This is a genomic window from Micromonospora sp. NPDC000442, assembly GCF_042898635.1.
In the GTDB taxonomy this organism is placed as follows: Bacteria; Actinomycetota; Actinomycetes; order Mycobacteriales; family Micromonosporaceae; genus Micromonospora.
In genome coordinates this window covers 1-113,040 of record NZ_JBIAYZ010000016.1, presented here as the reverse complement: position 1 = coordinate 113,040, position 113,040 = coordinate 1, and the positions used below count along the sequence as shown (strand labels likewise).

The window sequence follows — 113,040 nt, the reverse complement described above, 5'->3', positions numbered from 1 at the left end:
CATGTCGTCGAGTTCGGTGCCGAACTCGTACTGCACCTGGATGGTGGTCAGGCCCTCCCGGGAGGTCGAAATAACCGAGTCGAGTCCGGAGATGCCGCGCAGACTGTTCTCGATCGGCTCGGCGACCTCGGACTCGACCACCTCCGGCGCGGCACCAGGGTACTGGGCCACGATGAAGGCGGCGGGAAACTCCAGTGACGGTAGGAGTTGCTGCTTCAGTGACGGCACGGCGTACGCACCGAACGCCGTGATCACCACCGCGATGAGGGCTACCAGCCCTCGGTTGGCGAGGCTGAATCTGGCGAGCAGCGACATCGCGTGGCTCACTCCTGAGGGAGACGGTCGAGGGGTACGAGCAGTGTGCCCGACCCCGTCGGTCTGCCGGCCTCCGGGGCAGCCGGGGTGCCGAGCCGCAGCGAGGCCGACCGGCCTCAGGCGAGATCGAGGGAGCGGGCGGCGACGAGCGGGTCGTTGGCGATGGTGACGGGTGCCGGAGCGGTGGAGATGGCCCACTCGGGGTCCTTCAGACCGTGCCCGGTGACCGTACAGACCACCGTGGCCCCGGCCGGCACCCGGCCGGCGGCGGCCTGCTGGAGCAGGCCGGCGACGCTTGCCGCGCTGCCCAGTTCCACGAAGACACCGACCTCCCGGGCCAGCAGTCGGTAGGCCGCCAGGATCTCCCGGTCGGTGACCGCCGCGATCAGACCGTCGGAGGCGTCCCGCGCGTCCAAAGCCTTCGTCCAACTCGCGGGGTTGCCGATCCGGATGGCCGTGGCGATGGTGGACGGCTCGGCCACCACCTGCCCGGTCACGATCGGCGCCGCACCGGCCGCCTGGAAGCCGTACATCTTCGGTCGCCGACTGGCGTTGCCGGCGTCATTGTCCTCCGTGTAACCCATCCAGTACGCGGAGATGTTGCCGGCGTTACCCACCGGCAGGCAGTGGATGTCGGGCGCGTCGCCGAGCGCCTCGACGATCTCGAAGGCGGCCGTCTTCTGACCGTGCAGCCGGTCGATGTTGACCGAGTTGACCAGGGCCACCGGATAGTCCTGGGCGAGTTTGGCGGCCAGTGCCAGACAGTCGTCGAAGTTGCCGTTGACCTGGAGCAGCTTGGCGCCGTGCACGAGCGCCTGAGCCAGCTTGCCCAGCGCGATCTTGCCCTGCGGCACCAGGACGGCGCAGGTCATCCCGGCCCGGGCCGCGTACGCGGCGGCGGAGGCGCTGGTGTTGCCGGTGGAGGCGCAGATGATGGCCTTGTTGCCGGCCTCGACCGCCTTGGAGACGGCCATGGTCATGCCGCGATCCTTGAAGGAGCCGGTCGGGTTGGCGCCCTCCACCTTGAGGTACACGTCGCAGCCGAGCCGGGCGGAGAGCACCGGTGCCGGCAACAGCGGTGTGTTCCCCTCGTGCAGGGTGACCACCGGCGTGGCGTCGGTGACCGGCAACCGGTCCCGGTAGGCGTCGATCAGGCCACGCCACATCTCGCTCTCCTCGCCTCTGCGATTGATCCGGCCGCTCACAGCCCGCCCTCGACCCGCAGCACGCTCGCCACCGACCGGACGATGTCCAGTCCCCGCAGTTCCTGAACGGTTGCCGCGAGCGCGGCGTCCGGGGCGACGTGGGTCACGATGACCAGCACGGCGTCACCGGCGGCGCCGGCGGCACCGGCGGCCGGCCCCTGACGGACGGTGGCGATCGAGACGTCGTGCCGGGCGAACACCCCGGCCACCGACTCCAGCACCCCGGGCCGGTCGGCCACATCGAGGCTGATGTGGTAGCGGGTGAGCGCCTCCCCCATCGGCCGTACCGGCAGATCGGCGTAGGCGGACTCGCTGGCCGCGCGGACCCCGGCGAGCCGGTTGCGTGCCACCGCCACCACATCCCCGAGCACCGCGCTGGCGGTCGGTGCCCCACCGGCACCCCGCCCGTAGAACATCAGTTGCCCGGCCGCCTCGGCTTCCACGAAGACCGCGTTGAACGCGTCGCCCACGCTGGCCAGGGGATGGGTCACCGGGATCATCGCCGGGTGCACCCGGACAGTGACCGCCTCCCGGCCCTGCCCGTCGGCACCGCGTGCGGCGATACAGAGCAGCTTGATCGTGCAGCCCATCGCCTTGGCGCTGGCCACATCCGCGGCGGTGACCTCGGTGATGCCCTCGCGGTGCACGTCGGCGGCGGCGACCCGGCTGTGGAAGGCGAGGGAGGCGAGGATGGCCGCCTTGGCGGCGGCGTCGAAGCCCTCCACGTCGGCCGTCGGGTCGGCCTCGGCATACCCCAGTTCGGTCGCCTCTTCCAGCGCCTCGGCGAACCCGGCACCGGTGGCGTGCATCGCGGAGAGGATGAAGTTGGTGGTGCCGTTGACGATACCGGTGACCCGGGTGATCCGGTCGCCGTGCAGCGACTCACGCAACGGGCGCAGCAGCGGGATGGCCCCGGCCACGGACGCCTCGTAGTAGAGGTCGCCACCCCCCTCCGCCGCCGCGTCGTGCAGGGCGCCGCCGTCCTCGGCGAGCAGCGCCTTGTTGGCGGTGACCACGCTCTTGCCGGCCCGCAACGCCTCCACCAGCCAACCGCGCGCCGGCTCGATGCCGCCGACCACCTCGACCACCACGTCGACGTCGTCCCGCTTGATCAGCCCGAGCGCGTCGGTGGTGAACAGGGCCGGGTCGACCGGCAGGTCGCCACGGTCCCGTCCGATCCGGCGTACGGCGATGCCGGCAATCTCCAACGGAGCACCGACGCGGGCGGCGAGGTCCGCCGACTGCTCGTGCAGCAGCCGGATCACCTCGGCACCGACGGTGCCGCAGCCGAGCAGGGCGAGGCGTACAGGTGACGTCATCCCACATCCAAAGCGAGCAGGTCCTCTTCGGTCTCCGGTCGAACGATCAGCCGGGCCCGGCCGTTGCGAACCGCCACCACGCCGGGGCGGGGTACGTGGTTGTAGTTGCTGGCCATGCTGCGGCAGTACGCGCCCGTGCCGGGCACCGCGACAAGATCTCCGGGCTGCACGTCGGCGGGCAGGAATTCATCCTTCACCACGATGTCCCCGGACTCACAGTGCTTTCCCACCACGCGGGCGAGCATCGGCCCGACGACGCTCGCCCGGGAGGCCAGGGTCGCCGAGTACGACGCGTCGTACAGGGCGGTCCGGATGTTGTCGCTCATTCCGCCGTCGACGCTGACGTACGTCCGGATGCCATCGACGTCCTTGACCGTACCAACCTCGTAGAGGGTGAACACGGCCGGGCCGACGATCGCCCGACCCGGCTCGATGGACAGGTGCGGTGTGGCCAGCCGCTCCGCCGCGCACTCCGAATCCACGATCTTGCGTAGCCGCTTCGCCAGGTCGTGCGGGGCCGCCGGGTCGTCCTGCGAGGTGTACGCGATACCGAACCCACCACCGAGGTCCAGCTCGGGCAGTTCGACGCCGCGGGCGTCGCGGATCTGGGCCTGAAGGGCCAGCACCCGACGGGCGGAGACCTCGAAGCCGCTGGTGTCGAAGATCTGCGAGCCGATGTGCGAGTGCAGGCCGCGCAGATCCAGCACCCCCTCGTCGAGCACGCGCAGCGCCGCCGTCAGGGCCGCCCCACCCGCGAGGGAGAAGCCGAACTTCTGGTCCTCGTGGGCGGTGGCGATGAACTCGTGGGTGTGCGCCTCCACACCGACGGTGACCCGGATCAGCACCCGGGGTCGTACGCCGCGTTCGCGGGCCAGCGCGGTGAGCCGCTCGATCTCGTGGAACGAGTCGACGATGATCCGGCCGACCCCGACGTCGAGGGCCCGGGTCAGCTCGGCCACCGACTTGTTGTTGCCGTGGAAGCCGATCCGTTCCGGCGGCATCCCACCAGCCAGCGCCACGGCCAGCTCCCCGCCGCTGCACACGTCGAGGAACATGCCCTCCTCGGCGATCATCCGGACCACCGCCCGGCAGAGGAAGGCCTTGCCGGCGTAGTAGATGTCCTCGTCCGGGAAGGCCGCCTGGAAGTCCCGGCAGCGCGAGCGGAGGTCGTCCTCGTCGAGCACGTACACCGGGGTGCCGAACTCGGCGGCGATGTCGCGTACGCCCAGGCCCGCGACGGTGAGCGCGCCGTCGGCCCCGCGCGCCACGCTGCGCGGCCACAGCTGCGGCACCAGGGCGTTGACGTCGTCCGGAGTACGCAGCCAGGCCGGCCCCCGGTTGCCGATGTCGCCGTGCAGCGCGCCCGCCTCGTGAGCCCGCATCACAGTCCTCCGCTTCGCGACCGCAGGGCTCGCAAGCTCACTCCTCGCGCTCGCATCATCACATCCGCTCCGGCGCCGAGACGCCGAGCAGGCGCAGCCCGTTGGCGATGACCACCCGGGTCGCGTCGTTGAGCCAGAGTCGCGCCCGGTGCAGGTCGGTCACGGCCTCGTCGCCCCGGGGCAGGATCCGGCAGTTGTCGTAGAACCGGTGGTACGCACCGGCCAGGTCCTCCAGGAAACGGGCCACCCGGTGCGGCTCACGCAGCTCGGCGGCGGCGGCCACCACGGCGGGGAACTCGGCCAGCGCCTTGAGTAGGTCGTTCTCCTTGTCGTGGTCGAGCAGCTCGGGCCGGAACGACTCCGCGTCGCCCCGGGTCAGGCCGACCTCGGCGGCGTTGCGGCCGACGCTGGCCGTGCGGGCCGCCACGTACTGCACGTAATAGACGGGGTTGTCCCGGGTGGCCCGGGTCCACAGCTCGATGTCGATGTCGATCGGCGAGTCGCTGGAGTACCGGGCCAGCGCGTAACGGGAGGCGTCCACCCCGATCGCGTCGACCAGATCCTCCAGGGTCACCACGGTGCCGGCCCGCTTGCTCATCCGTACCGGCGCGCCGTCGCGGACCAGGTTCACCAGCTGACCGATGAGGATCTCCAGCGTCTGCTCGGGGTCGTCCCCGAAGCAGGCCGCCATCGCCTTCATCCGGCCGACGTAGCCGTGATGGTCCGCCCCGAGCATGATCACGACACGGTCGAAGCCACGCTCGCGCTTGTCGAGGTAGTAGGCGCAGTCGGCGGCGAAGTACGTCCACTCACCGTTCGACTTGCGCAGCACCCGGTCCTTGTCGTCGCCGAAGTCGGTGGTGCGCAGCCAGGTGGCGCCCTCGGAGTCGACGAGGTGGCCCTGCTCGCGCAGCCGGTTCAGGGCGTGCTCCAGCTCGCCGCGATCGTGCAGGTCCTTCTCGTTGAAGTAGGTGTCGAACTCGACCCCGAAGTCCCGCAGCGAGGACTTGATCTCCGTGAACATCAACGCGACGCCCTCGACCCGGAAGACCTCCTGGGCGGCGGCGTCGTCCAGGGTCAGCACGTCGGGCCGCCGGGCGGTGACCTGCTCGGCGATCTCCGCGATGTACGCCCCGCCGTAGCCGTCCTCCGGCGCCGGCTCGTTCCGGGCGGCGGCGAGCAGCGAGCGGGCGAAGCGGTCGATCTGCGAGCCGGCGTCGTTGAAGTAGTACTCGGTGCCCACGTCGGCGCCGGTCGCCCGCAGCAGCCGGCTCAACGCGTCGCCGACCGCCGCCCAGCGGACGCCACCGATGTGCACCGGACCGGTCGGGTTGGCCGAGACGAACTCCAGGTTGATCTTCAAGCCGGCGAGTCGGTCGCTTCGGCCGTACTCCTCGTCCGCCTCGACGATCGAGCGGGCGAGCTGTCCCGCGGCGGCGGCGTCGAGCCGGATGTTGAGAAATCCCGGGCCGGCGATCTCGACCGATTTGATCCCCGACGTACTGGCCAACTCGGCGGCCAGCGCGGCAGCCAGCTCCCGGGGCGGCAGCCCGACCTTCTTACTCAGCTGAAGCGCCAGGGTGGCAGCGTAGTCGCCGTGCTCGGGATTGCGCGGTCGCTCGACCGTGGTGTGCTCCGGCAGTGCGGAGCGGTCCAGCTCTCGGTCGGCGAAGACGACGTGAGCGGCGGCGAGGACGGCTTCGGCGAGTTCTGCAGGAGTCACCGAACCATGTTATCGGGGGTAGACTCGGTCCCCGCGGCGGCGACCCAGCATCCGAACCCAGCCCGCCAGAGCCCCTGACCGACCGACCTGACGAGGCACGATGAGTATCAGCACCCCGGGCGGCCCGGAACGCCGCCCGACCGTGGTCAGCACCGGCAAGAAGCCGGCGGCGGGACGGCCGGCCGCCGGCGCCAAGGCGACCGGAGCCAAGGCTGGCCCCAACAAGTCCGGATCGGCCCAGCGCGCGGGGGGCGGCAAGGGGCCGCGTAAGCCGATCACCCCGGTGAAGGTGAGCCAGGGCCGGTCGTGGGGGCCGATCGCGCTCTTCGTCGCCGTCGGCGTGCTCGCCACGTCGATCATCGGGTTCGGGGCCTGGGCGACCTTCAAGGGCAGCCAGTCCTGGGAAGACAAGGCCGCCGACATCGCGGGCATCGTCAACTACCGCGAGACCGACCCGGAGAGCCTCACCTACGAGTCGCACCAGTCCGGCAAGATCGAATACAAGTACAGTCCGCCAGTCGGTGGCGCGCACAACAACGCCTGGCAGCGCTGCCTCGGTGACGTCTACGACGCGCCGATCGCCGCCGAGCACGCGGTGCACAGCATGGAGCACGGCTCAGTCTGGCTCACCTACCGCCCGGACCTGCCCGCGGCCGACGTCGAGAAGCTGGCCAGCGTGATCCGGGGCAACGACTTCATGCTGATGAGCCCGTACGAGGGGCTGGACGCTGCCGTGTCGCTTCAGGCGTGGGGCTATCAGCTCAAGGTCGACAGCGCCGACGATCCGCGGATCAAGGAGTTCGCCACCACGCTGGCGCAGAACGCCTCGATCGAGCCGGGCGTGCCCTGCTCCTCCGGCAACTACACCACCGGCACCGGCACCGAGCCGCGCGAGTTGGCTCCGCCGACGGGTGGCTGACATGCCCAGCGCGATCCAGGAGGCGCCTCCGACGGAACGCAACGGCACCGAACTCCGCCGGCCGTCCCGGACGCTGCGCTACCTGACCCTGGTCATGGCGGCGGTGCTGCTGCTCGGCATCGGGTGGACGGCCGCGACCCTGGTGTCGGATCGGGCCCCGGGTGAGGACTCGGCCGAGGCCGGCTTCGCCCGGGACATGTCCCGTCACCACGCCCAGGCGGTGGAGATGGCGATGATCGCGTACGCGAAGGCGCAGAACCCGGCGATCCGGCAGATGGGCTACGACATGGCCCTGACCCAGCAGGCTCAGATCGGTCACATGCAGCGCTGGTTGCAGGAGTGGGAGTTGCTGCCCACCGGCTCCCGGCCCGCGATGGAGTGGATGCCCGACGCCGTGCCGCTGGGCCAGGACGGGCTGATGCCGGGCATGGCGACCCGCGAGGAGATCACCCAACTGCACGAGGCGCAGGGAGCCGAGGTCGATCAGCTCTTCATCAAGCTGATGATCAACCATCACCTCGGTGGGGTCCACATGGCCGACGGCCTGTTGCAGGTCTCCGACCGCGCCGAGGTGGTCCGGATGGCCGAGGCCATGAAGCAGACGCAGCAGAAGGAGATCAACGAGCTGCGCCGGATGGCGCCTGCCGGCGGTTGATCCGTTCGTACCCGAACCAACCCTCGCCGCCCCGCTCGACCGTTCGAGCGGGGCGGCGACGCGTAGGCAGCCCGGTGCCATCGGATCGTCGCCTCCGCCCCACCTTGAGGTCATACGACCGATTTTCCCTCTAGGGGTTACTTGGAGCGAAGTGCACTCGTTGTCCGGACGTGGGGGTTGCACTCAGAGACGCGCGGCGTTCGGTCACCAGCTGGTGCCGACGCCACACCATCGGCGGTGACGGAGCGGTGGCAGCCGTCCGTCGCGGACAGCGGCAGGGTGAGCCGGGAACACTCAGCCGCGAACAGGAGCTGGAACTGATCGACACCCTTCGGGGCGTCCACCCCGACGCGTTCGGCCTGGACGAGGAGCTGTGGACCCGCCAGAGTCTGCACGCCCTCATCCAGCAGCACTTCGGCCTGACGCTGGACGTGGGAGTGGTCGGGGCGTACCTGCGGGCCTGGGGGTTGGGCCCGCGCGAGCCTCGCGAGCGGGCCTGCGGGCTCTGCGTCGGAGCGGTCGAGCGGTGGGTACGCAGCGAGTACCCGGCGATCACCCGGGCGGCCCAGGAACACCTCGCCGAGGTCTACTGGGTGGGCCGGGTCCGGCTGCGGGGCACCATGCCGGCGGCCGACGTCATCTCGGCGGTCTCCTCACGGGGGCGGGTCCGGTTCATGGTCACCACCCCGTCGGTCGACCCGCCACTACCCCGGGAGTTCGTGCACCGGCTCAGCGGCGCCGAGCGGCGTACCGTGCACCTGATCGTGGACGGCTCGTGGGCCCGCAACGAGTGGCCGCGCCGGCTCCCCCGGCGTATCGTGCCGCACCCGCTGCCCAGCTGCGGACGCGCGCTCGCCGCCTGACGCGCCGATACCGATTCGGCGATCGGGTGGCGCGTTTGCTAGTCTTCTCCAGTCGCTGAGCCCCCGTAGCTCAGGGGATAGAGCACCGCCCTCCGGAGGCGGGGGCGCAGGTTCGAATCCTGCCGGGGGCACCTCACAGAACTGCAAACGCGCAGTGCGACCGGCCGATCATTGATCGTAGAGGCCAGTTTCGCGTTCGAGTAGACGGTTAAGGATGCCCCGGCCGAGCGGCTGAGGGCATCCTCGCGTTGGCTCGATGTACAGGTGCGGAACGCGCCGGCTGTGTCTGACCTGGAGCGCCTACCCTGGATCGACCCGACCCATCCGCTCTGACGAACGGCCCGGTGTCAGCGGCGTCACCGATCAGAATTCTTCCGCCGCGTCGTCGGTTCTGGTAGCCCCCTCGCACCGGTGGAAGGATTGGTGACCATGACCGACGCTAGACCGCTGGGCGCTGACGAAGCCTCGTTCATGGCGGCGGTTCGCTCAGGCGATACGGCGCGGTTCGCGCTCATCACGGAGCGCCACCGGCGTGAGCTTCAGGTGCACTGCTACCGGATGCTCGCGAACTACGCGGACGCCCAGGACATGACGCAGGAGACGTTCCTGCGAGCGTGGAACAAGCGGGAGTCGTTCAAGGGCCACGCCGCGCTGCGGACCTGGCTGTACCGGATCGCGACGAATGTCTGCCTTGACTTCCTGGCGAAGCGCAATGACCGCACACCCGTACCGTCCGGGCTGTCGGACTCCGGCTTCGAGGTGCTGTACCTCCAGCCGTACCCCGACCGGATGCTCCCCGAGGACCCGCAGGAATCGGTGGTGGCGCGGGAGACGATCGAGCTGGCGTTCATCGTCGCCGTCCAGCACCTGCCGCCGCGGCAGCGGGCGGTGTTCATCCTGCGCGACGTCGTCGGCTGGCCGGCGTCGAAGGCCGCCGACGCCCTCGATCTGACCATCGCATCGGTGACCAGCGCGCTGCAACGGGCGCGCGTGACGATGCGCGAGCAGCTGCCCGACCGCCGCCTCGACTGGCGGAGCCCCGCCGCCCACAAGCTGTCGAACGACGAGCGCGGCGTGGTGAAGTCGTACATCGACGCCCATGAGCGCAACGACCTCGACGGGCTGATGTCCCTGCTCCGCGACGACCTGCGCTTCGTGATGCTGCCCGAGGCGGGCACCTCGGTCATCACGGCCAAGGACGCGGTGGAGGGCTGGGTCTCCGGTGGGCTCTTCCAGCCCGGCCACGACGACTGGCGCTGTATCGCCACGACGGTCAATCGCATGCCCGCCGCCGCGCTGTACCTCCGCACCCCCGACGACCCGGAGTACCGGCTATTCGCCATCGCGGTCCTGCACATAGTCGACGGGAAGATCGCCGAGCTCACCGGATTCGACGCCACCGACAAACCATGGCTGGACCTGCCCCCGACACTGTAATCAGACAGGTCCCCGTCGTCGGCGAGTCCAGCGCCACGGGCCCGACGTCACCGAAGTCACCGCGGAATGAGCACCCCGACCAGCTGAACCCAACGCGACAACGCGAACACCACCGCCCAGCCGGCGTTGCCGGCGGGACATCTTGATGCCCGCCCGAAGAACGTCAGCAAGGATTTCGACCCGGCCTCACGAACCGAGCAACTGGCCCGTGCTCATCGCCTCGTCTGGTATCGGGTCAGCACCACGCCGCCGGGAAACGTCCGCGTCTCCACCAGGTTCAGGTCCACCCAGCTGTTGAGGGCCGTGAAGAACGGCGTGCCGCCGCCCACCAGGACCGGGTATGTGACCAGCACGTACTCGTCGATCAGCCCGGCCCGCATGGCCGCTGCGGCAAGTGTGGCGCCGACGATGTCCATCGGGCCGCCGTCCTCGGTCTTGAGCCGGGTGATCTCGGCGACCGCGTCGCCGCTGACCAGGCGGGTGTTCCAGTCGACCGTGCTGGTCGTCGAGGAGAACACCACCTTCGGCATGTCCCGCCAGCGGCGGGCGAACTCGATCTCCGCCGGGGTAGCGCCGGGCTTCTGGTCGGCGGTCGGCCAGTGGGAGCTCATCACCTCCCACAGCTTGCGCCCGTACAGCGCCAGGCCGGTCGCCCCCACCCGGTCGGACCACCACTGGAACAGCTCGTCGCTCGACGACGAGTCCGGTCCCTCACCCCCACTCCAGCCGAGGTCGTCGCCGGGCGCGGCGATGTAGCCGTCCAGGGTCGCATTCATACCAAAGGTCAGTTTCCGCATCATGCCCGCCTCTCGTAAGTCGATCTCACAGGTACAGACGGGCGCTGCGCGAAAACCTCATCGGTGCGCGCTGCTGGCAGACGTGGCCAGCCAACCGCATCGCGAAGACAGTCCAGGCCGGCGCACCCCCGGGCTAACCCCAGACCCCACGTCGGCCGTTGCCGGCCCGCCGTACCGCGCCGGCACTTCGCTGGGCCGAGCCGCAGGGTCGATGGGCGCGCGGCAGGGGGCGTTGATTGGCTTGGATTGCCGTGCAACTTCTCGGGTCGCGGGCACCGTTCTACCTCCGTCAGAGGGAGGCAGCCGATTGAAAGCCGCAGACGAGCAAGCGTTCCGAGAGTTCGTCAACGCCCAGATGGGATCACTGCGCAAGCTGGCCTACGTGACCTGCGGAGACTGGCACATGGCGGAGGATGCCGTCGCCAACGCGCTGGTGAAGCTCTATCCGCGGTGGCGGAAGCTGGATCGGCCGGACCTGTACGTCAAGACCATGGTCTACCGGGCCGCCATCGACGAGCAGCGGAGGCCCTGGCGCCGGGAACGGTCGTCAAGTGATGCCATGCCGGACGTGGCGATGCGGGACCTGAGCGGCGTCACCGACGAGCGGTTGCGGATAAAGGCGGCGCTGGACGCGGTGCCGGCCCGCCAGCGGGCTGCCGTGATCCTGCGTCACTACCTGGGACTGTCCCTGGAGGACACCGCCGCTGTCCTGGGCTGCAACATCGGTACCGCGAAGAGCCAGACCTCGCGCGGGCTCGCCAAGCTACGGGAGCTGCTGGCGACAGATCGGATCAGACTCACCGGGGATCGGATGGAGGAGTGGGAAAGTGCAGTTGCGTGAGGTCGTGGACGTGGTGACGGCGGACGAGCCGCCACTGTCGCACAGCACCGAAGAGATCATCAGGGCCGGCCGGAAGGCCGAGCGTCGACGTCGGGCCGGGTTCGCTTCGGCCGGCGCGGCCGGGCTGGTCGCTGTCGTGGTGGCCGGCGTGTCCGCGCTGCCGCTGGTCACCGGGGGCCAGGCGGGGGACGTGGCCGCCGGGACCGGCGAGGGCATCGCCGCTCCGGCCGCCGGGAGCGGGGCAGCCGAGTGGCCGGACGCCCCGCCGTTCACCTTCACCTTCAAGGCGTTCGACGCCGGCAAGCTTCGCGTACAGGATCCGATCGTGACGTCCACGGCCTACCAGATCGCACCGGTGTACGTCGATGGCATGGTCACCAGCGACCGGGCGGTCAACGGTGATGAGGCAGAGCAGCACCCGGAGAAGCGGAAGACCGGTGAGGTGCCGTCCGACAAGCATGTTGCCGCCCACCTGACGCTCTACCGGCCGGGCGCGTTCGACCCGTCCGGCACCGAGGGTGGCACCAGCAGCACCGTGGCCGGGCGTGACGCGGTCCAGTGGACCTTCACCAACCCGCCGGCCCGGCAGCTTGCCTGGGAGTACGCCGACGACGCGTGGGCGGTCGTCACCGCGTACACCCAGGAGGTCACCCCCACCTTCCAGGAACTGTCGACGCTTGTCACCGCCATGAAGCCGAGCACGCCCGAGACGGCCACGCTGCCGTTCACGGTGGGCCACGTGCCCGCCGGCTACGCCCCGGTGGAACTCGGCACCCGCGCCACCTCCGGCCTGAACGGCGTCGCCGGGGCACGCGACGGCGACTACGGCGGTGCGGTCTACACGAAGCCGGCCCTCGCCACGACGGGGCTGGCCGCCCCTTGGGGTGCCGACGGGGAGAACATCCCGGGTAGCTTCACCATCTTCGTCACCCCGAGCAGGAACTCCAACCAGCAGGCCGAGGCCGGTCGAACGCGGTGCCACCAGAACGAATCGACGTTCTGCAACGTCTGGAGTGCCGACGGCAAGGTGCAGGTGCAGGTCAACTCCGAGCACCTCTCGGTGGCGGAGACGACCAGGATCGCGGAGTCGGTGACGCTGGCCAACGTGCAGGACCACGACACCTGGATCCCGGCGGCGGAGGCGCTGCTGCCTTAGGGCTCCACTGGGCGCCGTGTTCCCGACCGGGAGCACGGCGCCCAGTCCGTCAGCCCGACGGGCCTGCCCACGTCGGGACCTTGGTCCTGCCAGCTTCGGGTGTTCCGGCCCGCGCGCGCCGACCCGCACCGGAGCGAGAGTGGTCACGTAAGAAGCTGACCACGGAGGCAACGATGACCATCCACCACGGCACCCACCGTTCGATCGAGCGCCCGCTCGAGCACGCCGAACTGCCCGGCGCCATGCTGACCACCACCGCCGCCCGGGCCCTTGCCGTGCTGCGGATCTCCACCGGCCTCGTCTTCATCTGGGCCTTCCTCGACAAGACCTTCGGCCTTGGCTACGCCACCCCGGCCGAACGAGCCTGGCTCAACGGCGGTTCGCCGACCAAGGGTTTCCTCGCCAACGTCGAGGTCGGGCCGTTGCAGTCGGTGGCCCACTCGATCGCCGGAACATGGTGGGCGAACGCCCTCTTCATGGTCGGCCTGGCCGCCATCGGCCTCGCCCTGATCGCCGGCGTCGGCCTGCGGGTGGCGGCCGCCTCGGGCACCGCGATGATGGCACTTATGTGGCTGGCCGAGTTCCCGCTGGCCCGGTTCACCGCCGGTGGCGACCCGACCGGTTCCACCAACCCGGTGGTCGACTACCACCTGATCTACGCCGTGGTCCTGGTCGCGCTGGCCGCCGCGTACGCCGGGCACACCTGGGGTCTGGGTCGGCTCTGGGCCCGCCTGCCCTTCGTGCAGCGCCACCGCTGGATGATCTGAAGCCCAACCCAGTGCGGTGCCGGACCGTCACCACGGTCCGGCACCGCACTGTCGGTTGTCGCGGTACTCAGTCGGTCGCGGCGCGTCGGGCGCGGGCCCGGCGGCGGCCCTCGTGCATCGCCTGCACCCGGGGCACCGGAATAGCGCGGCCCTCCTCGACCAGGTCGCCCGGGAGCCGCTGGGGTGCCGGCATCAGGTCGCCCCACTGGTCCCGCTGCGCCACCAGTGCCGGGGCCGTACGGATGGTGAAGTCCATCGGGGTGACGGACTCCAGGTCCGGCCAGGGCACCGGAAAGGAGACCGGTACGCCGGGACGCAGCCGGGGGCTGTACACCGACACGACGGTCGCGCCACCGGTGCGGGTGGGATCGACGAAGACCTTGCCACCCCGATCCTCGCGGATGAACGCGGTGGTCGCCAGTGCCGGATCCAGTCGTTCCGCCCGAGCCGCGAGGGCCCGGGTGGCAGCGGCCAGTTCCTCGGCGTCCGGGCCGGGCTCGACCGGGACGAAGACGTGCACCCCCTTGGCACCGCTGGTCTTCACCGCGCCCGCCAGCCCGGCGTCGGCGAGAGCCTGCCGGACCAGCAGCGCGGCCGTCACTGCGGCTCCGAACCCACCGGTCTCCGGCGGATCGAGGTCCAGCACCAGGTGGGTGGGACGGCTCAGGTCGTCGACCACGGCCAGGGCGGGGTGGTACTCGACCGCCCGCTGGTTGGCGAACCAGAGCAGGGTACGGCGGTCGTCGCAGAGCGCGTACGCGATCTCCCGGCGGGACGCCTCGGCCCAGATCGACACCCGACGTACCCAGTCCGGGGTGTAACGCGGCAGGTTCTTCTGCATGAACGGCGGCTGTCCCGGACGCACCCGGACCACCGACAGCGGACGGCCGCGCAACTGGGGGACCATCCGGTCGGCCACCGCGTCGAGATAGTCGACCAGGTCGCGCTTGCTCGCCCCCGACCCGTCGAACAACGGCTGGTCGAGATTGGTCAGCGCAACCCCGTCCCCGGTCTCGTCAGCCCCGCTCATCCGATCACCATCCCGGCCGGACGCCCGGCGGTCAACCGAAACGGTGCGTCTGATCCGTCCGCGCCGTCAGTTCGACAGTGTCAGCGGAGCCGACCTGCGGGCCACCGCCTGACGGGGCAGCCACCGCTCAGGCGAGAAGTTCCCCGGCGGCGACCGTGGCGAGCAGGCGGGCGGTGTGGGCGCGGGTCGCCGCGTACAGGCCGGAGCCGTAGCTGACCCGGGCCACCCCGAGGGCGGCGGGCACGGCGGATCGCCTCGGCGAGCCGATCGGCCGGCTCCCGGTCGGGGTGGAGGAAGACGTCCACTCGGGCGTTCAGCACCACCGCCACCCCGGCGCCGTCGGCCGCCGCCCGCACTCCGGCCAGCAGGTCGGCCTGCTCCTCGGCGTCCACCAGGTCGCCGGTACGCGGGTCGGAATCCTCCAGGTTGAGCCCGACCGCACCGGCGTCGAGCAGGCGCGTGACCAGTTCGTCCGGCTTCCGGCCGTACCCCCGCTCCAGGTCGGCGGTGACCGGCACGGGGACCGCCCGGGTGATCCGCGCCACGGCGGCGAACATCTCGTCGGGCGGGGTGTGCTCCCCGTCGGCGTGGCCGAGTGACTCGGCGACGGCGGCGCTGCTGGTGGCCACAGCCGGGAAACCGGCTTCGGCCACCGCCCGCGCCGAGCCGGCGTCCCAGGCGTTGGGCAGGACCAACGGGCCACCCGACCGGTGCAGGGCACGCAGCGCCGCCGCACGTGTGCTCAGAGAAGCGGACATGGGGTCGATTCTCGGGCGTCCGAGCCTCGGTCCTCGAGTGCCAGTCGGGGGCCGGTGGCTGTGGGCAACGCCACTGATCTGACCGATCGGTCAGCTGCTGACCGATCGGTCAGGCATGCTGGGCCCCATGGCCCGCACCACCCCGCAGACCCACGGCGAGATCCTGGCCGCCGCCGCGCGCCGCTTCGGCGTCACCGGCTACCGGGGCACCTCCCTGCAGGACATCGCTGGCGAGGTGGGCTGCTCGAAGGCGGCGGTGCTCTACCACTTCGCAAACAAGGAGGCCATCCTCACCGAGTTGATGGCCCCGGCGATCGAGGTGCTGCGGTCACTCGACGAGCGGATCGCGGCGCAGTCGGAGCCGGCGTCGGCCCAACGGGTCGCCATCGAGGGATTCGTCGATCTCGCGGTCCGCTTCCGCGGCGAGATCGCGCTGCTCCGCGGCGAGTTCCCGGAGCTGCTGCAGCAGCCCGACTTCGCGCACATCCAACTGATCTCCGAGCGGCTGCTCGACGCGCTCGCCGCGCGAAGCGCACGGGCCTCGGCCCGGATCGCCGCGTTCGCACTGCTCGCCGGCATCGCCGAGACCTGCGGCGAGTTTGCCGACGTGCCCGACGAGGAACTGCGCGAAGCGCTGCTGACCCTGCTGCGGCGGGCGCTGGAGCCCGTCAACTGACCCGTTCCACCATTCACTACCGAGGGAAAGGACCTCATGGCGACCCTGCTCTACCGGCTTGGCCGGGGTTCGATGCGCCGACGGCGACTGGTCGCTGCGATCTGGCTCGTCGTGCTCGTCGGGCTCGGCCTGGCTGCGGCGACCCTGCGCGGCCCGACGGCCAGCAACTTCACCATGCCCGGAACCGAGTCGCAGCGCGCGCTCGACCTGCTCGACGAGCAGTTCCCGGCGGCGGCCGGCGCCACCGGGACCATCGCCGTCAAGGCACCGGCCCCGGGACAGCTCGGCACACCCGAGGGCCAGGCGGCGATCCAGTCGATCACCCAGGAGGCCACGACGGTCCCGGGTGTGCTCGCCGCGATCGACCCGTTCCAGGTCGGCTCGGTCTCACCCGACGGCCAGTACGCGCTGATCCAGGTGCAGTTCAACGACGGCGCCGACCAGATCACCGAGGAACAGCGGGAGGCGTACGAGCAGCTCGGCACGCAGGCCGAGGCCCAGGGTTGGCAGGTGGCGCCCGGCGGTGAGGTGCTCAACACCGAGCCTGAGGTCGGCTCCACCGAGGCGATCGGCGTCGCGGTGGCCCTCGTCGTCCTGGTGGTCACCTTCGGCTCGCTGGTGGCTGCGGGCATGACCATGCTCAACGCGCTGATCGGCGTCGGCGTCGGCATGGCCGGCCTCTTCGCACTCAGCGGCGCGGTCGAGCTGACCAGCACCGCACCCATCCTCGCGCTGATGCTCGGCCTGGCCGTCGGCATCGACTACTCGCTCTTCATCACCTCCCGGTATCGACAGAACCTGCTCGACGGGACGCCGGCGGACGAAGCGATCGGCCGGGCGGTCGGCACCGCCGGCTCGGCAGTGACCTTCGCCGGAGCCACGGTCGTCATCGCCCTGGCCGGTCTCGCCGTGGTGAACATCCCGTTCCTGACCGTGATGGGTCTGGCCGCCGCCGGCACCGTCACCGTCGCGGTGCTGGTGGCGATCACCCTGCAACCGGCCCTGCTCGGCTTCGCCGGACGCCGGGTACTGCCCCGCCGGTTGCGCTCGTCGGTGCCGGTGGCCCTGACCGCCGATGACATTCCGGACGACGCTGCCCGCCGCAGCGACGTGAGCACCCACCGCGCGGCACCGGAGGCCACCACCAACGGCAGCGAGGACACCTCCGCGTTCGGCTTCCGTTGGGCCCGGCTGATCACCCGGCTCCGGATCCCGGTGATCCTCGTCGGCCTGCTCGGCCTGGGGCTGCTCGCGCTGCCGGCACCGGACATGCGGCTGGCTCTGCCCGACGCCGGTACCGCTCCGGTCGGCTCCGCCGCCCGAGTCTCCAACGATCTGATCACGGAGGGCTTCGGCCCGGGCTTCACCGGCCGTCTCGCGGTGGTTGTCGCCGGCGACGACGCCGGCGCGACCGCCGCAGCGGTTCCGCAGGTCACCGCCCTGGTCCAGCGCACCGACAACGTGCTCGCCGTGGCCCCGCCGCAGCTCAGCCCGGACGGCCGAACCGCGCTGCTCGGGGTGATCCCACAGACCGGCCCGACCGACCCGGCCACCGAGACGATGGTGCACGACATCCGCACCGCGGTCGGCGGCATCCAGGGCGCCGATGTGCTGCTCACCGGCGTGACCGCGATCGGCATCGACATCTCGGAGAAACTCTCCGACGCGTTGCCGATCTACCTGGCGTTGGTGGTCGGCCTGTCGATCCTGCTGCTGATGCTGGTGTTCCGCTCGGTGCTGGTGCCGGTCAAGGCCGCGCTGGGTTTCCTGCTCACCGTCGCCGCCACCTTCGGCATCACGGTCGCCGTCTTCCAGCAGGGGCACCTCGCCGACCTGGTCGGCCTGGACACCCCCGGCCCATTGATCAGCTTCCTGCCGATCCTGCTGATCGGCATTCTGTTCGGCCTGGCCATGGACTACGAGGTGTTCCTGGTCTCCCGGATGCGGGAGGACTTCGTCCACGGTGACACCGCCCAGCAGGCCACGATCAACGGAATGGGGCACGGTGCACGCGTGGTCACCGCCGCCGCCCTGATCATGACCTCGGTCTTCGGCGGCTTCATCTTCCTCGACGACCCGGTGATCAAGTCGATGGGCTTCGCGCTCGCCATCGGCGTGGCCATCGACGCCTTCGTGGTCCGGATGACCATCGTCCCGGCGGTGATGTCGCTGCTCGGCAAGGTGGCCTGGTGGCTGCCCCGCTGGCTGGACCGGGCGCTGCCGAACGTCGACATCGAGGGCGAGAAGCTGCGCGCCAAGCTCGACGACAAGGTCGGCGCCGACGCCTGACGGGTGGTACGGAGGGCCCCTGGTCGACGCCTCGTGCGCGGCCGGGGGCCCTTCGTGACATCCGAGCCCCGGTCCGGGGCGGCGCAACTCAGACCCCGGCCGGGTAGGTCTCCATCTCGCCCGGAGCGGCCAGGGCGGGCAACGGGTGCAGCGCGGTGGTCTCGTCGCACCAGATGAAGGCGTCGTAGCGTTCCCCCAGCCGGGTCGGCACGTAGTTGCCCCACGACTCGAACGACGGGTCGTACACCACCCCGATCGCCCGGTGGTCGAGCGTGTCGGTGACCCAGCCCGGCTGGTCCGCCCCGCCGAAGACAAGCACCGCCCGCTCCGGCATCAGCTCGTGCAGCCGGTGCTCCACCGAACCCGGCCGGGCCGGCGGCACCACCATCGCCTCCGCAGGCGAACCCCAGCGCGGCGCGGCGATCACCGTGCCCCGCCAACTGCCGAAACCGATCAACACGACCTGGTCCGCGCCGTGGCGTTCCCGGGCCAACTGGCCGATGTTCACCATCCCGTCAGCGGCCATGTCGGTCGCCCGTGCGTCACCGACGTGCGTGTTGTGCGCCCACACGACGCCCCGGGCCCCCGGCCCGTAGCGGTCGAGCAGCCGGTCCAGGGTGTCGGTCATGTGGATGTCCCGGACGTTCCACGAGCCGGGCCCACCGGCGACCATCTCCCGGTAGTAGCGCTCGGCGCCGGCCACCACCTCCGCGTTCTGCCAGGCCGAGAAGGCACCCGGCCCGTCGGTGGCGGCATGTTCGCGGGTACGCGCCAGCAGCCGGATCACCTCCTGCTCGCACCGGGCGGAGACGAACCGGCTCGCCGCGCCGTACTCCTCGACCCGCTTGCCGTACGGCTCGAAGCACCGGTACGCGTCCTGGGCGACCTCCAGCGACGCCGGTTCCTCCTCGCCGAGGTAGTCGAAGATCGCCTGCATCGACTCCCAGAGGCTGTAGACGTCGAGACCGTGGAAGCCAACCCGAGCCGCCTCGGCCCGCTCCATGTTCCAGGCCCGCAGCCAACGGCAGAAGCGGGCCACCTCGGCGTTGGCCCACATCCACGTCGGCCATCGTTCGAAGCCCTCCAGTGCGGTCTGCGGTTCGGCCACCGCGCCCGGGGCACCGGTCACCGAACGGTGCACCCGGTCGCAGTCCGGCCAGTCGCCCTCCACCGCCACGAAGGAGAAACCGCACTCGGCGACCAGCCGCCGGGTCAGCTGCTCCCGGATGCGGTAGTAGTCGTAGCTGCCGTGCGTCGCCTCCCCGATCATCACCACCCGCGCGTCCCGGGCACGCTCCAGCAACGGATCGAGGTCGCTCGGCGCGCCGAGCCGCTGTACCAGCATGCCTGCGGCTACCCGGCACCCCGACGGGCAAACGCGGCGGCCCGCCGGGGGTGTGCCGGGGCACCTGCGCGGGTAGGTCGGACAGCATGACCGACAGCGGTGCCGCCCTGCAGGAGTACCTCGCCGGGCTCGACTATCCCGTCTCCCGGGAGGATCTGATCCGCTGGTGCCAGGAGAACGGCGCGAGCACCGAGCAGTTGCAGGCCGTACGGGCGCTGCCGGTGGAGCAGTTCAGCTCCCCCACCGAGCTGACCGAGGCGCTGCGCATGCTTCCCTGAACAACTCAGCGGGCGTGCAGCAGGCGGTACAGCACCAGCCACTGCTCCGGCCAAACCTGTCCGACCGGAATGTCCGGGTCGAGCCGGCTGGCACGCAACGCCGCCGCCAGCCGGGCCCGCGGATACTCGCGGGCCAGCGAGGCCGCGAGCGAGCCGCCGACCCCGCCGAACCCCAGCTCGACCATCCGCCGGTACGCCGGCATTCCCCGAGGCGGCAGTAGCGGCGCTGCCCGCCGCTCGATGCGCAGGATGCCCGCGTCGACCCGGGGCACCGGGCGGAACGCGGTACGCGGGACCCGCCCGGCCAGCCGCCAGTCGAACTCCGGCCAGCTCAGCATCGTCAGCCGGGTCCACCGGCCGTAGTCACCGGCCCGCCGCCGGGCGTATTCCAGCTGGGTGAGCAGGGTGGCCGTGCGCAGCCTCGGGGCGGCCAGGCTCCACCGCACCACGGCCGCGGTCAGCGACCACGGGATGTTGCCGACCACGGCGAATTCCTCCGCGGGTGCCGCGGTGGCGAGGAAGTCTGCCTGGCGATGTGTGGCGTTCGGCAGGGTCGCGCAGACCCGGGCCAGTTCCGTTCCGGCGACGGGATCCACCTCGTACGCCGTCAGTCGGCCGCAGCGGGCGGCCAGCAGGCGGGTCAGCTGCCCCCGCCCGGCGCCCACCTCCAGCACCAGACCGTGCGGGTCGGGGCGGGCGGCGTCGACGAACCGCGCGACGGCGGCCGGGTCGGCGAGAAAATTCTGGGAGAGCACGCGACGGGACCGGTCGCGTTCGGTCGTGCGGGTACGGCGGCGGGGCGCCATGGCGTCGTCCTTGTCTGTCGCCGGGTGGCGACGAGAGCGGACAGGCGACCGTCGACGGGGCCTGTCCGAGCGATCGGGACTCGGACGGCCCTGGTGAGATGGCGCGAGAGAGCGGCACCGCGATACGGGACGGTGCCGGAGACGTACGCGGGAGAGGCGTCAGTCGCGGGTCGCGCCGGCCAGGGCCGGACGCCGGACGCGCGGGCGGGCCACCAGCAGGGGCCCGAACGCGGCCGGCGTGGCGACCGCGTTGATCAGGGCATGCACGCACATGCCGGCGACCCTACCGACCCTCCCGGCCGGCGGCCATCGGTTTAGGCCCGGTGCCAGGTGACCGCGCTCAGACCGGTACGTCGATCACGGTGCCCTGCGCGCGGGCCGTCTCGGCGGCGGCGAGGACCGTCACCACCTCGCGGCCGAAGCGCACATCGCAGCGGTGATCGCGGGTGCCGGCGTCGACCTCGGCCAGCAACTGGTCGATCGCCACCCCGAAAGCCGTGGCCGAGCTGGCACCACCGTTCGGGAGTCGCTCGATGCCGCTCTCGCCGTAGAAGACGAACTCCGCGGCGACCGAGCGGGGCGGTGCGTCCAGGGTCAGCGACACGGTGCTGGTGGCACCGTCGGCATGGCTGAGCAGCAGGTGCACCAGGCCACCCGGACCGTCGGTGGCGGCCACCCGGGCTACCCGGCCGAGCACCGGCAGCAGGACGGCCAGCGCGTGCGGGCCGACGTCCCACAGCGCGCCGTGCTCCCGGCGCCACGGCGACTGCCCGTACGGGCTGCCGGGCTGGAAGATCGAGGCGAACCGGATCACGTTGGCGGTGTGCCAGCCTCCGGCCGCGGCGGTCGCGGCGATGAAGCCGGCGACGTCGGGTTGGTATCGGCCGGTGAAGAAGACCACCGACGCCACCTGCGAACCCGTGGCCGCCTCGACCACCCGGTCGGCGTCGGCGACGGTCAACGCGAGCGGCTTGTCCAGCAACAGGTGCCGCCCGGCGGTGGCGGCCCGGACGGCGATGTCCGCCTGGATGTCGGGTGGAAGTGCGACGGCAACCGCGTCGCACGCCGAAATCAGCGAGTCGACCTCTTCGTACGCCGGTGCCCCATAACGGGTGGCCAGCGCGGCGGCCTTGTCGGGGTTGCGCCCCCACACGCCGACCAGTTCCGCCCTCGGGTGCGCCTCGAGTGCCGCCGCATGCGTCTCCGCCGCCCAGTGCCCGGTGCCGAACAACCCGAACCGCATCCCGTACCTCCGCCGTTCCCGCCTGGCCACGGCCGACCCGCGACAGTGATCACGCTAGTCTCCCGCGACCGCCCGTGCCCGGCGTCCCGCCGCGCCACGACCGAGCCGACGCGGCGCCGCGGCCCTGCCCGGGGCCGGGACGACGGGTGCGCAGTCGCCTCGCCAGGGCGGCGTGTGCGGTGGCCTGCCCGCTCGGCGGTCGCTCTTACTACGGGGGTTAGTAGAGTGGGCCGGTGATCGGAACGAGCACCGGGCGGACCAGGTGAACATCGCCGCGACCACCATCGGATCTCCGGCCGACGGGGCGCTGGCCGTCGCCGCCATCGTGCTGTCGCTGCTGGTCGCCGTCTGGGCGCTGGTGGCGGCGCTGCGCCACCGGCCGCCGGACCGGATGCAGTTGATCGGGCTGGCCGTGCTGGAGTTGCTGCTGCTCGGCCTGGTGCTGGTGACCGCCGTGGCACTGGCCGGCGGCGACCGTCCGGGTGAACCGGGATCGTTCTTCGGTTACCTGGTCACGTTGGTCTGCCTGCCGCCGCTGGCGGCGGTGCTGGCCCGGATGGAACCGACCCGTTGGGGGTCGGCGATCGTGTGCGCGGTGTGCCTGGTGACGCCGGTGGTGGTGGTCCGGCTCCAGCAGACCTGGCAGGTGCTCGGTGGCTGAGCCGAGCGCCGCCCGACCCCGGACCAACGCCGGCCCGGGACGGTTGCTGATCGCGGTCTACCTGCTCTTCGCCATCGCCGCCAGCAGCCGCGCCGCCCTCCAGATCGCCACCAGGTTCGACGAGGCGCCGTTGGCGTACCTGCTCTCCGCGCTCGCCGCGGTGGTCTACATCGTGGCCGCGGCCGGTCTGGCGCGGGCCGGTCACGCGGGCCGCCAGGTCGCCCTGGCCTGCTGCGCGCTGGAACTGGTCGGCGTCGTCGGTGTCGGCGTCTTCAGCCTGGCCCGCCCGGACCTCTTCCCCGACGAGACGGTCTGGTCCGGCTTCGGCAGCGGCTACGGCTACATCCCCCTGGTGCTGCCGATCCTCGGCCTCGCCTGGCTCCGGCACACCCGCCGCCGGGCGGTTCGGGCCCCCTCCTGACAGCGAGCACAATGGGAGGGGGCCCGCCGAACGATTGTCAGTCCCGGGGCCCGCCGGCGACGTAGACGACCTGGCCGGACACGAAGGACGCCCCTTCGCTGACCAGGAACGAGATGGTGTGCGCCACATCGTCGGGCCGGCCCACCCGGCGGACCGGGATCTCCGACTCGGCGTGCTTCTGCATCGCCTCGAAGTCCACCTTCATCCGGGCGGCGGTGGCCGCGGTCATGTCGGTGACGATGAATCCGGGCGCGACCGCGTTGACGGTCACCCCGAACGGGCCCAGCTCGATGGCCAGGGTCTTGGTGAAGCCCTGCATACCGGCCTTGGCGGCCGAGTAGTTGGCCTGGCCCCGGTTGCCCAGCGCGGAAGTGCTGGAGAGGTTGACGATGCGTCCCCACCGGGCCTCGACCATGTGCTTCTGCGTGGCCTGGCTGAACAGGAACGCCCCGCGCAGGTGTACGCCCAGGACGGTGTCCCAGTCGGCGTCGGTCATCTTGAACAGCAGGTTGTCGCGGAGCACGCCGGCGTTGTTGACCAGCACGGTCGGCGTGCCCAACTCGGCGGCCACCCGTTCCACGGCCGCCTCCACCTGGGCCCGGTCCGCCACGTCCGCACCGACGCCGAGCGCCCGGCCCCCGGCCGCCGCGATCGCGTCCACGGTTTCCTTCGTCGCCGACTCCTCGATGTCGACCACCGCGACGGCCAGCCCGTCGGCGGCCAACCGCCTGGCGGTGGCCGCGCCGATTCCCCGTGCCGCCCCGGTCACGATGGCGACCCGCTGCCCCTCCGACATACCTACCTCCCGGTAACTTGGCTCGACGGCAGGAGCCTAACGCACGCCGGATCGGCATGACCCCCGTCGATCCCGACCTCCGGACCGGGCACGCCGGCCCGGAGGTCACCGATCCACGGACCGGCCAGCCCAGTCGGAGGTCACCTGGCCACGGACCGGCCAGCCCGGCTCCGGGTCAGTGCGACCAGGATCGACAGAGCCGGATCCAGCGGTAGCCGTGACCCGACAGTTGCAGTTTGTCCAGCTTGCCGACGTCGTCGTAGTTGCGGTCGGCGAGCACGTCGATGGGCAGGTCCGCCTCGGGCTGAAGCTGGCTGAGGTCCACCTCGGCGTCGGTGGTGCCGAGGTTGTGCAGGAAGACCATCGTCCCCGTCGGCCCGTCGGCCCGGTGCGCCAACACCCCCGGCGGCATCGGCACGTCGATGTGCGTGGTGGAGCCGCAGCCGACCTCCGGCGCCTCCCGCAGCGTACGGATCATCCGCTCGAACCAGGCCAGCAGCGAGGTACGGTCCCGACGCTGGAGGGTCACGTTGACCTTCTCGTACCCGAACTCGCCCTTGTCGATGACCGGGCGGACGAGCTTCTCCGACTCCGCGGTGGAGAAGCCGGCGTTGACCTGGTTCGACCACTGCATCGGGGTACGGATCGCCTCCCGCCCGTCCAGCGACAGGTCCTCCCCCATGCCGATCTCCTCGCCGTAGCGCAGCACCGGCGTGCCGCGCAGGGAGAACTGTAGGGAGTACGCCAACTCGATGCGCCGACGGTCGTTGCCCAGCATCGGCGCCAACCGGCGACGGATGCCCCGGTCGTAGATGCGCATGTGCTCCTCGGGACCGAACTGCTCGTACACCTCGTTGCGCTGTTCGGCGGTGAGCCGGGACAGGTCGATCTCGTCGTGGTTACGCAGGAACGTCGCCCACTGCCCGCCCTCGGGCAGCGCCGGGGTGTCCCGCAGCGCCTCGATCACCGGTTCCGGGTCCCGCCGGGCCAGAGCCAGCATCAGCCGGCCGTTGAGCATGAAGTCGAAGAGCATGTGCAGCCGGTTGGCCGAGCCGCCGCTGTCGCCGAAGAAAGCGGGAAGGTTGTCGGGTTCGACGTTCGCCTCGGCCAGCAGGACCCCGTCCCCGCGCCGCCATTGCACGTGCTGGCGCAGCTCGGTGAGGAATTCGAAGTCCAGTTCCGGGCTCGGGTCCCCGGGCTCGGTGCGCTCGATGATGAACGGCACCGCGTCCATCCGGAAGCCGGCGACGCCGAGTTGGATCCAGAACGACATGATCTTCTTGATCTCGGCGCGTACCGCCGGGTTCTTGGTGTTGAGGTCCGGCTGGAACCTGTAGAAACGGTGGTAGTACCAGGCCTTCGCGGTCCGGTCGTAGGTCCAGGTCTCATGCTGTTCGCCGGGGAAGACCATGCCCTGATGCCGGTCGGCCGGCTCCTGGTCGGACCAGACGTACCAGTCGCGGTACGGCGAGTCCGGCGACGACCGGGCGGAGACGAACCACGGGTGCTGGTCGGAGGTGTGGTTCACCACCAGGTCGATGATCACTCGGATGCCCCGGTTGTTGGCCTGGTGCAGCAACTCGGCGAAGTCTCCCAGGGTGCCGAAACGTGGGTCGACGTTGTAGAAGTCGGTCACGTCGTAGCCGTCGTCGTCATTCGGCGACGGATGGATGGGGTGCAGCCAGAGGCAGGTCACGCCGAGCCGGGCGAGGTAGTCCAGCCGGCCGATCAGGCCCCGGATGTCACCGACCCCGTCACCGTCGGAGTCCGCGTACGTGTCGATGTCGAGGCAGTAGACGACCGCCTCCGAATACCACCTGTCAGACATGCCCCCGTACCTTCTCCCGGTCGGGACGTCGGCAAACCCGACCCGGTACGGTGCCGGGATGCGGAGCATCGATTGGTCCGGCGGCGACTGGCACGGCCGGCCGGTCCGGGTGACCGAGGAACCGGACGGCACGCTGAGCGTCGAGCCGGGCCAGGGCAGCGACCTGTGGCGGCACACCAGTTACGGCTTCGTGCACGACGATGCCCCGGCCCTGCTCGCGCCGTTCCCGGCCGGCACCGCCGTGGAGGTCGATTTCCGGCTGGGCTGGACCGGGCAGTTCGACCAGGCCGGCGTCCTGGTCCGGGTGGACGACCGGAACTGGGTGAAGGCCGGCGTGGAGGTCAGCGACGGCCAGCCCCAGGTGGGCGCGGTGGTGACCCGCGACGTCTCCGACTGGTCCGTGGCGCCGGTTCCGGACTGGGCCGGCCGGGAGGTGAGCGTACGCGTCAGCCGCGCCGGTGATGCGCTGACCGTACGCGCCCGGGTCGCCGGTGAGCCGTGGCGGCTGGTCCGGCTCGCCCCGTTGGCTCCCGACGCGGTGGCGACGGCCGGGCCGTACTGCTGCTCGCCCAGCCGGGGCGGGCTGATCGTACGTTTCACCGGATGGCGCCAGGGCCCGGCCGACGAGGCGCTGCACCCGCAGGAGTGAGCCATCCGGCCCGGTGTGCGGGGCGGTTCGGCGGGTAAGAGCCTCTTTACGCCCGACCGCGAAAGGCATCATCATGGCGCTCGCCCAGGACGTCGACCCCGCTCAGGTCGGCGGGCTGACCGGCTGGGTCGCCGGGGTGATCGAGGCGGGCGGGGCCGCGGGGGTGGCCCTGCTGGTGGCCCTGGAGAGCATCATCCCGCCCATTCCGAGCGAGATCGTCCTGGCGATGGCCGGATACCTGGCCGGCGAGGGCCGGTTCAACGTGGTCGTGGTGACCGTCGCGGCCACCATCGGCTCGGTGCTCGGCGCGCTGGTCCTCTACTGGCTCGGTGCGGTCGTCGGCGAGGACCGCCTGAAACGGTGGCTCGACCGGTTGCCCCTGGTGGACCTGGAGGACCTGGAGAAGGCCGACCGGTGGTTCGAGCGGTACGGCCGCTGGGCGGTGTTCTTCGGCCGGATGGCACCGGTGGTCCGCAGCCTGGTATCGGTGCCGGCCGGGGCGAACCGGATGCCGCTTGTCGAGTTCGTCACGCTCACCACGCTGGGCAGCGGCATCTGGAACGGGATCTTCATCGGTCTCGGCTACGCCCTCGGCTCCCGCTGGCAGCAGATCGACCGCTACAGCTCCTGGCTCGACTACGGAATCCTCGCCCTGATCATCCTCATGCTCGCCACCTGGGCCCTCAAAAAAATCCGCCGCCGCAACACCCGCACCCCACCCACTAACCCCGCCCCACCCCCACCCGGGCCCACCCCACCCGGGCCCGTCCCACCCGGGCCCGTCCCACCCGGGCCGGTTGATCATGAAGTTGTTGTCGCGCCACGCCGGGCGGAGCAACAACAACTTCATGATCAACGCGGCGGGACCGGGGTCAGGGGAGGGTGCGGAGGTGGGGGGAGACGGTGCGGGCGAAGGTGTTGTTGTTGGTGACGTCCCAGTTGATGGACCAGGTCATCGCGCCGCGTAGGCCGGGGTAGGTGCGCGGGGGGCGGAAGCTGCCGCAGTTGGTGCCCCGGGTCAGGCAGTCGAGTGCCGCGTTGACCACGCTGGGCGGGACGATGCCGCCACCGGCCGCGCCGGAACCGGCCGGCAGGCCGAGCCCGACCTGGTCGGGCCGCAGCCCCGCCTCCAACTGGATGCAGGCCAGCGCGACGATGAAGTTGACCGTCCCCTGGGCGTACGCGGCGTTGTTGTCGCAGCCGAGCATCGCTCCGGAGTTGTAGAACTGGGTGTTCACCACGGTCAGGATGTCCTTGATGTCCAACGCCAGCTTGAAATAGCTGCCCGCCGGGTTCTGCATGTCGATGGTCTGCGGCGCCATTGCGATGATCAGCCCGCTGCCCACCTTCGCCCGCAGTGACCGCAGGGCCTGCGCCATGTACGTCGGGTTCAACCCGTTCTCCAGGTCGATGTCCACGCCGTCGAAGCCGTAGCGCTGGATCAGGGCGTACACGCTGTCGGCGAAGGCCACCGCGGACGCCGCACTGTCGACCACGACCCGGCCGGTCTCGCCACCCACCGAGATGATCACCTTCTTGCCGCGACTCTGGAGGGTCCGCACGTCGGCGGAGAAGTCGGCGTCGGTGTACCCGCCGAGCGAGGCGGACAGGCCGGGGTCGATTGCGAAGCCGACCGCGCCGGGCGTACCGGTCGCGTCGGCGAAAGCGACCGCCACCAGGTCGTACTCGGTGGGTACGTCACGCAGCCGCAGCTCGACGGCCGGATTGTCGAAGTTGTGCCAGTAGCCGGTCAGGATGTGCTTCGGCAGCCCGGTGACCGGCGGCGGACTGGTCGGCGGCGGGGTCGTCGGAGGAGGCGTGGTGGGCGGCGGTGTGGTCGGCGTGGTACCGCCGGTGCAGGCCGCGCCGTTGAGCCGGCAGTTCGCCGGTACGCCGGAACCGCTGCCGAGGAAGCCGAAGGAGACCGATCCGCCGGGTGCGATGATGCCGTTCCAGGAACGGTTGGTGAAGGTGTACCGCTGGCCGCTGGAGGTCAGCAGCGCGTCCCAGTAGGTGCCGACTGTGGTGCCGGCGGGCAGGTCGAAGGCGAGACTCCAGCCGTTGACCGTGGTGCCGCCCCCGTTGGTGATCGTGTACTTCCCCTCCCAGCCCGAGCCCCAGTCGGATGTCTTGACGAAGTTCGCGGTGACTCCCGCGGCGTACGCGGCCGGCGCCAGCCCGACCGCCCCGATCGCGGCGGCCAGCGCGCCGATCACCGCCAGCACCAGCGTTCTGGACCGTTTCATGTGCCCCTCCAGCCCGGACGTAGATTCATCAACGTCAACCTGGCGCCCATTATTAAGACTGTTAACTGTTTCTGTCCAGGGCTGGCCTGCGGCGAATCGGCACGGCCCCCTGTCCGCCGGCGGCGACGTCAGGGGGCCGTGCCGCAGCCTCAGCGGCGGAAGTGGAACCAGTTGACGTTTACGAAGTCGTTGGGCTGGCCGCTGGTGAAGGTGAGGTAGACGGTGCGCCGTCCGGTGACGCCGGAGACGTTGCCCGGCACGGAGCGCCAGCTCTGCCAGCCACCGGTGTTGGCGATGGCGAAGCTACCGATTGGTGTGCTGGTCGGGCTGTCCACCCGTACCTCCACCAGGCCGCTGACGCCGGCCGCCGCGCCGGAGGCGACCCGGGCCACGAAGTCACGTGGCCCGCCGGAGCCGAACTCCACGTTGTCGAAGCGGACCCAGTCGCCGTTGCGCAGTGCCCCGATGTTCTGCCCGCCCTCGGAACACGCCTCGACGATCACGCCGTTCTGGGCGTTGAAGGACTCAGCCTGGATGGTCGCGTACGCGTCCCGCGTCCCGCCCGGCGGCGGCGTGGTCGGCGGTGGCGTGGTGGGCGGCGGGTTACTGCCGCCACCGCGGCTGTAGACGGCCACGTAGTCGACGAGCATCGGCCGGCCGGGCACGGTGGCCGAGGTCGGCGTGGCGATGCCGGCGACCCCGTTCGGGAAGGCCCCGCCCATCGCCACGTTCAGCAGCAGGAAGTAGCCGGCGTGGCTGGTCATCTGCGACCAGTACGGCTCACCGACCCGGGTCTGGCTGACCGTGTGGTAGAGCTGCCCGTCGACGTACCAGCGCAGTTGCTGCGGGCTGACCGAGGCGTCCCACTCGAAGCGGTAGGTGTGGAACGCCGACTGGCAGGTGCTGCCGGGGCAGGCCCGGGAGGCGCCGATGCCGTTGAATTCGTCGCAGGGTCCGCCGGGGGCGACGCCGCAGTGCAGCACGCCCCAGACCGAGTTGAGCCCGTTGACGTTCTCCATCACGTCGAACTCGCCGATGCCCGGCCAGTTCTGGTAGTTGCCCCGGTAGGGCGAACCGAGCGCCCAGAACGCCGGCCAGTATCCCGACGCGGCGGCGCCGGTGACGTTTGGCATCTGGAGGCGGCCCTCGATGGCCAGCACCCCGCCGGCCGGGGCCTTGAAGTTGCTGCGGACGGTCTCGATGCGCGCCGAGGTCCAGCGGCCGGTGCTGTCGCGCAGCGGGGTGATCCGCAGGTTGCCGGCGCCGTCGTGGCTGACGTTGGCGGAGCTGTTCGTGTACGTCTGGATCTCGCCAGTGCCCCAGTTGGGTGGGCCACCCGGGTAGCTGGTGCCGGTGTCGATGATCCAGTTGCCGGCGGATGGCAGGGTGCCGGCGGCGCCGGTGAAGTCGTCGCTCCACACCAGGCTCCAGCCGGACGGGGGCGGCGGCACGGCGGCGTCCGCGGTCGTGCCGAGCCCGGCCAGGACGGTGGTGACGGCGGTGAGCAGGGTCAACGCCAGCGGCAGCCGGCGTCGCGCAGGCGGGGCGGCGGGTGCCGCCGGGGCAGTTGTCATGACGTGCCTCTCTGCGGGGACGGGTGAGAGAGCGCTCTCTCAGGAGTTGTACGTCTCCCTCGCGCAGTTGTCAATGTCGATCGATGCGGTCTGCCCGGCGGTCGGTGACGCGCCGCCACGCCGGTCGGCGTTTCCCGGTGCCACCACAGGGGGTAATTGCCGGCCGACCCGGTGCGGACGGACCGCCCGGCGGGATTGGACGGTGGTAGCGATGGTCAGGCAGGCGGCAACCGCCCCGAGTCCCCCGGTCGAGGCAACCCACCTGCTCACCGTGGGTGTCGAGGAGGAGTTCCTGCTCGTCGACCCGGACACCGGGGTCGCGGTGCCCGCGGTCGAGGCGGTGATGGAGCAGGTCCCCGCCGAGTTGCGGGGACAGGTCGAGCGCGAGTTCCAGACCAGTCAGATCGAGATCGGCAGCCCGCCCGGGTTGGAACTCTCCTCCATCCGGCACTCCCTCGGCCTGCTCCGCGCCTCGCTGGCCGACGCCGCCGAGCGGGCCGGCGCCCGGTTGCTCGCGATCGGCACCGGGCCGATCGACGGGCCGGTGCCCGCGGTGGTCGACAAGCCCCGCTTCGACCGGATGCTCGCCCGGTTCCATGTGCTGGTGCCCGGGCCCGGCAACAACGGCATGCACGTCCACGTCGGGGTGTCGGACCCCGACGCGGGCGTGCAGGTGCTCAACCACGTGCGACCGTGGCTGCCGATCCTGCACGCGGTCACCGCCAACTCGCCGTTCTCCCGTGGGGCGGACACCGGCTACGCCAGCTGGCGGTCGGTCGAGTGGGAACGCTGGCCCTCGGTCGCGCCGACGCCCTACCTGGTCAACCACGAGCACTACCAACGACTGATCCGTCAGCTGATTGCCAGCGGCGTCATGCTCGACGAGGGGATGCTCTACTGGTACGCCCGGCTGTCGGCCAAGTACCCGACGGTGGAGCTGCGCATCGGTGACGTCTGCCCGACCGTCGACGACGCGGTCCTGATCGCCGCGTTGGTCCGTGGGCTGGTGGCGACCGCGCTCGACGACATCGCGGCCGGGCGGCCACCGCTGCCGACCGACCATCACCTGCTGGTCGGCGCGCACTGGCGGGCCGCCCACGACGGGCTGGAGGGAGAGGCGGTCGACCTGTCCAGCGGTGAGCTGCGGCCGGCGTGGGATCTGCTGCACCAACTCGTCGGACGCCTCGGTCCGGCCCTCGAACGACACGGCGACCTCGCCGAGGTTACCGGCCTGCTGGAGGGGCTGCGCCGGCACGGCAGCGGTGCCGCACGGCAGCGTTCGGTGTACGCCCGGACCGGACGGTTGGAAGATGTGGTGAAGGACGTGGCACGCCAGACCCGGGGCGAGGACCCGGCCTGACGGAGGGGATGATGGCGTGACGGAACGGTTGATCGTCGTCGGCGGAGACGCCGCCGGCATGTCGGCCGCCGCTCAGGCGCGCCGCCGCCGGGGCCCGGACGACCTGGAGATCGTCGTGTTCGAACGGGGGCACTTCACCTCGTACTCGGCCTGCGGGATCCCGTACTGGATCAGCGGCCTGGTGACCGACCGGGAACAACTGGTGGCCCGGTCACCGAAGACGCACCGCGAGGACTACGCCATCGACGTGCGGATCCGGCACGAGGTGGTCGGGATCGACCTGGTCCGCCGCGAGGTGGTCGCCCGTGACCTGGACGGCGGCGGCGAGGTCCGGGAACCGTTCGACACCCTGATGTACGCCGCCGGAGCGGTGCCGAAGAAGCCGGCCTGGGCGGGTACCGATGCCGCCGGGGTGTTCGGGGTGCAGACCCTCGACGACGGTTCGGCGCTACGCGGTTGGCTGGAGGCCGAACCGCGGCCCCGGCGGGCGGTGGTGGTCGGCGGCGGCTACATCGGTGTCGAGATGGCCGAGGCACTCGTCCGCCGCGGCCTGTCGGTCACCCTGGTCGAGCGCGACGAGCAGCCGATGTCGACCGTCGACCCCGACATGGCCCGGCTGGTCACCGACGCGATGCACGGGCTGGGCGTGGACATCCGCACCGGCGTACGCGTGACCGGCCTGTCGGAGCGCGACGGCCGGGTCAGCGAGGTGCTCACCGACAACGGACCGGTCCCGGCCGACGTGGTGGTCCTCGGTCTCGGCGTACGTCCCAACACCGAGCTGGCCGCGGCCGCGGGCCTGCCGCTGGGGCCGACCGGCGGGATCCGGGTGGACCGCCAGATGCGGGTGTCCGGGGTGCCCGGGGTGTGGTCCGCCGGAGACTGCGTGGAGACCCTGCACAAGGTCAGCGGAATGCCGGTGCACGTACCACTCGGCACCCACGCCAACAAGCAGGGCCGGGTCGCTGGCATCAACATCGGCGGCGGGTACGCCACCTTCGCCGGGGTGATCGGCACCGCGGTGACCAAAGTGTGCGACCTGGAGGTGGGTCGCACCGGCCTGCGGGAACGCGAGGCCCGGATGGCCGGCTTCGAATTCGTCTCGGTGATCGCCGAGTCGACGAACCGCGCTGGCTACTACCCCGGCGCCCGGCAGATGACGGTGAAGCTGATCGCCGAGCGGCCGAGCGGGCGACTGCTCGGCGCCCAGATCGTCGGCTGGTCCGAGGCGGCGAAGCGGATCGACCCCCTCGCCGTGGCACTGTGGAACAAGATGACGGTGGACGACATGACCGCACTCGACCTCGGCTATGCCCCGCCGTACTCCCCGGTCTGGGATCCGGTGCTGGTCGCCGCCCGCAAGGCCGTGGACGCGCTCGCCCGCTGACGGCTCCGGGGCGGGTTTCTGTCGGTGCCGGGGGTTAGCGTAGGCGCGCCGCCCGGTCAGGGCCGACGCGAACCCCTCGGAGGAACCCCCATGTCGCAGGAGACGACCTACCTCGAACTGTCCGAAGTGGACGGTGCCGCGCACAAGTTCTACGAGGTGGCGGTCGACGACACCACGATGACCGTGCGCTACGGGCGGATCGGCGACCAGGGTCAGGTGAAGACCACCGGCTACCCCGACAACGCACGGGCCCGCGCCGCCGCGGCAAAGAAGATCGGCGAGAAGATCCGCAAGGGGTACGCTCCGGCGGTACCCGGGGTACGCCAGAAGCGGGCCGTCTCCCGGCGGCAGATCGTCAGCACCCGCTCGACCGCCCGCACCGCCCCGGTGCTCTGGCGGTACGACTCCGGTGCCCCGGCCTTCGGCATCTTCGTCGACGGGCGCACCTGCATGGTGGGCAACGAGCGGGGTGTGATCACCACTCTCGATCACGACGCCCGGGTGCTGGACCAGGTGCGGCTTCCCGACGGCGTCAAGTGCATCGTCGCCGACGACGCCTGGATCTACGCCGGCTGCGACGACGGCAATGTCTACGACCTCTCCGGCAAGATCCCTCGGGTGGCGTACGCGATCGTGCCCGACATCGACATCTACTGGCTCGACATCCACGACGGCGTGCTGGGCGTCTCCGACGCCGACGGCGGGGTCGCCGCCATCGACCACGAGGACGAGTTCCTCTGGCGGCGGGCCGGACGCGGCCGGTCCGCCTGGATGGTGCGCTGCGACGCCGACGCCGTCTACCACGGCGACTCGACGGGGGTGAGCGGCTACGACTGGCGTACCGGCCGGGAGCTGTGGCACACGCGCACCGGCTCGGTGCTCTTCGGCTGGCAGGAACGCGACGCCGTGTTCGCCGGCACCGGCACCCGCGAGGTGGTACGCCTCGGCAAGAACGGCGGGTCGGCAATGCGCACCTACCGCGCCGATGCCCCGGTCTTCTCCTGCGCCACCGCCGCCGACGGCCGTTACGTCTTCGCCGGGGACAGCCAGTCCTCGATCTACTGCTTCGCCGCCGACGGCACCCGGCTGTGGAAGCTCGGCACCGGCTGCGGGTCGGCCTACTCCATGCAGTACCACGACGAGCGCCTCTACGTGGTGACCACCAGCGGCCACCTGGCCTGCATCGACGCCAGCGAGCCCGCGATCCGGGCGGCGGAGGCCGGCAGCGTGCCCGACGTCGTCGACGTGAAGGCCCCGGCCCGGCTGCCCGAGCCGGCCGCGGTCACCGAGGTCGAGGTCGTCGGCGACACCGGTGACGGGGTGATCGTCGAGTGCGTCGAACAGGGCGGTCGGCTGCGGGTGCACGTGCTGTCCGCCGGCTACCACCGGAACTGGTCGGTGCAGTTCCCCAAGGGCATCCGCCAGCCGGGCGTCCGGTACCTGGTCACCGAGGTCCGCGAGTCTGGCCGGGGCGGCTTCTACCGGGCGTACGGCGACATCCGCCGGCTCCGCTGACCTCTGCCGTCCGCCCGGCCAGGTGCCGGACGGCCAGGTGCCGGGCGGGCGGCCCGTCTGGTGGTGGGAGCCGGGTTGTGGTGGTTGGTGGGGCTCGGCCACCATGAGCCGGTGAGCGACGTGCTGCGCATCCCCGACGGGTTGACCTGGCTGCACGGCATGCCGGGTGGTCCGGAATGGTTGGCCGAGCTGCCGGGCCGGCTGGCCACCTGCGCCCGGCGCTGGTCGCTGCGGCTCGGGCCACCCTTCGGGTACGCCTGCGCGTCCCTGGCGGTGCCGGCCGACCTGCCGGACGGCACCCGCACGGTGCTCAAGGTGCAGTTCCCCGACGCGGAGAGCGAACACGAGGCGACGGCGCTGCGCCGCTGGGAGGGCGACGGGGCCATCCGGCTACTCGCCCACGACCCCGACCTGCGGGCACTGCTGGTGGAGCGTTGCGACCCCGGCACACCGCTGCACGCGTTACCGCTCGACGCGGCGCTCGACGTCGTGGTGGCGCTACTCCCCCGTCTCTGGGTACCGGCTGGTCAGCCGTTCACGTCGTTGGCGGAGGCCGCCGCCGGATGGGCGTCCCGGCTCCCGGCCAAGTGGGAACGGGCCGGGCGGCCGTTCGAGCGGCGGCTGGTCGACGCCGCGCTCGACCTGCTCGGCGGGCTTGCCGGCAGCCAGGGTGAGCAGGTCCTGGTCAACCAGGACCTGCATGCCGCCAACGTGCTGCGCGCCGAACGCGAGCCCTGGCTGGTGATCGACCCCAAGCCGCTGGTCGGCGAGCGGGAGTTCTCGGCCGTACCGATGGTGCGCGGCACCGAGTTGGGCCACTCCCGGGCGGCCGTCCGCCACCGGCTGGACCGGCTCAGCGCTGAGCTGGGGCTGGACCGCGACCGGGTCCTGGGCTGGACGATCGGTCAGACGATGGCCTGGAGCATCGACGGCGACCGGGTCTTCACCGACCACGCCGAGGTGGTCCGCTGGCTTCTCGACTGAGGCGCGGCAAGGGTCGCCGCCCGAGATGCCCGGCGGTTGTGTCGATGATCGGAGCCAGTCGAGCCGGGAAGCGGCGCCGGCCTCAGGACTGGCAGGTGGGGCACCAGTAGAGGTTGCGGGCGGTGATGGTGCCTCGGCTGATCGGGGTGCGGCAGACGTGGCAGGGTTGGCCGGGACGGCGGTAGACGTAGACCTCTCCCCCGTGCCGGTCGACGCGGGCCGGACGACCCATCGCCTCGGGTAGGTGCGCGGCACGCACGGTGTCGATCCGGCCGGTGGCGACCGCGAGCGTCATCAGCTCGACCAGGTCGGCCCAGAGCACCTGCCAACCGGCCGGGGTCAGCTCCCGGCCGGGCAGCCTCGGCGACAGACCGGCGCGAAACAGCGCCTCGGTCAGGAAGATCAGACCCGTACCGGCCACCACCGTCTGGTCCAGCAACAGCGCCGCCAGCGGCGTCACGCTCCGCGAGATCCGAGCGTACGCCCGCTCCGGATCGGCGTCGGCGCGCAGCGGATCCGGACCGAGTCGGGCCCGCAGTGCGGCCACCTCGGGCGGTCTGAGCAGTTCACAGGCGGTCGGCCCACGCAGGTCGAGCCAGTGCCGGTCGCTGGTCAGCCGTAGACGGATCTGCCCCACCGGCTCCGGCGGCTCACCGTCCCCGTCGGTGACCTTCCCGTAGAGGCCGAGGTGCACGTGCAGCGTCAGCTCATCGGCGTAGTGGTGCAGCAGGTGCTTGCCGTACGCCTCGGTGGCGTCCAGCACCGTCCCGGAGATCCGGGCGGCACCGTCGGCGAAGCGACCCTGAGGGCTGGCGGCGAGCACCTTGTCCCCGACGAACAGCTCGGCGTGCCGGGCCGCCAGGCGATGAATGGTGTGTCCCTCTGGCACGACGCCAAGCGTAGCCAGCGGGCCGGTGAGCAGCGGTCGGACCCGGCTGCCGCGCCGCGACTACCGGCCGGGACGTGCCACGCGCCCCCGACCCGTCCCCCGTCACCGCGCAGCGCTGCTACTCGACGGTAAGGGATCGCCCTCGGCGTCTGGTTCAATTGCCGGTCGGGCCGCCGGCACGGCGGGCACCACGTCGACTCGATGGGGGCGGTGGGTCATGACGGATCGGATACGCCGTGCGGTGGTGGTCGGCAACAGCGACGGGATCGGGCTGGCGTTCACCCGCAGACTGCTCGCCGACGGCTGGCGGGTCACCGGGCTGTCCCGGCGGGACAACGTCATCATCGTGCCCACGTACGCCCACCACACCGTCGATGTCACCGCGCCGGACTATCCGGACGTGCTGGGCAAGGCGATCGACGAACTCGGCGGGGTGGACCTGTGTGTCTACGCCGCCGGCATCGGCGAACCCGTCGACCGGGCCGACCTGGACGGGCAGACGCGCACCTTCGAGGTCAACCTGATGGGCGCGGTACGGACCGCTGCCGTGGTGGTGCCGAGAATGCTCGCCACCGGCGACGGGCACCTGATCGGGATCTCCAGTCTCGCCGACCGGCTGGTCTCCGGCGAGGCGCCCGGCTACGCCGGTTCGAAGGCGGGGCTGTCGTCGTACCTGATGGGTCTGTCGGCGGCGCTGCGCCGGCACGGCGTGCACGTGACCACCGTGCGGTTCGGGTTCGTGGACACCAAGATGGCCAAGGGCTCGTTCCGACCGTTGATGATCTCGGTCGACCGGGCTGTGGAGATCCTCGTGCGCTGTGTCCGCAACCGCCCCGTCCGGGTCTCCCGCCCCCGCCGCCTGGCCCTCCTCACCTCCGCCCTGGCCCCCCTCACCCGCCCCCACTAACACCCACCCCCACCGTCACCGTCACCGTCGATCTTGCAGATACGGTCGCCGACATGCCCCATTGGGATGCTTTTGTCGCGACCACAACTGCAAGATCGACGGGGAGGGGGCGGAAGGGCGGGCGGGGCGGGGTGTCGGTTGGGTGAGGGGTGGGTACCTGCGGGGTGTTGTGGCGTGGTTGGCGATACGGGGCTGATGCCGTCATCCACGCATCGATCAGGAGGTGAACCTCATGAAGTTTCCTTCGCTGTTGCGCCGGGAGGAACCGGCGCCGACGGCAGCCGACGACGGCCGGACCGGGACGGTCGCCACTGACACCCGTCCCACCGAGCAGACCTCCACCCGCGGAACCGCCGCGGACCGGGTCGCCGGCAAGACCGTCACCGACCGAGCCGCCACCAGCCAGACCGCTGGCACCGACACCGACCGGGCGGATCGCCAGCCCGACGCGCAACGGAGCGCCGAGGCCCGAGCCGCCACCGCACGATCCACTGTTCACGGTTCCCGCCGCGCTCGTACCGCCACCACCGAGACCGTCAACGGCCACCGCGCCACCGGCGTCGACCGCGCCCTCGACGGCGACCGCACCACCGACCGCGACCGCACCACCGACCGCGACCGGACCGTCGACCATGACCGCATCACCGGCCATGACCGGACCGTCGACAGCCACGGGACTATGGACAGCCACCGGACCAGGGACGGCGACCGGGCCGTCGACGGCCACCGGACCGTGGACGGCGACCGGGCCGGCGACGCGGACCGGGGCGCCGACCGAGAGCGGATCCCCGGCACCCGCGAGCGGGACGACTCGGTCGACGACGACCGGACGCCCGACGGCGAGGCCGGCCGGGACGTGCCGCCGGCACCGGTCGGGCCGCGACCCCGGGCCAGCCTGCTGGCCACGATCGGCCTGATCGTCGGCGTCGGCGGCCTCCTGTTCGTGCTCACCGGCGCCCTCGCCGGGTACGGCATCGCGCTGGGCGCGGTCGGGGCGGTGCTCGCCGTGCTCGGCCTGATGGCCACCCGTCGACGGCACATCGCTGGCAAGTCCGACGCGCTGCTGGGCATCGCCTTCGGCCTCGGCGCGGTGGTCCTGGGGGTGCTGGCGATGACCGGCCAGTACGACTGGCCGACCACCGACGGAGACCAGGTGGTCCGGCTCCGCGAGTGGCTTGATTCACAGTTTGTCGACCGCCTGTAGCGGGCACTTTTCGGCCCGCCGGTGGTTCACCGGTGCCGGTCGGTGCGCAACCGACCGTAGCCCGATCAGATCTGGTGGTTCACCAGCCGGGCACGCACGGCTCGTCAGGGGCGGCGGTTCGCCGCCCCTGACGTATGTCCGGCGACAGTCGGCCTCGGTCATGTACCCGGCGACACTCGCTCCGGCGAGCCGGGTCACGAGCCTTACGCAACGAATCTGCGCCGCTCGGGTGCCAAACGCAATGATCTGCTGTCGAATGCAAGGGTTCGCGGTGGATCCTGCCGGTCGAGCCCGCATACCGTTGAGCCACGGCGCCAGCCCGTGGGCCGACGGTGGCCGGGCGCGCCCGAGGCTTGGAGCAGGACACATGACGATGGACGCCACCCGCCAGCGCTTTCTGATGTGCCGGCCGACGTACTTCGCCGTCGACTACGCGATCAACCCGTGGATGGATCCGACCGCACCGGTCGATGCGGACCTCGCCGTACGGCAGTGGGAGCGGCTGCGCCAGGTCTACCTGGACCTGGGCCACACCGTCGAGGAGATCGCGCCGGTTCCGGGCCTGCCCGACATGGTCTTCGCCGCCAACGGCGGCACCGTGATCGACGGCAAGGCGATGGCGGTGCAGTTCCGCGACCCGCAACGCGCCGACGAGGCGCCCGCGTACCGCGCCTGGTTCGAGGCCGCCAGCTTCGAGATGTACGACCCGAAGCACGTCAACGAGGGTGAGGGCGACGTCCTGCTGGCCGGGGACCACCTGCTCGCCGGCACCGGCTTCCGCACCGCGCACGCCTCGCACGCCCAGCTCCAGGAGGTCTTCGGTTACCCGGTGATCACCATGCAGCTGGTCGACCCGCGCTTCTACCACCTGGACACCGCACTGACCGTGCTCGACGAGCGGACCGTGGCGTACCTGCCGGAGGCGTTCTCGCCCGGCAGTCAGGCCGTGCTGCGCCGGCTCTTCCCGGACGCGGTGCACGCCACCATGGCCGACGCGGAGGTGCTCGGTCTCAACGCGGTAAGCGACGGCCGGCACGTGGTGCTGCCCGAGCAGGCCACCGGCCTGGCCGCCAAGCTGCGCGCCCGGGGCTACGAGACGATCGGCGTCGACCTGTCCGAGCTGCGTCGGGCCGGTGGCGGCCCGAAGTGCTGCACGTTGCGACTCCGTCAGGGAAAGGCGAACCGATGATCGAGGACATGCTGCGGACCCCGGCCGCGGTGCGGGACGCGGAGCGCCACACCGCGCACAACTACCACCCGCTGCCGGTGGTGATCTCCTCCGCCGAGGGCGCCTGGGTGACCGACGTGGACGGCAAGCGCTACCTCGACTGCCTGGCCGGCTACTCGGCGTTGAACTTCGGCCACCGACACCCGACGCTGATCGCCGCCGCCCACGCCCAGCTCGACAAGCTGACGCTGACCAGCCGGGCGTTCATCCACGACCAGTTCGCCGACTTCTGTCGGGAGCTGGCGGCGCTGTGCGGCAAGGACCTGGTGCTGCCGATGAACACCGGGGCCGAGGCTGTCGAGACCGGCATCAAGGTGGCCCGCAAGTGGGGCTACCAGGTCAAGGGGGTACCGGCCGACCAGGCGAACATCGTGGTCGCGGAGGGCAACTTCCACGGGCGTACGACGACCATCGTCAGCTTCTCCACCGACTCCGACGCCCGAGCGGACTTCGGGCCGTACACCCCGGGCTTCCGGATCGTCCCCTACGGCGACCTGGCCGCGCTGACCGAGGCGATCGACGAGCACACCGTCGCCGTGCTGTTGGAGCCGATCCAGGGCGAGCAGGGCGTGGTGGTGCCGCCCGAGGGCTACCTGCACGGCGTACGGCTGCTGTGCACCGAGCGCAACGTGCTGTTCATCGCCGACGAGATCCAGTCCGGCCTGGGCCGCACCGGCACCACCTTCGCGTGTGAGCAGGAAGGCGTCGTGCCGGACATGTACCTGCTGGGCAAGGCGCTCGGCGGGGGCATCGTGCCGGTCTCCGCGGTGGCCGCCGACGCCGACGTGCTCGGCGTACTCAAGCCCGGCCAGCACGGTTCCACCTTCGGCGGCAACCCCCTCGCCTGCGCCGTGGCGACCGAGGTGGTCCGGCTGCTGGCGACCGGCGAGTTCCAGCGCCGCTCCGCCGCCCTGGGCGAGCGGCTGCAAGCCGGCCTGCGCGGCCTGATCGGCAAGGGTCTGGTCGCGGTACGTGGCCGGGGTCTCTGGGCTGGCCTGGACATCGACCCGGCCCTGATGAGCGGCCGGGAGGCCTGCGAGCGGCTGATGGAGCGGGGGGTGCTGGCCAAGGACACGCACGGCTCGACCATCCGACTGGCCCCGCCGCTGGTGATCACCGAGGAGGAGATCGACCACGCGGTGGCGCAGGTGGCCGCCGTCCTGGCCGGCTGAGCGCTCGTACCATCCGCTGGGCGTCGGGACCTGGTCCCGACGCCCAGCGGCGTTCAGCGTGGCAGGCGCATCGCCATGGTCGGGGCCTCGGACATCACCGAGTCCGGGTTGTACGGCGCTCCCGCCGGGAACTCGTTCGGGCGGCCGACCTGCACCCCCGGGTACAGCTCCACCATGTCACCGGTGCCGAGCACCCGGGACTGCTGCGGGGCCAGCGGGATCCGGTCCGCCTCCGTGAGGGAGCCGCCGGGCCGTACGCCGGAGCCGTTGGTGCTGACGTCGGTGGCGACGACGTCACCGCCGCGCAGCTCCAGCCGCAGGTGGTTGCGGCTGATCCAGCGCCGCGCCTCGTCGTTGAGCCACTGGCCGAGCATGATGCCGCCGGAGCCCTCCGGTGCCCGGCCGATCACCACCGGCTGTTCCTCGGTGAGCACGAAACGACGGCGGATCAGGCCACCGACGCGTACCGCGAGGACCTCGCTGCGTGGCCGGGGCCCGGCGTCGCGCAGCCGCGCACCGTGTCGGGGGCAGGTGGGTACGCCGTTGCGCAGCGACGGTGGCGGCTGCCCGGTCGGTGCCCGGTCGATCCGGGCCAGGTCGGCGAAGGCTCCCCCGCCACCGGCACCGCCGAACAGGGTGCAGCCGGACTCCGGGCAGCGCCACTCGCGGGACAGCAGCTTGGCAGCGGCCGGTGAGGGCGGGCCGGCGACCGGTGTGTGACCGCCGCCGACGTGGGCGATGAAGACCGGACCGCCGGCGCCCGGCACCGGGGCGAGGACCCGGCCCGGCTGCTCCACCAGCCAGGGGAACCGCCCACGCAGGCCGTCGAAGCGGACCCGGCTGAGCACCGGCAGGCCGAGCAGGTCGGCCACCTCGAGCATCCGGTCACCGGGGTTGTCGAGCACCTCCACCAGGCCGTCATCGGCCCACCTGCGCACCACCATGCGCTCGTTGGAGGTGAGGTCGGCGTCGGAGAGCATTCCCCGGTGCACCACCGCGTAGACCGGGACGCTGTCCTCCTCAAGGCTGCGTGCCAGCGCGTCGATGACCATGCCGAGGCGCAGTGAACTGGCCGGCCGCCCACCGTCGAGATCCTGGTAGCGGATGATTTCGGCCAGGTCGAGCACCGCGCGGGCCAGCTGCGGGTCGGTGCAGACCCGCCCCTCGATGGCGTCCAGCACCTTGCTGATCTCGAACCTCATCGGGCACCTTCCACGATCTCGTCGATCCGGCGAGCCAGCCGGATGTCACGCATGGTGACCCCGCCGACCGAGTGGGTCACGCAGTGGAAGGTCACCGTGCGCCACCGGATGTCGATGTCGGGGTGGTGATCCAGTTCCTCTGCCGCCACGGCGACCCGGTCGACCACTGCGATGGCGTCCGGGAAACTGGCCAGCTCCACGGTTCGGGTGATCCCGGCGGGGTCTCCCGACCAGCCCGCCAGCCCACCCAGCTCGTCTCGCACCGCCTCGGCGGTGAGCACCTCTGCCATGGCCAGACCCTACCGGTGCCGGCCCGCACCACCGCCACCAGCGGCGACCGGTCTCCGGGTCCGGCAGGGGTCAGGAGCGGTGGATGGTGATGTCGCCGTAGGAGGTGCGCCCGCGCACCTCGACCGTCTCGTCGCCTTCCTCGGGCCGGCTGGCGTCCTCCAGCAGGTTGCGTACCTGCCCGAAACCGGTGTTCACCTGGAGCCAGGCGGCGGTGCCTGCGGCGATGCCGATGTCCAGGTCGCCCGCGGCGGTGCCGAGGACGACCGAACCGCGAACCACTTCGCCGAGGCGAACGCTTCCGTTGGAGGTCTTCACGTCGACGCCGGCACCGGCCCGCTCGATGCCGATGGCACCGTTGGCGTTGCGTACCCGCACGTCGCCGGCGACCGCATCGATCGAGGTGTCGCCGTTGGAGTTCTTGACCTCCGCGGCGCCCTCGATCTGACCGATCTGGATCTTGCCGGAGCCGGTGGAGACCTCGGCGTCGCCGATGATGCCGTCGGCGGTGACGTGCCCGAATCCGGTGTGCAGGCGCAGCGGGCCGGTTCGTTCGAGCCACACGTTGCCGGTGGTCTTGAGCCGGCACTCACCGAGCCGGCCGACGCAGCGGATGTCGCCCATCAGCAGATGAGCGTCCAGCTGGGAACCGCTGGGCAGTTCGATGGTCAGGTCGACCGACCTGGTTTTCCGGGAGAGGTCGAAAGCCCGCTTGGGCCCGGTGACCCGGAGGGTGCCGTCGGCGTGTTCGATACGGATCTGGGCGGCGGCGTGCACGTCCGACTCGTCGACGACGTCGCTCGGCCGGACCTCGACGGCCGTGTCGGTCCGGTCGCTGGCGACGACGCGTACGTTGCCGACGCCGAGTTCGACCGTGACGGAAATCGGTTCGGGCGTCTGGTAGACAGGCATGGTTGTCCCCCGCTTCCTGGGTAGATGGGTCGTCCCCGCAGGTCGGGGACGTGGCGTGGAAAGCCGAGCGGTGCGGTCAGCGCACCCAGCCGGTGAAGCCCTGCTTGGCCCGTTTCCCGCTGCCATGGGGCACGGGGCGCTGGTCGCGGCCGGGCCGCTGCAGAGCGGCAGCCGCCGACCGGACCAGCCAGGCGTTGACCGAGCGTCCCTCCTTGGCGGCGGCCTCCTCGATCGCCGCCTTGAGCTGCTCGGGCATGCGTACGTTGATCCGTGCCGCGGGGCCGTCCTCACCGACCAGCAGATCGTTGTCCGACGCGCCGCTGACGGTCGCCGGGGCGTCCTCCGCGTCCCCGTTCGGCTCGGCGGGTGGCACGGTCACGACGAAGCTCGGATCGCGGCCACGCAGGCGTAGTTCCACCGAACCGGGTGCCAGGTCCCGGGTGATCTCGTCGGCGGCGGCCGACAGCGCGTCCAGCAGGGTCATCCGGATCGCCGACTCGAGCGAGCCGGTCAGCCGCTCGACCAGCGCGCGCGACTCCTCTCCGCCAGCTTCGGCGAGCGTGGCGAACTCGCGTCCGAGGTTGCTCACATACGACGTCAGGTCCATGGCATCATGGTGGCACACCCATGACACACAGACAAGCCGTCATGGCTCAGCCCGACGCCATGGGTGGCACCACATGGCATCAGGTGGGGTCAGAGCCGCTCGAAACCTCAGCTCATCCGGCCGACGGCGGATCGCAGCCGGAGCAGGTCCCGCCGGCGGCGCTCGTAGGTGGTCGCCAAGCCGATCAGCGCCAACCCGGCCGTGGCCAGAAAGGCCCACCGGGGCAGCAGGTCCCAACTACGCACCAGCTCGTACAGGGCCAGCAGGGTCAGCGTGCCCCCGCCGAGCAGCACCGGCGCCTGCCAGCGGCGGACCGCACCGAGCAGCGTCGCGCCGAGCGCGGCGGCACCGAGCAGCAGTCGCCGCCAAGGGTCAGGGTCGGTGCCGAACAGCACGACGGTCAGGCTGGGCAGCAGCACGGCGGCCAGTCCCGGGCCGAGCGCAAGCCAACTGTTCAGCCCTGGCCGGGTACGCAGCCCCACCGCACCAGCGGCCAGCGCCACCGCCGCCAGCGGCACCGTGTACGCCTCCAGCACGCCCACTCCGCCGGCCGCCAACAGCAGCCAGACGGCCAGCAGTTCGCTGCCCCCGCCGATGCCGGCGAAGACCCAACGCCGCTGGATCGACTCGTCCCGACGCAACAGCCGGACGCCCATCGCGACGCCCCACAGCACGCAGATCGTCGCGGCATGCCGGAGGGCACCCAGGGTGAGCAGCAGCGCGAGCAGCGCCACCGCCTGTGCGGCGGCATCCAGCACCCGTCCCACCAGCGCTTGCGGCAGACTCCACCGGCTCGACGGCAGCGTCGCGGCGAGCGCGAGGCTGACCATGGCGATGCCGAGCACTGCGAACGCCGCCACGCGTGGCGGCTGCCCGCCTGCCAACGGGGCGGTCAATGCGAACCCGGCCGCCGCCACCACCGCGACCAGCCAGCCGAGAACGCGTACCGTGAGGTGACGCCCGCCCACTCCGACAACCGTCGCCGCCGCCACCAACAGGCCCAACCCGCCCAGAGTGCCGGCCCGACTTGCCTGGAGATTGAGCAACCCGGCCACCGCCAGCACCAGACCGACCGGCACGGCCACCCCGACGAACGGTCCGCCCGGGTGCCGCAGCGCAACGGCCAGCAACAGAACGACACCACCCAGCAGGGCCACGGCCGGCACCACCGGCCAGGGCACGGCGGCGGCGACCAGCAGCACCGGACCGGCGGCGGCCACGAAGGGCAGCACCACCCCGGCGACCCGCCAGCCACCGGCGCTGCCGGCGCGGGCCGGATCGGCACCGGTAGTACCACCAACGGGGCCGGTACCAGCGCCACCTCCGGCAGCCGAGGGTCCCGCAGGGGCGGAATGGGTGGCCGGCCAGGCGAACAGGGCCGCCGCCGCCGACAGCAGCACCAGCGCCAGGCCGACCGGTAGCGCGTCCGGCGACGGACGGGTCGCCGGAGCACCGGACCACGCGGCAGGTGGCGGCCCGTACGGGGTCAGCAGGGCGGTCACGACCACCGGCACGGCTGCCAGCACCGCCACCGCCGCCAGGCCCAGCCCAGCCACCGGCAGCAACCCCACCGGGCGGGCCCGGAACCCGGCGAGCGCGACCAGTGACGCCGCCACCGCCGCGTACACCGCCACCCGCTCCGCGCCCGGTACGACCAGGGGCGACAGTCCGGTCAGCACCCCCACCACGGCGAGGCCGGTCGAGGCGTACCCGGTCAGGTCGGGCCAGGATCGACGCAGCGCGAGCAGCGCCACCGCCGGCAGCGCGACGGCGGCAAGCGCGGCCCGGGCCTGCCACCACGGCGGGGCACCGGCGCCGATCAGCGCGACCGCCGCCCCCGCCGGCATCACGAGCACCGCGGCAGCCAGGCCACAACCCGCCACCGTCCGCCGCACCGGGTCGCCGCGTCGACCAGCGACCGCCACGCCGAGGCCGACGGCCAGGATCACCCCGCAGCCGGCACCGGCACCGATCGGGTCGGCCAACCCGACCAACAGCCCGTGCGCGAGCAACGCCGCACCGGCCGACGCCGAGGTCAGCACCGTCACCGTGGACAGTGCCGGGCGGACCATCGCCACGCCCAGCAACACCGCCCCCACCGCGAGGTCGATCGCGACCACCGCCGGCCACGGCGCGGCCCAGGCCACCGGCACGGCGAACGCGGTCGCGGCGAGACCGGCCGCCAGCATCGCCGGCCGCACCGACCGGGGCAGCAGCAACGCCACCGCCACCGAGGTCAGCGCCACCGTCACCGGCAGTTGCCAACCCCAGGCGAACACCGGGCCCGCCGTGGCCCCCCGCCACGGCGGCAACGACCGGCCCACGGCGGCACCGGCCAGCAGCAGCCCCGCCAGCGCCGTCAGCAGCCCCCCGCCACCGGCGACCAGCAAGGCCCCCGCGCGCGGACCGGCCCGCCAGCCGGGCGGGAGCAGCCGTACCGCACCGGCCAGTCCGGCCGCGACCAGCCCCGCCACCAGCAGCCACACCGAGGCGCGCAGTTCCACCACCGGGCGAATGATCGCACCGGCCAGCACCGGCACCAGCGCACCGGCTGCCAGCGCCCGTACCGGCCCGCCACCGGTAAGCAACGCCGCACCGAACGCGGTAAGCGCCACCAGCAGCATCGGCCCGCCGGCCAGCAGCGGTACGCCGGCAGCCCGACCGACCAGCAGGGGCACCAGTGCGCAGCCCACGGCGAGCACCAGCCAACCGGCGAACCACGCCCAGGTCAGGATCGCTCCGGCCAGCCGTACTGCCGGTGTCGTCGCGGCCCCCTCGTCCACGACGACACCGACGCGCTGCCGCAGCGCGACCACCACCGCCAGGTCGACAAGCGCCACCCCGACGAAGACCACCGCCCAGCCAGCCGGTTCCGGACGGGCCCCGGCGGCGAGCAACGGCAGCACCGGCTGGACGACCAGCAGCGCGGCGAACCACGGCACGGCCAGTCGGCTGAGTCGCGCGTAACCGACAGCCACCGCCGTGCTGATCGCCGCGACCAGGGCGGCGTACCGGCTGCCCGGCCAGGCGGTCACCCCGAACAGGTCGACCGACCAGGCGGCGTACCCGTCGAGCAGCACCAGCAGCAGCCCGACGGCGGCGAAGGTCTCGGCGGTGCCGCGCAGCCCCCGCCAGCGCGCGACCAGCGGCACGGCCAGCAGCAGCGCGGTGAACGCCAGCAGGATCGCCGCCCGACCGGCCACCCCGACCGACGCCCAGGCCACCGCGGTGAAGACCGTCGCCGCCGTGCCGAGCAGCAGTCCACCAAGGACGAAGAGCAGACCCTGCACGGTCCGCGTCGACGCTTCCGCACCACCCGGGCGAACCGGGACGGAAGCGGGCCGGCCGCCGAAGGCCGGCACGGGACCTGCCGGCACCGGACCTGCCGGCACCGGAGCGGGTCCCGGGTGCCCGCCGACGGCCGATGCAGCGCTGCGGCCCGGCGCTGCGGCGGGCACCGGGAACTCGGTCCGGACCGCGGCGGCCAGTTCGCCCCTCCGTCGCCGCACCGCGTCCAGCCGCCCGACCAGTCCCTCGTACGCCTGACGAGCCCGCTGCACCTCACCGCCCAGCACGGCGATCTCCCGGTCGAGCCGGATCACCTCAGCGGCGGCCGGATGCGGCGGTCGGCCGCAGCCGGTGCAGCCGGAGTTCAGATTCGCCGAGCTTCCGCAGGCCGGGCAGGGGTAGGCGTTGTCCACGCCGTCATCCTCGACGGCCGAGCACCGTCGGCGCCAGAGTGCGCGTACTCAGGTGCGGGTGTGCTCGAAGACCCAGGCGGCATACTCGGGATGGCCGCAGTCCACCCGCGTCACCAGGATTTCCGGCACCTCGTAGGGATGGTTGGCCCGCAGTTGCTCGACCAACGCGTCGACCCGGTCGGGCGCGGTCTTGAACTGCACCGACCACTCGGTGCTGGTCTCCACCCCCGACCGCCACCAGTACGTGCTGTCCACCTGGCCGCCCACCTGCGCGCAGGCCGCCAACCGCCCGGCCACCGCCGCGGCGGCCAGCAGATCGGCGACCGACCGCGCGTCGACCACCGTCGTCACCACGCTGATCTGCTCCACCTGCGCACCCTACGTCGCATCGTCGTGGTTGGTCGCGATCCACTCGTCTATCCGACTCCACCATTCGTAGAGCCAGTCGATGCGCTCCTGCCGACCGGTCGGCACCTCCTCCGGCGGCACCGACCAGAACCGCATCACCAGCCGCTTGTCCATCGGCAGTTCCCGCCACACGTCGGTGACGGTGAGCATCCGGTCCAGACCGGTGTGGGCCACGAAGATCACTCCGGCGTCGGGTGCCGCCTCCAGTGCCGCCAGCAGCCCACCCGGTTGTGGGGCGAGCACGTGTCGCATCGCCTCCGCCTTCAGCGCCATCCGCTCGTGGCCCCGGTCCCGCAGCCGCGCGATGGCCCGCTGCCGGCGTTTCGGGGTGAAGTTGCTGCCCTCGGGGAAGATCACGAAAGCGTCGTCCTCGTCCAACCCGGTGGCCAGATGCCCGACCTGCTCGGTCAGCGAGCCCCGGCCGTCGTGCCCCGGCGCGATGAACCGACTCGGCAGCCGGTTGAGCAGCACGTCGATCGCGGGATCCCACTGGAGGGTGTCCTTGAGGACGATCCGTGGCTCGCGCCGGAACCAGTTCACCAACGCGTGGATCAGGATGAACGAGTCCCCCGGACCGGCGTGCCGGCACAGCACCAGTTCCGGCCGGCCCGGCAGCGCGGTGTCCGGGTCGGTACCGACCACGTCGATGCGCAGCCGTAGCATCCACCGGGCCTGCCAGAAGAACACCCGCAGGAACCAGCCGGCCAGCACGTAGTGCGCCCGCTGGAAGGCCGGTGCGCGCACCCGCCAGCCGAACCCGGAGCCGATCCAGAGCCCGAAGAGGCTGAGCAGCGCCGCCGCGTCCCAGACCAGGTAGAAGCAGCCGAGCCAGAGCAGCCGCAGCGGACGCAGGTGCCCGGGGACGAACGGGGACACGGCGAGCGCGAGCAGGGCCCACAGCGGCACCGTGGTCACCAGCAGGATCGCCAGCAACACCACGCCGGGTGCCAGCAGCAGTCGGCGCAGCCAACGCGGCGGTAACGGCATCAGCGTTCCAGGTTGGCCAGGTAGTGCCGGGAGGCCGAGTAGGCCCGGCTGATCCGCCGGCCCACCGCCGCCATGTCCCGGTACGCCCACGGAGTGTCGTCACGCGGCTCCAGCCCGCCGGTCGGCAGCACGTGCACCTCCACCCCGTCGGGCAGGGCGGCCATCTCCCGGGCGAACCGGTGTCGGCGGGCGATCTCGAACGCGACCTGAGCGATCTCCCAGGGCCGCCGGGGCGGTGCCAGTGCCCGCTCGATCCGCCCCACCTGGAGTACGAAGATCCGGCCGGCGCCGGCGGCGACCGCCTCGCCGATCGGGATGGAGTTGACGATCCCACCGTCCACGTAGTGCTGGTCACCGATGCGGGCCGGCGGCAGCAGTCCCGGCACCGAGGCGGAGGCGAGGACGGCCGGCACCACCGGCCCGCTGACGAACCAGTGCTCGGCGGCCCGCTCGATGTTCGCCGCGCAGCAGCGGAACGGAATCTTCAGATCCGCGAAGGTGGTCTGGGCACCGAGTTCGTTCTCCAACAGCTTGCGCAACGGCCGGGGCGAGTGCAGATGGGTACGGGCGGCGAAGCGCCGCAACTGCCGGGCGACCGAGTCGCCGTACACCTCGCTGGCCTCCGGGGAAGCCCAGAGCCGTACCAGCCGGTCGGTCACCGCCTCGGACGGGTCGGCAGCCACCAGGGCGCCGTTGACCGCTCCGATGGAGGTGCCGAGCACCAGGTCGGGCCGGATCCCGGCCCGGAACAGGGCGCGCAACATGCCCACCTCGACCGCGCCCAGGACGCCCCCGCCACCGAGCACGAAAGCCACCGGTCCCCGCGCCATGCCGTTCATCCTGGCACGGCCGGCTCCGACGGTCCCGTCCCGGACGCCCCTGCGGCGTGGAACACCGCCGCGCCACGACCCCACCGGTCAGGTCGGCCCGGCCCGGGTCACATCGAGGCCCGTTGACAGGGGGGCAACATTCGCGCAACCTGATACCGCTCCCACCTATGAGGGCAGGTGCGATCCGTGAAGCCAGCGCTGCAGCCCGGCCGGTTGCTGGCCACCAGATACCGGCTGATCGACCAGATCGGCTCCGGCGGCATGTCGGTGATCTGGCGGGCCCACGACGAGGTACTCGACCGGGTGGTCGCACTGAAGGTGCTCGCCCCGTCACTGGCCGCCGACGCCAGGTTCCGCGACATGGTCCGCGAGGAGGCCCGAGCCGCAGCACAGCTGGTCCATCCGAACGTCACGTCGGTGCACGACTACGGCGAGACGGTGTCGCCGGACGGCGCCATCACCTCGTTCGTGGTAATGGAACTGCTCGCCGGTGAGGAGCTGGAGTTCCGGCTCACCGAGGGGCCACTGCCGTGGCCGCAGGCGGTGGAGATCGGCGCCCAGGTCGCCGACGCGCTGGCCGCCGCCCACCGGCTCGGCATCGTGCACCGGGACATCACCACGGCCAACGTGATGATGACGCAGGTCGGCGCGAAGGTGCTCGACTTCGGTATCGCCACCCGGATCGGCGCCCCCGACGACGATGAGGACGGTGCCACCTTCGGCACCCCCGCGTACGTGGCGCCGGAACGGCTCGACGGTGCTCCGGCCCAACCGGCGACCGACGTCTACTCGCTCGGGGTGCTGCTGCACGAGACCCTGACCGGCCGGGTCCCTTATCCGGCGGACACCTGGGACGAGCTCAGCGTCGCGCTCGCCGAGCGCCCACCCCCGTCGCTGGCCGGGGTGCCGGGGCTGCCAGCGACGGTGGCCGAGATCTGCCTGCGTTGCCTGTCGCGGGATCCCGCCGACCGCCCCACCGCCCGGCAGGTGGCCACCGTGCTGCGTGACCAGATGCTGCCCGCCGATCCGCAGGCCAACACGATGCTCGCGCCCACCGTCACGCTGCCCGCGATGGGACGGACCGACGCCGCCCCGGTCCCCGCCTGGGTTCCACCGACCGTCGGTCCCACCGCATTCCAGCCCGCCCTCACCGGCGTTGTCTCCGGCACGGTGGCGGGCACCTCGGTCGGCACCGACGGTGCCGCCGACCACGCCGCCGGACATCTGGATGGGCGCGACGCGCAGACCGGTACCGGGGTGGTCGACGATGACGGCTCCGCACCAGTCTCCGGGGCCGACCCGGGGCGGGGACGGCGGCTGCCGCGCCCGGCACCCGTCGCCGGTGAGGACGCCGGGCAGGGACGGCGGCTGCGACGCCCGCTGCTCGTCACGGCGGCCGTGGTCACGCTGATCGCTGCGGCGCTGGCGGTGCCGGCACTACTACCGGACGACGACACCGGACCGCCCGCCGTGCTACCCACGACCGGGCCGACCGCGACGTCCGAGCCGGCCCCGCCGGACGACAGCGCCAGCGTGCCGCCGACCCCCGCACCGTCGAGCACCTCGTCCACGCCGGCGGCGACAACGGGCGCACCGAACCCGCCACCGGGTGGCGACAGCCTCGTCGAGGCCGCGAACCGCCTGGACGAGGTGATCGACGCCGGCCTCGCCGACGGTGGCATCCGCGACGACGTCGGCATCGACCTGCGTAACGAGTTGCGCAACCTCACCCGGGCGGTGGCCGGTGGCGAGGGCGAGTTGGGGCCCGGCGTCGCCCGGCTCCGGGAGAAGGTCTCCATCCGGCTGCGTGAGGACGGGTTGAGCGCGGCGTACGCCCAGCAGCTGGACGCGGCGATCACCGCGCTCGGTGCCGCACAGGTCTGAGAGCGGGACCGGTCAGGCCGGGGTGACCCGCGCCGGCTCGCGTACCGCGGCACGCGGGGTCGCGGCGGCGAGGAAGCGGCGGTACACCTCCTCGTAGCCGACGGCCATCCGTTCTGTGGAGAAGGTCCGGGCCACATGTGCCACGCAGTCCTCCGGGTCGAGGTCGGCGGCCTGGCGCAGCGCCGCCGGCAACTCGTCCGGCCGCTGACAGATCAGCCCGCTCACCCCGGGACGGACCAGTTCCGGCACCGCTCCCCGGTTCAGCGCCACCACGGGCGTCCCGGTCGCCATCGCCTCCAACATCACGATGCCGAACGGCTCCTCCCACTGGATCGGCATGACCAGGCAGCGCGCCTCGACCAGCAGCGGCAGCACGGCCTTCCGGTCGGCGTCGAGCACCACCGTGACGTCCGGCCCGAGCATCGGGCGGATCACCTCGTCGTAGTAGCGCCGCTCGGCGGGCTCGTTGCACTTGCCGGCCAGCACCAGTGGCAGATCCGCCGCCCGGCAGGCGCGAATGGCCAGTTCCGGACCCTTGTCTGGGCTGAACCGGGCAAGCCACAACACCGGCCCCTGACTGGGGACGTCCTTGCGCGGAAAGTCGTCCAGGCTCATCGCGTTGTGCACGGTGCCGACCCAGGGCAGGTGCGGGTTCAATCCCCGCTGGGCGTGTGAGATGGCCACCAGGCCCACTCCCCGGTCGGTGTCGCTGAGCACCGTGCCGTACTCGCCCACCGGGTTGCCGTGCACGGTCGCCACCGTGGGCACCTCCCGCCGGCCGGCCACCAGCGGACCGATCGTGCTGTGGTCGTGCACGATGTCGAAGTCGGCCGCACTGAGCAGATGGTTGACCCGGGCCAGGTGGGCCAGTTCGGGCAGCGCCTCACCGAGACGGTCGAACTGCAACTCGTCGAGGGTGGCGAGGAAGTCGGCGGCGGTGCCGTGCGCCGCACCGGCCCCCATCAGTGTCACCGCGTGCCCCCGGGCGATCAGGGCGTCGACCAGGCCGGCGACCACCTGTTCCAGTCCGCCGTAGCCCGGCGGCGGTACCGAGAGCCACGGCGGCACGACCATGGCGATCCGCAGCCGCTGCTCACGCGCTAGGTTGTCGGCCACGTACCCTCCCCGTCGCTGTCCGCAGGCGTCGGCCCGGATCGGCTGCCGTGCTGAGATCGAGCGTCTTCCCGGTCCCGGCAGGGACAAACCGGGCCCCAAGTCGCCGATTCAGCCGCCTACTAGCAGTTGGTCCCGTACCATGCACACGCCCTCGGCCGACCACGCGATCCGTTCCGCCTGATCCCGCTCCCACCAGGACCGCACCACCCCGCTCAGGGTCACCGTGTCGTCGCGCACCTGGACGGTCACCCGTTCCGTGCCGATCCCCCGCATCAAGGCCCGTTGCACGTCACTGCGGATCCGGTCGCTGTCGGGCGGGGCCGCGGGCCGCACCTCGACCAGATTGGTGACACCGCGTACGCCCCGCAGCCGGCGCAGCTCCCGCTCGGCGATGCGCCGCTGCCAACCGAACTCCACCGCACCGCGCAGCATGAGCCAACCGTCGGCGACGGTGAGATCCAGCCGTTCGGCCGGTACGAAACTGTTCCACTCCAGCGCTCGGCTGGCCGCGATCGCCAGGTCGCCGTCGGTGATGTCGACCGGACCGGTGGGGCGTACCTCGATGTCGTCGGCGACCGCCCGCACCCCGCGTACCCGTTGGGCCCCGCGCACCGCCGCCCACCTGCGGGCGGCGCTGTCCACGCCGCCGGTGAGCGAAACCACCCCGTCGCGCACACTCACCCCGATGTCGGTCGAGCGCACCTGCGCCTCCCAGGCGAGTTCGTCGAGCACGTCGCGCTGGATCCGGTCATCGCTGTGGGCCACCGTCGCCGTGGTCATGGCACCCCCGTCCGCCTCCAGAGTCTTCTCCCCGAGGCTGCCGGCCCGTGGGGTGAACCCGGTTCACCCGGTCGGGGTGAACCGGGCCCGGAGCGGAGGAAGGGCGGCGGGTGCCGCGGCCAACCCCCTTGGCCACGCCACCCGCCGCCCCGGAGGGAGGAAGCAGGTCCTGTCTCGTTAGGACGCTTCGGCGAGCGTCACGGTTGCCGTCGCCTCGGCTCCATTTCGCTGGTACGTCACCTCGACCTGGTCACCAACCTTGCCGGCTTGGACGGCGGCCACCAGATCGTTGGAGTCGTTGATGACCTTGTCGCCGAACCGGGTGATCACGTCACCCTGTTGAAGCCCCGCCCGCTCGGCCGCGCTGCCCGGGTTCACCGCGCCGATCAGCGCGCCACCGTCGGGCGCCGCGTTCACGCTCACCCCGAGCGACGGATGGCTGATCTTCTCGCCCCGCTGGAGCTTCTCCGCGACGTCCTTGGCCTTGTTGCTAGGGATGGCGAAGCCCACGCCGATGTTGCCGGTGTTGCCCTGTCCCGCGGTGGCGATCGCGGTGTTGATGCCGATCACCTCGCCCCGGGTGTTGACAAGTGCGCCACCCGAGTTGCCCGGGTTGATCGGCGCGTCGGTCTGCAGCAGCCCCGAGATCGAGCTGACCCCCTGACCCGGGAGCTGCTGGCCCCCACCGGCCTGAATGGTGCGGTCCCGGGCGCTGAGGATCCCCGCGGTGACCGAGCCCTGTAGGCCGAGCGGACTGCCCAGTGCGAGCACCTGGTCACCGACCTGCATGGCGTCGCTGTCGCCGAGAGTGGCCGGTTGGAGATCGGTCAACCCGTTCGCCTTCAGCACCGCGAGGTCGGTCTTCGGGTCGGTACCGACGACCTCGGCCTGGGTGCTGGTGCCGTCCGCGAAGAAGACCCGGACCGTGTCGCCGCCCCCGGCGATCACGTGGTTGTTGGTCAACACGTAGCCGTCGGCACTGAGCACCACACCGGAGCCCTCACCACTACCGGTGCTGATGGACACGACGCTGTCCTGCACCGACGCGGCGATGCGCGGCAGGTCGGCGCCGTCGATCACGGGTGCGGCGTTGTAGGTGCGGGTGACCCCGCCACCGTCGCTCAGCGCGAGGGTGAGTGCGCCACCGGCGACGCCGCTGCCAAGCATCAGCGCGAACACCGCCACGCCGGCTCCGGCCAGCTTGGCGATCTTGCCAGCGCGGGGCCCGCTCGGCGGAGTGGGTGCCCACGGGGCCGGCTGCCCCGGGTAGCCGCCCGGCGTTCCGGTCTGCCCCGGGTAGCCGTCCGGCGTTCCGGTCTGCCCCGGGTAGCCGCCCGGCGTTCCCGCGGCCTGCCCCGGATACCCGGACTGGGCGGCGCCGGGCCCGGTCGGCTGGGCGCCGCTCCAGGCGGGCTGGCCGGGATACCACGGGTTTGCGGGGTAGCGGGCGCCCGGCTGGTGCGGGTGCTGGTACGGATGTTGGTGCTGGTGACCGCCGGTCGGCGCCCAGGTGGGCTGACCGGAAACCGGCTGTGCCGCCGGGGTCGAGCCGGCGGCGTCGGCCGGGACCGGCCGGCTCGGCGCGACGTCCGGGCCGGCCGAGGACGGGTCGACGGCCCGGACCGGTACGGTCGGCGCCTCGACCGTCGGGTCGGCGTCGGGACGGGCGGGGGACGGGGAGTCGGACCGCGCGTACTCGGCGCGGGACAGCTCGGGATGCGACGGCTCGGCGTCGGTAGGGGCCGGCCGGCGCGGGTCGGACTCGTACTCGGTCATGCCCCTACCTTCTCCCATCGCTCTGCGTCCCGCCTTGGGCTGAACTGAGGATTGGCTGAAAATCACTCGTCATCGATGTCGGTGGCCGGTGCGAGCGGCAGCCGTACCCGGAAGGTGGCACCGCCACCCGGCGTCCCGGTCACCTCGACCGCACCCTGGTGCACGGTCACCAGCGCGGCCACGATGGCCAGGCCGAGACCGGTGCCGGTGTTGCCGTCGGTCCGGCGGGTACGCGAGGCGTCCACCCGATAGAAGCGCTCGAAGACCCGCTCCGCCTGCTCGGCGGTGAGGCCCGGCCCGGTGTCGGCCACCTCGATCACCGCGAGGTTGCCGGGCTCGGCGCGCAGCCGCAACGTCACCGCCGCACCGGGCGGGGTGTGCCGCAGCGCGTTGGTCATCAGGTTGCCGATCACCTGCCGCAGCCGGGCGTCGTCGCCGCGTACCACCAGGGGCCCGGAGCCGGGCTCGATCTCCAGCTCGATCCGCCGGTCCGGCGCCATCGCGCGGGCAGCCGCCACCGCGTCCGCGGCCAGCACCGGCAGCTCCACCGGGGCGAGCGAGAGCGGTCGTTCGCGATCCAGCCGGGCCAGCAGCAGCAGGTCCTCCACCAGCAGGCCCATCCGGGCCGCCTCGTCCTCGATGCGGCGCAGCAGGTCGGAGGTCTGCTCCGGGGCGCGGGCCGCACCCTGGCGGTACAGCTCGGCGAAGCCCCGAATGGTGGTCAGCGGGGTACGCAGCTCGTGTGAGGCGTCCGCCACGAACTGGCGCATCCGTTCCTCGGAGCGGCGGGCCCGGGCCTCGGAGGCGCGGGCACCCTCGGCGGCCTCCCGGGCGGCCACCTCGGCGGCCCGGGCCGCGGACTCGGACGCCGCCCGGGCGGTGAAGGCCATCTCGATCTGACTGAGCATCGCGTTCAGGGCCCGGGAGAGCCGCCCCAACTCGGAGGTCGGGCAGGGCTGGCCGTCTTCGGGGTCGGGCACCCGTCGGCTGAGGTCCCCGCCGGCGATGGCGGCGGCGGTACGTTCGATCTCCACCAGCGGCTTGAGGCTGGTGCGGACGATCGCCGCCCCGATCGAGGCGAGCAGCACCAGCACCGCCCCACCGACCAGCAGGTCGATCCAGATGAGCCGCTTGACCGCCTGATCCACGTCGGTCAGGTGCTGCGCGATCGCCGTCCACTGACCGTTGGGCAGCTCGGTGTACAGCACTCGCCAGCGCATGTCGCTGGCCCGCGCCCGGGCGGGGAACGGTTTACCGGCCGCCTGTTCGAAGCCGGCGGCGTTCTCCGGCCAGGGCGGTAGGTCGTTGACGTCGAACCGCTTGGTGTCGAAGTAGACCCAGGAGACCGCACCGGACCGGCTGTCGGTGAAGACCACCAGGTAGTCGGTGGGCAGGTCGGTACCGAACCGCTCGGCGCCGGCCACCGCTTCGAGGTTGTCGGCCGCGGTCGTCAGTTCCGCGTCCACCTGGTCGACCAGGTAGCTACGGAGAAAGATCGTGGTCAGCGAGGCGATCACCAGCAGCGCGGCGGCGACCAGGGTCAGCACGGCCGCGACCAGCTTGACCCGCAGCGGTACCGCGCGGAGCCGGAGCTTGCCCTGCTGTAGGGCGTTCACGCCGCCGGCTTGCGCAGGACGTACCCGACGCCGCGCAGGGTGTGGATCAGCCGGGGATCGGTCGTGTCGACCTTGCGGCGCAGGTACGAGATGTACGACTCGACGATGTTGTCGTCGCCCCGGAAGTCGTAGTTCCACACGTGGTCGAGGATCTGCGCCTTGGACAGCACCCGGTTGGCGTTGAGCATCAGGTAGCGCAGCAGTTTGAACTCGGTCGGCGAGAGCTGCACCCGCTGACCGGCCCGGTAGACCTCGTGGGTCTCCTCGTCCAGCTCCAGGTCGGCGAAGGTGAGCCGGGCGGGTGCCTGCTCGCCGGTGCTGGTGCGGCGCAGCACCGCCCGGATCCGGGCGGTCAGCTCCTCCAGGCTGAACGGCTTGGTCACGTAATCGTCGCCGCCCAGGGTGAGCCCGCGGATCTTGTCGTCGGTGGCGTCGCGGGCGGTGAGGAAGACCACCGGCGTACGCGTGCCGCCCTCGCGCATCATCCGGATCACCTCGAACCCGTCGAGGTCCGGCAGCATCACGTCGAGCACCACGAGGTCGGGGCGATGGTCCCGGGCCGCGCTCAGCGCGGCGCTGCCGCTGGTGGCGGTGGCCACGTCGAATCCCGCGAAGCGCAGGCTCGCGGAGAGCAGCTCGAGGATGTTGGGATCGTCCTCGACGACGAGCAGTCGCGCCTCGGTCTGGGTAGCGGCCATGCCGCCATCATCCGCGCAGACGCTGCGCCTCCGCTGGGCGGATCCTGGAAAAACCCTGTGAGCGGCGGGTGTCGCTGCTCCAGCGACCGGGCCACCGCGTCACCCGGCATCGACGGTCAGGCGGCCAGGGGCAACTCCCGCGCCGGCTCCCCGGCCAGCGAGCCCTCCGCCACCCCGGCGGCGGACGTGTCGACCGGAGAGGGGCTCGGTACCGGTAGCAGTGTCGCTCCCGGCCGCGCCGGCACGCGCACCGACTGCCCGGGCACCGCTGCCACCGACGTCGGCTGCGCGGTCGGCGTCGACGGTACGAGGTGCACCGCCGATTCGGCGACCCGGGCCAGCGCCCGCCGATCGGCGGATCGTCCCGGGTGCAGCGGCGCGGCGATCTCGACGCGGACCGTCAGCCTCCGGACCGCGAGCATCCGCCGCACCGACCGCACCAGGGTCTCGTCGCCGACGAAGGCCGGTGCCGTGGTGGTCTCGCCGGTCACCCCGCAGCGGTAACCGATTCGCAGTGGTACGACGGGAGCACCGGCGTCGATCGCGGCCTGGAACATCGCCGGCCGGAAACCGGTCGACGGACGGCAGGTGGCTGCCGCACCGCACCAGGTGGTGCCCTCCGGGAACACCGCGACCGAGCGGCCCGACTGCAACGCCGAGGCGACCCGGCCTACCGTCGCGGGCAGCGCACGAGGACGGGCGCGGTCCACGAAGACGGTGCCGCCCGCGCGGGCGAGCAGGCCGATCAGTGGCCACCGCCGGACCTCCTGCTTGGCCACCAGCCGGGCCGGCGCCACCGCGAGCAGCGCCAGGACGTCCCACCAGGAGACGTGGTTGGCGACCAGCAGGGCCCGCCGCCGAGGCAACCGCCCGCGCACTTCGAGGCGTACGCCGCAGGCGCGGGCCGTGGACCGGGCCCAACCGCGCAGCGCGGCCTGACGTTCCCGGGTCGGCAGCGCCGGGAGCAGGGCCGCCAGCCCGACGCCGAGCCCGAGCATGCCGAGCAGGCCGGCGGCGCGACCCAGTTGTCGAACCGCCGAGACGGCAGGAGCATCACCGGGACCGGGCAGGCAGTCCGGACCGCAGCCGGAACTGGGCCGCCACAGCGGGTTCACGGCTGCCCACCGAGGAAGTGCCGCAGGTAACGCGGGTTGATCCGATCCATGGAGAGCAGCACGTAGAAGTCGGCCACCCCGAAGTCCGGGTCGTACGCCGGCTCCCCGCAGACCTGGGCGCCGAGCCGCAGGTAGCCGCGCAGCAGCGGCGGGACCAGCCGGGCCGATCCGGCGACGGTCTCGGTCGGCACGCCCGGTTCGGCGAACCAGGGTCGCAGCGGCCGGACCCGCAGCGGCGGCGGTGACAGGTGCTTCGCCCGCGCCTGGGCCCAGACCTCGGCGGCGGCAAGGCCACCGTCGGTCACCGGCACGGAGGCGCACCCGCCGAGCCAACGCAGCCCGCGCAGGTGCAGGTAGCGGGCGATGCCCGCCCACATCAGGTTGATCACCGCTCCGCTGCGGTGCGCGGGGTGCACGCACGAGCGGCCGGCCTCGACAAGCTGGGTATTCAACGGGTCGAGCGCGGTCAGGTCGAACTCGCCCTCGGCGTAGCGGCGGTTGGTGCGCCCCGGCGGCAGCAGCCGGTACGTACCGACCACCTCGCCGGTGCTCTCCTGGCGCACCACCAGGTGGTCGCAGTACGGGTCGAAGATGTCGCGGTCGAGGCCCGCCGCGTCGGTGGACACGGTGGCGCCCAACTCGCCGGCGAACACCTGATGACGCAGGCGTTGCGCGGCCTCGACCTGGCTGGGGTTGTCGGCGATCGAGAGGGTGTAGCCGCTGGTCGTCAGTGCGACGTCCACGGCTGGCAGAACGGCCATGCCCTCTGTGTAGCGCCCGGTCGGTTGCCAGCCATGGTGACCAGCGGTGTCGATCCGGTGAACGCCGGTCGGCGACCGGTGGCCGACCCGCCACTGCGGCCGTCAGCGGGGGCGTGCGAGGCTGGCTGCCGGTGTTCTGGCGACGAAGCCGGGCAGCGGGGCGGAGGGGGCTTGATGATCATCGAGGGACGCTTCAATGGGCCGCCCGGCTCGGGCAACGGCGGTTGGAGCGCCGGGGTCTTCGCCGCCGCGTACGGCGGGGACGGTCCGGTCGAGGTCACCCTGCGCCGACCGCCGCCGCTGGACACCCCGCTGACGCTCGTCGACGCGCAGGTGCGCGACCCGACCGGCGAGGTGATCGCACAGTTGCGCCCGGCGGGCGATCTCGGCGAGGCCGTCCCGCCGGTGGACCTGGCGACCGCCCGGGCCGCCTCCGCGGCGTACCCGGGGCTGGTGGAGCACCCGTTCCCCGGCTGCTACGTCTGTGGCCCGGAGCGCGCCGACGGCCTGCGGATCTTTCCGGGTCTACTGCCGGACGGCCGGACGGCCGCGCCGGTGCGGGCACCCCGCCAGGTCGAGGACGCCACGGTCTGGGCGGCCCTGGACTGCCCCGGCGGCTGGGCGGTGATCGGTGCCGGCCGCCCGTACGTGCTCGGCCGGATCACGGCCCGGATCGAGACGCTGCCCCGTCCGGGCGACGATTGCGTGGTGACCGGTGCGTTGATCGGCACCGAGGGCCGCAAGGCGTTCGTGCACACCAGCCTCTACACCCCGGACGGCCGCCCACTCGGCCACGCCCGGGCGACCTGGATCGCCGTGTAGGCACGGCGGTCGATCGGCTCGTACCTGGGGATGAGACGGCTCATGCCTGAGGCGGACCACGATTTCCCGAACGAGCCCGATTGAATTGCTTGACCATTAACGTCACGCTGTGCAACGGCGCACCCCGGCGCCGACACGGGAGGAGAACGATGACCGACGGGCAACCAAGCCCCACCAACGACGCACAGATCGTGGTTTCCGGTCTGACCAAGCGGTACCGCAACGTGCTCGCGGTCAACAACCTGTCGTTCACGGTCGAACCGGGTCGGGTCACCGGCTTCCTCGGCCCGAACGGTGCGGGTAAGACCACCACCCTGCGCATGCTGCTGAACCTGGTCACCCCGACCGCCGGAGGGGCGACCATCGGCGGTCAGCGGTATCCGGATCTGGCCGACCCGCTGCGGCACGTCGGCGCGGTTCTGGAGGCGTCCAGCGCACACAAGGGCCGTACCGGCATCAACCACCTGCGGGTGATCTGCGCGGCGGCCGGGCTGCCGAAGGAGCGGGCCGACCAGGCGTTGGACCTGGTCGGGCTGACCCCGGCGGCCAAGCGCAAGTTCAAGGGTTACTCGCTGGGCATGAAGCAGCGGCTCGGCATCGCCGCAGCGATGCTCGGCGACCCGCGGGTGCTGATCCTCGACGAGCCGGCCAACGGTCTGGACCCGGAGGGCATCCGGTGGATGCGCGGGTTCCTCAAGGGCCTGGCCGCCGAGGGCCGCACCGTGCTCGTCTCCAGCCACCTGCTCTCGGAGATGCAGTTGCTGGCCGACGACGTGGTGATCATCGCGGCCGGGCAGCTGGTCCGGCAGGGCCCCGTGGAACAGGTGATCGGGTCGATGGCGCAGGGCGTCCGGGTCCGGGTCCGCACCCCGCAGGCCGACGCGCTGACCGCCGCGCTGAAGGACGGGCCGGCCACGGTGGAGAACGACGGGCAGGGTGCCCTCCTGATCGGCGGGGTCGACGCTCCGACGGTGGGCCGGGCGGCCCTAGCCGCCGGGGTGGAACTGCACGAACTGACCACTGAACGACCCGATCTGGAACGCGTGTTCCTGGAACTGACGGCCGGAAAGGCGGGCATCCGATGAGCAACCTTGTCCGCTCCGAACTGCTCAAGATCCGTACGACCAGCACCTGGTGGTGGCTGGCCATCGGGGCGTTCCTGTCGATCGCCCTGGCCTTCGCCTTCAACGCCTGGCTGGCCAGCGAGACCCTCAGTGGCGGTGGCGAGGAGTTCGGCTACACCGGCGACGCCGCCTCCGCGCCCGCCCAGGCCGCGAACCTCTACACCTCGGGGCAGTACCTGGGCCTGATGTTCGTGATGCTCATCGGCATCCTCATGGTCACCAACGAGTTCTTCCACCAGACCGCGACCACGACGTTCCTGGCCACCCCGCGACGCACCTCGGTGATCGCCAGCAAGCTCGTCGCGGCCAGCCTGCTCGGCTTCGCGTTCTGGCTGGTGACCACGCTTATCGACCTCGCCGCCGGTGCGACGTTCCTGTCGCTGAACGACTACGGCACGCAGCTCGGCGAGTGGGAGGTCCAGCGGGCCCTGCTGCTCAACCTGATGGCGTACGCGATCTGGACCGTGCTCGGCGTGGGCATCGGCACGCTGATCACCAACCAGTTGGGCGCGGTGATCACCGCCTCGGTGCTCTACCTGATCGGTACCCAGGTGGTGGGCCTGCTCTTCCTGCTGCTGGCCAACGTGCTGGACAACATGGCCGTGATCAAGTGGCAGGTGGTCTGGCCGGCCGCCGCCTCCCAGATCATGATCACGCCAGGCGAGAACGAGATGCTGCCCGCCTGGTGGGTCGGTGCGCTCGTGCTGGTGGGCTACGCCGTGGTCAGCGGCGTCGCCGGAATCCTCATCACCCGGCGCCGCGACATCTCCTGACACCCGGGCGGCCCGACTCGGGTCGCCTCCGCCCCGACGGGCCCGGTACACCGGTGGACAGCCGGCGTACCGGGCCCGTCGGCCATAGCAGCGATCAAGGGAATACGCAGCGCTAACCGAACTTCTGGCATCTTCTGTGAATCCGACCACGCGACGGAGGCGGAAATGCCCCGGGGTTCGCTACGGCGTAGCCTGGAACCGTCCTGTGCGTCCGTCCCGGCGCATCGGGCACCGCGTGACACACAAACCCGCGTGAAAGAGGCGATTACCGGCCGTGTCGACCCAGCAGACTTCGCAGGAGAACCCACTGGCGGGTTTCGGCCCGAACGAGTGGATCGTCGAGGAGATGTACCAGCGCTACCTCGCCGATCCCAGCAGCGTCGACCCGGCCTGGCACGACTTCTTCGCCGACTACCGGCCCGGCCAGAGCACAGCGGGCACCGGTGACGGCCGGCCGGCCACCACCGCCGCGGCCAAGGACGCCACCCCGGCCAGGACCGAGGCGGCCCCGAAGAGCGAACCGGCGGCCAAGGCCGAGCCGGCGGGCAAGGGGGAACGCCGCACCACGACGGCGACGTCGAAGCCGGCGCCCGCTGCGTCGAAGCCGACCACCGCGAAGCCGGCCGCCACCAAGGCGGAGCCGACGAAGAGCCAGCCGACCCGGACCGCGCCCACCGCCAACGGGCCACAGACCACGCCGCTGCGCGGAGTGGCTGCCAAGATCGTCCAGAACATGGACGCGTCGCTGGCCGTACCGACCGCCACCAGCGTCCGAGCCGTGCCGGCAAAGCTCCTGGTCGACAACCGCATCGTGATCAACAATCACCTCGCCCGGGGGCGCGGCGGCAAGGTCAGCTTCACCCACCTGATCGGCTACGCCCTGGTGCGGGCACTGGTCGCGCACCCCGAGATGAACAACTCCTTCGCCGAGGTCGACGGCAAGCCGGTGATGGTCCGCCCCGAGCACGTCAACCTGGGCATCGCCATCGACCTGACCAAGCCCGACGGCAGCCGCAACCTGGTGGTTCCCTCCATCAAGGCCTGCGAGCAGATGGACTTCCGGCAGTTCTGGCAGGCGTACGAGGACGTCGTCCGGCGTGCCCGCCGCAACGAGCTGACCATGGAGGACTACTCCGGCACCACGATCTCGCTCACCAACCCCGGCGGCATCGGCACGGTGCACTCCATGCCGCGGCTGATGCAGGGCCAGAGCGCGATCATCGGGGTCGGCGCCATGGAGTACCCGGCGCCGTACCAGGGCATGAGCGAGGCCACCCTGGCCGAGCTGGCGGTCAGCAAGGTCATCACGCTGACCAGCACGTACGACCACCGGATCATCCAGGGCGCGCAGTCCGGCGAGTTCCTCAAGGTCATGCACGAGCTGATGCTCGGCGAGCACGGCTTCTACGACCAGATCTTCACCTCGCTGCGGATCCCCTACGAGCCGGTGCGCTGGATGCGCGACGTGGCGGTCGACAGCGAGGGTCAGATCAACAAGACCGCCCGGGTCCACGAGCTGATCCACTCCTACCGGGTGCGTGGCCACCTGATGGCCGACACCGACCCGCTGGAGTTCAAGATCCGTAAGCATCCGGATCTGGACGTCCTCCAGCACGGGCTGACCCTGTGGGACCTGGACCGCACCTTCCCGGTCAACGGCTTCGCCGGCCGGCAGCGGATGAAGCTGCGGGAGATCCTCGGCGTACTGCGCGACTCGTACTGCCGCCGGGTCGGCATCGAGTACATGCACATCCAGGATCCGGCCGAGCGTCGCTGGATCCAGGAGCGGGTCGAGCGCAAGTACGAGAAGCCGCCGGCCGGCGAGCAGAAGCACGTGCTCAACCGGCTCAACGCGGCCGAGGCGTTCGAGACCTTCCTACAGACCAAGTACGTCGGCCAGAAGCGCTTCTCGTTGGAGGGCGGCGAGTCGCTCATCCCGCTGCTCGGTGAGGTGCTGGAGGCCTCCGCCGAGGGCGGGCTGGACGAGGTGGTCATCGGCATGGCCCACCGGGGCCGGCTCAACGTGCTTGCCAACATCGTCGGCAAGCCGTACGAGAAGATCTTCTCCGAGTTCGAGGGGCACCTGGACCCACGCTCCACCCAGGGCTCGGGCGACGTGAAGTACCACCTGGGCCAGAACGGCAAGTTCACCACCCCCGACGGCGACCACGCCGTGAAGGTCTCGGTGGTGGCGAACCCGTCGCACCTGGAGGCCGTCGACCCGGTGCTGGAAGGGATCGTCCGGGCCAAGCAGGACCGCATCGACCTCAAGCTGGAGGGCTACACCGTGCTGCCGCTGGCGGTGCACGGCGACGCTGCCTTCGCCGGCCAGGGCGTGGTGGCTGAGACGCTCAACCTCTCCCAGCTACGTGGTTACCGCACCGGCGGGACGGTCCACGTGGTGGTCAACAACCAGGTCGGCTTCACCACCGCCCCGGAGTACAGCCGCTCCAGCCTCTACAGCACCGACGTGGCCCGGATGATCCAGGCCCCGATCTTCCACGTCAACGGCGACGACCCGGAGGCCGTGGTCCGGGTCGCCCGGCTCGCCTTCGAGTACCGCCAGGCGTTCAACAAGGACGTCGTCATCGACCTGGTCTGCTACCGGCGGCGCGGGCACAACGAGGGCGACGACCCCTCGATGTCCAACCCCCAGATGTACCGGATCATCGACTCGAAGCGCTCGGTCCGCAAGCTCTACACCGAGGAGCTGATCGGGCGGGGTGACATCACCGTGGAAGACGCCGAGGAGTTGCTGCGCGACTACCAGGCACAGTTGGAGCGGGTCTTCAAGGCCACCCGCGACGCGGCCAGCACGCCACGCCAGCTGAGCCGCCCGCCCCGGCAGGACGAGCCCGAGCCGCAGGTGGAGACCGCGACCGAGGCGTCGGTCATCAAGGCCATCGGTGCGGCGCACGTCAACCTGCCCGACGGCTTCACCCCGCACAAGCGGATCCAACAGCTGCTCGACCGGCGGGCCCGGATGGCCGTCGAGGGCAACATCGACTGGGGCTTCGGCGAGATCATCGCCCTCGGTGCGCTGCTGCACGACGGGGTCACCGTGCGGCTCGCCGGGCAGGACTCGCGTCGCGGCACCTTCGTGCAGCGGCACGCCTCGATCGTCGATGCGGAGACCGGCGACGACTACCTGCCGCTGAAGTCGCTCACCGCCGACGGCGAGCGCTCCCGGTTCTTCGTGCACGACTCGCTGTTGAGCGAGTACGCGGCGATGGGCTTCGAGTACGGCTACTCGGTGGAGAACGTCGACGCGCTGGTCTGCTGGGAGGCGCAGTTCGGCGACTTCGTCAACGGGGCCCAGACGGTGATCGACGAGTTCATCTCCTCCGGCGAGGTGAAGTGGGGCCAGCGCTCCGCGGTCACCCTGCTGCTGCCGCACGGCCACGAGGGTCAGGGGCCGGACCACACCTCCGGTCGCCCGGAGCGCTTCCTTCAGCTCTGCGCCGAGGACAACATGCGGGTGGCGAACCCGACCACCCCGGCGAACTACTTCCACCTGCTGCGCCGCCAGGCCCTCTCGCCCAAGCGCAAGCCGCTTGTGGTGTTCACGCCGAAGTCGCTGCTGCGGCACAAGCTCTGCGTCTCCTCGGTCGAGGACTTCACCACCGGCACCTTCTCCCCGGTGCTGGCCGACCCGGCGGCCGGCAACCCCGAGCGGGTCAAGCGGGTGCTGCTCTGCTCGGGCAAGGTCTACTACGACCTGTTCCAGGCCCGGCAGGAGCGCGGCATCACCAACACGGCGATCATCCGGCTGGAGCAGCTCTACCCGATGCCGGTGGAGGAGATCCGGGCCGCGCTCGCGCAGTTCCCGAACGCGGAGGACTTCGCCTGGGTGCAGGAGGAGCCGGCCAACCAGGGCTCCTGGTCGTTCGTCGCACTCAACCTGCTGGAGCACCTCGACGGTGTCCGGCTGCGCCGCATCTCCCGTCCGGCCGCCGCGGCTCCGGCCGTCGGGTCGGCGAAGATGCACGAGGTCGAGCAGAACGCGCTGATCGAGGCGGCACTTCCCCGCCCCTGACGAGAACTGACCCGGTCCCGTCCCGCCCACTGGTGGGGCGGGACCGGCCGGCTTCACCGGGTTCCGGTGAGGAAGCGAGCAGATCCATGTACTTCACCGACCGGGGCATCGAGGAACTGGTCGAGCGGCGCGGCGACGAGCAGGTCAGCCTGGAGTGGCTGGGTGCCCGGCTGCGTGACTTCGTCGACGCGAACCCGGAGTTCGAGGTTCCGATCGAGCGGCTCGCCACCTGGCTGGCCCGGCTCGACGACGAAGACGACGACTGATCACCGTGCCACCACGCCGGACGGCCCGGGTGGCCGGGTCCGAGGACCTACGCGGGAACAACCCTGATCTTGTAGCGTGAGTGCCGTGGCCCGGAGCGTTTACCTGACCAGTGTCGGCTCGGGCGGGGGGAAGTCGACAATCGCCCTCGGCCTCGCCGAGTTGTTGTCCCGGCAGGTCGGCGGGATCGGCGTGTTCCGTCCGCTGGTCGCGCAGGATCGCCCCGATCCGATCCTCACCCTGCTCAGCGAGCGTTACCGGGTGGGGTTACCGGTGGCAGACCTGAACGGCACCACGTACGCCGAGGCCACCGCCCTGGTCGCCGACGGTCGTCGGGAGGAGCTGATCTCCCGGATCGTCGAGCGCTACCGGGACGTGGAACGGCGGTTCGCGGCGATGGTCGTGGTCGGCAGTGACTTCGCTGCCGCCGGTGACACCGCCGGCCCGCGCGAGCTGGCCTTCAACGCCCGGCTGGCCACGGAGTTCGGCAGCGTCGTGGTACCGGTGGTCGACGGGTACGGGCAGCAGCCGTCGGCGATCGCCGCCGCCGCCCGGGGCGCCTACCACGACCTCGCCGACCTCGGCGCGACCGTACTCGCGGTGCTGGCCAACCGGGTCCCCGGGGCGATGGCGCTGCCCCGGCTGCCGGTCCCCGCGTACGCCATCCCGGAGGTGCCGAGCGTCTCCGCGCCGACGGTGGCGGAGGTGGCGGGGGCGCTGGGCGCCACGCTGCTGGCCGGTGACGAGACCGCGCTCGCCCGCGACGTGCTCGACTACGTCGTCGGTGCGGCCCACGTGCCGACCCTGCTGGAGCACCTGACCGAGGGCGCGCTGCTGATCATGCCGGGTGACCGGGACGACCTGCTGGTGGCGGCGAGCGCCGCGCACGTCGCCGGTCAGGTGTCGCTGGCCGGGTTGGTGCTCACCCTCGGCGTGCCGCCCGACCCCCGGGCGATGCGCCTGGTGGAGGCGCTGAACGCCCGGCTCGCGGTGCTCTCGGTGACCAGCGACAGCTACCACACGGTGGCCGCGTCGAGCCGGATCGAGGGCCGACCCAGCGCCGGAAACCCCCGGAAGGTGGAGGCCGCGCTCGGTGCCTTCGAGGCGCACGTGGACACCGTCGAGCTGGCTGGCCGGCTACGCGTCAGCCGGTCCGCGCGGGTCACCCCGTTGATGTTCGAGTACGACCTGATCGACCGGGCCCGGGCCCGACGTCGGCACCTGGTCCTGCCGGAGGGGACCGAGGAGCGGATCCTGCGCGCCACCGAGATCCTGTTACGCCGGGGGGTGGCCGATCTGACCCTGCTCGGCCGGCCCGAGGAGGTCGCCCGGCGGGCCCGGGAGTTGGGAGTGGACATCGGCGAGGCCCGGGTGGCGGACCCGGCGAGCAGCCCGTGGCGCGACGAGTTCGCCGAGGCGTACGCGAAGTTGCGCGCACACCGGGGGGTCACCGCCGAACTGGCGCACGACATCGTCGCTCAACCCAACTACTTCGGCACCATGATGGTGTGGGCGGGCCACGCTGACGGCATGGTTTCCGGTGCCACGCACACCACGGCGGCGACCATCCGGCCGGCCTTCGAGATCGTCAAGACGATGCCGGAGGTCTCCGTTGCCTCCAGCGTCTTCTTCATGCTGCTCGCCGACCGGGTGCTGGTCTACGGCGACTGCGCGGTCAACCGCGATCCGGACGCCGCCCAACTCGCCGACATCGCCATCAGCTCGGCGGACACCGCAGCCCGGTTCGGCATCGAGCCCCGGGTGGCGATGCTGTCGTACTCGACCGGCAGTTCGGGCGCGGGCGAGGACGTGGAGAAGGTCGCGGCGGCCACCGCGCTGGTCCGCAAGCGCCGACCCGAACTGGCCGTCGAGGGCCCGATCCAGTACGACGCGGCCATCGACCCGGCCGTGGCCGCCACCAAGTTGCCGGGCAGCGCGGTCGCCGGCCGCGCGACGGTCTTCATCTTCCCCGACCTGAACACCGGCAACAACACGTACAAGGCGGTGCAGCGCTCCGCCGGAGCGGTGGCCGTCGGGCCGGTCATGCAGGGCCTGCGCCGGCCGGTAAACGACCTGTCCCGGGGGGCAACCGTGCCGGACATCGTCAACACCGTGGCGATCACCGCCATCCAGGCCGCCGCGCTCGCCGAGGTGCACCCGTGAGCAAGGTGCTGGTGCTCAACAGCGGATCATCGTCGATCAAGTACCGGCTGTACGACGGCGACCGCGTGCTGGACAAGGGCACCGTCGAACGGATCGGTGAGCCGGGCGGTGGGCCGAGCGACCACACCGGTGCGATCCGGCAGATCCTGGACGGACTGGACCTGACCGGCCTCGCCGCCGTGGGGCACCGGGTGGTGCACGGCGGCCTGCGGTTCACCGCACCGACGCTTGTCGACGACGAGGTGCTGGCCGCCATCACCGACCTGGTGCCGCTGGCGCCCCTGCACAACCCGGCGAACCTCGCCGGCATCGAGGTGGCCCGCGAGGCCCTGCCCGGGGTGCCGCAGGTAGCGGTCTTCGACACCGCATTCCACCACACGCTGCCCGACTCCGCCGCCACGTACGCGATCGACCGCGAGGTCGCCCAGCGGTACGGGATCCGGCGGTACGGCTTCCACGGCACCTCCCACGCGTACGTGTCCCGGCGCACGGCGGAACTGCTGGACCGCCCGTACGAGGAGATCAACACCATCACGCTGCACCTGGGCAACGGCGCCAGCGCGTGTGCGGTGGCCGGCGGACGAAGCGTCGCCACCTCGATGGGCATGTCGCCGCTGGAGGGCCTGGTGATGGGCACCCGCAGTGGTGACCTCGATCCGACGATCGTGTTCCACCTGCGCCGCGAGGGCGGACTGGGCGTCGACGAGATCGATGACCTGCTCAACCACCGCAGCGGCCTGCTCGGGCTGAGCGGGGTCAACGACGTACGCGAGCTGCTCGCCCACCGGGCGGCCGGCGACGAGGCCGCAGCGCTCGCCTTCGACGTCTACTGCCGCCGGATCACCGGCTACGTGGGGGCGTACTACGCGCTGCTCGGTCGGGTGGACGCGGTCACCTTCACCGCCGGGGTCGGCGAGCACGCGGCACCGGTACGCGCGGCGGCGCTGGCCGGGCTGGACCGGCTCGGCATCACGGTCGACCCGGACCGCAACGCGGGCAGCGGCGACCGGCTCGTCTCGCCGGACGGCGCGGAGGTAGCCGTCTGCGTCATCGGTACCGACGAGGAGCGGGAGATCGCCCGCGCCGCCCGGGCCGTGGTCACGGGCGGCAGCTGACACCCATCGGGCACGGCGCCGTCCTACTGGCGACCGTCGCCGCAGTCTTCGCCTTCGGACCGTCGGCGCACGCCGACCAGCCGGTGGGCCGGCCGATCAGCCGAAGGCGAGCCAGGTGGCGAGAGCGAGCAGCACCGCGGCGACCACGGCCGCCCCGATGATCAAACCGGTACGCGACGCCGCCTCCGCCGGGGCGGCGTCCGTGTTGGCGAAGGCACGGAACGCCTCGGTGTTGCCGCTCGGGTCGGTGTAGTTCTCAGCCATGCCGGGAACCTTAGCGAAACCCGTCCAGCCGCCATGCCCTGAACCACCCACGATCTTGCATTTCTTGTCTCGACAATCATCATCAAAACCGACATTCCCGTGACCAAAAGTGCAAGATCGACGCGACCGGGACGGCGGTTTCGGAGATCGGTGCGGGCACAATCGGAGCCATGTCCCGTCGTGCCGCTCCCGCTCTGGTCGCCATCACCCTCTTCGTCAGCGCCCTGGTCGGGTGTTCCGCCGACCGTGAGCCCGCCGAGCGGGTGGATGTGCCCACGCCGCAGGCCACCGCCTCCGTTGCGCCACCGGTCTCGCCGGCGGCCCCTGCCGGCAGCGCCCCGGAAGACACCTTCGCGCTCGGCGTACGGCAGCTGAAGCTGAACCGCGACGGCGACCGGCCGCTGCCGGTGACCGTCTGGTACCCGGCGGCCGGCCGGGCCGGCGGGGAGCCGGCCAGCGGTGCCGACGCCGCCGACGGGAAGTTCCCCGTGATCATGTTCAGCCACGGCCTGGGCGGCCGTCCCGACGACTACGAGTCGCTGTTGACCCGGTGGGCCTCGGCCGGTTTCGTGGTGGCCGCGCCGACCTTCCCGAAGACCTCCCGAGGTGGCGGCGAGAACAACGTGCTGGATGTGCTCAACCAGCCGGCCGACGTGTCGTACGCGCTGACCCGGGTGCTCGCCCTCGACGCCCGGGACGGTGATCCGCTACGCGGCCGGCTGGCCACCGACCGGGTGGCCGCGGCCGGTCACTCGGCGGGTGCGGTGACCACCATCGGGCTGTTCACCGCCGGCCGCGACGAGCGACTGGCCGCCGGAGTCGTCTTCGCCGGCACCGCCCTCGGGGTGGGCACCGCGTTCGCCGGTGCCGCCGCGCCGCAGCTGTTCGTGCACGGCCAGGCCGACGAGGTGGTGCAGTACGCCGCCGGCAAGGCCGTGTACGACAAGGTGCCGTGGCCGAAGGCGATGCTGAGCCTGCCCGACGGCGACCACGGCCGTGCCCTGCTGCGCGGCGAGGGGGCCGCGCTGCGGGTGGTCGCCGACACCACCACCGAGTTCCTGCGCTGGACGCTCTACGGCGACGCCGAAGCCAAGAAGCGCATCCCCACCGCCGCCTCCCGCGACGACATCGCCACCCTGGACGACAACCTGTAAGCGACCGCCTCACCCGGCTGGCGTGGCGGCAGCCTCCGTCGACGGCACGGATCCGGGCGGTCCGGATGCTCACGCGGCGTGGTCGACGACCACCTTGCCGAAGACGTCACCGGAGTGCAGCCGGGCGAAAGCGTCGCCGACGCGGCTGAACGGCACCACGCTGTCGATCACCGGACGCACCCCCCGCTCGGCGCAGAACGTCAGCAGGGCGGCCAACTCGTCCGGCGTGCCCATCGAGGTGCCCAGGATCTCCAACTGCATGGCGAAGACCCGGCGCAGGTTGACAGTCGGCTCGTGGCCGGCGGTCGCGCCGGAGACCACGATCCGGGCACCCAGGGCGGCCGACTTCATGGAGTGGTCGAAGGTGGCCGCACCGACCGTCTCGATCACCAGGTCGACCCGCTCGGGCAGCCGCGCGCCCGGTTCCACGGCGGTCGCGCCCAGCTCGGCGATGCGTTCGCGCTTGGCGGCGTCGCGGCTGGTCGCGTACACCCGCTTGCCGAGCGCGACGGCCAGCGCGACGGCTGCGGTGGCCACGCCGCCGCCGGCGCCCTGGACCAGGATGGCCTCGGCGTCGTCGACCCGACCCTTCGTGGTGAGCATCCGCCAGGCCGTCAACCAGGCCGTCGGCAGGCACGCGGCGTCGGCCGCCGCCAGCCCCGCCGGCAGCGGCAGCAGGTTCGACCGGGGTACGGCCACCCGCTCCGCCAGCGTGCCGGGGAAGTGCTCGGAGAGGATGGACATCCCGCGTGGGTCCCCCGGTGTCGGCACGACGGGGTACACGACCACCTCGTTGCCGTCCGGGTCCACTCCGGCCGCGTCACAGCCGAGGATCATCGGCAGTTGTTCGGCGCGGAGCCCGACGCCGCGGAGGGACCACAGGTCGTGGTGGTTGAGCGAACTGGCCGTGACGCGCAGCGTCACCCAGTCGTCGTCGGGCAGGCTCGGCTCGGGCTGCTCACCGACGGTGAGCGCCGCGAGCGGGTCGGCGTCGTCGAAACGGGAGGCGAAGGCGGCACGCATGATCCGCACCGTAACAAGCTGAGCGCCCGTTAAGAAGGGCCCTGTCCACGCGCGGACAGGGCCCTTTCGCGAACCTCAGGCGCGAGCCACGCCGTCCCGGCGGGCCGCCTCGGCGACCGCGTCGGCCACCGCCGGTGCCACCCGCGGGTCGAGCGGCGAGGGCACGATGGCCTCGGGCGTCAGCGTCTCGGCGACCACCGAGGCGATCGCGTCGGCGGCGGCGACCTTCATCGCGTCGGTGATCCGGGTGGCTCGGGCGTCGAGTGCGCCGCGGAACACGCCCGGGAAGGCCAACACGTTGTTGATCTGGTTCGGGTAGTCGCTGCGGCCGGTGGCGACCACCGCGACGTGCCGGGCGGCCACCTCCGGATCCACCTCCGGGGTGGGGTTGGCCAGCGCGAACACGATGCCGCCCGGCGCCATGCCGGCCACCGCCCGCTCGGGGATCAGCCCGCCGGAGACCCCGATCAGCACGTCGGCGTCGCGCAGCGCCTCGGCGACGTCGCCCTGCCGACCGTCGGCGTTGGTCAGCTCGGCGAGTTCGGCCTTCGTCCCGGTGAGGCCGGTGCGCTGCCGGGAGATGATGCCCCGGGAGTCGCAGACCACCACCCGCTCCGGGTCCACGCCGCCGGCCACCAGCATCCTGGTCACCGCCACGCCGGCCGCTCCCGCGCCGCTCACCGCCACCCGCAGGTCGCCGAGTTTGCGGTTGAGCAGCGTCGCGGCGTTGCGCAACGCGGCCAGCACGACGATCGCGGTGCCGTGCTGGTCGTCGTGGAAGACGGGGATGTCCAACGCCTCGTCGAGCCGCCGCTCCACCTCGAAGCACCGTGGTGCGCTGATGTCCTCCAGGTTGATGCCACCGAACGACGGCGCGAGCGCGGTGACCACCGCGACGATCTCGTCGACGTCCTGGGTGGCCAGGCAGACCGGTACCGCGTCGACCCCGCCGAACTGCTTGAACAGCACGGCCTTGCCCTCCATCACCGGCAGCGCGGCGCTCGGGCCGATGTTGCCGAGACCGAGTACGGCCGAGCCGTCGGTGACGACCGCGACGGCGCGCGAGGCCCAGGTGTAGTCGTGGGCGAGGGCCGGGTCGGCGGCGATCGCCTCGCAGACCCGGGCCACACCCGGGGTGTACGCGAGGGAGAGATCGTCCCGGCTGGTCAGCGGCACGGTCGAGACGACGGCCATCTTGCCGCCTCGGTGCAGTTGGAAGACGGGATCAGCAGGGTCCACGGTGGACGAAGACATGGTGACTCCAGAATGATCGAGCAACTGGGCCGGCCGGTCGGGCGCACGGTGAGGCGAGCGAGCGGCGGCGGTGCGGGGGGTCACCCGGGCACTTCCGAGCATAGTCAGGCCCAGGGGTCCAGTATGTGAGCAGGTTCATAACGGTCTTGGCGGCACCCGGCCGGGTCGGGGCCAGTACCGGACGATCACCCGACCCTGCACGTCCGCCACGCCGTACGCCCGGGAGTCGTCGGTGACCAGGCCGTTGTCACCGGACAGCCACCAGCCGCCGTCGACCGGGCGGACCGCGCGTTTGACCACCAGCAGGTCGGGTCGGCTGCGGAAAACCGCGATCACCACGTCACCGGGCCGGGTCTCCCGGCCGCCCCGGCGTACCAGCACCGCGTCGCCGTGACGCAGCGTGGGTGCCATGGAGGGCCCGGTCACCAGCACGGCCGACAGCGGCCACTGCAGCCGGGGGGCGGGCACGGGTTTCACCTCCAGCCGCCTCGGGGACCACCGTCCAGGAGTAATGTCGTCTTGGATCATCGCAAACTTCCCATGGAGGATCCCGATGCGACTTCCACGCATCCTTACGCCCCGCGTGAGCGCCAGCGCCCACTGCGACCTGCCCTGCGGCGTCTACGACCCCGCGCAGGCCCGCATCGAGGCCGAGTCGGTGAAAATGATCTGCGAGAAGTACCAGGCCAACACCGACCCGGAATTCCGCACCAGGGCCATCCTGATCAAGGAGCAGCGGGCGGAACTGGTCAAGCACCACCTCTGGGTGCTGTGGACCGACTACTTCAAGCCCCCGCACTTCGAGAAGTACCCGCACCTGCACCAGTTGTTCAACGAGGCCACCAAGCTGGCCGGCGCCGCCGGTGCCAAGGGCGCCACGGACCCGACCAAGGCGGACGAGCTGCTTCAGAAGATCGACGAGATTTCCAAGATCTTCTGGGAGACCAAGCAGGCGTGAGGTCGTCCGCGTACGGCACCTGAAGCTGTTCACCGCGTCGGCGGTCGGCGTGTCCCATTGCGGACGCGCCGACCGCCGACGCGTTGCGGCCCTCGATTGCCGTCAGGCGGTCTCGTTCGGAGTGGGCCACCCGGGCCGTCCGGCCGCCGTACCTACCGTCATCAGACGCGTGGCGGCCCGAGCGGGTAGAGTCCCCGACCGGGGGGATGAGTGGTGACTCAACTGACCGGCCAGCCGACGACCGATGACGACATCGTGCACCTCACCGTGCCTGCGGACGGCGGATATCTGAGCGTTCTCCGCACCGCCACGGCCGGCCTCGCGGCCCGTCTCCAGTTCGCCCTGGACGAGATCGAGGATCTGCGCATCGCGGTCGACGAGGCGTGCGCGATGCTGCTCGCCATCGCCGCCACGGATGCCGAACTGGACTGTCGCTTCTCCGTCACCGAGGACGCACTGACCGTCGAGGTGACCGTGCCGACGATGTCCGGCGCCCGGCTGCCGGCGGAGTCGTCGTTCGCCTGGAAGGTACTCACCGCGCTGACCACCTCGGCGGGGGCGCGGGCGACCGACGGCCGGGCGACCATCTCGCTGCTCACCCGGCGCGCCTCCGGTTGGTGACCGGCCGCCCGGGTCAGCTCACTCGAAGCCCAGAGCGCGGGTGGTCGGCGGGCTCACCAGCAACCAGGTGACCCCGACGCCGAGCGCGATCAGCGGCACGCCGAGCCAACCGAGCCCGCCCTGGATCATGAACCAGCCGATCGGCAACAGCATGAGCTGAAGCACGATGGCCGGCGCGCGGGCACCGGCTCGCCGTCGGAGCAGGGCGCCGCCCAGCGCCCAGAGAGCGACTGCGGCACCGACGGCGAAGGCCGTCACCAGCAGCGCCGACGTCAGGTGGGTGGTGGTGGCGGTCAGATCCGCGAAGATCAGCCAGGCGGCGACCAGCCCGACGGCGACCGCCTGGCCGCGCAGCAGCCGGACCGCCCAACGGAGCGTGACGGGGGTCGGGTCGGGGTCGATGGTCACGCGGTCACGATACCGGTGACGGCTCGGAGTACAGTGCCGCCCATGCGGGCCGTCCTGCTGGTCAATCCGAAGGCCACCACCACCAGTGAGCGCGCGCGTGACGTGCTCGTCCGAGCGCTGCGCAGCGAGGTCGACCTCTCCGTGCGCTACACCCGCCAGCGCGGCCACGCCACCACGCTGGCCCGGGAGGCCGCCGAGGAGGGTGTCGACGCGGTGGTCACCCTCGGTGGCGACGGCACGGTGAACGAGGTGGTCAACGGGCTGATGACAGCGACCACCGCGGGTGGCGCCGAACCGACCGCCGACCGGTTGCCGGCCCTGGCCACCGTGCCGGGCGGCTCGACAAACGTCTTCGCCCGGGCGCTCGGCCTGCCCCGGGAATGGCCGGAGGGCGCCAGCATGATCATGGAGGGGCTGCGGCTGGGCCGGCGCCGCACGATCGGCCTCGGTCGGGCCGACGACCGCTACTTCACCTTCTGCGCCGGCTTCGGGCTCGACGCGTCGGTGATCCACCGGGTCGAGGAGGCTCGCCGCCGTGGCCGGGTCTCCTCCCCCTCGCTCTACTTCCGGGCGTTCACCGCGCAGTTCCTGCTGGGCAACGAGCGGCGGCACCCGGCCATCCAGCTGGAGCGGCCGGGCGAGGCGACCGAGGGCGAACTGGCCACGATCATCGTGCAGAACACCGCACCATGGACGTACGTCGGGGACCGGGAGGTCAACCCGAATCCGGCCGCATCGTTCGATCTGGGGCTCGACGTGCTGGCCCTGCGCCAGCTCGGCGTCGCCAGCACGACACGCACCGTGACGCAATTCTTCTCTCCGACGCCCGATCCGCATGGTCGTCAGGTCCTGCGGCTGCATGACGTGGCCGAGTTCACGCTGGTCGCGAGCCGTCCGCAGGCATTTCAGCTCGACGGCGACTATCTTGGCGAGCGGGAAAAAATCAGATTCACAAGCGTTCCCGCCGCACTCAGAGTAATCTGTTAGGTCTCCGGTACCACCGGGGTGAGGTAGTCGGCGGCACCCCCGGCGCGACGGCTGCGACACCCGGGACGGATGCCGGAAATGTCAGCAATGCGCGGCGGACTGTACTATATTGATCCTCGACTGTGATACGACGGGTAGCCGGAGAGATCTGGAACCCGGACAAATGGGTTGTGGGCTTGCTCACCGTCCGGAGTTTTTCCGAGCGCCACCCTTGACATCGCGTGAGTTCGTGAAAGTATTCACAAGCGAACTTGAGTTACCGGGACATTGCCTGGACATGCTCGGCAAGTTGAGCTTTTCCAGCAGGCTTCCGGGGCCAACAGCCTGCTCACGCATTGCCGAAATGGCGGACGCGAAGCGTCACCATCGGCAATGCGGATGCATATAGGAAAAGCACCAACAAGCAACATCTGCCACCCATCCAGAATGAGGAGTGTTGCCGCCATGGACTGGCGTCACCATGCTGTCTGCCGCGACGAGGACCCGGAGCTGTTCTTCCCGATCGGGACGTCCGGTCCGGCTCTCCTGCAGGTCGAGCAGGCCAAGGCCGTCTGCCGGCGCTGCTCCGTGACCGACCAGTGCCTGCAGTGGGCGCTGGAATCCGGTCAGGACGCTGGCGTCTGGGGCGGGATGAGCGAGGAGGAGCGGCGCGCCGTCAAGCGTCGCGGCGGCCTCCGGGTGCTGCGCGCTCACTCCGCCTGACCACTACACACGTACGAAGCGAAACGCCCCGGCCGGCTCAGCCCGCCGGGGCGTTCTGCTGCCCAACCTGAATCACCGTTCATGTTCCCCGCAATATCATCGCTAGTGCTGCGTCGGCGAAAATTGCGGCCGCAACACGCCTGACGTTGCGCGGTTCTTCGGTCGGTACGGAGAGTCAGGGGTGAGTCGGCGTGGTGGTTACCCGGCGGATTATCAGGTCCACCAGATCCGGTACGTCGGTGAGCGGGGATGCCACGGCGACCGCACCCGCGTCCCGGGCAGACGCCGTCACCGAGTCGTGGAACAACCCGGGGGCCAGGAAGTAAGCCGCCACGGCCACCCGTCGCGCGCCAGCCGCCCGCAGCCGGTTCACCGCCGCACCGGCATCCGGCGGCGCCGCCGAGGCGTACGACACCCGGGTCGGGATGTTCAGGGCCGCGCCCAACGCGGCAGCCACCCGGCCGACGGATCCCCGGGCCGCGGCGTCCCGGGTGCCCGCAGCGGCCAGCACCACGGCGTCGCACCGACCCGGCCGCGCCTCGCCCAGCCGCCGCCGCAACCCGGCCAGCAGCGCCGGGTCCACCTCACCCCGCACCGGCCCGAGCACGTCGGTGACCCGCACCTGGATCGGTGGGCCGGATCGCTGGGCCGCCGCCACCGCCGCCGGAATGTCGACCCGGCGGTGGTAGGCGGCGGTCAGCAGCAGCGGCACCAGAACCGCTCGGGAGTAGCCGGCCGCGACCAGCCCGCGCAGCGCCTCGGTCGGGTCGGGCTCGGTATGGTCGAGCCAGCTCGCCAGCACCGGGGTACCCGGGCGAGCGGCGGCGACCGCCCGGGCCAGAGCCCTGGTCGCCTCGGCCGCCCGGGGATCGCGACTGCCGTGGGCGACCAGCAGCAGCGGATCGCCGTCCGACCGGGGCTCGCCGGTCGGGCCGGCACCTGGGCCGACGCCTCCGGTCAGACGTGCAGCCCGCACTCGGTCTTCTCGAACATCGCCCAGCGACCGGCCCGTGGGTCCTCACCGGCTCCGGTCCGCCGGGTGCACGGCCAGCAACCGATCGAGCCGTAGCCGCGCCGGAACAGCTCGTTGACCGGCACGTTCCACCGCGCGATGTACGTGTCGACGTCCGCCTGCGTCCAGGCCGCGATCGGATTGACCTTCACCTTGCCCCGACGCGCGTCGAAGGTCACCACCGGCGTGTTGGCGCGGGTCGGCGACTCGTCGCGACGCAGGCCGGCGGCCCACGCGTCATAGTCGGTAAGTGCCCGCTCCAGCGGCTCCACCTTGCGCAGCTGGCAGCATTCGTCCGGGGACCTGTTGAACAGCCGCGGTCCGTACTCGCCGTCCTGTTGACCCACGGTGAGTCGCGGCCGGATGGACCGGACGTTCACCGGGAGCGTGCGGGCCACCTCGTCGCGGACCGCGAGAGTCTCCGGGAAGTGCAGCCCGGTGTCGAGAAAGACCACGTCCACCCCGGGTGCGACCCGGGAGACCAGGTGGGCGAGGACGGCGTCGGCCATCGAGCTGGTCACGCAGAACCGGTTTCCGAAGGTCTCCGCCGCCCACCGTGCGATCTCCGACGCGGGCGCGCCCTCCAGCTCCCGGCCGGCCCGTTCGGCCAGCACCCGCAGTTCGTCGGGGTCGCGTCGGGACGGATCGGCGGTGGCCACGGCGGCGGTGCCGACCAGGCCCAGGCCGGCGGCGGAGACCAGGGCGCTCACCGGTTCACCGCCCGGGAGAGCAGGCCGCTGAACCTGACCGTGAAGACCCGCGCGCAGGCGTGGCACTCCCATGCACCGTGCCCGGTCTCACTCGGCCGCAGATCCTCCTCGCCGCAGTACGGGCAGTACAGCGGCACGGAACGAGTCTCACCACTCATCGCAGTTCCTCCTCGTCGACCCGAATCACCCAGTTGGCGAACGTCTCGCCCTCGGTCCGGCCGGCCAGGTAGCGAACGGCCAGCCGCTCGACGTACCCGGGCAGCTCCTCGGCGGTCGTCTTCAGGCCACGGAGCTTGCGCCCGAAGCCTGCGGTGCGCCCCTCGGCCATGCCGAGCCCACCGCCGAGATGCACCTGGAAGCCCTCCACCTGACGGCCGTCCGGCCCGGTCACCAACTGCCCCTTGAGGCCGATGTCGGCGACCTGGGTGCGGGCGCAGGCGTTGGGGCAGCCGTTGATGTGGATGGAGATGTCCGCGTCGAAGTCGCGCAGTCGCTGCTCCAGCCGGTCCACCAGTTCCTCGCCGCGCGCCTTGGTCTCGACGATGGCGAGCTTGCAGTACTCGATGCCGGTGCAGGCCATGGTGCCGCGCCGCCAGGCCGACGGCTGGGCCTCCAGGCCGATCTCGCGCAGGCCCCCGATCAGCGACTCCGTCCGCTCCGGCGGCACGTCGAGCACCAGCAGCTTCTGGTACGCGGTGAGTCGCACCCGCTCGCTGCCGTGCGCCTCGACCACGTCCGCGAGCTGGGCGAGCTGGGTTCCGGAGACCCGCCCCACCACCGGGGCGGCACCGACGTAGTTGCGGCCGTCGCGCTGCCGGTGCACACCGATGTGGTCGATCGGCCGCTCCGGCAGTGCCGGGGCGGGGCCGTCGAGCAGCGTCCGACCGAGGTACTCCTTCTCCAGCACCTCCCGGAACTTCGCCAAACCCCAGTCGGCGACCAGGAACTTCAGCCGGGCGCGGTTGCGCAGCCGGCGGTAGCCGTAGTCGCGGAAGATGCCGACCACGCCGGCCCAGACGTCGGGTACCTCGGCCAGCGGTACCCAGGCACCGAGCCGCTGGGCCAGCATCGGGTTGGTGGACAGGCCCCCGCCGACCCACAGGTCGAAGCCCGGGCCGTGCTCCGGGTGATCGACACCGAGGAAGGCGATGTCGTTCGCCTCGTACGGGGTGTCCACCAGCCAGGAGATCGACGACTTGAACTTGCGCGGCAGGTTGGAGAACTGCTTGTCGCCGACGTACCGCTTGACGATCTCGTCGATGGCGGGAGTGGGGTCGACCCGCTCGGTCTCGGCCACCCCGGCCACCGGGCTGCCCAGCACGATCCGGGGACAGTCGCCGCACGCCTCGGTGGTCTGCAACCCGACCGACTCCAGCCGCCGCCAGATCTCCGGCATGTCCTCGACCCGGATCCAGTGGTATTGGATGTTCTGCCGGTCGGTGATGTCCGCGGTGTCCCGGGCGAACTCCCGCGAGATCTCGGCGATCGTCCGCAACTGGGTCAGGTCGAGCTGGCCGCCGTCGACGCGTACCCGCAGCATGAAGAACTCGTCTTCCAACTCGTGCGGTTCCAGCACGGCGGTACGCCCGCCGTCGATGCCCGCCTTCCGCTGGGTGTACAGGCCCCACCACCGGAACCGGCCGCGCAGATCCTGCGGGTCGATGGAGGCGAATCCACGGTGGGCGTAGATGTTCTCGATGCGGGCGCGGACGTTCAGCGGATCGTCGTCCTTCTTGATCCGCTCATTGGGGTTGAGGGGCTCCCGGTGCCCGAGCGCCCACTGGCCCTCACCACGGGGGCGCCGGGGCGCCCGCGGCGGGCGGGCCGGGATCTCGCTGACTGCCATCGCGGCGTCCTCCGTTGTCTGCTGCGCCTCGGTGGGGCTGCGCGGGCGCGACGACCGGTTCCCGGAGGGACCGTGGACAGCGATGTCTCTGCACGGCCGGCGCGCTGCGTGCCCGAGGCAGGAATGGTCGGGCGTCGTCAGTAAGCCGGACAGATGGCGCTGCGCACGCGGCCGTAATCGACGTGGCGACGAGCCACGAAGCGGCGCACGACAGCGGCAGTCATGGACGTCATGCTGCCATACCTCGGGCGGGGCGGCCAATGGTCACGTGCGTGATCCCACATCACGGGCGGTCGCTGCCGGCTCCCCCGAGCGTCACCGTGTGGCAGGCTCGCGACGTGGGGGATTTGTCCGATAGGTCGATTCCGGCGGCTGGGATCGGCGTCCGGCTGAGCGGAGGACGCCTGCGCTCGGTACCGGTGTGGCTGGCGCCGGCGACCGTCACCCTGCTGGCAACGCTTGTGGGTCTGGACGCCGCTCAACTGTGGCGCGACGAGTTGGCGACCTGGAGTGCCGCCACCCGAGGACTTACCGGCCTGTTCCGGCTGGCCGGCACCATCGACGCCGCCACCGGCCCCTACTACCTGTTCATGCACGCCTGGTTGGCGGCGGCCGGCGACTCGGTGGCCGCGCTGCGCCTGCCCTCCGCCCTGGCCATGGCCGCGACCGCCGGTCTGACCGCCGTACTTGGACACCGGCTGTGGGACACCCGCGTCGGCACCCTCGCCGGCCTACTGTTCGCGGTGCTCCCCGGCACCTCCCGGTACGGGCAGGAGGCGCGGCCGTACGCTCTGGCCAGCGCGCTCGCCGTGCTGAGTACGCTGCTGCTTGTCGACGCGTTGCGGCGGCCCGCTCGGCGACGCTGGCTCGGCTACGCGGCGGCGACCACCGCTCTCGGGCTCACCCACCTGGTGGCCCTGACCCTCCTCGCCGCCCACGCGGTCGCCGTGCTGACCAGGACGGTCCACGCCGATCCCGCCGATGTCGAGGGCCGGGGTGACGGGTCGAGCGGTGCTGGGAAACGGGAGTCGCCGGGCCGGATGGTCGGATACTGGCTGGCCGCCCTGGTGCCGGTGGCGGTGACGGTGGTGCCGCTGGCCCTGGTCGCCCGGGGACAGCGGGCCCGGCAGCTCGACTGGGTGGACGCCGCCCGACCTGGAGACCTGGCCGCGCTGGCCGGCGGGGTGGCGCAGAGCGGCGTGGTCGGCGGCGTGCTGCTCGGACTCGCCGCGCTCGGCGCGGCCCGGGCGGGCCGCCGGGGGCTGCTGCCGGTGAGCTGCGTCCTGGCGCCGGTGCTGCTGCTCTTTCTCGCCGGGCTGGTCGTCCCCCTCTGGGTGCCCCGCTACCTGGTCTTCGTGGTGCCCTTCGGCTGCCTGCTGGCCGGCGCGGCGCTCGCCGCCGCCCGGCTGCCCGCCGCACTCGCGGTGGTGGCCCTGGCCGGCCTGCTCGGCCTGCCCGACCAGGCCGCGCTACGCCGCACCCACGAGTGGCCACGCAGCGCGACTGTGGACTACCGGGCGGTGGCCGAGATCGTCGCGAGGGATCGGCAGCCCGGTGACGCGGTGGTCTACTCGCCCCGGGGCAGCTGGCTCTTTCTCGATCTCGGCCTGCGCTATCACCTCGGCGGTCGGACCCCGCGGGACGCGCTGCTGGCCGAGGGGCAGCAACGTCGGGGTGACCTGTGGGCCGCCGAGTGCGACCGGCCAGCGGAGTGCCTGGCCGGGGTCGACCGGATATGGCTGGTGCTGGCCGGACGACGATCCGATCCACTGGCCGCCGTGCCCGGCGCCAAGGGCGACGCGCTACGCGACCGCTTCGCGGTGACCCAGGTGTGGCCGCACCCCGGCATCACCCTCGCCCTGCTGACCGCGCCCTGACCGATGGGCGGAAGATCATCCGCCGCCGCGCCCCTCGGGTGCGCTGCGCGCCAGCGGAAGGGCCAGAAACGCCTCGGTGCCACCGTCGGCGCCGGGGCGCAACTCGATGGTGCCGCGCAGTTCCCCGGTGACCAGCGCCCGGACGATCTGCAACCCGAGCTTGGCACCGCCCTCGGCGTCGAACCCCGCCGGCAGGCCCCGACCGTTGTCCGTGACCGTGACGTTCAGCATCTTGCGGAGCCGATGAGCCGAGACCACCACCTCCGGCTTCGGCGGGCCGACGATCACCGGGGCGTCGTCACCAGCCGGCGGGAAGCCGTGTTCGACGGCGTTGAGCAGCAACTCGTTGAGCACCATCACCAACGAGGTGGCGATCTCGGCCGGCAGCACGCCGAAGGTGCCCGTCCGGCGCATCGCGACGGTCACCTCGGTCGCCGCCACCTCGGTAGCCGCGTTGGCCACCCGGTCGACGATCCCGTCGAACTCCACCGCCTCGTCGCTGGACATGGCGAGCGTCTCGTGGACCAGAGCGATCGACGCCACCCGGCGTACGGACTCCTCCAAAGCCACCCGCGCCTCCGGCATGGACACCCGCCGGGCCTGTAGGCGCAGCAGCGCCGCCACCGTCTGCAGGTTGTTCTTCACCCGGTGGTGGATCTCCCGGATGGTGGCGTCCTTCGTGATCAGCGCACGGTCGCGTCGGCGTACCTCGGTGATGTCGCGGACCAGCACCAGCGCGCCGATCGGCACACCGGCGGGCATCAGTGGCAGGGCCCGGGTGAGCATCGTCGCCCCGCGCGCGTCGATCTCCCGCCGCGGCGGGGCCTCGCCGCGCAACGCGGCGAGGATGCCGTTCGCGGCGTCCGTGCCCTCCAGGGGGTCACCGGCCAGCCGCCGGTGCAGCACCGCGAGATCCTCACCGACCAGCAGCGAGGCGTGACCCAGGCGGCGGTACGCCGACTGCGCGTTGGGGCTGGCGTAGGTGACCTTGCCACCCGCGTCCAGCCGCACCAGCCCGTCACCGACCCGCGGCGCCGAGGTGGTCTCGCCCGGGTGCCGGGGCGGCGGGAAGGTGCCGTCGGCGATCATCTGCGCGAGGTCGTCGGCGGTGGTCAGGTAGTTCAACTCCAACTGGCTGGGCGTACGGGCGGTGGAGAGGTTGGTGTCCCGGCCCACCACGGCGATCACCACGCCGGATTCGCCGTCGGCCGCACGCAGCCGGACCGGGATCGCCTCGTGCCGGGCGGGCACGTCGCCGTACCAGACCGGGTCGCCCTCCCGCCAGATGCGCCCCTGCCGGTAGGCGACCTCCAGGTGCGCCACCTCCGGGCCGCCCACGATCCGTCCCACCTGGTCGTCCTGGTACGCGGTGGGCGCGGTGGTCGGGCGGACCTGGGCCACGCAGAGGTAGCTGCCCTCGCCGTCCACCGGAACCCAGAGCAGCAGGTCGGCGAAGGAGAGGTCGGACAGCAACTGCCAGTCACCGGCGATGCGGTGCAGGTGGTCGATGTCGACCCGGCGCAGGCGGGTGTGCTCCTCGGCGAGATCACGCAGCGTTGACACGCCGACCAGCGTGCCACGCCGACCGTCACCTCGTCGCGGTGACCTTCTTCAACCCGCGCGGCGCGTCCGGATCCTCGCCCCGGGTCAGGGCGAGCGCCAACGCCAGCCGCTGCAACGGCAGGATGTCCAGCAGCGGGGCGTACCGCTCGTCGACCTCGGGGACGGCGAGGCGGGTGGCACCGTCGATCTCGGCGGAGCCGACCACCACCACGTCGGCGCGGCGCTCACCGAGCCGGGGCAGCACCTCGCCCATCGACCGCCCGCCCGGCCCCGAGCCGACCACCGCCAGCACCGGCACGTCCGGGTCGGTCATGGCCAGCGGCCCGTGCAGCAGGTCGGCGCCGGAGAACGCCAGCGCCGGCAGGTACGACGTCTCCATCAGCTTCAGCGCCGCCTCCCGGGCGGTCGGGTACGCGTACCCCCGGCCGGTGGTGACGATCTGGGCGGCGAAGCGGTAGCGCGGCGCGAGCTGAGCCGCGACGGGGTCGGTGAGGGTGCGGGCGGCCAGCTCGGGCAGGTCGGCCAGCGCCCGGCGCTCCTCGGCGGGCAGCGCGCCGTCACCGGCCCGGATCCCCTCCACAAGCATCAGCAGGGCGAGCAGTTCGGCCGTGTAGGTCTTGGTGGCGGCCACCGCCCGCTCGTGTCCCGCCGCGATGTCCACGGACAGCTCCGCGGTCGTGGCCAGCGGGGAGTCCGGTGCGTTGGTGACGGCGAGGGTGAGGGCACCGGAGTCGCGGGCGGCCCGGAGCACCTCCGTCAGGTCGGGCGATCCGCCGCTCTGGCTGACCCCGACGACCAGGGCGTCGGAAAGGTCGGGCCGGGCGCCGAAGAGGGTGACCGCGCTGGGCGAGGCCAGGCCGGCCGGCAGGCCGAGGCGGATCTCGCTGAGGTAGGCGCCGTAGAGCGCGGCATGGTCCGAGGTGCCGCGTGCGGTGAACACCACGTGCCGGGGTCGGCGCTCGGCGACGGTCGCGGCCACCCGGGCGATGGCTGTGGCGTGCTCGGTGGAGAGCAACCGCTCGTAACCGGCCGGCTGCTCGTCGATGTCGGCGGCCATGCCGCTACCTGGGCGCGTCACGGAAACTCCTCCCCTGCGCGATATCCGCGCGATTGCTGCTCAGTCTTGCACCGTAAAGACGGCCTGAGCAATCAAATGAGCAGAAGTGCGCAGTGGATCACCAAAACTGGCCCTCGTCACCTACGCTGACCCGACCTCACCGCGCAACCGGTACCGACGAGCGAGAGGACCACGTGGCCGAGGGAACGGACGACCGGGCGCTGCCGGCGACGGAGGAGCTGATCCTGGCCCGGCGGGCCCTGGATTCCGGCGAGCTGACGCATGCCGCCGACCACGTCGCGGCGGCGCTGGCCCGGGCACCGACGCTGCCCGAGGTGCACGAGACCCTCGCCCGGCTGGCCGCCGCCAGCGGCGACGGCGGGATCGACCTGTTCCCGTTGCAGCACCACACGTTCGTCGGCGCCGTGGTCGCCCGGGCGCATCTGCTCGCCGCGGCCGGCCGCCCGGCCGAGGGCCTTGACCTGCTGGTCGCCGCCACCGCACACGCACCCGGGGCCGACTGGGCGGGGGTGCCCTGGGTGACCTCGCCCGAGTTGGCCGAGCGTCTCGGACCCGAGCAGGCGGGCCGGGTGCTGATGCAGGTCTGCGCCGCCATTCCCGATCCGGTTCCCGCATTGGACCGCAGCGCCCTGTCGCCGTACCTCACGCTCGCCCGCAACGCGATCACCGTCCACCCGGAGCACGCTCTGCTGCTGGGCACCGCGTCCGCGCTGGCCCGGCGGATGGAGGAGGTTCCGCTCGCGGTCCGCTGGGCCAGCCGGGGCGTACGCGCGGCGCCGTCGAAGATGGGCGAGGTGTGGCTTGGGTACGCGCTGCGTAGCGCCGGCCGGACCCGCGAGGCGCTCGCCGCGCTGCGCCGCGCCGTCGAGCACGACCCGGACGATCTGGCGGTGTACGCCGACATCGCCGGCACCCTGGCCGACCACGGCCGGCTGGCGGAGGCGCTGGGCTGGATCGAGCGTGCCCTGGCCCGCAACCCGTCCTTCGACTGCGCGGTACACACCGCGCACCGCCTACGATTCCTGCGCGACGGTGCGGTGCGTCACCTGGTGGCACTGGCGGATTTCACCCGCGACCACCCGGACGACTCGCACGAGCACGGTGACCTGGCCGAATGCTGTCGCGGGCGTCCCTGGCTGGGTCAGTTGACGCCGGCCGCGCCGGTCACCGGGATCTCCGGGCAACCCGGCACCGCCAACGTCGACGGGTCGCAGCCGGCGACGCGCCCCACGCCGCCTCCGCCGTCGACGGAGGCCGCCCGCCGCCTGCGTGAGCTCGCCCACCCGGCCTGGCCGCATCCACCGGCGGCCTACGACGCGGCGGTCGGCCTGGCCACGCTCGACCTGGCCGACCTGCTCGGCCTGCTGGCCCACCCGCCGGAGACTCCGCAGACCGCGCTGGGGCGGGTGCTCTCCGGCCAGGACCCGGCGCTGTGGTTGCGCTGTGTGCAGGTCTGGACCTGCCTCGGGCTGCTGCACCACCGCACCGATGAGCCGTGGGCGGACTCGACCCGGCGGCGGGTGCTGGTGGAGTTGGCGCGCGAGGTGCCAGAGGTCACCGAGGCGGCCCTGTTCGCCCTGGTGACCGCCGCCTGGGTCGACCCGTCGATCCGCCCCGACGTGGCCGCACTGGTCAGCGAGCGGCTGGCGGCGGTGGCCGCAGCGGCCCGGCAACATCCGGTGCCCAACGCGGCCTCCCTGGCACATCTGGCGCTGGCCACGCCGGATCTCGACCCGGAGACCGTCGCCACCGCGCGGACGCTGGCCGGGGTGACCGCCGGCCAGCGTCGCGGCGCACTGCGGACCCTGCTGCGTCGTCTCCTGCCACCGTGGCGGACGCGCCCGCGCGGCACGCCCTGAACCTCCGCCTGGGTGGTGTCCGTCAGGCGGCCGGTGACCGGGCCAGGTCGGCCTCGGCCTGCTCCTGCCCGCTGCTGTCCGGCTCCGGCTCGTTGCTCGTGCGCAACGGGATCTCCCGGATGAACCAGGCCAGCACCGGGACCACGACGGCGAAGAGCACCGCCCAGAGGAACACGTGCGAGATCGCGTCGGCGAGCCCACCGAGCACCAGTTCGCGGGCCTGCGCCGGCAACTCCCGGAGCTGTTCGATGTTCATCGCCGCGCCGGCCTCACCGCCACCGCTGAACGCACTGCCGGCAGCCGAGCCGGCCAGCCGGTTGGCGAAGATGGCGCCGAACAACGAGATGCCGAACGACCCACCGATGGAGCGGAAGAAGGTGGCCGCGCCACTGGCCGCCCCCAGGTCCTTCTGGGCGACGCTGTTCTGCGCGATCAGCATGGAGGTCTGCATGAGGAAGCCCATGCCGGCACCGAGCACGAGCATGTAGAGCGACGAGGAGAACCTGCTGGTGTCCACGTCCAGCAGGCTCAGCAGGGCGAGCCCGACCGTCATCACCCCGCCGCCGACGATCGGGAAGATCCGGTACCGCCCGGTCCGGGTGATCGCCCGGCCGACGACAAGCGAGACCAGCAGCATGCCGAACATCAACGGCAGCAGCAGCAGGCCGGAGTTGGTGGCCGAGGCGCCCTGCACGGTCTGCTGGTACAGCGGCAGGAAGTTCATCGCGCCGAACATCGCGAAGCCGAGCAGGAAGCCGATCACCGAGATGAGGGCGAAGTTCCGGTTGGCGAAGAGCCGCAGCGGCAGAATCGGCTCGGGGACCCGGCGCTCGACGAACCCGAACAGCACCAGCGCCGCGACGGCCAGTACGGCGAGGCCGAGGATCTGCGGGGAGGCCCAGGCGGACTCGTTGCCGCCCCAGGTGGTGATCAACACGATCCCGGTGATGCCGACCGACAGCAGGGCGGCGCCGAGCCAGTCGATGCGGTGCTCGGTGCGGTACTTGGGCAGGTGCATGGTGGCGATCAGCAGCACCAGCGCCACACCGCCCAGTGGCAGGTTGACGTAGAACGCCCAACGCCAGGAGAGGTGATCGGTGATGAAGCCGCCGACCAGCGGACCGGCGACCATCGCGATCGCCATGATCCCGGCGATCATGCCCTGGTAGCGACCGCGCTCGCGGGGCGGCACCAGGTCGCCGATGATCGCCATGACGCCCACCATCAAGCCACCGGCGCCCAGACCCTGGACGGCCCGGAAGGCGATCAACTGGACCATGCCGTCGTCGGGACCGCCGAGGAAACCCGAGCCGGCCATGCCGCACAGCGCGGAACCGACCAGGAAGATCACCACGGCGGTGAGGAAGACCGCCTTACGGCCGTAGAGGTCGCCGAGCTTGCCCCAGATCGGGGTGGAGACGGTGGTCCCCAGCACGTACGCGGTCACCACCCAGGTGAAGTGGTTGAGCCCGCCGAACTCGCCCACGATGCGGGGCAGCGCGGTGCTGACGATCATGTTGTCGAGCATCGCCAGCATCATGGCGATCATCAGACCGAAAAGCACGACCCGCACATTGGGTCGCACGGCAGCCTGGTTCTGCTGGGCCATCGGTAAGCTCTCCCCCCGAGATGCGGCGCACTTACTTGCCGCCCGGCTAGTCACCTTACTAGCCGGACGGTAAGTTGGACAGGCAACGACGGTCAACCGGATTGGCAGGTACGGGTGAGTCAGAGCACAGGCGGCACCCGCGAGCGGATCAAGGCCGTAGCGCTGGAGCTCTTCACGGAGCAGGGCTACGAGGCGACGTCCCTGCGTGAGGTGGCCGAGCGGCTCGGGGTGACCAAGGCCGCGCTCTACTACCACTTCAAGAGCAAGGACGAGATCGTCACCAGCGTGGTGGAGGACCGGCTGGAGCGGATGGACTCTCTGATCGCCTGGGCCGAGAACCAGCCGGCCACGCTGGCCACCCGGCGGGCCGTCATCGAGCGGTACGCCGACGCCATGTTCAGCGGCGAGCAGCCCTCGGTGATGCGGTTCTTCGAGCAGAACCAGACCGCGTTGAAGAGCCTCTCCGCCGGCCGGGAGTTGCGCGGCCGGATGTTCCGGTTGGCCACCGCCCTCTGCCAGGGCGACGACTCCCCCGGTGCCCAACTCCGTGCCGTGCTGGCCCTGTTCGCCGTGCACAGCAGTTGGTTCGCCGTACGCACGCCGGACATCACCGACGCCGAGCGCAAGCGGGTGGCCCTAGAGGTCGCCGACGAACTGCTCGCCGCAATCACCGCACCCCCACCCCAACCCCCCATCCACCCACCCATCTCAGGTTGATCATGAGGTTGGCGGCGAAAATGATCTACATAGCTGCCGCTAACCTCATGATCAACGCGGTCGGGCGGGTGGATCAGGGAGGGGGAGGGGGAGGCGCAGGGCGAGCAGGTTCACGCCGGGGAAGGGGCTCCAGTCCCGCTCGGGCTGGCGGACGAAGCCACGCCTGCGGTAGAGCCGGTGGGCCGGCTCGGCGTGGCCCTCGCGTACGCAGATGGTCACTCCGGTGCAGCCCAGCTCGATCGCCCGGGTCACGCACGCCTCGACCAGAGCGGCGCCGGCTCCCCGTCCCTGCGCGGTCGGGTCCACCGCCAGCATCCGGAACTCCGCCTCCCCCGGGCCGCACATCTCGGCGTACCGGGTGCCGGGCAGCACGAAGGTGACCGAGCCGAGCAGCTGACCGCTCGCCCGGTCCACGGCCACCAGCACGTCACCGTGCTCCGCCCGGGCGGGTACGTCGGCCAGCACATCGGCGTAGCCGGTCTCGCCCTTGAGCTGCCCGTCCGCCTCGTACGCCGCGACGGTGAGTCGGGCGACCGCGGCGAAATCGGCTGGCTCGATCAGGCGGATCAGCGGGTCACTCAACCGATCACCGCGATCAGGTCACCGTCCTGCACCACGTCGCCCTCGTTCACCGCGAGCTGCTGCACGACACCGTCGGACTCGGCGATCACCGGGATCTCCATCTTCATCGACTCCAGGATCACCAGGGTGTCCCCCTCGGACACGGTGTCCCCGGCCGACGCGACGACCTTCCAGACGTTCGCCACCATCTCGGCGCGGATCTCCTCGGCCATCTTCCGGCCCCTTCCTCGCGGCTCCTGGGACGTATCCAATCATGAGCGGGCGGCGGGTGGGCGCGGAGCGGCCCCGGGAGCAGTGCACCCGCACCGCCGGCACTAGCATCAACGAGTCGGACCCGACGCCGGCAAGGGCGACAGCCGCCCGCTGACGGCGTCGTACGCAGCCCCGATCCGGCCATCACGAGGAGGTCACCATGGCGAAGAAGGCCCGTAAGAAGAAGGCCCGTAAGAAGAGCGCCGCGAACCACGGCAAGCGCCCCAACTCCTGAGCCGGCGGGCGGCTGCCCGCCGCGAACGGACGACGGACACAGCGGTGCCCGGGTCGGAAATCGACCCGGGCACCGGCGCTTGTCAATCGGCCAGCTCGCGCGACTCGCTGGTCTCGAAGACGACGAGTTCGCTGATCCGTACCCGCAGCCGTTCGCGCAGCTCGTCCGGCGCGGACTCGTTGCCGCAGCAACGGGCGACCAGCGCCTTGACCTCCTGCTCGATGCCGTACTCGCGCAGGCAGTGACCACACTCGTCGAGATGGTGCCGGATCAGCGTCCGCCGTTCCTGCGCACACTCCAGATCGAGGTAGAGGTAGACCTCGGCGAGCACCTCACGGCAGTCCGTCTCGTGCGGCTCTCCACAGCTCACGTCACACCTCCCGGCCGGTGGCGGCGGTCGAGCTCCGGGCCGGCTGGGCCGCGGAGAAACCCCGCTCCGCGGCGTACCCCTCAAGCAGCTTGCGCAGATTACGACGCCCGCGGTGCAACCGCGACATCACCGTGCCGATCGGCGTGCCCATGATGTCGGCGACCTCCTTGTAGGAGAAGCCCTCGACATCGGTGAGGTAGACCGCCAGCCGGAACTCCTCCGGCAACTGCTGGAGGGCCTCCTTGACGTCGCTGTCCGGCAGCCGGTCGAGCGCCTCGGTCTCGGCGGACCGCAGCCCGCTGGAGGTGTGCGACTCCGCCTCGGCCAGCTGCCAGTCGGTGATCTCGTCGGTGGGCGCCTGCACCGGTTGGCGCTGCCGCTTCCGGTACGAGTTGATGTAGGTGTTGGTCAGAATCCGGTAGAGCCAGGCCTTCAGGTTCGTGCCCTGCTCGAACTGGTGGAAGGCGGCGTACGCCTTCAGGTAGGTCTCCTGGACCAGGTCCTCGGCATCCGCCGGGTTACGCGTCATCCGCAGGCCGGCCGCGTACAGCTGATCGACGAATGGCATCGCGTCCCGTTCGAACCGGGCCCTGCGCTCGTCCGTCTTCTCCGTGGTCAACCGCACATCCCCTCGGGTTGGATGCTTCCCCGCCGAGGATACGCGCACCGGCCTTCCGGCAGATTCAGTTCCGACGGGTGTGCCCGTCGCCACCTCGGCCGGCGGCACCGCCGCCGGCCACTTCGGGCCGGCCAGCAGCTGCCTGAGCTGCCGTGCCTCCCGCTCGTCGTGTTCCCGGCTCCGGATCTCGGTCGGCACCGGTCACCCCCTCGCACAGTGGTTGCCCGAGGTGTTCAACACGCGCCGTGGGTCGGGACATTCCGGCTCGGCCCGGGCGTTCCTGGTCCCCGCCCCGGCGGTGCGACCGTGGCTGGGACCAGGAAGGGCCTGGGAGCCCGGTGTCGCCGCCCGGACGGGCACTGGGACACCATCGGGTGCAACGAAGCGGCGCGGCAGCCGGAAACGGCACCCGGGGCACGGTGCCCCGGCGGCATCCACCTGCCGTCAGGCCGTGGCCCAGCCGTGCTCGCGCAGCCAGTCCAGCGTCAGGGCGGCCGTACCGACCGGATCGCCCCGCAGGTCGTGCCGCTCCCCCGGCCGGACCACCACCCGGATCCCAGGGCCCGGCTCCGGCACACCGAACGGATCGCGATCCCCGTTCACCACCAGGGTCGGCACGCCGGTCAGCAGCTCACCGGCCCGACTCTGCTCCGGCCGACCGGGCGGATGCAGCGGGAAGGCGAGTGCCACCACCCCGGCGGCGCCCACCGCGGTCGCCGTCCGGCAGGCCACCCGCGCACCGCTGGAGCGACCACCGACCACAAGCGGTACGCCCGGATGCCGCTGCCGCAGCACCGTCAGCACGGCGGACCACGCCTCGTCGAGGTGCCCGGCCGGGGCCGGCGCGCGCCGGCCGGCGAGCCGGTACGGCTGGGTCACCCGCACCACCACCAGCCCGGTGGTCACCGCCGCGTCGCGCAGGGCGATGAGATCCGGGGCGTCGACGCTGCCGCCGGCCCCGTGCCCCAGCACCAGCAGGGCTCGGGGCGGGCCGGACGGCTGATCGGTGTCGACCCCAGCGGGGCCGCGCGGGGTTTCGAGGACGTCGTGTGGCACCGCCCCATTCAACCCTTGTCGACCTGGACCGCACCCCGCTGGTCAGCTCAACGGCACCAGGGTGAGCAGCCGGTCGCGTACCGGCGGACCCGGCTCACCGGCGGCCTCCGGATCGGGTTGCACCTCGCTGCGCCAGGCGACAAGCATCGCCCGCCGCTCCCGGGGCGTGGTGCCACCCCAGACGCCATGACAGTCGCCGACCTCCAGAGCCCAGGCCAGGCAGGAACCCTGCACGTCGCAGCTGCGGCACAGGGCCACCGCGGCGTCGGCCGGCTCGTTCGGCGCCGGAAAGAACGTCTCCGGGTCGACGCTCTGACAGGTGCCTCTGGTACGCCAGGCTTCGTCCTGTCGCCGCTCATGCAACGCCCGCAACAGTCGCGGATCACGTCGCGCGGCGGCCACCTCGTGCGGACGGGGCATACGCGCCCGTGTCATCCACCCACCTCCCCCGTGGGACCAGCAAGATCGATGGAGATCGTTCACCCAACGCGAACGACACCCACCACCGGCGCTGTGTTGTATCGCATTTGCGCACACCGGGACAAGACTTCGCCGGGAAGTTGGCAGAACGTGCGGGTCACCTTTCACCCGCAACCGCAGCAAATCACTCCCGACAATGTGCCGGGCGTGATCAGAAGAGCGTCATCTCCGCCGACTCGGCGGGACGGGTCAGCGGCACCCGGGCGGTCAGCCCCGGACCGTCGTTGCGCACATCGCCCACGGCCTGCCCCACCGGCCGCACCTCCAACCCGGCCAGCCAGTCCATCGGCGGCGGCACGAGCAGCTCAGCCGCGTCATCGCCGCCACCCAGCCAGGTCGCCCAGCGACCGGGTGGCAGCAGCAGGGGCATTCGATCGTGCACCTCGGCCAGTTCGCCGAGGGCCGCGGTGGTCAGCACGCTGAAGGTCAGCAGTGTCGCGTCCGGGCCGTCCCAGCGCGACCAGATGCCGGCGAAGGCGAGCACCGAGCCGTCGCGTGGGGTCATGTAGTACGGCTGCTTCGTGCCGCCGGCCAGCCGCACCCACTCGTACCAGCCGTCGGCGGGCACGAGGCACCGGCGGCGGGCAAAGGCCGGAGCGTACGCCCGGCTGGTGGCGACCGTCTCGGCACGCGCGTTGATCATGCGGGCCGCGCCGGCGGCCGACCGGGACCACGGTGGTACCAGACCCCAACGGCCCCGCGAGAGCGCCCGATGCCCCTCGGCGCTCACCCGGACCAGCGGCACCGGATCCGTCGGCGCCACGTTGTGATCGGCGACCAGCCCGTCCCCGGTCTCGTCGACGGCCTCGAACAGGCCGCTCAGGTCAGCGGCGCTCCGGGTCGTGGCGTACCTACCGCACATGCCGCCCACGCTAGCGCCCGGTCCGCCGAGCGGCTGTCCCGTTCCCCGGGAGTGGCCGGTCACGGTAGCGGCCACCGGGCCGTGGCACGGCAGAATGTAGCTGTGGGGAATATGACCGCGACCCGGCCGCTACAGCCGTGGACCGCACCGACGGCCAGTGACCCGGTGTCGGCGTCACTGCGCCTGCCCGGCTCCAAGTCGATGACCAACCGGGCCCTGGTGCTCAGCGCGCTGGCCGCCGGGCCCTCGACCCTGTCCCGGCCGTTGCGCGCCCGGGACACCGAGCTGATGGCCGCCGCGCTGCGAGCGATGGGCGCCCACGTCTCGATCGCCGACGACGACCGCTGGCTGGTCCGGCCGCACCGGTTGTTCGGCCCGGCCCACGTCGACGTGGGGCTCGCCGGCACGATCATGCGCTTCGTGCCACCGGTGGCGGGGCTGGCCGACGGGCAGGTCACGCTCGACGGTGACCCGCACGCCCGCACCCGCCCGCTCGGCCCACTGATCGAGGCGCTGCGCTCGCTCGGCGTACGCGTCGACACCCCCGCCACGGGCAGCCTGCCGCTTGTGGTGCTGGGCGCCGGCCGGGTGACCGGCGGTGAGGTCGTGATCGACGCCTCGGCCTCCAGCCAACTGGTCTCCGGTCTGCTGCTCGCCGCCCCCCGCTTCGACCGAGGGCTGGTGGTCCGGCACGTCGGTCCGCCGGTGCCCTCCGCGCCGCACCTGCGGATGACCGTGCAGATGCTGCGCGCCGCCGGTGCCGCGGTCGACGACAACACCCCCGACGTCTGGGCGGTCGAGCCCGGGCCGCTGACCGGCCGTAGCTGGGAGATCGAGCCGGACCTCTCCGGTGCGGTGCCGTTCTTCGCCGCCGCCCTGGTCACCGGCGGCGAGGTGACCCTGCGCGGCTGGCCGGCGCGGGGCAGCGCCCAGCCGGTGGAGCGGCTGCGCTCACTGTTGCAGCAGATGGGGGCGGAGGTCGCCCTCACCACGGAGGGGTTGACGGTGCGCGGCACCGGCCCGGTGAAGGGGTTGCACGCCAACCTGTCCGACGTCAGCGAGCTGACCCCGGCGCTGACCGCGCTGGCCATGCTCGCCGACTCGCCCTCGGTGTTCACCGGGGTCAGCCACATCCGGGGCCACGAGACGGACCGGCTGGCCGCGCTGAACCGGGAGTTCACCGGGCTCGGCGCGGACATCACCGAGTCGCCCGACGGCCTGGAGATCCGGCCCCGACCGCTGCACGGCGGCGTGTTCCGCACCTACCATGATCACCGGTTGGCGCACGCGGCGGCGGTGACCGGGCTGGTCGTGCCGGGCATCGAGTTGGACGACGTGTCGTGCACCTCGAAGACCATGCCCGAGTTCCCGGCACTATGGTCGGCACTGGTGACCGGTAAGAGCTGAGCGGAAGAAGGGTCGGTTCTGGCGACGAGGCGGCGGGAGTACGACGAGGACGACGTCCGGGTCCGGCCCGGCAGGTCCTCCCGCCCGCGTACCCGGACCCGACCACTGCACGCCGACGCCAAGGACGGTTTCGTCATCGCGGTCGACCGCGGGCGGTACACCTGCGTCCTGCCCGGTGCCGGGCCGGACGACCCCACCGTCACCGCGATGCGCGCCCGCGAGCTGGGCCGTAAGTCGGTCGTGGTCGGCGACCGGGTCGGGCTGGTCGGCGACACCTCCGGTTCGTCCGGCGCGCTGGCCCGCATCGTTCGGATCGAACCACGCCGGTCCGTGCTGCGGCGCACCGCCGAGGACGACGCCAGCACCGCCGAGGGGCGGCTGGAACGGGTCGTGGTCGCCAACGCCGACCAGCTCGTGATCGTCAGCGCGCTGGCCGACCCGCCGCCGCGTACCGGGTTCATCGACCGGTGCCTGGTCGCCGCGTACGACGCGGGCATCGAACCGCTGCTCTGCCTGACCAAGGCCGACCTGGCCGGGCCGGAGAAGGTGCTCGACTACTACACCGAACTGGAGCTGCCGTACCTGCTCATCCGGCCGGGCTCCCCACTGGACGCGCTGCGCAGCCTGCTGACCGGCCGCGTCTCGGTGCTCGTCGGTCACTCCGGGGTGGGCAAGTCGACGCTTGTCAACCGCCTGGTGCCGGAGGCCGAACGGGCGGTCGGCACGGTCAGCGCGATCGGCCGGGGGCGGCACACCTCGACCAGCGCGGTGGCGTTGCGGCTGCCCGCGCCACCGGACGCCCAGCAGGATCCGGGCTGGATCGTGGACACTCCGGGCGTACGCAGTTTCGGGCTGGCCCACGTCTCGGCCGAGAGCCTGCTGCACGGCTTCCCGGACCTGGTCGAGGCCACCGCCGACTGCCCGGCGAACTGCCCGCACACCGCCGACGAGGCCGACTGCGCACTCGACGGCTGGGTGGCGGCGGGGCGGGCCGACCCTCGCCGGCTGGCCTCGTACCGCCGGTTGCTGGCCTCCCGGGCCGGGGAGACCGACCCCCGGACCGAGCCCGACCCGCACGGGCGCCCGGAGTGACCGGCGGGCGCGACCGCCCCGCCGTCACGGCCGCGCCACCGACGTGCCGTCGCCGGCCCCCGGCGTCGTCCCGGTGCCGACGTCGCTACGGTGTCCGGCATGACCGGGTACGCCGCTGACCTGACCCTCGCCCACCGGCTCGCCGACGCCGCCGACGCCCTGTCGACGGCCCGGTTCCGCGCTCTGGACCTGCGGGTCGAGTCGAAGCCCGACCTGACCCCGGTCTCGGACGCGGACACTGCCGTGGAGCGCGAGATCCGCGCCCTGCTCGCCGAGCACCGGCCCGACGACGGGCTGCTCGGCGAGGAGTACGGCGCGACACCGACCACCGGGACCCGCCAGTGGGTGGTGGACCCGATCGACGGCACCAAGAACTTCGTCCGGGGCGTGCCCATCTGGGCCACGCTTATCGCCCTGCTGGAGGAGGGCCGTCCGGTCGCCGGGCTGGTCTCCGCACCGGCACTGGGGCGCCGCTGGTGGGCGGCGCGGGGCACCGGGGCGTACGCAGGCCCGGACGCCGCCCACGGAACGCCCATCCGGGTCTCCGGGGTGACCCGGTTGGCCGACGCCAGCCTCTGCTACTCCTCGCTGAACGGCTGGGAGAAGGCCGGGCGGCTCGACGCCGTGCTGCAACTGATGCGGGACACCTGGCGCAGCCGGGCCTACGGCGACTTCTACGGTTACATGCTGTTGGCCGAGGGCGCGCTGGACGTGATGATCGAGCCCGAGTTGTCCCTCTGGGACGTGGCCGCGCTGGTACCCATCGTGACCGAAGCGGGCGGCACGATCACCGATCTGGCCGGCCATCCGGCCCCGGCTGGCGGCGACAACAGCACCCTGGCCAGCAACGGCGCGCTGCATCCCGACATCCTCCACCGGCTCGGTAGCCCGCCGCGCATTGACGCCCGGTAACCTCTATCCTCGCCAGGTGGCTACCTCCGGTTGGTGTTTCCTGGCGGCGATGATCGTCGCGTACGGCGTCGCCAACCTGTTGCAGTCGGTCGCCGCCGCCCGCACCACGGTGCATCACACCTTCGATCCCGGGTTGCTGCTGCGCCTGGCCGGGCACCGCACCTATCTGGTCGGGCTGGCCTGCCAGGTCGCCGGGTTCGTCCTGGCCTTCCTGTCCCGGCGGGACCTGCCACTGTTCCTGGTACAGGCGAGCGTGGCCGCCGGGCTCGGCGTCACCGCCCTGCTCGGCGTGATCCTGCTGAAGTGGCGGCTGCCGGTGGCCGAGGTCGCGCTGCTGGTGCTGCTCTTCGCCGGAATCACCGCGCTGGTCCTCTCCGCCCAACCGGCACCGTCGAAGGCGCTCGGCACCGCCGGCATGGTCGCCCTGCTGGTGGCCCTCGCGGTGATCGCGGTGCTGGGTTTCTTCGCGGTCCGGTTGCACGGCGCGCCGGGCTCGGTGGTGCTCGGCTCACTGGCCGGGCTGGCTTTCTCCGCCGCCGCGGTGGCGGCCCGACCGCTGGCCTCCGCATCGAGCTGGGACGCGTTTCTCAGCGACCCGCTGCTCTACCTGCTCGTCGGCCATTCCGTGGTCGGCCAGTTGCTGCTCGGGCTGGCGATGCAGCGCGGTTCCACCACGGCGGCCGTGGCCGCGATGGACGCGGCCGGCGCCGTGCCCGCCGCCATCGTCGGGCTGCTGCTGCTCAACGACAAGATCTGGCCGGGCCGGGAGTGGCTCGCCGGGATCGGGTTCCTGGTCACCCTCGCCGCCGTCGTCGGGCTCACCCGGTACGCGGAGCCGCAGCATCAACACGCTGTCACCCGGGCGGTGGTGGGTGTTCCGCCGCCGCTCGTGTCGCAGCCCACGGCCGGCGTCATCGCTGAGCCGCTGCCTCAGGCCGCCTCGACCGGCTTGCGCCGGCCCACCACCCGCTCGTAGAGCCGTTCCAGGGCACTGGCCGTGCGTTCCCAGGTGTAGCTGCACCGCACCCGGTCGACCGCGGCATGCCCGTACGCGAAGCGGCCGGCGTTGTCGGCGAGCAGCCGACGGAGCGTCATCCCGAGGGTACGTACGTCGCCCGGCGGCACCAGCTTGCCGGTCACCTCGTCCACCACGGCGTCGGCGATGCCACCCATGGCGTAACCCACCACCGGGACGCCACAGGCCATCGCCTCCAGCGACACCCGCCCCGCCGAGGAGTAGTGCGGGGTGCAGGCCACCACGTCGGCCGAGCGGTACCAGGTGGCCATCTGCTCGTGCGGCACCGCGCCGACCAGATGCACCTGCTCGCCGACCCCGACCCGGTCGGCCAGTTCCCGCAGCCGACGGGCCTCGGCGTGGTTGGCCAGCCGGTCCGTCGGTGGCCCACCGGCGATCACCAGCTCCGCGTCACCGACCAGGCGCATCGCTCGGATCAGGTCCTCCTGGCCGTGACCTCGCCCGAGCCCGCCCACCGAGAGTATCCGCGGGCGCTGCTCACGCGGGGCGGCCTCACCGTCGGGATGGAAGCGCTCGGTGTCGACCCCGGTCGGGACCATCGCGACCGACGTGCGTTGCAGGCCCATCCGGGTCAACTCGTCGACCTCGTCGTTGCACTGGGCGACCGCGATGTCCACGGCCCGGGTCAGCGCCCGCTCCAACGGGATGCGGTTGCCCGGCCCGTCGTACTGGGCGCCGAGGTGGCGCAGCTGTTCCATGCCGATCGAGTGGAACGTCTGCACCATCGGGATGTCGGTCTCCCGCACGGCGTGCGCGGCGGCCAGGCCACCGATCCAGTAGTGACCGTGCACCACCTCGGGGGCCCAGTCACCGGACCACCGGTCGGCCAGCCACTCACCGAACTCGGGCACGTAGGGCACCAGCTCAGCCGTGGGGATCGGCGCGACCGGGCCTACCGGTGCCCGCTCCACCCGGTAGCCGTCCACGATGTCGATCTCCGTCGCCTCGGGGTCGTCCCGACGGGTGTACACCCGCACGTCGTGACCTCGCCCGGCCAGTTCGGCCGCGACCCGTGCGATGTGCTGGTAGGTGCCGACGACGGTTCCGTCGCCGGACGGCGGCGCAGCGGCGTGGGCACAGACAAGGCCGACGCGCATGGGTCACCTCCATGCGGATGAGGCGGTGGTCTCCGGTCAGAGCGTCCCATTAACCGGGCTCCGACGAGCCGAAACCTCGCAGATCGGGGGCACGCTCGGCGGCATGACCCGGACCCGACGGGGTACCGATGAGGAATGCCCCTCGCCCGAAACCTGGCTGACGCCACAATCGTCATCACCGGTGCGTCCAGCGGCATCGGCACCGCGACCGCGTACGCCCTGGCCCGCTGCGGCAGCACCGTGGTGCTGGCCGCGCGTACCGAGCCGGCCCTGCGGGAGGTGGCCCGGCACTGTCGTGAGCTGGGCGGTCGCACCCTGGTGGTGCCCACCGACGTGACGGACGCGGACGCGATGCGAAGGCTCGCCGCGACCGCGGTGGCGGAGTTCGGCCGGATCGACGCCTGGATCAACAACGCCGCGGTCGGCACCATCGGGTTGTTCGACGAGATCCCGGTGGCCGAGTTCCGTCGGGTGCTGGACGTCAACCTGCTCGGCACGGCGAACGGGATCCGGGCCGCGCTGCCGCACCTCAGTGCGGCCGGCGGCGGCGTCGTGGTCAACAACGCCTCGGTGCTGGCCGAGGTGGCGATGCCCTACCAGTCGCCGTACAACGCCGCCAAGCACGGGGTCCGGGGGCTCTCCGACACGGTCCGCCAGGAGCTGCGGACCACCGGCCGGGGATCGGTCTCGATCTGCACCGTGCTGCCGGCCACCATCGACACGCCGTTCTTCCGGCACGCCGCCAATCACAGCGGCCGGCAGGTGCTTCCGCCGCCGCCGGTCTATCCGCCGGAGGTGGTCGCGGAGACGATCGTCCGGTTGCTGCGGCGGCCCCGCCGGGAGGCGTACGCCGGCGGTGCCGCTCGTCTGATCGGCATGCAGTGGCGGCTGGCGCCGGCACTGGCCGAACGAGTCCTCGGCTGGTACGGCCGGTACACCCAGTTCGGGCCGCCGCCGACGGCCGACACCACCGGTAACGTCTTCCGGGCCGACGCCGCAGCGACGGCGGAGGGCGGCTGGCACGGCCGGCGCCGCCAACTGGTCCGGATGTCCGCCGCGTTCGGGTTGGCCGCCGCCGGCACCGCTGTCGGCACAGTCGCCGCGCTGGCCCGCCGGCTGACCCGCTGAGCGAGCGGGACACCTGACAACCACGCCCGACCGGCCAACCACCCCGCCTGGACCGGTTACGGCGGGAGGGCAGCGGGTAGTGGTCAGTCATGCGCGACGACGAGTACCCGACCCCCGTGTCCGATCCCGAGGCCGACGGCCTGCCCGACACCGCCGACGACGATTCGACGGCTGGGGACGACGTGCTGACCGGACGGGAGGCGGACGGTCCGGCACCGGCTCAGCTGCCCGGTGACCGGACGCCGGTGGCGGTCGACGAGTTCGGCACCACCGCCGAGGAGCAACTCGACGGTGAGTCGTTGGACTACAAGCTGGGCCGGGAACGGTTTGAGCTGCCGGTCGACGATCCGCTGGCCGGGCCGGTCGATCCGGACATCGCGGCCGAAGCGGACAGCCGGGAGCAGGCGGCACAGGCCCAGCTCGACGCCGACGTGATCGATCCGGGCCCCACCTCCGACCCGAAGTCTCCGGTTTCCCTCTACGACCACGACCGGTTGGGCACCACCGCGGACGCCACCGTCGGTCGGCTTGTCGAACCGGACGAGGGGGCCCACACCGACCAGGAGACCGATTCGATCGCGTACGACGCGGGTGCCGCCGGTGGCGGAGCCAGCGCCGAGGAGTTGGCCGTGCACGAGACCCGGCCGCCGCACTCGGTCTGATCGACTGGCGCCGCCGCTCAGTCGTCCAGGCCGCGTTCGATCGCGTACCGGGTCAGCTCGACCCGGTTGTGCAACTGGAGCTTGCCGAGCGTGTTCTGCACGTGGTTCTGCACCGTACGGTGCGACAGCCCGAGCCGCTCGGCGATCTGCCGGTACGACATCCCCTTGGCCACCAGCCGCAGCACCTCGGTCTCCCGGTCGGTGAGCCGGGGTGCCGCGTCCCGGGCACCGGCCGCCGCCTGGTCGCCGCCGCCAGCGGTCAGACGGCGGTATTCGCCGAGGACCAGTCCGGCCAGGCCGGGTGTGAAGACAGGATCGCCCGCCGCGGTGCGGCGCACCGCCTCCAGAAACTCCGCCAGCCCGGCGGATTTGAGCAGGTAACCGGTGGCGCCGGCCTTCACCGCGTCGAGCACGCCCTGCTGCTCACCGCTGGCCGAGAGCATGAGCACCCGCACCCCGGGGTGTGCCGTCCGCAGTCCGTGGATCACCTCCACGCCGGAGATGTCCGGCAGTTGCAGGTCGAGCACCACCACGTCGGGACGGGCTGCGGCGACCACCCGGACCGCCTGTCGGCCCTCGCCACAGCTGGCCACCACCTCGTGGCCCGCCTCGGCCAGGTCACGGGCCACCCCTTCCCGCCACATCGGGTGGTCGTCGACGACCATCACGCGTACGCCGTTCATGGCTGCCTCCTCGGCACGGTGAGTTCCACCTCGGTGCCGGCACCCGGCGTCGAGCTGATCCGGGCGGTACCACCCAGGTCGGTCAGCCGCCCCCGGATGGCCTGGGCGACACCCAACCGTCCCTGGGCCGCCGCCTCGTTCAGCCGGTCGGGCGGGAAGCCCGGCCCCTCGTCCCGGATCGACACGGTGACCGCCGACTCCTCGTCCTCGACCAGCACCCAGGCTCGACCGCCGCCGTGCCGGGCCGCGTTGTCCAGCGCCGCTGCGACGGCCGCCGCCAGTTCGCGGGCCACCGCCGGAGGCAGCGGCACCGGGCCCGCCGGTGCGGACAACGACACGGCGGCCGAAGCGTGCCGGCCGAGCAGGGTGCGCAGGTCCACCGGTGCGTCGGCGGCACCGGCCGGAACCGGCCCGGAACCGGAGATCAGCGACCGCAACGCCATCTCCTGCTCCCCGGCCAGCCGGGCCAGCTCGCCCGCCTCCCCGTCGAGGTGGGCACCCCGCCGCTGCACCAGAGCGAGCACCTGGAGAACCGAATCGTGGATGTCCCGGGCCAGCCGTTCCCGCTCCCGGGTGGCGGCCTCCAACTCGACCGCCCGGTGCAGTCGCTCCCCGGCGGTCACCGTCAGCCGGGCGACGTGCCCGACCACCACGCCGGCGAGCAGCATCAGGATCGCTCCGTTGAACGCAGTCGGGGTGACCATGCCCCGGGTCGCCAGGTCGGTCGCGCCGAGCACAAGCGCCGCGACTGCGCCTCGCCGCCGCCCGCCGCAGACGGCCCAGGCCAGCACCGGCCCGCTCAGCCAGGCCACCGGGAGGGTCGGCAGCCCCGCGTCGAGCGCCGGCCGGCCCATCACCCACGGGGTGGCCAGCAGGATCGCCACCACCACGCCCAGATCGGCCAGGAGCAGCGGCCAACCGCGCCGGGCCGGGACCGCGTACCCGATCGCGGTGACGGCGGTCCAGAGCGCCATGAACAACACCAGCGCCGTCGCGGCGAGGGGGTGGGCGTAGCGGTCCGCGTCGCGGATCAACACCACGCAGACGTACGCCAGGGCGGCCACCCGGAAGACCGCGACGGCACGCCAGAGCGGCACCTCGAAACCACCGGCAGCAGGCACGGGCGCCACCCTGCCACAGGCCGTCGGGGCCCCCTGCGGCCGATGCACCTCGACCAACCCTGACGTACGGTGGTAAAAGCCGCGTAAACCTCTGCGATCTCTGTCGGGACGGGGCCATGACGAACGCAGGATCTCCCACACCGCGTACGGTGGTGCCCATCGAACACGCCCTCCTGATCGCCGACGCCTTCGACCAGGCCCAGGTGACCGAGCTCCGGCACTCGGTCGCCGCCTGCGCGCGCACCACCGGGCTGCGCGACGAGCGGTTGGACGACTTCGTGCTCGCCGTCAACGAGCTGATCACCAACGCGGTGCGGCACGGCGGCGGTCAGGGCTGGCTGCGGCTGTGGGAAGAGCCCGGCCTGGTGTTGTGCGAGGTCGCCGACCACGGTCCAGGCATCAGCACACAGAACCTCGACAACCGCAGCCGCCCCGCGCCTGAGACGGCCGGCGGGTGGGGGCTCTGGCTGGCCCGCGAGCTGACCGACGCGATGGACGTCGAGACCGGGTCGGCCGGCACCACGGTACGCATCATCACCGCGACCGTCCCCGCCGAGCAGCACGTCGGCCGCCACCGCAGCGGCGAATAGCGGCACGCCGGGCACGCCGGTCTGCGCCGCGCGGGCTACCAGCGCTCGCCGGTCAGCTTCTCGTAGACGTCCACATAGCGGGCCCGGGTGGCGTCGACCACATCGGCGGGCACCTCCGGTGCCGGGTTCCGCTTGTCCCAGCCGCTGCGCGCCGCCCAGTCCCGTACGTACTGCTTGTCGTAGGAGAACTGGGCACGCCCTGGCTGGTAGGACTCCGCCGGCCAGAACCGGGACGAGTCCGGGGTGAGCAGTTCGTCGCCGAGGACCAGGGTGCCGTCCGGTGCCCAACCAAGCTCGATCTTGGTGTCGGCGACCAGGATGCCCCGGTCGGCCGCCAGTTCCGCGCCCCGGCAGTACACGTCGATGGTCAGCTGCCGCAGCCGGTCGGCGGTCTCCGCGCCAACCTTGTCGACCACCTCGGCGAAGGTCATCGGCTCGTCGTGCTCGCCCACCGGCGCCTTGGTGGACGGGGTGAAGATCGGCTCCGGCAGGATGGACGCCTCGACCAGCCCGCGCGGCAGCTCGACGCCGGAGACCTTCCCGGTGCTCTCGTACTCCTTCAGGCCGCCGCCGGTGAGGAAGCCACGGGCGACGCACTCGACCGGAACCATCTCGAGCCGGCGGCACCGGATCGCCCGCCCGGCGAACTCCGGCGGCACGTCGGTGGCCGAGATGACGTGGTTGGGGACCAGGTCGGCCAGTTGCTCGAACCACCACAGCGACAACGCGGTGAGCAGCTTGCCCTTGTCCGGGATCGGGGTCGGCAGCACCACGTCGTAGACGGAGACGCGGTCGGAGGCGACCAGGATCAGGTCATCGCCCTCGGCGTAGACGTCCCTCACCTTGCCCGAGTGCAGAAGTTCCACGCGGACAAGTAGACCACGCGCCGGGCGTACCGCCGCTGGCGGTCCACGACGCGACCGCCAGGGCGCGAACGGTCTCTCGCCACGCCCGGTCAGCGCCGGCGACGGGTCATCCGGATCACCAGCAGGACGATCACGGCCACCACCGCCAGGCAGCAGAGCAGGCTCAGGAAACCGAAGACGCCGACACCACGCCCGCGCCGTCGAGCCGCCTCCACCACCAGTTCGCCGGTGCCGGTCGACGCCCACGCCGCGACCGGGACGAAGACCGTCAGCACGACCGTACCCAGGAGCGTGCCGAGCCGCCCCCACCACCTACCAAAGGAAGACATGCGCCCATCCTCGCCGAGACGCGCAACCTCGGCCGGCCGAACCACGCTCGTGTCGACGCCGGAAAACAGTGCCGGACAACGACAGCGGCCCCGGACGGATCCGGGGCCGCTGTCGTGGCAGTAGCGGGGACAGGATTTGAACCTGCGACCTCTGGGTTATGAGCCCAGCGAGCTACCGAGCTGCTCCACCCCGCGTCGGTAGGACCAGCCTACCCCACCGGCAACCGTTGCGATCACCAGCCCCACCCGTAACGCTCCGGGCCTGGTCACCGCCCCCGCTGGACCGTCGGCTGGCCCGAGGGTGCCGGCTGGTCGGCCGGCGACCGGAGCACGGCCGAGCGGCCGAATCGACCGCCGGGTGAACGAAAAGAGGCCCCGGACGTATCCGGGACCTCTTTCTCGCAGTAGCGGGGACAGGATTTGAACCTGCGACCTCTGGGTTATGAGCCCAGCGAGCTACCGAGCTGCTCCACCCCGCGTCGGTAGATCCACCGTAGCGCACCACCCCCGCTGCCCGCAAAACGACCCACGGAACGCCTCGTTTCGCCGCCGCCGTCCTGCCGATTTCCGGTCAGCGCTCAGGTCGGTCGCCCCTCAGACACGCCGCAGCCCGCGGCAGTGGCGAGGAACGCCGGGCCGCGGGCTGCACCGGTGGATCGGTCAGCCGGTGGGCGAGGGACTGCCGGTGGGCGCCGGCGGGCTCGGCGTACCGTTGGTGCCCGCCACCTGCTGAGCCTGCTGGAACGCGGTGAGCGCCTCGTCCAGTGCGGCCAGCGCGCGACCGTACCGCTCGAAGTCGCCGGATGCCTGCGCGGCACGCACCTCGGTGATCGCGGCCCGTACCCGCTCGGCGGCGGCACCGAGTTCACCGGTGAGCGGCGGAGCGTCGCCCGGCGACGGAGTGGCCGTCGGCGACGGCGGCGGCTCCTCGCCCTCGGGCGGCGGCTCCTCGCCCCCGGCGGGCGGCGGCGGATTACCAGCCGCTGCCTGCTTGCCCTGCTCGACCAGCTGCTTGATGCCGTCGGCGACGTTGTCGGCCAGGACGACGTAGGAACCACCGTCGCCGTACGACATCAGCACCTTCTGCAACAGCGGATACGCGTCCTGCTGGTTGCTCTTGACGTAGACCGGCTCGACGTAGAGCATCCCGTTGGCGAAGGGCAGCGACAGCAGGTTGCCGTACTGCACCTGGGCCTGGTTCGAGGAGAGCAGGTTCAGCTGCTGCCGGATGGTGGCGTTGGTGTTTGTCATCCGCTGGTGCACCTGCACCGGCCCGGAGATCGCCGTCTGGTCCGGCAGCTCCAGCACCTGCAACGTCGGCCTGCCGTCCTGGTACGACCCGGAGATCAGCGCGGCCAGGTTCTGCCGACCGTTGGGGGTGACCGCGCTGGTCAGCTGGAAGCGGGGCGCCTCCTGGCCCGGGAACTGCGTGTAGAGGTAGTACGGCGGCTGCTTCACCCCGCTGTCCGGCGCGTCCGGCACGTTCGGCACCTGCCAGAAGTCCTGGCCGGAGTAGAAGTCGCCGGGGGTGGTGACGTGGAACCGGGTCAGCAGGTTGCGCTGCACCTTGAACAGGTCGGCCGGGTAGCGGAAGTGCTCGACCAGCGCCGGCGGGATCTCGGCCCGCGGCTTGATCAGGTCGCCACCGAACGCCTTGTTCCACGCCTTGAGGACCGGGTCGTTCTCGTCGAACTCGTAGAGGGTGACCGTGCCGTCGTACGCGTCGACGGTCGCCTTCACCGAGTTGCGGATGTAGTTGACGTTCTCCCGGGCCAGCTGGATGGTGCCCCGGCCGGTCAGCTCGTCGGTGGTCTCCTGCTGGAGGTTGACCCGCTCGGCGTACGGGTAGGTCGCGGCGGTGGTGTAACCATCGACGATCCACTGCACCCGGCCGTCCACAAGGGCCGGGTAGGGGTCGCCGTCCAGGGTGAGGAACGGCGCGACCTTCTCCACCCGGTCCCGGGGGTTACGCACGTAGAGCAGCTTGGAGTTGTCGTTGACCGCCTCGGAGAGCAGGAAGTTCGCCTCCTGCTCTTTGATCGAGTAGAGCAGGCGACGGGCGAACGAGCCGATCTCGACGCCGCCCTCACCGGTGTAGGTGTAGTACGACTCGGGTCCCTCGCCGCCCTCGCCGCTCTCGCCGGCCGGGCGGTCGAACTCGGCCGGGTTGGCGTCCGGGTTCGGCTTGCCGACGATGGCGTAGTCGCCGGCCGCCATCCGCTCGCCGTAGTAGATCCGGGGCTGGTTCGCCGGGATCAGGTCGGTCGACGAGGCGCAGGCCTCCTGCGTCCGCTCGCCGAGTGAGCCGGAGACGAAGAACGGCTGGCCACCGCAGACCACCCGGTTCGCGGGTGCGGCCACCACTCCGTAGCCGTGGGTGTAGACGGTGTGCCGGTTGATCCAGTTGCTCTGCTGGGCGGTCAGCTCGCCATAGTTGATCTCGCGTACGCCGACCACGTAGTCCTGCGTCGCGTCATCGATCGTGTACCGGTCGATGTCGAGCTTTGGGCCGAAACTGTAGAAGCCGCGGACCTGCTGGAGCTGGGTGTAGGTCTCGCTGACCAGTTGCGGGTCGAGCAGCCGGACGTTCGGCACCACGGAGGTGTCGGTGGCCAGGCTCTCCGGCGGGTTCAGGTTGTTGGCCGCGTACGCCGAACTCTGGGCGATGTCCAGCCCGAACGACGCGCGGGTGGCGTCGATGCTGCGCTGGATGTACGGCGCTTCCTTGTCCCGGGCACTGGGCTTGACCTCGAAGGTCTGCACCGCCCACGGGTAGATGCCGCCGATCGCCACCGCGGAGACGCCGAGCAGGGCCAGCGAGATGCCCGGCCAGACCAGGTTCCGCATCCAGGCGTTGGAGAACACGATGATCGCGATCGCCACCACCACGGAGATGTAGGCGAGGATCTCCTTGGCCGGCAGCAGCGCGTTGATGTCGGCGTAGCCGGCGCCGTAGACGCCCACGCCGTCGTTGTACTCCAACAGCATCGCCCGCCGATCCAGCACGTACGCGACGGCCTTGAGCAGGACGAAGACCGCGACCAGCGTGCTCAGGTGAGCCCGGGCGGCGTTGCTCATCCGGTCGCCGACGCCCTGCAGGCGTACCCCGCCGAACAGGTAGTGCACGGCCAGCGCGCCGATCAGCGCCAGCACCACCGCGGTGAAGCCGAGCCCCAGCAGGAACCGCCAGAACGGCAACTGGAAGACGTAGAAGCCGACATCGACGCCGAACTCCGGGTCGTCCACACCGAAGTTGCCACCGTGCAGGAAGAGCAGCCACTGGTTCCAGCGGCTCTGCGCGGACAGGCCGGCGAAGAGACCGACGACGACGGCGGCCGCCGTGATCCACAGGCCCAGCCGGGGGCCGAGCAGCATCCGGTACCGCTCCAGGGTGGCCTGTTCCGGTGAATGGGGCCGCATCCGTGGGCGCAGCCGTTGCGCGAGCCAGAGGTTCCCGCCGACGATCGCCGCCATCGCCAGGCCCGCGGCCAGGAAGAGCAGCAGCCGGGTGACCAGCACGCCCCGGAAGACCTCGGTGTAGTCGACCTCGGAGAACCAGAGCCAGTCCGTCCAGGCCTGCACCCCCCAGCCGAGCAGGGTGAACAGCACGAACACCCCGATCAGGACCCCGATCGTGACGCGTCCGCGTCGGCTCATCCTCGGCATGGGGCTGCTGCTACGCATGACCACTGTTGGCTCCGCACGCTCGTTATGATCGGCTCCGACCAGGCACCCAGAGTACGGGGTGTTCCTGAAAGCGTGAGCGCAAGGTCATGCCGCGCGGCTCAGCAGTACGCCGGCTCGCTCCCGGAACGCAGCCTCTCCAGTGCGTCCAACGCCTCGTCGAGCGAGCCCACCTTGACCAACGGCAGCTCCGGCTGCCGGTTACGGACCGCCTCGGCGCAGTTGGCCGCCGGTACCAGGAACGCGGTCGCACCGGCCTGCTTCGCCCCGACCAACTTCTGGGGGATCCCGCCGATCGGGCCGACCTGCCCGGAGTCGTCGATGGTGCCGGTGCCGGCGATGATCCGACCGCCGGTCAGGTCGTCCGGGGTCAACTTGTCGATGATGCCCAGGGCGAACATCAGACCCGCGCTTGGGCCACCGATGTCCTTCAGGTCGAAGGAGAGGGTGAACGGGTGCGGCTGCTGCTGCTCGATCTCGATCCCGATCCGGGGGCGGCCGTCCTGCTCCTGACTGGTGATGGTGTCGGTGCGCGCGGTGCCGTCCCGGGTGTACCCGATCCGCAGAGCACTGCCGGCCGGGCGGGCCCGGATGAGTTCGGTCAGCCGGGAGGCGAACGGCACCGGTTCACCCTCGACCGACGTCACCACGTCGCCGGGTCGCAGCACCGAGGCCGACGGCCCGTCGGCCGCGACCGTCTTGACCACGACCTGCACCTCGTACCCGAGTTCCCGCAGCGCGGCGGTTTCCGCGCTGGTCTGCGAGACCTGGAAGTCCTCGGCGTTGCGCTGTTCCACCTCCTCCTGGGTCTCCCCCGGCGGGTAGACCAGTTCACGCGGCACCACGGCCTGATCGTCGGAGAGCCAGCCCTGGATGGCCGAGCGGAGCTTGACGCCGGGCTGCACCCCCACCGTCGTCAGCCGCAGTTGACCGGCGGAGGTGGAGGTTTCCCGGCCGGTGACCTGGATGACCTCCTTGCCGTCCGCCTGACCGAGCGTGTCGACGGTCGGGCCGGGACCGAGCACCACGTACGGGACGGGCGCGCCGAGCACCCCGATGCTGAGCAGTGCGGTGAGCAGAGCACCGAGCAGGACGGTCAGGCCGCGACGTCTCATGCGGCAGAGCGTACCGATCCCGGTCGCGGCTCCCGGCCGGCACGACGAACGACTTCGCCCTCAGCGCAACCGCGGTGGCGGCGGCCCGGGGCCGAGCGCGCGTACCGTAGACGTCGTGCCTGATATTCCGTTCGGTTTCGCGCTACCGGGTGGGCAGCCGCCCGACCCCAACGACCCTGCGCAGATGCAGCAGTTCATGTCGCAGTTGCAGCACCTGCTCTCCGCCCCGGGCAGCGGGCCGGTCAACTGGGACCTTGCCCGTCAGGTGGCGGCCAGTCAGCTCGCCGCGGCGGGCGACCCGGCGGTCTCCCCGTACGAGCGCCACGCGGTGGAGGAGGCGCTGCGCATCGCCGACCTCTGGTTGGAGCCGGCCTCCGCGCTGCCCTCGGGCATCCGTAACACGGTGTCCTGGAACCGCAACGAGTGGATCTACAAGACGCTTGACGTCTGGCGCAAGCTGTGCGACCCGGTGGCCAGCCGGATGGTCGGCGCGATGGGCGACTTGGTCCCGCCGGAGGCCCGGGCCCAACTGGGCCCGATGCAGTCGATGGTCGCCACGCTCGGTGGCGCGCTCTTCGGCGGCCAACTCGGCCAGGCCCTCGGGTCACTCGCCGCGGAGGTGCTCTCCGCCGGCGACATCGGTCTGCCGCTCGGACCGGCCGGCACGGCCGCGCTCATCCCCGCCAACATCAAGGCGTACGGCGAGGGGCTGGAACTGCCCGAGGACGAGGTCCGCCTCTACGTGGCCCTGCGCGAGGCGGCGCACCAGCGGCTCTTCGAGCACGTCCCGTGGCTGCGGGGGCACGTCCTCAACGCCGTCGAGACGTACGCCGCCGGCATCCGGGTGAATCGGGAAGCGATCGAGGAGGCGATGGGACGGGTTGACCCGACCGACCCGGAGTCGATGCAGGCAATCGCCCTGGAAGGCATCTTCACGCCGGAGGACAGCCCGACGCAGAAGGCGTCGCTGGCCCGGCTGGAGACCGCCCTCGCCCTGGTGGAGGGTTGGGTCTGCCACGTGGTCGACGGGGCGGCCGACGGCCGACTGCCGAACGTCGTGGCGCTGGGCGAGGCGTTCCGTCGCCGCCGGGCGGCCGGCGGGCCGGCCGAGCAGACCTTCGCGGCCCTGGTCGGGTTGGAGCTGCGGCCCCGTCGGCTGCGCGAGGCCGCGGCACTCTGGGCGGCGCTCACCGAGCACCGGGGGATCGCCGGCCGGGACGCGCTGTGGGGGCACCCCGATCTGCTGCCCTCCGACGACGACTTCGCCGACCCGGTCGCCTTCGCCATGGCCGACGTGGATCTGATGACCGAGTTGGAGAACTTCGACTTCTCCGCCCCGGGTGGCCCGGAGGAGAAGGCCCCGGGCGAGACGGAACGCCGCGACGACACCGAGGGTGGCGAGGGCCGCGCCTGACCGGCTCGACCGGCCGGTCGCCGCATGACGGCCGAGATGATCTCACCCGACCGGGCCCTGCCCGGCCGTCCGATCACGGTCGCGCCGAGACGGCGGGGTCAGCCGCTCCGGCCTGCACCGGACAGCAGGGACCGGGTGTGTTCCCACCCGTCAAGTGCCGGATCGAGTCGGGCCAGATCCGCCGGGCCGCGCAGCCGGTGCCAGGAGGGGGTCACCGCCAGGTCGCCGGGGCGGGGTGCCGCCGCCCGGACGGTCGCGGGCATCGTGGCGTCCATGTCCACCGGTGGCAGCCAGGACGGTACGGGTAGCCGGGCCGCCACCCCGAGCAACCCGGGAAGGCCACCCTCGGCCGGGGCGACCGCGACCGGCCGGCTGGTCAGCGGACGCAGCAACTTGCCGACGGTGAGTCCGGGCAGGTCGGGCGCATCGCCCGCGACGACCGCCACCTGCTCGTAGCGGTCGACCGGCACCGGGGTTCCGCCCGCCGGCCCGGCACCGGACTGCCGGTCCGTGCCGGCCGTCGCGTCCGGTCCACCGGCACCGGTCAGGGCGGCGAACACGGCGTTCGGGGTCGGCTCGGGCACCTCGTACACGGTCGTGCCGGGCCAGATCACCGCGTCGGCCAGCCAGCGGTCGGCGCGCGTGACCGCCACTGCGGTGTCCACCTCGTTGAGCATGGCGAGCAGGTCCACCACGTCCTCGGCGAGCGCCGTACGCCAGTCCACCGGGTCGACGCCGGGTGGCGTCCAGGCGATCGGCGCGAGCAGCGCCACCACCACACGTCGGGCCATTCACCGACCCTACCGCCGCAGCGGCGGGGCACTCAGGGGGTGCCGGCGACGGCCGCCACGCCCTCCAGGTAGCCGCGCGCCCGTTCGGTCTTCGGGTACCTGCCGACCAGTGCCCAGAACTGTGCGTTGTGACTGGAGACGATGAGGTGGACCAGTTCGTGCAGCAGCACGTAATCGATCACCCAATCCGGCATCTCCTGGATCCGGTGGGACAGTCGGATCGAACGGTCCGCCGGGGTGCAGGAGCCCCACCGCCCGTTCTGGTTGCTCACCCACCGGACGCTGGCCGGCAGGGCCTGGTTGCCGTACTCGGTGAGATAGAGCTTGATCAGCCGGTTGGCCCGGTCCAGCAGTTCGGCGTCGGAGCGGACCAGGCGCCCCTCGCGGGCCGCCAGCCGGGCGAGCATCCGGTCGACCCACTCGCTCTCCTCGGCCCGGGAGAACTGGTCGGGGATGAGGACCACGACCCGCTCCCCGTCGCGGTAGGCGGACACCGTGCGTCGCCGACGCTGGCTGCGCCGTACCTCGACGACCGGCTTCCGCGGCCCAGCCATCAGTGGACCGCGCAGCCTCGGTTTGCTGTCACGTTGGCAAGCTAATGCGTTGTGACCAGGGGTCCGCAAGAGTCAACCCCTCGACACGCGTCCGGAAAATGGGGATTGGTCGCCAGGAGTCCCGAAAAATTTCTTGCCGGACCCGGGGCAGCCGTCACGGTCACCCTTCGTGGTGACCGGCGAGGTGTCACACCTGGGCCGATCAACACGGTAAGTGATCATCGCCGCGGAGCTCAAATTGGGGTCCGCGCCCCCGTCTCGGCGGCACTACCAGCGTAATTGCGGGGTACCGGTCGGCGTGTCCCCGGCAAACTGACTGATCCGACCCAATTCGGCGTGCACACTCTCGACGTCGCCTTGCTCACAGTGGCAATGCGCAGCTGACATGGAACCGCCCACACCTGGGTAGGGTCCGCCAACCAGTGGTCACGTAGGTGGCCACCGGACAGGACCGGCGCCGGGCGCCCTGAGCGACCGCCACCGGGAGACCCACCGGGTCGTTATCGACCGGTGGACGACACGAGGAGGGCACACCGTGGCCGACCAGGCCCAGACCTACAACGGTTACTGCGTCAAGTGCAAGGAGAAGCGGGACTTCGAAGGCCGTGTCGAGGTCTCGAAGACCGGCATGAACATGGCCAAGGGCAAGTGTCCGGTATGTGGCACAACAGTGAACCGCATCCTGGGCAAGGCGAAGGTCTGACGTACGCGTACTGCGAGCGGGGGGGGGGGGGGGGGGGCCCCCCCCCCCCCCCGCCCGGGGGGGGGGGGGGCCCCCCCCCCAAAAAAACCCCCCGGGGGGGTAAAAACCCCAAAACAAGGGACCACCCCCCAGACCGGGGGGGGCCCCCCGGTGAA

General features: G+C 71.7%; 106 protein-coding genes, 3 tRNA genes and 1 pseudogene (1 of these 110 only partly in view). 49 read left to right on the top strand and 61 right to left on the bottom strand.

Annotation, left to right across the window (positions count from 1 at the left end):
• The 5 genes from ACFY2A_RS23390 to argS form a co-directional block, all read right to left on the bottom strand.
• Positions 1–315, bottom strand: the 5' portion of a protein-coding gene (locus ACFY2A_RS23390; RefSeq protein WP_387174565.1) for an efflux RND transporter permease subunit. The gene continues 2,988 nt to the left of window position 1, outside the view; the window shows 315 of its 3,303 coding nt (coding positions 1–315); the start codon lies at positions 313–315; the stop codon falls past the left edge of the window.
• 116 nt (positions 316–431) lie between these two features.
• The gene (thrC, locus tag ACFY2A_RS23385; RefSeq protein ID WP_363922928.1) at positions 432–1,481 is read right to left on the bottom strand and encodes a threonine synthase; all 1,050 of its coding nucleotides are present in this window, start codon (positions 1,479–1,481) and stop codon (positions 432–434) included.
• 35 nt (positions 1,482–1,516) lie between these two features.
• Positions 1,517–2,839: a homoserine dehydrogenase gene (locus ACFY2A_RS23380; protein ID WP_363922926.1), complete on the bottom strand. Its 1,323-nt coding sequence runs from the start codon at positions 2,837–2,839 to the stop codon at positions 1,517–1,519.
• Entirely contained in the window at positions 2,836–4,221 is a 1,386-nt protein-coding gene (gene lysA, locus ACFY2A_RS23375; protein ID WP_387174562.1) for a diaminopimelate decarboxylase, read from the bottom strand. Before lysA ends, ACFY2A_RS23380 begins: the two co-directional genes overlap by 4 nt.
• Before the next feature lie 58 nt (positions 4,222–4,279).
• Positions 4,280–5,944, bottom strand: coding sequence for an arginine--tRNA ligase (gene argS / locus ACFY2A_RS23370; protein ID WP_387174560.1), 1,665 nt, complete (start codon positions 5,942–5,944; stop codon positions 4,280–4,282).
• Positions 5,945–6,044: 100 nt separating this feature from the next.
• On the opposite strand from argS, the gene ACFY2A_RS23365 reads away from it, so the two are divergent.
• From ACFY2A_RS23365 to ACFY2A_RS23345, 5 genes are all read left to right on the top strand, one after another.
• Positions 6,045–6,863 (top strand): DUF3105 domain-containing protein, encoded by an 819-nt coding sequence (locus ACFY2A_RS23365; RefSeq protein ID WP_387174558.1) that lies wholly within the window; start codon positions 6,045–6,047, stop codon positions 6,861–6,863.
• Between the two features lies 1 nt (position 6,864).
• Positions 6,865–7,518 (top strand): DUF305 domain-containing protein, encoded by a 654-nt coding sequence (locus ACFY2A_RS23360; RefSeq protein ID WP_387174556.1) that lies wholly within the window; start codon positions 6,865–6,867, stop codon positions 7,516–7,518.
• Between the two features lie 170 nt (positions 7,519–7,688).
• Positions 7,689–8,381, top strand: coding sequence for a winged helix-turn-helix domain-containing protein (locus tag ACFY2A_RS23355; RefSeq protein WP_387174554.1), 693 nt, complete (start codon positions 7,689–7,691; stop codon positions 8,379–8,381).
• Positions 8,382–8,440: 59 nt separating this feature from the next.
• Positions 8,441–8,512 (top strand) — tRNA-Arg (locus tag ACFY2A_RS23350).
• Positions 8,513–8,810: 298 nt separating this feature from the next.
• Entirely contained in the window at positions 8,811–9,818 is a 1,008-nt protein-coding gene (locus ACFY2A_RS23345) for an RNA polymerase subunit sigma-70 (RefSeq protein ID WP_387174552.1), read from the top strand.
• Between the two features lie 212 nt (positions 9,819–10,030).
• On the opposite strand, the gene ACFY2A_RS23340 is transcribed toward ACFY2A_RS23345, so the two are convergent.
• Positions 10,031–10,615, bottom strand: a complete 585-nt coding sequence (locus ACFY2A_RS23340; RefSeq protein ID WP_387174550.1) for a dihydrofolate reductase family protein — start codon at positions 10,613–10,615, stop codon at positions 10,031–10,033.
• 307 nt (positions 10,616–10,922) lie between these two features.
• On the opposite strand from ACFY2A_RS23340, the gene ACFY2A_RS23335 reads away from it, so the two are divergent.
• The 3 genes from ACFY2A_RS23335 (at position 10,923) to ACFY2A_RS23325 (ending at position 13,379) form a co-directional block, all read left to right on the top strand.
• Positions 10,923–11,456 (top strand): SigE family RNA polymerase sigma factor, encoded by a 534-nt coding sequence (locus tag ACFY2A_RS23335; protein WP_387174548.1) that lies wholly within the window; start codon positions 10,923–10,925, stop codon positions 11,454–11,456.
• Positions 11,443–12,612 (top strand): hypothetical protein, encoded by a 1,170-nt coding sequence (locus ACFY2A_RS23330; protein ID WP_387174546.1) that lies wholly within the window; start codon positions 11,443–11,445, stop codon positions 12,610–12,612. Before ACFY2A_RS23335 ends, ACFY2A_RS23330 begins: the two co-directional genes overlap by 14 nt.
• Positions 12,613–12,785: 173 nt before the next feature.
• On the top strand, positions 12,786–13,379 hold the full coding sequence (locus ACFY2A_RS23325; protein ID WP_363922907.1) for a hypothetical protein: 594 nt from the start codon (positions 12,786–12,788) through the stop codon (positions 13,377–13,379).
• Positions 13,380–13,446: 67 nt separating this feature from the next.
• Here the strand turns inward: ACFY2A_RS23325 and ACFY2A_RS23320 are convergent, their stop codons facing one another.
• Positions 13,447–14,409, bottom strand: coding sequence for a DNA polymerase domain-containing protein (locus tag ACFY2A_RS23320; protein ID WP_387174544.1), 963 nt, complete (start codon positions 14,407–14,409; stop codon positions 13,447–13,449).
• An 80-nt stretch (positions 14,410–14,489) separates the two neighbouring features.
• Positions 14,490–15,167 carry an isocitrate lyase/phosphoenolpyruvate mutase family protein gene (locus ACFY2A_RS23315; RefSeq protein ID WP_387174542.1) on the bottom strand — a complete coding sequence of 226 codons (678 nt, stop codon included), beginning with the start codon at positions 15,165–15,167 and terminating at the stop codon, positions 14,490–14,492.
• Between the two features lie 127 nt (positions 15,168–15,294).
• Here ACFY2A_RS23315 and ACFY2A_RS23310 point away from each other — a divergent pair, with 127 nt between their 5' ends.
• Together ACFY2A_RS23310 and ACFY2A_RS23305 are read left to right on the top strand one after the other, a co-directional pair.
• Positions 15,295–15,843 carry a helix-turn-helix domain-containing protein gene (locus tag ACFY2A_RS23310; protein WP_363922895.1) on the top strand — a complete coding sequence of 183 codons (549 nt, stop codon included), beginning with the start codon at positions 15,295–15,297 and terminating at the stop codon, positions 15,841–15,843.
• Positions 15,844–15,879: 36 nt separating this feature from the next.
• Positions 15,880–18,132, top strand: a complete 2,253-nt coding sequence (locus ACFY2A_RS23305; RefSeq protein ID WP_363922893.1) for an MMPL family transporter — start codon at positions 15,880–15,882, stop codon at positions 18,130–18,132.
• A gap of 88 nt (positions 18,133–18,220) precedes the next feature.
• Here the strand turns inward: ACFY2A_RS23305 and ACFY2A_RS23300 are convergent, their stop codons facing one another.
• Complete coding sequence (locus ACFY2A_RS23300) at positions 18,221–19,477, bottom strand: erythromycin esterase family protein (RefSeq protein WP_387174540.1); 1,257 nt, start codon at positions 19,475–19,477, stop codon at positions 18,221–18,223.
• Between the two features lie 86 nt (positions 19,478–19,563).
• Here ACFY2A_RS23300 and ACFY2A_RS23295 point away from each other — a divergent pair, with 86 nt between their 5' ends.
• Complete coding sequence (locus ACFY2A_RS23295) at positions 19,564–19,755, top strand: DUF2795 domain-containing protein (RefSeq protein WP_363922889.1); 192 nt, start codon at positions 19,564–19,566, stop codon at positions 19,753–19,755.
• A 5-nt stretch (positions 19,756–19,760) separates the two neighbouring features.
• Here the strand turns inward: ACFY2A_RS23295 and erm are convergent, their stop codons facing one another.
• Positions 19,761–20,561 carry an ErmE/ErmH/ErmO/ErmR family 23S rRNA (adenine(2058)-N(6))-methyltransferase gene (erm, locus tag ACFY2A_RS23290; protein WP_387174538.1) on the bottom strand — a complete coding sequence of 267 codons (801 nt, stop codon included), beginning with the start codon at positions 20,559–20,561 and terminating at the stop codon, positions 19,761–19,763.
• 340 nt (positions 20,562–20,901) lie between these two features.
• Entirely contained in the window at positions 20,902–21,804 is a 903-nt protein-coding gene (locus ACFY2A_RS23285; RefSeq protein ID WP_387174536.1) for a Gfo/Idh/MocA family protein, read from the bottom strand.
• 262 nt (positions 21,805–22,066) lie between these two features.
• Here ACFY2A_RS23285 and ACFY2A_RS23280 point away from each other — a divergent pair, with 262 nt between their 5' ends.
• Both ACFY2A_RS23280 and ACFY2A_RS23275 read left to right on the top strand, forming a co-directional pair.
• Positions 22,067–22,465 (top strand): hypothetical protein, encoded by a 399-nt coding sequence (locus tag ACFY2A_RS23280; RefSeq protein ID WP_387174534.1) that lies wholly within the window; start codon positions 22,067–22,069, stop codon positions 22,463–22,465.
• Positions 22,458–22,886, top strand: coding sequence for a hypothetical protein (locus ACFY2A_RS23275; RefSeq protein ID WP_387174532.1), 429 nt, complete (start codon positions 22,458–22,460; stop codon positions 22,884–22,886). Before ACFY2A_RS23280 ends, ACFY2A_RS23275 begins: the two co-directional genes overlap by 8 nt.
• Before the next feature lie 37 nt (positions 22,887–22,923).
• Here ACFY2A_RS23275 and fabG read toward each other — a convergent pair whose 3' ends face one another.
• On the bottom strand, positions 22,924–23,682 hold the full coding sequence (gene fabG, locus ACFY2A_RS23270; RefSeq protein WP_363922879.1) for a 3-oxoacyl-ACP reductase FabG: 759 nt from the start codon (positions 23,680–23,682) through the stop codon (positions 22,924–22,926).
• Between the two features lie 175 nt (positions 23,683–23,857).
• Entirely contained in the window at positions 23,858–25,510 is a 1,653-nt protein-coding gene (locus ACFY2A_RS23265; protein WP_387174530.1) for an alpha-amylase family protein, read from the bottom strand.
• Between the two features lie 58 nt (positions 25,511–25,568).
• On the opposite strand from ACFY2A_RS23265, the gene ACFY2A_RS23260 reads away from it, so the two are divergent.
• Both ACFY2A_RS23260 and ACFY2A_RS23255 read left to right on the top strand, forming a co-directional pair.
• Positions 25,569–26,159, top strand: coding sequence for a DUF1349 domain-containing protein (locus ACFY2A_RS23260; RefSeq protein WP_363922875.1), 591 nt, complete (start codon positions 25,569–25,571; stop codon positions 26,157–26,159).
• Positions 26,160–26,232: 73 nt separating this feature from the next.
• Positions 26,233–26,871 (top strand): annotated as a pseudogene (locus ACFY2A_RS23255) (DedA family protein); the annotation flags it as partial.
• Positions 26,872–27,031: 160 nt separating this feature from the next.
• Here ACFY2A_RS23255 and ACFY2A_RS23250 read toward each other — a convergent pair.
• Together ACFY2A_RS23250 and ACFY2A_RS23245 are read right to left on the bottom strand one after the other, a co-directional pair.
• On the bottom strand, positions 27,032–28,405 hold the full coding sequence (locus ACFY2A_RS23250) for a chitinase (protein WP_387174528.1): 1,374 nt from the start codon (positions 28,403–28,405) through the stop codon (positions 27,032–27,034).
• Between the two features lie 149 nt (positions 28,406–28,554).
• Positions 28,555–29,979, bottom strand: coding sequence for a carbohydrate-binding protein (locus ACFY2A_RS23245; protein ID WP_387174526.1), 1,425 nt, complete (start codon positions 29,977–29,979; stop codon positions 28,555–28,557).
• 211 nt (positions 29,980–30,190) lie between these two features.
• On the opposite strand from ACFY2A_RS23245, the gene ACFY2A_RS23240 reads away from it, so the two are divergent.
• From ACFY2A_RS23240 to ACFY2A_RS23225, 4 genes are all read left to right on the top strand, one after another.
• Complete coding sequence (locus ACFY2A_RS23240) at positions 30,191–31,339, top strand: glutamate--cysteine ligase (RefSeq protein WP_387174524.1); 1,149 nt, start codon at positions 30,191–30,193, stop codon at positions 31,337–31,339.
• A gap of 16 nt (positions 31,340–31,355) precedes the next feature.
• The gene (locus tag ACFY2A_RS23235; protein WP_387174522.1) at positions 31,356–32,726 is read left to right on the top strand and encodes an FAD-dependent oxidoreductase; all 1,371 of its coding nucleotides are present in this window, start codon (positions 31,356–31,358) and stop codon (positions 32,724–32,726) included.
• Between the two features lie 90 nt (positions 32,727–32,816).
• Positions 32,817–34,241 carry a WGR domain-containing protein gene (locus ACFY2A_RS23230; RefSeq protein WP_387174520.1) on the top strand — a complete coding sequence of 475 codons (1,425 nt, stop codon included), beginning with the start codon at positions 32,817–32,819 and terminating at the stop codon, positions 34,239–34,241.
• Between the two features lie 111 nt (positions 34,242–34,352).
• Positions 34,353–35,225, top strand: coding sequence for an aminoglycoside phosphotransferase family protein (locus ACFY2A_RS23225; RefSeq protein ID WP_387174518.1), 873 nt, complete (start codon positions 34,353–34,355; stop codon positions 35,223–35,225).
• Positions 35,226–35,307: 82 nt separating this feature from the next.
• Here the strand turns inward: ACFY2A_RS23225 and ACFY2A_RS23220 are convergent, their stop codons facing one another.
• On the bottom strand, positions 35,308–36,114 hold the full coding sequence (locus ACFY2A_RS23220) for an Fpg/Nei family DNA glycosylase (RefSeq protein WP_387174516.1): 807 nt from the start codon (positions 36,112–36,114) through the stop codon (positions 35,308–35,310).
• A gap of 217 nt (positions 36,115–36,331) precedes the next feature.
• On the opposite strand from ACFY2A_RS23220, the gene ACFY2A_RS23215 reads away from it, so the two are divergent.
• The 4 genes from ACFY2A_RS23215 to rocD all read left to right on the top strand — a co-directional run bounded on the left by ACFY2A_RS23215 (position 36,332) and on the right by rocD (position 40,625).
• Complete coding sequence (locus ACFY2A_RS23215; protein ID WP_363922857.1) at positions 36,332–37,021, top strand: SDR family NAD(P)-dependent oxidoreductase; 690 nt, start codon at positions 36,332–36,334, stop codon at positions 37,019–37,021.
• A 232-nt stretch (positions 37,022–37,253) separates the two neighbouring features.
• Positions 37,254–38,225 carry a thrombospondin gene (locus ACFY2A_RS23210; RefSeq protein WP_387174514.1) on the top strand — a complete coding sequence of 324 codons (972 nt, stop codon included), beginning with the start codon at positions 37,254–37,256 and terminating at the stop codon, positions 38,223–38,225.
• A gap of 373 nt (positions 38,226–38,598) precedes the next feature.
• Positions 38,599–39,414: a dimethylargininase gene (gene ddaH, locus ACFY2A_RS23205; RefSeq protein WP_387174599.1), complete on the top strand. Its 816-nt coding sequence runs from the start codon at positions 38,599–38,601 to the stop codon at positions 39,412–39,414.
• Positions 39,411–40,625 (top strand): ornithine--oxo-acid transaminase, encoded by a 1,215-nt coding sequence (gene rocD / locus ACFY2A_RS23200; protein WP_387174512.1) that lies wholly within the window; start codon positions 39,411–39,413, stop codon positions 40,623–40,625. Before ddaH ends, rocD begins: the two co-directional genes overlap by 4 nt.
• A gap of 53 nt (positions 40,626–40,678) precedes the next feature.
• On the opposite strand, the gene ACFY2A_RS23195 is transcribed toward rocD, so the two are convergent.
• The 8 genes from ACFY2A_RS23195 to ACFY2A_RS23160 all read right to left on the bottom strand — a co-directional run bounded on the left by ACFY2A_RS23195 (position 40,679) and on the right by ACFY2A_RS23160 (position 49,560).
• Positions 40,679–41,827, bottom strand: coding sequence for an FHA domain-containing protein (locus tag ACFY2A_RS23195; RefSeq protein ID WP_363922849.1), 1,149 nt, complete (start codon positions 41,825–41,827; stop codon positions 40,679–40,681).
• Positions 41,824–42,117, bottom strand: coding sequence for a 4a-hydroxytetrahydrobiopterin dehydratase (locus tag ACFY2A_RS23190; protein WP_387174510.1), 294 nt, complete (start codon positions 42,115–42,117; stop codon positions 41,824–41,826). The genes ACFY2A_RS23195 and ACFY2A_RS23190 overlap by 4 nt, the downstream gene beginning before the upstream one ends.
• A gap of 70 nt (positions 42,118–42,187) precedes the next feature.
• Positions 42,188–43,027, bottom strand: a complete 840-nt coding sequence (locus ACFY2A_RS23185; protein WP_387174508.1) for a DUF4097 domain-containing protein — start codon at positions 43,025–43,027, stop codon at positions 42,188–42,190.
• A 76-nt stretch (positions 43,028–43,103) separates the two neighbouring features.
• Positions 43,104–43,634: an Arc family DNA-binding protein gene (locus ACFY2A_RS23180; protein WP_387174506.1), complete on the bottom strand. Its 531-nt coding sequence runs from the start codon at positions 43,632–43,634 to the stop codon at positions 43,104–43,106.
• Between the two features lie 107 nt (positions 43,635–43,741).
• Complete coding sequence (locus ACFY2A_RS23175) at positions 43,742–47,335, bottom strand: SCO7613 C-terminal domain-containing membrane protein (protein WP_387174504.1); 3,594 nt, start codon at positions 47,333–47,335, stop codon at positions 43,742–43,744.
• 48 nt (positions 47,336–47,383) lie between these two features.
• Positions 47,384–47,704 (bottom strand): divalent-cation tolerance protein CutA, encoded by a 321-nt coding sequence (gene cutA, locus ACFY2A_RS23170; protein WP_387174502.1) that lies wholly within the window; start codon positions 47,702–47,704, stop codon positions 47,384–47,386.
• Positions 47,705–47,713: 9 nt separating this feature from the next.
• Entirely contained in the window at positions 47,714–48,730 is a 1,017-nt protein-coding gene (locus ACFY2A_RS23165) for a 1-acyl-sn-glycerol-3-phosphate acyltransferase (protein ID WP_387174500.1), read from the bottom strand.
• Entirely contained in the window at positions 48,730–49,560 is an 831-nt protein-coding gene (locus ACFY2A_RS23160; protein WP_093405517.1) for a patatin-like phospholipase family protein, read from the bottom strand. The genes ACFY2A_RS23165 and ACFY2A_RS23160 overlap by 1 nt, the downstream gene beginning before the upstream one ends.
• A gap of 186 nt (positions 49,561–49,746) precedes the next feature.
• Between ACFY2A_RS23160 and ACFY2A_RS23155 the strand changes: the two genes are divergently transcribed.
• The gene (locus ACFY2A_RS23155) at positions 49,747–51,444 is read left to right on the top strand and encodes a protein kinase (protein ID WP_387174498.1); all 1,698 of its coding nucleotides are present in this window, start codon (positions 49,747–49,749) and stop codon (positions 51,442–51,444) included.
• 12 nt (positions 51,445–51,456) lie between these two features.
• Here the strand turns inward: ACFY2A_RS23155 and ACFY2A_RS23150 are convergent, their stop codons facing one another.
• From ACFY2A_RS23150 to ACFY2A_RS23120, 7 genes are all read right to left on the bottom strand, one after another.
• Positions 51,457–52,518 carry a glycosyltransferase family 4 protein gene (locus ACFY2A_RS23150; protein WP_387174597.1) on the bottom strand — a complete coding sequence of 354 codons (1,062 nt, stop codon included), beginning with the start codon at positions 52,516–52,518 and terminating at the stop codon, positions 51,457–51,459.
• 150 nt (positions 52,519–52,668) lie between these two features.
• Positions 52,669–53,340 (bottom strand): BON domain-containing protein, encoded by a 672-nt coding sequence (locus ACFY2A_RS23145; RefSeq protein ID WP_387174496.1) that lies wholly within the window; start codon positions 53,338–53,340, stop codon positions 52,669–52,671.
• Positions 53,341–53,517: 177 nt separating this feature from the next.
• Positions 53,518–55,116 (bottom strand): trypsin-like peptidase domain-containing protein, encoded by a 1,599-nt coding sequence (locus ACFY2A_RS23140; protein WP_387174494.1) that lies wholly within the window; start codon positions 55,114–55,116, stop codon positions 53,518–53,520.
• Between the two features lie 62 nt (positions 55,117–55,178).
• On the bottom strand, positions 55,179–56,732 hold the full coding sequence (locus tag ACFY2A_RS23135; protein ID WP_363922829.1) for an ATP-binding protein: 1,554 nt from the start codon (positions 56,730–56,732) through the stop codon (positions 55,179–55,181).
• Complete coding sequence (locus ACFY2A_RS23130) at positions 56,729–57,430, bottom strand: response regulator transcription factor (protein ID WP_099853003.1); 702 nt, start codon at positions 57,428–57,430, stop codon at positions 56,729–56,731. The genes ACFY2A_RS23135 and ACFY2A_RS23130 overlap by 4 nt, the downstream gene beginning before the upstream one ends.
• A 116-nt stretch (positions 57,431–57,546) precedes the next feature.
• Positions 57,547–58,545, bottom strand: a complete 999-nt coding sequence (locus ACFY2A_RS23125) for a lysophospholipid acyltransferase family protein (protein ID WP_387174492.1) — start codon at positions 58,543–58,545, stop codon at positions 57,547–57,549.
• A complete protein-coding gene (locus tag ACFY2A_RS23120; protein ID WP_387174490.1) occupies positions 58,542–59,306 on the bottom strand; it encodes a GNAT family N-acetyltransferase in 765 nt (254 codons plus the stop codon). Before ACFY2A_RS23120 ends, ACFY2A_RS23125 begins: the two co-directional genes overlap by 4 nt.
• 174 nt (positions 59,307–59,480) lie before the next feature.
• Here ACFY2A_RS23120 and ACFY2A_RS23115 point away from each other — a divergent pair, with 174 nt between their 5' ends.
• The 7 genes from ACFY2A_RS23115 to ACFY2A_RS23085 all read left to right on the top strand — a co-directional run bounded on the left by ACFY2A_RS23115 (position 59,481) and on the right by ACFY2A_RS23085 (position 69,603).
• Positions 59,481–60,128, top strand: coding sequence for a hypothetical protein (locus ACFY2A_RS23115; protein ID WP_387174488.1), 648 nt, complete (start codon positions 59,481–59,483; stop codon positions 60,126–60,128).
• A gap of 149 nt (positions 60,129–60,277) precedes the next feature.
• Positions 60,278–61,213, top strand: coding sequence for an ABC transporter ATP-binding protein (locus ACFY2A_RS23110; RefSeq protein WP_387174486.1), 936 nt, complete (start codon positions 60,278–60,280; stop codon positions 61,211–61,213).
• Positions 61,210–62,025, top strand: coding sequence for an ABC transporter permease (locus ACFY2A_RS23105; RefSeq protein ID WP_387174484.1), 816 nt, complete (start codon positions 61,210–61,212; stop codon positions 62,023–62,025). The genes ACFY2A_RS23110 and ACFY2A_RS23105 overlap by 4 nt, the downstream gene beginning before the upstream one ends.
• 274 nt (positions 62,026–62,299) lie before the next feature.
• Positions 62,300–66,061, top strand: a complete 3,762-nt coding sequence (locus ACFY2A_RS23100) for a multifunctional oxoglutarate decarboxylase/oxoglutarate dehydrogenase thiamine pyrophosphate-binding subunit/dihydrolipoyllysine-residue succinyltransferase subunit (protein ID WP_387174482.1) — start codon at positions 62,300–62,302, stop codon at positions 66,059–66,061.
• A gap of 86 nt (positions 66,062–66,147) precedes the next feature.
• Positions 66,148–66,327 carry a DUF6104 family protein gene (locus ACFY2A_RS23095; protein WP_363922814.1) on the top strand — a complete coding sequence of 60 codons (180 nt, stop codon included), beginning with the start codon at positions 66,148–66,150 and terminating at the stop codon, positions 66,325–66,327.
• Positions 66,328–66,403: 76 nt separating this feature from the next.
• Positions 66,404–68,488: a phosphate acetyltransferase gene (pta, locus tag ACFY2A_RS23090; RefSeq protein ID WP_387174480.1), complete on the top strand. Its 2,085-nt coding sequence runs from the start codon at positions 66,404–66,406 to the stop codon at positions 68,486–68,488.
• Positions 68,485–69,603: an acetate/propionate family kinase gene (locus tag ACFY2A_RS23085; protein ID WP_387174478.1), complete on the top strand. Its 1,119-nt coding sequence runs from the start codon at positions 68,485–68,487 to the stop codon at positions 69,601–69,603. The genes pta and ACFY2A_RS23085 overlap by 4 nt, the downstream gene beginning before the upstream one ends.
• A 96-nt stretch (positions 69,604–69,699) precedes the next feature.
• On the opposite strand, the gene ACFY2A_RS23080 is transcribed toward ACFY2A_RS23085, so the two are convergent.
• Positions 69,700–69,867: a hypothetical protein gene (locus tag ACFY2A_RS23080; RefSeq protein ID WP_363922808.1), complete on the bottom strand. Its 168-nt coding sequence runs from the start codon at positions 69,865–69,867 to the stop codon at positions 69,700–69,702.
• A gap of 170 nt (positions 69,868–70,037) precedes the next feature.
• Between ACFY2A_RS23080 and ACFY2A_RS23075 the strand changes: the two genes are divergently transcribed.
• On the top strand, positions 70,038–71,021 hold the full coding sequence (locus ACFY2A_RS23075; protein WP_387174476.1) for an alpha/beta hydrolase family protein: 984 nt from the start codon (positions 70,038–70,040) through the stop codon (positions 71,019–71,021).
• Between the two features lie 69 nt (positions 71,022–71,090).
• Here the strand turns inward: ACFY2A_RS23075 and ACFY2A_RS23070 are convergent, their stop codons facing one another.
• From ACFY2A_RS23070 to ACFY2A_RS23060, 3 genes are all read right to left on the bottom strand, one after another.
• Positions 71,091–72,053: a zinc-binding dehydrogenase gene (locus ACFY2A_RS23070; protein WP_387174474.1), complete on the bottom strand. Its 963-nt coding sequence runs from the start codon at positions 72,051–72,053 to the stop codon at positions 71,091–71,093.
• A gap of 66 nt (positions 72,054–72,119) precedes the next feature.
• Positions 72,120–73,298 (bottom strand): NADP-dependent malic enzyme, encoded by a 1,179-nt coding sequence (locus ACFY2A_RS23065; RefSeq protein WP_204008454.1) that lies wholly within the window; start codon positions 73,296–73,298, stop codon positions 72,120–72,122.
• A 135-nt stretch (positions 73,299–73,433) separates the two neighbouring features.
• Positions 73,434–73,826, bottom strand: a complete 393-nt coding sequence (locus ACFY2A_RS23060; protein ID WP_387174472.1) for a S24/S26 family peptidase — start codon at positions 73,824–73,826, stop codon at positions 73,434–73,436.
• A 25-nt stretch (positions 73,827–73,851) separates the two neighbouring features.
• On the opposite strand from ACFY2A_RS23060, the gene sodN reads away from it, so the two are divergent.
• Both sodN and ACFY2A_RS23050 read left to right on the top strand, forming a co-directional pair.
• Complete coding sequence (sodN, locus tag ACFY2A_RS23055; RefSeq protein WP_363922800.1) at positions 73,852–74,256, top strand: superoxide dismutase, Ni; 405 nt, start codon at positions 73,852–73,854, stop codon at positions 74,254–74,256.
• A 213-nt stretch (positions 74,257–74,469) separates the two neighbouring features.
• Positions 74,470–74,877 carry an anti-sigma regulatory factor gene (locus ACFY2A_RS23050; RefSeq protein WP_363922798.1) on the top strand — a complete coding sequence of 136 codons (408 nt, stop codon included), beginning with the start codon at positions 74,470–74,472 and terminating at the stop codon, positions 74,875–74,877.
• A gap of 18 nt (positions 74,878–74,895) precedes the next feature.
• Here the strand turns inward: ACFY2A_RS23050 and ACFY2A_RS23045 are convergent, their stop codons facing one another.
• Complete coding sequence (locus tag ACFY2A_RS23045) at positions 74,896–75,285, bottom strand: hypothetical protein (protein WP_363922796.1); 390 nt, start codon at positions 75,283–75,285, stop codon at positions 74,896–74,898.
• Positions 75,286–75,327: 42 nt separating this feature from the next.
• Here ACFY2A_RS23045 and ACFY2A_RS23040 point away from each other — a divergent pair, with 42 nt between their 5' ends.
• Complete coding sequence (locus tag ACFY2A_RS23040; RefSeq protein ID WP_363922794.1) at positions 75,328–76,272, top strand: diacylglycerol kinase family protein; 945 nt, start codon at positions 75,328–75,330, stop codon at positions 76,270–76,272.
• 444 nt (positions 76,273–76,716) lie between these two features.
• Positions 76,717–76,974, top strand: coding sequence for a WhiB family transcriptional regulator (locus ACFY2A_RS23035; protein WP_007072794.1), 258 nt, complete (start codon positions 76,717–76,719; stop codon positions 76,972–76,974).
• A gap of 175 nt (positions 76,975–77,149) precedes the next feature.
• Here the strand turns inward: ACFY2A_RS23035 and ACFY2A_RS23030 are convergent, their stop codons facing one another.
• The 4 genes from ACFY2A_RS23030 to ACFY2A_RS23015 are packed head-to-tail and all read right to left on the bottom strand — an operon-like array spanning position 77,150 to position 80,542.
• Positions 77,150–77,950: a sirohydrochlorin chelatase gene (locus ACFY2A_RS23030; RefSeq protein ID WP_387174469.1), complete on the bottom strand. Its 801-nt coding sequence runs from the start codon at positions 77,948–77,950 to the stop codon at positions 77,150–77,152.
• The gene (locus ACFY2A_RS23025) at positions 77,932–78,696 is read right to left on the bottom strand and encodes a phosphoadenylyl-sulfate reductase (protein ID WP_387174467.1); all 765 of its coding nucleotides are present in this window, start codon (positions 78,694–78,696) and stop codon (positions 77,932–77,934) included. The genes ACFY2A_RS23030 and ACFY2A_RS23025 overlap by 19 nt, the downstream gene beginning before the upstream one ends.
• Entirely contained in the window at positions 78,693–78,854 is a 162-nt protein-coding gene (locus ACFY2A_RS23020; RefSeq protein ID WP_166458566.1) for a hypothetical protein, read from the bottom strand. The genes ACFY2A_RS23025 and ACFY2A_RS23020 overlap by 4 nt, the downstream gene beginning before the upstream one ends.
• A complete protein-coding gene (locus ACFY2A_RS23015) occupies positions 78,851–80,542 on the bottom strand; it encodes a nitrite/sulfite reductase (protein WP_387174465.1) in 1,692 nt (563 codons plus the stop codon). The genes ACFY2A_RS23020 and ACFY2A_RS23015 overlap by 4 nt, the downstream gene beginning before the upstream one ends.
• 389 nt (positions 80,543–80,931) lie before the next feature.
• On the opposite strand from ACFY2A_RS23015, the gene ACFY2A_RS23010 reads away from it, so the two are divergent.
• Positions 80,932–82,419 carry a glycosyltransferase family 39 protein gene (locus tag ACFY2A_RS23010; protein ID WP_387174594.1) on the top strand — a complete coding sequence of 496 codons (1,488 nt, stop codon included), beginning with the start codon at positions 80,932–80,934 and terminating at the stop codon, positions 82,417–82,419.
• A 15-nt stretch (positions 82,420–82,434) separates the two neighbouring features.
• On the opposite strand, the gene ACFY2A_RS23005 is transcribed toward ACFY2A_RS23010, so the two are convergent.
• Complete coding sequence (locus tag ACFY2A_RS23005; RefSeq protein ID WP_387174463.1) at positions 82,435–83,982, bottom strand: sensor histidine kinase; 1,548 nt, start codon at positions 83,980–83,982, stop codon at positions 82,435–82,437.
• A 25-nt stretch (positions 83,983–84,007) separates the two neighbouring features.
• Positions 84,008–85,039, bottom strand: coding sequence for an SIS domain-containing protein (locus ACFY2A_RS23000; protein WP_387174592.1), 1,032 nt, complete (start codon positions 85,037–85,039; stop codon positions 84,008–84,010).
• Positions 85,040–85,233: 194 nt separating this feature from the next.
• Between ACFY2A_RS23000 and ACFY2A_RS22995 the strand changes: the two genes are divergently transcribed.
• Positions 85,234–86,919: a tetratricopeptide repeat protein gene (locus tag ACFY2A_RS22995; protein WP_387174461.1), complete on the top strand. Its 1,686-nt coding sequence runs from the start codon at positions 85,234–85,236 to the stop codon at positions 86,917–86,919.
• A gap of 22 nt (positions 86,920–86,941) precedes the next feature.
• Here ACFY2A_RS22995 and ACFY2A_RS22990 read toward each other — a convergent pair whose 3' ends face one another.
• Positions 86,942–88,528 (bottom strand): MDR family MFS transporter, encoded by a 1,587-nt coding sequence (locus ACFY2A_RS22990; protein ID WP_387174459.1) that lies wholly within the window; start codon positions 88,526–88,528, stop codon positions 86,942–86,944.
• A 114-nt stretch (positions 88,529–88,642) separates the two neighbouring features.
• Here ACFY2A_RS22990 and ACFY2A_RS22985 point away from each other — a divergent pair, with 114 nt between their 5' ends.
• A complete protein-coding gene (locus ACFY2A_RS22985; protein WP_387174457.1) occupies positions 88,643–89,245 on the top strand; it encodes a TetR/AcrR family transcriptional regulator in 603 nt (200 codons plus the stop codon).
• A gap of 51 nt (positions 89,246–89,296) precedes the next feature.
• Here ACFY2A_RS22985 and ACFY2A_RS22980 read toward each other — a convergent pair whose 3' ends face one another.
• Both ACFY2A_RS22980 and ACFY2A_RS22975 read right to left on the bottom strand, forming a co-directional pair.
• A complete protein-coding gene (locus ACFY2A_RS22980; protein ID WP_387174455.1) occupies positions 89,297–89,827 on the bottom strand; it encodes a GNAT family N-acetyltransferase in 531 nt (176 codons plus the stop codon).
• Complete coding sequence (locus tag ACFY2A_RS22975; protein WP_093405215.1) at positions 89,824–90,039, bottom strand: biotin/lipoyl-binding carrier protein; 216 nt, start codon at positions 90,037–90,039, stop codon at positions 89,824–89,826. The genes ACFY2A_RS22980 and ACFY2A_RS22975 overlap by 4 nt, the downstream gene beginning before the upstream one ends.
• Before the next feature lie 200 nt (positions 90,040–90,239).
• Between ACFY2A_RS22975 and ACFY2A_RS22970 the strand changes: the two genes are divergently transcribed.
• Entirely contained in the window at positions 90,240–90,314 is a 75-nt protein-coding gene (locus tag ACFY2A_RS22970; RefSeq protein ID WP_370461611.1) for a 50S ribosomal protein bL37, read from the top strand.
• 82 nt (positions 90,315–90,396) lie between these two features.
• Here the strand turns inward: ACFY2A_RS22970 and rsrA are convergent, their stop codons facing one another.
• The 5 genes from rsrA to ACFY2A_RS22945 all read right to left on the bottom strand — a co-directional run bounded on the left by rsrA (position 90,397) and on the right by ACFY2A_RS22945 (position 93,701).
• Positions 90,397–90,684: a mycothiol system anti-sigma-R factor gene (gene rsrA, locus ACFY2A_RS22965; protein WP_363922778.1), complete on the bottom strand. Its 288-nt coding sequence runs from the start codon at positions 90,682–90,684 to the stop codon at positions 90,397–90,399.
• 1 nt (position 90,685) lies between these two features.
• Positions 90,686–91,501: a sigma-70 family RNA polymerase sigma factor gene (locus ACFY2A_RS22960; RefSeq protein WP_363922776.1), complete on the bottom strand. Its 816-nt coding sequence runs from the start codon at positions 91,499–91,501 to the stop codon at positions 90,686–90,688.
• 246 nt (positions 91,502–91,747) lie between these two features.
• The gene (locus tag ACFY2A_RS22955; RefSeq protein ID WP_387174452.1) at positions 91,748–92,359 is read right to left on the bottom strand and encodes an alpha/beta family hydrolase; all 612 of its coding nucleotides are present in this window, start codon (positions 92,357–92,359) and stop codon (positions 91,748–91,750) included.
• Between the two features lie 42 nt (positions 92,360–92,401).
• Positions 92,402–92,794 (bottom strand): WhiB family transcriptional regulator, encoded by a 393-nt coding sequence (locus tag ACFY2A_RS22950; protein ID WP_363922772.1) that lies wholly within the window; start codon positions 92,792–92,794, stop codon positions 92,402–92,404.
• Between the two features lie 196 nt (positions 92,795–92,990).
• A complete protein-coding gene (locus tag ACFY2A_RS22945; protein WP_363922770.1) occupies positions 92,991–93,701 on the bottom strand; it encodes an SOS response-associated peptidase in 711 nt (236 codons plus the stop codon).
• A gap of 102 nt (positions 93,702–93,803) precedes the next feature.
• On the opposite strand from ACFY2A_RS22945, the gene aroA reads away from it, so the two are divergent.
• The 4 genes from aroA to ACFY2A_RS22925 all read left to right on the top strand — a co-directional run bounded on the left by aroA (position 93,804) and on the right by ACFY2A_RS22925 (position 98,088).
• On the top strand, positions 93,804–95,108 hold the full coding sequence (gene aroA / locus ACFY2A_RS22940) for a 3-phosphoshikimate 1-carboxyvinyltransferase (protein ID WP_363922768.1): 1,305 nt from the start codon (positions 93,804–93,806) through the stop codon (positions 95,106–95,108).
• A gap of 18 nt (positions 95,109–95,126) precedes the next feature.
• A complete protein-coding gene (gene rsgA, locus ACFY2A_RS22935; protein WP_387174590.1) occupies positions 95,127–96,200 on the top strand; it encodes a ribosome small subunit-dependent GTPase A in 1,074 nt (357 codons plus the stop codon).
• A 99-nt stretch (positions 96,201–96,299) separates the two neighbouring features.
• Positions 96,300–97,112 carry a histidinol-phosphatase gene (gene hisN / locus ACFY2A_RS22930; RefSeq protein ID WP_387174450.1) on the top strand — a complete coding sequence of 271 codons (813 nt, stop codon included), beginning with the start codon at positions 96,300–96,302 and terminating at the stop codon, positions 97,110–97,112.
• Positions 97,113–97,161: 49 nt separating this feature from the next.
• On the top strand, positions 97,162–98,088 hold the full coding sequence (locus ACFY2A_RS22925) for a hypothetical protein (protein ID WP_363922989.1): 927 nt from the start codon (positions 97,162–97,164) through the stop codon (positions 98,086–98,088).
• Here the strand turns inward: ACFY2A_RS22925 and ACFY2A_RS22920 are convergent.
• On the bottom strand, positions 98,043–99,245 hold the full coding sequence (locus tag ACFY2A_RS22920; protein WP_363922762.1) for a glycosyltransferase: 1,203 nt from the start codon (positions 99,243–99,245) through the stop codon (positions 98,043–98,045). The two genes, ACFY2A_RS22925 and ACFY2A_RS22920, sit on opposite strands and share 46 nt — an antisense overlap.
• Before the next feature lie 135 nt (positions 99,246–99,380).
• On the opposite strand from ACFY2A_RS22920, the gene ACFY2A_RS22915 reads away from it, so the two are divergent.
• Both ACFY2A_RS22915 and ACFY2A_RS22910 read left to right on the top strand, forming a co-directional pair.
• Positions 99,381–100,373, top strand: a complete 993-nt coding sequence (locus ACFY2A_RS22915; protein ID WP_387174448.1) for an SDR family oxidoreductase — start codon at positions 99,381–99,383, stop codon at positions 100,371–100,373.
• An 89-nt stretch (positions 100,374–100,462) separates the two neighbouring features.
• Positions 100,463–101,035, top strand: coding sequence for a DUF5709 domain-containing protein (locus ACFY2A_RS22910; RefSeq protein ID WP_363922758.1), 573 nt, complete (start codon positions 100,463–100,465; stop codon positions 101,033–101,035).
• Positions 101,036–101,052: 17 nt separating this feature from the next.
• Here ACFY2A_RS22910 and ACFY2A_RS22905 read toward each other — a convergent pair whose 3' ends face one another.
• Both ACFY2A_RS22905 and macS read right to left on the bottom strand, forming a co-directional pair.
• A complete protein-coding gene (locus ACFY2A_RS22905) occupies positions 101,053–101,718 on the bottom strand; it encodes a response regulator (RefSeq protein WP_387174446.1) in 666 nt (221 codons plus the stop codon).
• Positions 101,715–102,839: a MacS family sensor histidine kinase gene (gene macS, locus ACFY2A_RS22900; protein ID WP_387174444.1), complete on the bottom strand. Its 1,125-nt coding sequence runs from the start codon at positions 102,837–102,839 to the stop codon at positions 101,715–101,717. The genes ACFY2A_RS22905 and macS overlap by 4 nt, the downstream gene beginning before the upstream one ends.
• Before the next feature lie 116 nt (positions 102,840–102,955).
• Between macS and ACFY2A_RS22895 the strand changes: the two genes are divergently transcribed.
• Positions 102,956–103,429 (top strand): ATP-binding protein, encoded by a 474-nt coding sequence (locus ACFY2A_RS22895; RefSeq protein ID WP_363922752.1) that lies wholly within the window; start codon positions 102,956–102,958, stop codon positions 103,427–103,429.
• Between the two features lie 35 nt (positions 103,430–103,464).
• Here the strand turns inward: ACFY2A_RS22895 and ACFY2A_RS22890 are convergent, their stop codons facing one another.
• The 6 genes from ACFY2A_RS22890 to ACFY2A_RS22865 all read right to left on the bottom strand — a co-directional run bounded on the left by ACFY2A_RS22890 (position 103,465) and on the right by ACFY2A_RS22865 (position 109,423).
• Positions 103,465–104,295, bottom strand: coding sequence for a phosphoribosylaminoimidazolesuccinocarboxamide synthase (locus ACFY2A_RS22890; protein WP_387174442.1), 831 nt, complete (start codon positions 104,293–104,295; stop codon positions 103,465–103,467).
• A gap of 89 nt (positions 104,296–104,384) precedes the next feature.
• Positions 104,385–104,624, bottom strand: coding sequence for a hypothetical protein (locus ACFY2A_RS22885; RefSeq protein WP_210939869.1), 240 nt, complete (start codon positions 104,622–104,624; stop codon positions 104,385–104,387).
• A 121-nt stretch (positions 104,625–104,745) separates the two neighbouring features.
• Positions 104,746–104,819: transfer RNA gene (locus ACFY2A_RS22880), tRNA-Met, on the bottom strand.
• A gap of 210 nt (positions 104,820–105,029) precedes the next feature.
• A tRNA-Met gene (locus ACFY2A_RS22875) sits at positions 105,030–105,103 on the bottom strand.
• 181 nt (positions 105,104–105,284) lie between these two features.
• Complete coding sequence (locus tag ACFY2A_RS22870; RefSeq protein WP_387174439.1) at positions 105,285–108,308, bottom strand: UPF0182 family protein; 3,024 nt, start codon at positions 108,306–108,308, stop codon at positions 105,285–105,287.
• 101 nt (positions 108,309–108,409) lie between these two features.
• On the bottom strand, positions 108,410–109,423 hold the full coding sequence (locus ACFY2A_RS22865; protein ID WP_387174437.1) for a PDZ domain-containing protein: 1,014 nt from the start codon (positions 109,421–109,423) through the stop codon (positions 108,410–108,412).
• Positions 109,424–109,538: 115 nt separating this feature from the next.
• On the opposite strand from ACFY2A_RS22865, the gene ACFY2A_RS22860 reads away from it, so the two are divergent.
• Complete coding sequence (locus ACFY2A_RS22860; protein WP_363922743.1) at positions 109,539–110,837, top strand: zinc-dependent metalloprotease; 1,299 nt, start codon at positions 109,539–109,541, stop codon at positions 110,835–110,837.
• A gap of 98 nt (positions 110,838–110,935) precedes the next feature.
• Here the strand turns inward: ACFY2A_RS22860 and ACFY2A_RS22855 are convergent, their stop codons facing one another.
• Together ACFY2A_RS22855 and ACFY2A_RS22850 are read right to left on the bottom strand one after the other, a co-directional pair.
• Positions 110,936–111,628 carry a hypothetical protein gene (locus ACFY2A_RS22855; RefSeq protein ID WP_363922741.1) on the bottom strand — a complete coding sequence of 231 codons (693 nt, stop codon included), beginning with the start codon at positions 111,626–111,628 and terminating at the stop codon, positions 110,936–110,938.
• Between the two features lie 32 nt (positions 111,629–111,660).
• A complete protein-coding gene (locus ACFY2A_RS22850; protein ID WP_363922739.1) occupies positions 111,661–112,182 on the bottom strand; it encodes a M48 family metallopeptidase in 522 nt (173 codons plus the stop codon).
• A gap of 535 nt (positions 112,183–112,717) precedes the next feature.
• Between ACFY2A_RS22850 and ACFY2A_RS22845 the strand changes: the two genes are divergently transcribed.
• Positions 112,718–112,885 (top strand): DUF5679 domain-containing protein, encoded by a 168-nt coding sequence (locus ACFY2A_RS22845; RefSeq protein WP_012014940.1) that lies wholly within the window; start codon positions 112,718–112,720, stop codon positions 112,883–112,885.
• Positions 112,886–113,040 lie beyond the last annotated feature (155 nt).

Coding starts and splice junctions, on each gene's coding strand:
- thrC (WP_363922928.1), bottom strand. CDS start 1,481: ATGTGGCGTGGCCTGATCGACGCCTACCGGGACCGGTTGCCGGTCACC.
- ACFY2A_RS23380 (WP_363922926.1), bottom strand. CDS start 2,839: ATGACGTCACCTGTACGCCTCGCCCTGCTCGGCTGCGGCACCGTCGGT.
- lysA (WP_387174562.1), bottom strand. CDS start 4,221: ATGCGGGCTCACGAGGCGGGCGCGCTGCACGGCGACATCGGCAACCGG.
- ACFY2A_RS23365 (WP_387174558.1), top strand. CDS start 6,045: ATGAGTATCAGCACCCCGGGCGGCCCGGAACGCCGCCCGACCGTGGTC.
- ACFY2A_RS23360 (WP_387174556.1), top strand. CDS start 6,865: ATGCCCAGCGCGATCCAGGAGGCGCCTCCGACGGAACGCAACGGCACC.
- ACFY2A_RS23345 (WP_387174552.1), top strand. CDS start 8,811: ATGACCGACGCTAGACCGCTGGGCGCTGACGAAGCCTCGTTCATGGCG.
- ACFY2A_RS23340 (WP_387174550.1), bottom strand. CDS start 10,615: ATGCGGAAACTGACCTTTGGTATGAATGCGACCCTGGACGGCTACATC.
- ACFY2A_RS23325 (WP_363922907.1), top strand. CDS start 12,786: ATGACCATCCACCACGGCACCCACCGTTCGATCGAGCGCCCGCTCGAG.
- ACFY2A_RS23320 (WP_387174544.1), bottom strand. CDS start 14,409: ATGAGCGGGGCTGACGAGACCGGGGACGGGGTTGCGCTGACCAATCTC.
- ACFY2A_RS23315 (WP_387174542.1), bottom strand. CDS start 15,167: ATGTCCGCTTCTCTGAGCACACGTGCGGCGGCGCTGCGTGCCCTGCAC.
- ACFY2A_RS23310 (WP_363922895.1), top strand. CDS start 15,295: ATGGCCCGCACCACCCCGCAGACCCACGGCGAGATCCTGGCCGCCGCC.
- ACFY2A_RS23305 (WP_363922893.1), top strand. CDS start 15,880: ATGGCGACCCTGCTCTACCGGCTTGGCCGGGGTTCGATGCGCCGACGG.
- ACFY2A_RS23300 (WP_387174540.1), bottom strand. CDS start 19,477: ATGCTGGTACAGCGGCTCGGCGCGCCGAGCGACCTCGATCCGTTGCTG.
- ACFY2A_RS23295 (WP_363922889.1), top strand. CDS start 19,564: ATGACCGACAGCGGTGCCGCCCTGCAGGAGTACCTCGCCGGGCTCGAC.
- erm (WP_387174538.1), bottom strand. CDS start 20,561: ATGGCGCCCCGCCGCCGTACCCGCACGACCGAACGCGACCGGTCCCGT.
- ACFY2A_RS23285 (WP_387174536.1), bottom strand. CDS start 21,804: ATGCGGTTCGGGTTGTTCGGCACCGGGCACTGGGCGGCGGAGACGCAT.
- fabG (WP_363922879.1), bottom strand. CDS start 23,682: ATGTCGGAGGGGCAGCGGGTCGCCATCGTGACCGGGGCGGCACGGGGA.
- ACFY2A_RS23265 (WP_387174530.1), bottom strand. CDS start 25,510: ATGTCTGACAGGTGGTATTCGGAGGCGGTCGTCTACTGCCTCGACATC.
- ACFY2A_RS23260 (WP_363922875.1), top strand. CDS start 25,569: ATGCGGAGCATCGATTGGTCCGGCGGCGACTGGCACGGCCGGCCGGTC.
- ACFY2A_RS23250 (WP_387174528.1), bottom strand. CDS start 28,405: ATGAAACGGTCCAGAACGCTGGTGCTGGCGGTGATCGGCGCGCTGGCC.
- ACFY2A_RS23245 (WP_387174526.1), bottom strand. CDS start 29,979: ATGACAACTGCCCCGGCGGCACCCGCCGCCCCGCCTGCGCGACGCCGG.
- ACFY2A_RS23240 (WP_387174524.1), top strand. CDS start 30,191: ATGGTCAGGCAGGCGGCAACCGCCCCGAGTCCCCCGGTCGAGGCAACC.
- ACFY2A_RS23230 (WP_387174520.1), top strand. CDS start 32,817: ATGTCGCAGGAGACGACCTACCTCGAACTGTCCGAAGTGGACGGTGCC.
- ACFY2A_RS23215 (WP_363922857.1), top strand. CDS start 36,332: ATGACGGATCGGATACGCCGTGCGGTGGTGGTCGGCAACAGCGACGGG.
- ACFY2A_RS23210 (WP_387174514.1), top strand. CDS start 37,254: ATGAAGTTTCCTTCGCTGTTGCGCCGGGAGGAACCGGCGCCGACGGCA.
- ddaH (WP_387174599.1), top strand. CDS start 38,599: ATGGACGCCACCCGCCAGCGCTTTCTGATGTGCCGGCCGACGTACTTC.
- rocD (WP_387174512.1), top strand. CDS start 39,411: ATGATCGAGGACATGCTGCGGACCCCGGCCGCGGTGCGGGACGCGGAG.
- ACFY2A_RS23195 (WP_363922849.1), bottom strand. CDS start 41,827: ATGAGGTTCGAGATCAGCAAGGTGCTGGACGCCATCGAGGGGCGGGTC.
- ACFY2A_RS23190 (WP_387174510.1), bottom strand. CDS start 42,117: ATGGCAGAGGTGCTCACCGCCGAGGCGGTGCGAGACGAGCTGGGTGGG.
- ACFY2A_RS23185 (WP_387174508.1), bottom strand. CDS start 43,027: ATGCCTGTCTACCAGACGCCCGAACCGATTTCCGTCACGGTCGAACTC.
- ACFY2A_RS23180 (WP_387174506.1), bottom strand. CDS start 43,634: ATGGACCTGACGTCGTATGTGAGCAACCTCGGACGCGAGTTCGCCACG.
- ACFY2A_RS23165 (WP_387174500.1), bottom strand. CDS start 48,730: ATGCCGTTACCGCCGCGTTGGCTGCGCCGACTGCTGCTGGCACCCGGC.
- ACFY2A_RS23160 (WP_093405517.1), bottom strand. CDS start 49,560: ATGGCGCGGGGACCGGTGGCTTTCGTGCTCGGTGGCGGGGGCGTCCTG.
- ACFY2A_RS23150 (WP_387174597.1), bottom strand. CDS start 52,518: ATGGTCGTGCCGCCGTGGCTCTCGGTACCGCCGCCGGGCTACGGCGGA.
- ACFY2A_RS23145 (WP_387174496.1), bottom strand. CDS start 53,340: ATGACCACGGCGACGGTGGCCCACAGCGATGACCGGATCCAGCGCGAC.
- ACFY2A_RS23140 (WP_387174494.1), bottom strand. CDS start 55,116: ATGACCGAGTACGAGTCCGACCCGCGCCGGCCGGCCCCTACCGACGCC.
- ACFY2A_RS23130 (WP_099853003.1), bottom strand. CDS start 57,430: ATGGCCGCTACCCAGACCGAGGCGCGACTGCTCGTCGTCGAGGACGAT.
- ACFY2A_RS23120 (WP_387174490.1), bottom strand. CDS start 59,306: ATGGCCGTTCTGCCAGCCGTGGACGTCGCACTGACGACCAGCGGCTAC.
- ACFY2A_RS23115 (WP_387174488.1), top strand. CDS start 59,481: ATGATCATCGAGGGACGCTTCAATGGGCCGCCCGGCTCGGGCAACGGC.
- ACFY2A_RS23110 (WP_387174486.1), top strand. CDS start 60,278: ATGACCGACGGGCAACCAAGCCCCACCAACGACGCACAGATCGTGGTT.
- ACFY2A_RS23105 (WP_387174484.1), top strand. CDS start 61,210: ATGAGCAACCTTGTCCGCTCCGAACTGCTCAAGATCCGTACGACCAGC.
- ACFY2A_RS23095 (WP_363922814.1), top strand. CDS start 66,148: ATGTACTTCACCGACCGGGGCATCGAGGAACTGGTCGAGCGGCGCGGC.
- ACFY2A_RS23080 (WP_363922808.1), bottom strand. CDS start 69,867: ATGGCTGAGAACTACACCGACCCGAGCGGCAACACCGAGGCGTTCCGT.
- ACFY2A_RS23075 (WP_387174476.1), top strand. CDS start 70,038: ATGTCCCGTCGTGCCGCTCCCGCTCTGGTCGCCATCACCCTCTTCGTC.
- ACFY2A_RS23065 (WP_204008454.1), bottom strand. CDS start 73,298: ATGTCTTCGTCCACCGTGGACCCTGCTGATCCCGTCTTCCAACTGCAC.
- ACFY2A_RS23060 (WP_387174472.1), bottom strand. CDS start 73,826: ATGATCCAAGACGACATTACTCCTGGACGGTGGTCCCCGAGGCGGCTG.
- sodN (WP_363922800.1), top strand. CDS start 73,852: ATGCGACTTCCACGCATCCTTACGCCCCGCGTGAGCGCCAGCGCCCAC.
- ACFY2A_RS23040 (WP_363922794.1), top strand. CDS start 75,328: ATGCGGGCCGTCCTGCTGGTCAATCCGAAGGCCACCACCACCAGTGAG.
- ACFY2A_RS23035 (WP_007072794.1), top strand. CDS start 76,717: ATGGACTGGCGTCACCATGCTGTCTGCCGCGACGAGGACCCGGAGCTG.
- ACFY2A_RS23020 (WP_166458566.1), bottom strand. CDS start 78,854: ATGAGTGGTGAGACTCGTTCCGTGCCGCTGTACTGCCCGTACTGCGGC.
- ACFY2A_RS23015 (WP_387174465.1), bottom strand. CDS start 80,542: ATGGCAGTCAGCGAGATCCCGGCCCGCCCGCCGCGGGCGCCCCGGCGC.
- ACFY2A_RS23000 (WP_387174592.1), bottom strand. CDS start 85,039: ATGGCCGCCGACATCGACGAGCAGCCGGCCGGTTACGAGCGGTTGCTC.
- ACFY2A_RS22990 (WP_387174459.1), bottom strand. CDS start 88,528: ATGGCCCAGCAGAACCAGGCTGCCGTGCGACCCAATGTGCGGGTCGTG.
- ACFY2A_RS22975 (WP_093405215.1), bottom strand. CDS start 90,039: ATGGCCGAGGAGATCCGCGCCGAGATGGTGGCGAACGTCTGGAAGGTC.
- ACFY2A_RS22950 (WP_363922772.1), bottom strand. CDS start 92,794: ATGACACGGGCGCGTATGCCCCGTCCGCACGAGGTGGCCGCCGCGCGA.
- ACFY2A_RS22945 (WP_363922770.1), bottom strand. CDS start 93,701: ATGTGCGGTAGGTACGCCACGACCCGGAGCGCCGCTGACCTGAGCGGC.
- hisN (WP_387174450.1), top strand. CDS start 96,300: ATGACCGGGTACGCCGCTGACCTGACCCTCGCCCACCGGCTCGCCGAC.
- ACFY2A_RS22925 (WP_363922989.1), top strand. CDS start 97,162: ATGATCGTCGCGTACGGCGTCGCCAACCTGTTGCAGTCGGTCGCCGCC.
- ACFY2A_RS22920 (WP_363922762.1), bottom strand. CDS start 99,245: ATGCGCGTCGGCCTTGTCTGTGCCCACGCCGCTGCGCCGCCGTCCGGC.
- ACFY2A_RS22915 (WP_387174448.1), top strand. CDS start 99,381: ATGCCCCTCGCCCGAAACCTGGCTGACGCCACAATCGTCATCACCGGT.
- ACFY2A_RS22910 (WP_363922758.1), top strand. CDS start 100,463: ATGCGCGACGACGAGTACCCGACCCCCGTGTCCGATCCCGAGGCCGAC.
- ACFY2A_RS22905 (WP_387174446.1), bottom strand. CDS start 101,718: ATGAACGGCGTACGCGTGATGGTCGTCGACGACCACCCGATGTGGCGG.
- ACFY2A_RS22895 (WP_363922752.1), top strand. CDS start 102,956: ATGACGAACGCAGGATCTCCCACACCGCGTACGGTGGTGCCCATCGAA.
- ACFY2A_RS22885 (WP_210939869.1), bottom strand. CDS start 104,624: ATGTCTTCCTTTGGTAGGTGGTGGGGGCGGCTCGGCACGCTCCTGGGT.
- ACFY2A_RS22870 (WP_387174439.1), bottom strand. CDS start 108,308: ATGCGTAGCAGCAGCCCCATGCCGAGGATGAGCCGACGCGGACGCGTC.
- ACFY2A_RS22865 (WP_387174437.1), bottom strand. CDS start 109,423: ATGAGACGTCGCGGCCTGACCGTCCTGCTCGGTGCTCTGCTCACCGCA.
- ACFY2A_RS22855 (WP_363922741.1), bottom strand. CDS start 111,628: ATGGCCCGACGTGTGGTGGTGGCGCTGCTCGCGCCGATCGCCTGGACG.
- ACFY2A_RS22850 (WP_363922739.1), bottom strand. CDS start 112,182: ATGGCTGGGCCGCGGAAGCCGGTCGTCGAGGTACGGCGCAGCCAGCGT.